Genomic DNA, 112,531 nt, shown 5'->3' with positions numbered 1-112,531 from the left:
GCTGGCCGTACCCGTTGGGCAGGCCGAGAAGGCCGCCGCCGAGGCACGCGAGCGGCTGGCCGTGGCGGGGGTCAGGGCCGAGGTCGAGACCACCAAGGGCGGGATCGTGGCCGCCCTCGGCACCGGCGCGGACCAGGCGGTCACCGACCGCGCCCGGACCGCGCTGGAGGGCCTGGCCCCCGGCCACACGGCCACCACCGAGGCCGAGGACGGGTCCACCTCCGCCCAGGTGCTCAAGGACGTCGGCACCGGCACGGTCGTGGTGCTGGCCGTCTCCTTCCTGGTCGCCATCGCCAGCGCGGGGATCACCGCGGCCTCCTCCGTGCTCGACCGGCGCCAGACCTACGCGCTGCTGCGCCTGGCCGGGACGCCGCTGGAGGTCCTCGACCGGGCGCGGCGCTCGGAGACGCTCATCCCGCTCGCGGTGATGGGCGGCGGCTCGATCGCCACCGGGGTGCTGTGCGCGCTGCCCTTCATGTACGCCGCCATGAACGTGCGGGGCGTGCTCACGCTGGTGACCTGCGTGGTGCTCGGCTTCGGCGGGGTGCTGGCGGCGGGGGCGCTCAGCCGGCCGCTGCTGCGCTCGGTCACCGCCGACCCGGCGCCGCGGCCGGACTAGTCCCGATCGGACTCCCAGCCGAGCTCGCCCCGGCCACTACGGGCACCCAGCCGTCCCGCGTCCTGCCGGTCTCCAGGGCGCGGGCGGTGGCGTCCACTGCTGCCGTCCAGGACTGCGGCCGGCAACAGCACGGTCAGGCCGACACGTAAGCCGCGGATCACCCGCAGCACCCTAGCCCAGGACGAGGTCCCGGACGGTGGTCAGCGACGCCTCGTCCCGCGGGCCCATCACCAGGAGGCTGGTGACGGGGCTGGCCCGCCACACCTCCAGCCGCTCCTTGATTCGCCCGGCCGGGCCGACCAGCGAGATGCCGTCGGCCAGCTCGTCCGGGACGGCACTGAACGCCTCGTCCTTGCGGCCGGACAGGTAGAGCGCCTGGATGCGCTCGGCGGTCTCGGCGAAGCCCATGCGGCCGATGATGTCGGCGTGGAAGTTGCGGTGCTTGGCGCCCATGCCGCCGATGTAGAGGGTGAGCATCATCTTCACCGCCTCCAGCGCGCGGGGGACGTCGTCGTCGATGAGGACCAGCACCATGGCCGCGATGTCGAAGTCCGGGGGAGCGGGGGCGAGGGCCTCGCCGTACATCTCGCCGATCTTCTCCGGGAAGGCGAACAGCGGCAGCCAGCCCTGCGCGATCTCCGCCGACAGCGCGACGTTCCTGGGGCCTTCGGCGCCGAGGTAGACCGGGATGTCGGGGCGCAGCGGGTGGGTGATCGACTTGAGCGGCTTGCCCAGGCCGCCGGGGAGCGGCAGCGGGTGGTGCGGCCCGGGAGCGGTGACCGGCTCCTCGCGGCGCCAGATCTTGCGCATGATCTCGACGTACTCGCGGGTGCGCGCGAGCGGGCGGCCGAACGGCTGGCCGTACCAGCCCTCGACCACCTGCGGCCCGGAGGCGCCCACGCCGAGCAGCAGCCGCCCGCCGGTCAGGTGGTCGAGCGTCATCGCGGTCATCGCGGTGGCGGCCGGCGTGCGGGCCGACAGTTGCACGACCGAGGTGCCGAGCTTGATCCGGGAGGTGCGCGCGCCGTACCAGGCGAGCGGGGTGAAGGCGTCGCTGCCGTAGGCCTCGGCGGTCCAGACCGAGTCGTAGCCGAGCCGCTCGGCGAGCAGGACGGTCTCGGTGGCGTCGTCGGCGGCGCGTTGCCAGTAGCCGAGATTCAGGCCGAGTTTCATTAGAACACGTTCTATTATCCCGCTCCGGGTGTCAATGAGCGATCTCCGGGGCAAGGTGGCTTCTGTGCTGAAGGGTCTGTGTCGAGTCGTATGCATAGCGTTGTTGATGCTGGTCACAGGGATGCCCTCGGTGTCCGCGACCGGCGGTTTCGCCACGCGCAAGCCCGTCAGAGCGCCCGCGAAGCCGAACGTCGTCCTGATTCTGGTGGACGACCTCGAGGCGGGGAACCTGCACCTGTTCCCGAACATCTCCCGGCACCTGGTCCAGCAGGGGATCTCCTTCGAGCGCACCTTCGTGACCAACTCCTGGTGCTGCCCCTCCCGCACCTCGATCCTGCGCTCGCAGTACGTGCACAGCCACAACGTGCTCACCAACACCGCCCCCGAAGGCGGATTCGACCGCTTCAACGCCCTCAAGCTGGACCGTTCCACCATCGGCACCTGGATGAAGGCGGCCGGCTACCGCACCGGGCTGATGGGCAAGTTCCTCAACCACTACCCCGGCAATTCGGCCGCCGCCACCTACGTGCCGCCCGGCTGGGACACCTGGGACGTGCCCGTACGCAACCTGTACGAGGAGTACGACTACACCCTCAACTCCAACGGCACGCTGGTCGACTACGGCTGGGCCGAGCAGGACTACCTCTCCGACGTGCTGGCCGCCAAGGCCACGGCCTTCGTGAACGCCGCCGGAGACACGCCGTTCTTCCTCTACCTGGCCCCGGTCGCGCCGCACAACCCCGCCAACCCCGCGGTACGGCACGCCAGCGCCTTCCCCGGCGCCAAGGCCCCCCGCACGAAGTCCTTCAACCAGGAGGACGTCGAGCGCGAGCCCCGCTGGCTGCGCGACCTCCCGCTGATCAAGCCGGCCGGCATCGACCGCATCGACGAGCGCTACCGCGACCGCCTGCGCGCCATGCTCGGCGTGGACGACCTGGTCGGCACCCTGGTCGACGCCCTGGAGGCGGCCGGCGAACTGGAGGACACCTACCTGTTCTTCGCCTCCGACAACGGCTTCCACCTGGGCACCCACCGGCTCCGCCAGGGCAAGACCACGCCGTTCGAGGAGGCCATTCACATCCCGCTGGTCGTGCGCGGTCCCGGGGTGGCGCGCGGCGCGGTCAACGACGCGATGTGCGCGACCATCGACCTCGCCCCCACCTTCGCCGAACTCGGCGGCGCGACCGTGCCGGCCTTCGCCGAGGGCCGCTCGCTGGTGCCGCTGCTGCGTGGCCAGCGGCCGGCCAACTGGCGGCGCAACGTGCTGATCGAGTTCTTCCGGCCGGCGAACAAGAAGTCGGCCCGCCAGACGCCCGTGCCGCCCTACACCGCGATCCGCACCGAGCGCTACACCTACGTGCGGTACGCGACCGGCGAGACGCAGCTCTACGACCTGGTGGAGGACCCGCAGCAGCTCGACAACCTGGCCGCCTCCGCCTCGCCGGCGCTGCTGATGCGGCTCGACTACCTGATGCGGCTCATGCACACCTGCTCGGGCGCCTCCTGCCGGGTGGCCGACGCCCGCTCCTAGGCGGGTGCGGGGCCCGGCGGGTAGGTCTTGGCCAGGTGGTCGGTGACCGCGCGGGCGGCCTCGGCGGGGTCGCCCACCGTGATCGCGTCGAGGATGCGCTGGTGGTCGGCGCGCAGCCCGGCGGTGTCGCCGATCCGCTCGACCGCCTGCACCGCGTGCGGCCGGACCGAGTCGCGCAACGACCGCATGATCACCGCGATCAGCCGGTTGCCGGAGGCGTCGGCGATGGCGCAGTGGAAGGCGATGTCGTGCTCCACGAACTCCTCGGGCCCTGAGGCGGCGTCCATGGCGGCCAGGGCCTCGCTCAGCGCGCTGGTGTCCGGCCCGCGCAGCGCGGCCCGCTCGGCGGCGAAGCGCTCGATCATCAGCCGGGTCTCGATCAGCTCGGCCGGCTCCAGCCCGTCGAGCCCCACGTGCAGCCGGAGCAGGTCGGTGAGCGCCGCGCCGGGCCGGGAGATGAGCACCGCGCCCGCCTCGGGACCGCGGCCCACCTGGGAGGAGAGCACTCCGAGCGTCTCCAGCACGCGCAGCGCCTCGCGCACGGAGGAGCGGCTGACCTGGAGCTGCTCGGCCAGTTGCCGCTCGCCGGGCAGCCGGTCGCCGATCCGCATGCCGTCCTCGGCGATGCGCCGCTCGATCTGGGCGAGCACCTCCTCGAAGGTCCGCGTCCGCTTGACGGGTGCCCAGCTATCTGCCATAAGGTCAGACCATACTGTGGTCAGACCATAAGGGGAAGTTGTGCGGGTCGCCCTCTTCATCACCTGCGTGAACGACACGCTGTTTCCCGGCACCGGACGCGCCGTCGTCACCCTGCTGCGCCGCCTCGGCTGCGCGGTGGAGTTCCCGCAGGCCCAGACCTGCTGCGGGCAGATGCACGTCAACACCGGCTACCGGGCGGAGGGCGTACGGCTGGCCAGGCACTTCACCGAGGTGTTCGGCGACTACGACGCGGTGGTCGCGCCCTCCGGGTCGTGCGCGGCCATGGTGCGCGAGCAGTACCCGAAGCTGGTGAAGGCCGGCAGCCCCGGCGCGGCGGCGATCGAGCGCCTGACGCCCAAGGTGTACGACCTGTCGGAGTTCCTGCTGGACGTGCTGGAGGTCGACGACGTGGGCGCCTACTTCCCGCACCGGGTGACCTACCACCCGACCTGCCACTCGCTGCGCGGCCTGCACCTGGGCGACCGGCCCGCGCGGCTGCTGGGCAAGGTGCGCGGCCTCGACCTGGTCCCGCTGGCCGGCGCGGAGGAGTGCTGCGGCTTCGGCGGCACCTTCGCGGTCAAGAACCCCGCCGTCTCCGCCGCGATGTGCGGCGACAAGGTGCGCAACGTGCTCGACACCGGGGCCGAGGTGCTCTGCGCCGCCGACAACTCCTGCCTGATGCACATCGGCGGCACGCTGCGGCGCCAGCAGTCGGGCGTGCGCGTCATGCACCTGGCCGAGATCCTCGCGTCCACGGAGGCCGTGTGATGAGCGTGTTCGTCGGAATGCCGGGAACCTTCCCGCAGAACGCGGCGCAGGCCGTCCAGAACTCCCAGCTCCGCTTCAACCTGCGCAAGGCCACGCACACCATCCGCGGCAAGCGCGCCGCGGTGGTCGGCGAGCTGCCCGACTGGACGGAACTGCGGGCCGCCGGCAAGGCGATCAAGGACCACACCCTGCGCCACCTCGACCGCTACCTGCTCCAGCTCGAAGCGGCGGTCACCGCCGCGGGCGGCCAGGTGCACTGGGCGCGCGACGCCGCCGAGGCCAACCGGATCGTCACCGGCCTGATCAAGGCGACCGGCGAGCGCGAGGTGGTCAAGGTCAAGTCGATGGCCACCCAGGAGATCGGCCTCAACGAGCACCTGGCTGAGCAGGGCATCACCGCCTACGAGACCGACCTCGCCGAGCTGATCGTGCAGCTCGGCGACGACTTCCCCAGCCACATCCTGGTCCCGGCCATCCACCGCAACCGCGCGGAGATCCGCGAGATCTTCCTGCGGGAGATGCCCGAGGCCCCGCCCGGCCTCACCGACGAGCCGCGCGCCCTGGCCGAGGCGGCCCGCCGCCACCTGCGCGAGCGCTTCCTGAAGAGCAAGGTCGCCGTCTCCGGCGCCAACTTCATGATCGCCGAGACCGGCACCCTGGTGGTCCTGGAGTCCGAGGGCAACGGGCGGATGTGCCTGACCCTGCCCGAGACGCTGATCAGCGTGGTCGGCATCGAGAAGCTGCTGCCCACCTGGCGGGACCTGGAGGTCTTCCTGCAGCTCCTGCCGCGCAGCTCCACCGGCGAGCGGATGAACCCCTACACCTCCACCTGGACCGGCGCGACCGAGGGCCAGACCTTCCACCTCGTGCTCCTGGACAACGGCCGCACCGGGGTGCTCGCCGACGAGGTCGGCCGCCAGGCGCTGCGCTGCATCCGCTGCTCGGCCTGCCTCAACGTCTGCCCGGTCTACGAACGCGCGGGCGGGCACGCCTACGGCTCGGTCTACCCGGGGCCGATCGGCGCGATCCTCACCCCACAGCTCCGCGGCATGGGCAGTGAGCTGGACGCCTCGCTGCCGTTCGCCTCCTCGCTCTGCGGGGCCTGCTACGACGTCTGCCCGGTCGCCATCGACATCCCCGAGGTGCTGGTGGACCTGCGGGCCAAGGCCCCGCACCCGCTGCCCGAGCGGATCGGCATGCGGGCCGCCGGGTGGGTCTTCCGCAAGGACGCGCGGCTCACCCGCGCCCAGCGGGCGGCCGGCCGGCTCCGGCGCTTCGTCCCCAGCCGGCTGCCCGGCGCACTGGGGGCCTGGACCGACACCCGGGAGCTCCCGGAGATCCCGGCGGAGTCGTTCCGCGACTGGTGGCTACGGGAGGGCGACAAGTGAACGCAAAAGACGAGATCCTGGCTCGGGTGCGGCAGGCGGTTACGGGTGCGCCGGAGGTGGAGATCCCGCGCGCCTACCGGCAGCGGGCCGAACCGGCCGACCTGATCGGGCTGCTGGCCGAGCGCATCGCCGACTACCGCGCGACCGTGCACGTGGTGCCCGCCGGAGAGGTGCCGGCCACCCTGACCCGCCTGGCCGCCGGCCGCCGCCTGGCCGCACCGGGCCGGCTCCCGCAACCGTGGCTCGACGCCCTGCCGGAGCCGGAGACCGGCGAGCTGCCGGTCGCCGAACTCGACAAACTCGACGGCGTGGTCACCGGCTGCGCGGTGGCGATCGCCGAGACCGGCACGATCGTGCTCGACGAACGGCAGGGCCGCCGAGCCGCCACCCTGGTGCCCGACTACCACCTGTGCGTCATCGAGGCCGCCCACGTGGTGGCGACCGTGCCGGAAGCGGTCGCCCGGCTCGACCCGACCGGCCCGCTGACCTGGATCAGCGGCCCCTCCGCGACCAGCGACATCGAACTCGACCGGGTCGAGGGCGTGCACGGCCCCCGGACCCTCGAAGTGGTCATCGCGATCTGACCTAGTAGCGGATCACCGCGGCCACGTCCGGCAACTCCGGGCAGAACCACAGCTCGGCGTCGGTCATCGCGGCGGCCCGGGCCAGTGCGGCGTCGGCCCGGTCCTGGACCGGCTCTTCCACCCCCCAGCGGAGCAGTTCCTCGGCCGTGTCGGCGAGCTGGGTGCCGCCGCGGCCGATCCAGACCTCGGCGGGCAGCTCACCGGGCATCAGGACGGCGTGCACCCGGCCCTCCCGCAACACCCGGGCGACCTGCCCGAGCCCCGCGGGCCCGTCGCTGTCACGATGGCGGCCCAGCAGCTCCGACCGCCGCCGCTCCAGCCAGCCGTCCAGCATCGTCTCGACGTCCCTGGTGAAGCCGCCGTGGTCGGTGCGGCTGCCGTGCTCCACCATGAGCACGCGGTCGGACGTCTTGGTGTTCAGCCGGTCTACCAGCGCCGAGCGCGGGCGCGGCTCACCGGCCACGATCACCAGCTCGGCGCCGATCCTGCGCACCTGCTCGTCGATCTCGGTCGCCGCGGCGGCCAGGTCGTGCGACCAGGCCTCCTCGGCGTGCCGCTCGAAGGTGCGCCGCGACCAGCCGCCCTGCGCGGTCTTCTGCAACGGCCAGGTGGTGGCCTCGCCGAGGGCGTGCCGGGGGGAGCCGCCGCCGAAGACGGTCAGCTCCACCCCGGCCCGATCGACGATCACCCTCAGGTGCGGCACGTTCTCGCCGCGGGCGGCGAGCATCGGCACCACGTGCGGCAACGGCGACCACCTGGCCAGTCCGGGTCCCTGCGGCAGGTTCTCCGCCAGGACCACGACCCCGTGCGCGGCGAACAAGGCGCGTGCGGCCGCGGGGGCGCGCAGCTCCTTGTCCAGCGCCTCCAGCGTGACCTGGTCGGCCTCGCCGAGCTCACCGCGCGCCGAGCGCCACCACTGCTCGCGCTCGGCCCCTCTTAAGTACACGGACGCATAAGGCCCCCGATGGTCATAGAGGGGACGGATGAAGTCGAGTCGCACGCCTCGTCACCCGCGCCTCTCCACGCCCAGTCCGAGAGCCTCGGCGACCTCGCCGATGTTGCGGTACTGGCCTTCCGGCACCTTCTCCAGCGCCCTCGCGACCGCATCGGGCACCTCGGGGCGCTCCGCCTGCCGTACCAGCTCCTCCCGTCCGGCAGGGAAGATCGAATCGGGTACCCAGCGGGCCATGTCGCTCCGGAGCTCGACCCCGTAGGCGTCGATCCCCTTGGCCGTTCCGGGCTCGTGACCAGGCGCGTACTTGCGCGGCTCCTGCTCGCCGGCAGCGGGCATGGGCTCAGGCTCCTTCCATTCCTCGGCGCGCGAGGTACCGCCCCCGCGTACCAGACCTTCGGTCTCCTGCTTCTGCTGTTCGTCCAGGCGCGGGCCGTGCTTGTCACTTCCGCGGTCCATGATGTCCCTCACTCCTCTCGGGCATTACTCCCTACCCGGACGCTTCAGGAGGATGCACTCTGGAGGCATGACGGTCACGGTGATTGGCTGGGACGGCCTGGCTCTGGCCCCTGCGGCGGCGGAGGCGATGGCCCGGGCCACCCTCGTCACCGGACCCGACCGGCTGCTGCGCGAGCTCGGGCTCAAGGACGCGGTGCCGTACGGGGAGGACCTGCTCGGGGTCCTGGACGGTCACCTGGAGCACGGCGAGGGCTCGGCGGCGGTGCTCGCCGAGGGCGACCCGGGCTTCTTCGGCGTTGTGCGCGAGCTGCGCGGCCACGGCCTGCGCCCGGCGGTGCTGCCGGCCGTGCCACTGGCCGCCCGCGCCTTCGCCTGCGCCGGGCTCAACTGGGAGGACGCCCTGGTCGTCGCGCCCGAGCACGCCGGGCAGCTCGGCCGCGTGGTCAACGCCTGCCGCGCGCACCACAAGGTCGGCGTGCTCTGCGCGCCCGGCGTCGGGCCGGGGGAGCTGGCCCGCGAGCTGGCGCCCACCACGCCGCGCGCGCTGATCGTCTGCGAGGACCTCGGCGGGCCCGCCGAACGCGTCACGCACAGCCGCATGGGCGAGGCGACCACCCGGCCTTGGAAGGACCCGGACGTCGTGCTCGTCGTCGACCCCCTGCACCGGCCGCAGCCCCGGAGCTGGGTCGCGGGCCCGCGTCCCGGACCTGCGGAATGGGCGCTGCCCGGCGGCGGCCTGCCGCCCGAGGTCCGGGCCTTCGTGCTGGCCAAGCTCGGCCCGCGGCTCGGCGACCTGGTCTGGGACGTGGGCTCCGGCTCCGGCGAGATCGCCGTCGAGTGCGCCAGGCTCGGCGCGGCCGTGGTCGCCGTCGAACGCGACGAGGCCGCCTGCGCCCGCATCCGCCGCCACGTCCTCGACCACGGCGTCAAGGTCGCGCTCACCCGAGGCAACGCCCCGCCCGCCCTCGAACCGCTGCCCGACCCCGACGCCGTCTACGTCGGCGGCGGCGGCCCGGACGTGGTGGTCGCCTGCGCCGCGCGCCGCCCGCGCTCGCTGGTGTGCGTCGTGCGCGCGATCGAGCAGGTCCCGGCGATCCTCGACCGGATGCGCGAGTACGGCTACCGCGCCGAGGGCACCCAGATCCAGGCCGCGCATTTCACGGTTCTCCCAGATGGGACCCATGGTCTGGCGTCCGCGGAGCCGGTTCTGGTGCTCTATGGAGTACCCGCTCACTCGGAGTGACCTGTTATCCTCGCGTGTCCCGCTTTCTTCCCCCGAGGTGAATCCGCGAGATGAAGCCGCCGCTGCTGCTGATCGGGCAGGGCTCGCACGACGATGCCGGCTCGGCCGAGTTCGGCCGGTTCGTGCACCGGCTCCGCTGCCGGCTCGACCAGACCGCCGCCGACGTTTCCGGCGGGTACCTCAAGCAGTCCATGCCACGGCTGAGCGACTCCGTGGCCTCGCTGGTCGCGCGCGGCCACCACCGGCTGGTGGCCTTGCCGCTGAGCCTCAGCAAGGTGGGCGAGGAGTTCCCCGCGGCGATGGCGCTCGAGCAGGAGAGGCACCCAACCCTCATGTACGACACCGGACGTCCCCTGGGCCCCGACCCCCGCGTGCTCTCGCTCCTGGCCGAACGGCTGGAGGAGGCGGTCGCCGACCTGCCCGCCTCCGGCCCGCTCCGCCTGGTGACCGAGGACGAGCCGCAGCCCATCTCCCCTTCCGAGACCGCGATCGTGCTGGTCGGCGAGGGCTCCACCGACCCCGTGGCCAACGCCGAGGTGCACCGCGTCTCGCGGCTGTTCTGGGAGACGCACGGCTACGACTACATGACCGTCGAGACCGCCTTCGTGTCGGTCACCCCGCCCGGCGTGCCCGGCGGCCTGGAGCGCTGCCGCCGCCTGGGCGCGCGCCGGGTCATCGTGCTGCCGTACCTGCTGTTCGCGGGCGGGATGCTGGAGCGGGTCTGGGCCCAGGCCCTGGCCTACGGGGCCGGGCACCCGGACCTCGACATCCGTTGCGCCGAGGTCATCGGGGACTGCGAGGCGCTGGCCGACGTGGTCATCGACCGCTACGAGGAAGCCCTCCAGCCCGTCTCCTGACCTTTGCTGCTCCTGGCCCGTCCCGCCGGTCCTTGATTCGTCCCGCCGTCTTCCCCTGCCCGGCCGTCCCCCTCCCGACCGGCTCACCGTCCTCTGCTCAGGTCCCCTGGGGGTACACCCGTGTCCGACGCCCGCCCGGTGCTCCAGTCCGTCCTCGAAGCCATCCGCCCGGCCGACCCGCGCGCGCTGGCCGCCGCCCGCGCGCACCAGGGCCGCCTCACCAAGCCGCCCGGCTCGCTCGGCGTGCTGGAGGACGTCGCGGTACGGCTGGCCGGTGCGGCCGGCGTCAACCCGCCGCCCATGCCCGCCCCCGCCGCGCTCGCCATCTTCGCCGCCGACCACGGCGTCCACGCCCAGGGCGTCAGCCCGTGGCCGCAGGAGGTCACCGTGCAGATGGTGGCCAACTTCCTGGCCGGCGGCGCGGTCGCCAACGCCTTCGCCGCCCAGGCCGGCGCCTCCGTCACCGTGGTCGACGTCGGCGTCGCCGCCGACCTGCCGCCGGGGGAGGGGCTGCTCGTCCACAAGATCGGGTACGGCACGGCCGACCTGTCCCTGGGCCCCGCGATGACCTCGGACGAAGCGGTCGCGGCCCTGGAGGCGGGCATCTCGGTCGCCCGCAGCCTGGTGGCCTCCGGCGCCCGCTGCCTCATCACCGGGGACATGGGCATCGCCAACACCACCGCCTCGGCCGCCCTCATCGCCGCCTACACCGGCCTGGACCCCGCCACGGTCACCGGCCGCGGCACCGGCATCGACGACGCCACCCACACCCACAAGGTCGCCATCGTCCGCCGCGCCCTGGCTACCAACAACCTCCCCACGGGCTCCGGCGCCCCCACGCCCCCCGCCCTCGCGCCCGCCGCAGGGCCGTCCCCTTCCCCCGAAGTCCACGGAACCCCCGCGGACCTCCCCTCGAAGCCCACGCCGGGGGACGTCGGCGAGGCCCTCAGGATCCTGGCCGCAGTAGGCGGCTACGAACACGCCGCCCTCGCCGGCTTCATCCTGGGCGCGGCCGAAGCCAGAGTCCCGGTGATCCTCGACGGCGTCATCGCCGGCGCCGCCGCCCTGGCCGCCCAGGCCCTGGTCCCGCACGTGACCGACCATTGCATCGCCGGCCACCGCTCGGCCGAGCCCGGCCACGCCGCGGCCCTGATTCACCTGGGCCTCCGCCCCCTCGTAGACCTGGAGCTCCGCCTCGGCGAGGGCACGGGCGGCCTCCTGGCCCACCCCCTGGTCTGCTCCGCCGTACGGGTGATGCACGACGTGGCGACCTTCGACTCGGCGGGAGTGACGGAAAAGCCCGTGTGATGATGGTGGGATGACGCGCTACGGCCCGATGTACGGCCCCGACATCACCTTCCTCGGGGTCGAGCGGTGCGACGTCAACGATCCGGCCACCTTCGCCGGCGCCGACGTCGTGATCATCGGCGCCCCCTTCGACGGCGGCACCTCCCACCGGCCGGGCGCGCGGTTCGGGCCGATGGCGTTGCGCCAGGCCTGCTACCTGCCGCACGACGGCTCCCGCCCGAGCCTGGCCATGCGCGTGGACGCCCTGCGCGACCTGCGGGTCCTGGACGCGGGCGACGTCGAGTGCTTCTCCGGCGACGTGGACACCGCGCTGGCCGCGATCGAGGACGCCGTCCACCGCATCGCGGTCTCCGGCGCGATCCCGGTGGTCCTGGGCGGCGACCACACGGTCGCGCTGCCCGATGCCAGGGGCACGGCCAGGGCCCATGAGCCGGGCCGTACCTCGATGATCCACTTCGACGCGCACGCCGACACCGGCGACATCGCCTTCGGCCACCTGTACGGCCACGGCCAGCCGATGCGCCGCCTGATCGAGTCGGGCGCGATCCGCGGCGACCGCTTCCTGCAGATCGGCCTGCGCGGCTACTGGCCCGAGCCGGAGACGCTGAGCTGGATGGCCGAGCAGAACATGCGCTCGTACGAGATGACGGAGATCGTCCATCGCGGTCTGGAGGAGTGCCTGACCGAGGCGTTCGCCATCGCGCTGGACGAGTGCGACCAGATCTACCTCTCGGTGGACATCGACGTCTGCGACCCGGGGCATGCGCCCGGCACCGGCACGCCGGAACCGGGCGGGTTGTCCTCGCGGCAACTGCTGGATGCGGTGCGTCGAATCTGTTACGAACTTCCGTTGGCCGGGATGGAAGTGGTGGAAGTCGCGCCGCCGTACGATCATGCGGAAATCACGGCATTGCTTGGAAATCGCGTGATTCTGGAGGCATTGTCAGCGATGGCCAGACGACGAAAAGATCTTGCTGATGGCAGGAGCTGGGACCCGCGCCAACCGCTTCTTGACGATCGTTAACACTTCTGTGCAAACAACCCGGTAGGTTTGCCTCCTAAATACACCATTCTTCGCGAACGGGAGATCAGCCGACATGGGCCCCTACCTCCTCGGCCTGCGACTTTCCGGCCGCCGGGTCCTCGTGGTCGGCGGCGGGCGGGTAGCCCAGCGGCGCGTGCCCGCGTTGCTGGAGGCGGGCGCGGTGGTCACGCTCGTGTCCCCGAGCGTCACGTCGGCCCTGGACGATCTCATCGCCGCCGGCCGCATCACCTGGCTGGCCCGGCCATACCAGGTGGGCGACGTGGACGGCGCCTGGCTCGTGCAGGCCTGCACCGACGTCCGCGAGGTCAACGCGGCGGTCGCCGCCGAGGCGGAGGCCAAGCGGGTCTGGTGCGTGCGCGCCGACGACCGCGACGCCTCGGCCGCCTGGACCCCGGCCTCCGGACGCGTGGACGAGATCAGCGTCGCGATCACCGCGGGTGGCGATCCGCGCCGCGCGGCCGGCATCCGCGACGCCGTGGTCGGCGCCCTGCGGGACGGCACCGTGGACGCCCGGCGCAACCGCGCCAAGCCGGTCGGCGTCGCCCTGGTCGGCGGCGGACCCGGCGACCCCGGCCTGATCACCGTGCGCGGCCGGCAACTCCTCGCCCAGGCCGACGTGGTCGTCGCCGACCGCCTCGCCCCGCGCGCGCTGCTCGACGAGCTCGCCGCCGACGTCGAGCTGATCGACGCGGCCAAGGTCCCGTACGGCAGGGCGCTGCCGCAGGAGGAGATCAACGCGATCCTGATCGAGCGGGCCCGCGAGGGCAAGTTCGTGGTGCGGCTCAAGGGCGGCGACCCGTTCGTCTTCGGCCGCGGCGGCGAGGAGGCCCTGGCCTGCGCCCGCGAGGGCATCCCGGTGGTGGTCGTGCCCGGCATCACCAGCGCGGTCGCCGTCCCGGCCTCGGCCGGGGTGCCGGTCACGCATCGGGGGATCAGCCAGGAATTCCACGTGATCTCCGTGCACGTCGCCCCGGACGACCCGCGCTCGACCGTCGACTGGCCCGCATTGGGGCGTTCCACCGGGACGCTGGTGCTGATGATGGCGGTCGAACGGATCGAAAAGATCGCCGAAGCGCTCATTCGCGAAGGACGTTCGCCGGAAACTCCCGTAATGGTGGTACAGGACGGTACTCTTCCGACCCAGCGCGCGGTTGTCGCCTCTCTTTCCACCGTGGCGGAGCGGGTGACCGGAGCCGGCGTACGGCCACCGGCGATCGTCGTCGTGGGTGACGTCGTCAGGGTCGGCCAGGAGGTCGAGATGGTTCGAGCGGAGCGGGTGCCGTGAACACCGCTGCCGACAGGACGGGTGACGCCGCCATGGAGAACGAGCACCCGGAGTCGCTGGGGGAGCAGACTCTGAGCATGTCCGCGATCAAGGAGCCTCCGGCGGAGGAGGACGTGGTCGAGGAGGAACCGGCCGAGGAGCCTGTCGCCGACGACTCCGACTCCTCGGAGGACGCCGGGGAGTCCGGTGACGCTGCCGCGGATGAGGCCGAAGAGGCCGCAGCCGAGGTCGACGAGGCCGAGGGGACGCCTGCCGTACCCGAGGGGGCGACCGAGCAGGAACTGCCCGACGAGGCCGTCGAGCAGCTCACCGGCGCCCTGGCCCAGTTGCGCCAGAGCGTGCTCGACCTGAAGTTCGGCCTCGACCTGCCGGGAGCCGAGGAGGCCAGGCAGGCCCGCGCCGAGCTGCTCGCGCAGTTGGAGGACTACGTCATCCCGCGCGTGCGGGTCAGCAGCGCGCCCGCGCTGATCGTGGTCGCGGGCTCCACCGGCGCGGGCAAGTCCACCCTGGTCAACACCCTCGCCGAGAAGAACGTCAGCCGCACCGGCGTGCGCCGCCCCACCACCGGCACGCCCGTGCTCACCTGCCACCCAGGCGATCTGCCCTGGTTCGCCGACGGCGACCTGCTCGGCGGCCTCAAGCGCATCGAGCAGGTCTCCCGCGACGCCGGCCCGGACAGCCTGGTCGTCGCGGCGACCGAAAAGCTGCCGCAGGGCGTGGCGCTGCTCGACACCCCCGACATCGACTCGGTCGTCGAGGAGCACCACGAGATCGCGCACCGCATGCTCGACGCCGCCGACATCTGGATCTTCGTCACCACCGCCACCCGCTACGCCGACGCGCCCGCCTGGCAGTTGCTCCGCCTGGCCCGCGAGCGCGGGGTACGGTTGGCCATCGTGCTGTCCCGCGTGCAGCCGCGCTCGCGCGAGACGGTGATGAAGCACTTCGTCCGGATGCTCACCGAGTACGGCCTGGGCGACGTGGACCGTTTCGTGGTCGAGGAGTCCAAGGTCACCGACGGCCGCCTGCCCGACAGCGAGATGACCGACCTGCGCATGTGGCTCGCCGAGCTGTCCGTCGACGGCGAGCGCCGCTCGCAGGCGGTCCGGCAGACGCTCAACGGCGTGCTCGACAGCTTCCGCACCCGCGTGCCCGCGCTGGCCAGGCACCTCGAAGGGCACGTCGCCTTCCGCGGCGAGCTCCGCACCGACGTCGAGGCCGCCTATCTGGGCGGTTTGTCCAGGATCGAGGCCGCCGCCCGAGACGGCTCCCTGCTGCGCGGCGAGGTGCTCGCCCGCTGGCAGGACTTCGCCGGCTCCGGCGACCTGCTGCGCACCATCCAGCTCCGCGGCCGCGCGCCCCGGCAGATGCCCGAACGCCTCATGGCCTTCAAGGCCGCGCTCCGCACCGGCCTGGAGTCCCTGATCGTCTCCTCCGCCACCCGCGCCGCCGAGGAGGTCGCCGCCCGCTGGCGCCGCCGCTCCGAGCTGGGCGCCACTCTCGGCGAGGGCCTCGACCGCCCCTCCGAGGAGCTGGTACGGCGAGCCAACCGGGCGGTCTCGGCCTGGCAGGAGCACGTCATGGAGCTGATCCGCACCGAGGGCGTGGCCAAGCGCTCGGTCTCCAAGGTGGTCTCCTTCGACCCCGACGCGCTCTCCCTGATCTTCATGGTCGGCCTGTTCGGCGGCTCCTCCGACGGGGTGCCGCAGAAGCTGGTCAACGCGCTGCTCGGCGCCGAGTCGTTGCGCGCGATCTCCGTCAAGTCGCTCAGCGACCTGCGGGCGCGCGTCAGCATGCTCTTCGACGAGGAGGCCATGCGCTACGTCCGCACCCTGGACGCCGCCGGCATCCCCGACGAGAGCGCGGCCACCCGCCTCTACCAGGCCACGTACAACCTCGAGGTGGCGCGATGACGACGCTCGCCCCAGCCCGGGCGCCGCTCGCCCAGCGGCTCTCCGCCCTGTCCAAGCTCGTCGAGCTCGGACCCGGCCGGCTGGACAAGCCGCTCCTGTCCGAAGCCGGCACCCTGCTGCTGCGCGCCGGCGACCGGCTCAAGCTCTCCTCCGAACACACGGTGGTCGCCCTCGCCGGCGGCACCGGCAGCGGCAAGTCCTCGCTGTTCAACTCGGTTTCGGGGCTGGAGCTGTCGCCCACCGGCGTGCGCCGCCCCACCACCGCTCGCACGCACGCCTGCGTCTGGGGCCTCGAAGGCGCCGCGCCGCTGCTCGACTGGCTGCAGATCCAGTGGCGCCACCGCTTCGCCCGCGCCTCCGCGCTGGACAAGGGCGAGTCGCAGCTCCACGGGCTCATCCTGCTCGACCTGCCCGACCACGACTCCATCCGCGCGCTCACCGACCCCGAGGCCGACCGGCTCATCGGCGTCGCCGACGTGGTCGTCTGGGTGCTCGATCCGCAGAAGTACGCCGACGCGGCCACCCACCGCCGCTACATCGCCGAGCACGCCGGCGCCGACGCGGTCACCGTCTTCGCGCTCAACCAGGTCGACCGGCTCGCCCCCGAGGAACTGGCCGAGCTGGTCATCGACCTCAACGACCTGCTGCGCCGCGAAGGCGTCGCCCACCCGACCGTCGTCACCACCTCGACGGTCACCGGGCGCGGCATCGACTCGCTCAAGAGCGTCCTCGCCGAGGCGGTCTCCAAGCGGCGCGCCGCCGTGCAGCGGCTCGAAGCCGACCTCGACCGGCTGGTCAGGAAGCTCGACGCCCCCGGCGACGCGCCCGCCGCCGTCGACGCCGCGCGCCGGGTCGGCCTCACCGACGCGCTCTGCGACGCCGTCGGCGTCCCGGCCGTCGGGGACGCCATGGAGAACATCTACGCCGAGCGCTCGCGCTCCTACGTCGGCTGGCCGGTCGCCCGGCTCGTCTCGGCGCTGCGGCCCGACCCGCTCAAGGCCCTGCGCCTCACCGACCTCCGCGAGGAGATCGACGGCCTGGCCGACGGCGTCGTCACCGCCCAGCCCGCCGAAGTGGAGAACGCCGTCCAGGCGCTGGCCGACGGCCTCTCCGCCGACATGCGCCCCGCCTGGCGCGCCGCCGTCCAGCACGCCGCCCGCACCCGCTCCGGCCAGTTGCCGCAGGCCCTCTCCGACGAGCTCGAAGAGGTCGCCCCGCAGCTCGCCCGCGTCCCCGGATGGTGGCGGGCGGTGCAGGTCTGGCAGTACCTCCTGGTCGCGGCCTTCCTGCTCGGGGCGGCCTGGATGGTCATCGCCCTGGCCGGCATCCCGGTCGGCATCGCCGCGCTGGGCGACACCGGGTCCCTGCCATGGGTGGGCATCGGCATGGCCGTCGTGCTGGCCATCGGCGCCCTGACCTCGATCGCCTGCCGCAACTTCGTCGTCCTCGGGGCCTCGCGGGAGCGGGAGCGGCTCGAACTGGAGATGCGCCGCCGCGTCGCCACCGTGGCCGAGGGCCTCGTCGTCGAGCCGGTCGAGCGCGAACTGGCCCGCCACCACGAGTACAACGCCGCCCTCCGCGCCCTCAAGTAACCCGGGCCCTGAGGTATCCCCGCCCTCAGGTCACCCCGCGTCGCCTCACGCTGTCGGGCCCTGTCCACACCCGGGGCCCGCCCAGCCGGTCATCCACAGAACCCCATTCGGCAGCGGTGCCGCCCACCCGCTTTCCGCCAACGTGTGTCGCCAGTAGGCGGGCAGCCGGCCCGCCCCGTGGGAGGCACCATGAACGACATCTACATCACCCTCACCGGCAACGTCGCAGCCGAGCCCCGCCAGCACACCTTCGACGACGGAGCGAGGGTCACCTCCCTCCGCGTGGCGTCCAGACACCGGTACTTCGACAAGAAAGCCCAGGTCTGGGCCGACGGCGAGACCGTCTACTTCGCCGTTCGCTGCTGGCGCGGCCTGGCCGACAACGTCGTCCAGTCCGTCCAGGTCGGCCACCCGGTCATCGTCTCGGGCCGGCTCCGCATCCGCGAGTTCGGCCCCGAGGGCGAACGCCGCTTCATGCCCGAGATCGAGGCCTCCGCCGTGGGGCACGACCTCCGCTGGGGTCTGGGCGCCTTCTCCAAGCCGGAACGCTCCGGCCTGACCGGCGGCATCACCCCCGAGCACCGCGAACAGCTCGACGAGGACACCCGCGACTGGGCCCTGCCCGCCGCCGGCCGCTACAGCCGCCCCGGCCCCGACCCCGCCACCGCGACCGACGACCCCGCCGTCCGCGTCCTGGGCGCCCCCGAGGACGACGAAACCTGGACCACCGAACCCCAGGCCGCCTGACCCCCTCAACGGTGCGGCTTGCCGGGCACCCTCGTGTACGGCAAGCCGCCCGGGGCCCAGAAAAGACGAATGCGGCCGCCCACCGAACGAAGGTGAGACAGCCGCGACAAGAGCGCCGCCCGGAACGGAGGGATGGGCGCGAGAGAGGCCCGGACGCCGGCGCGACACCAGATCCCGGCAAGGAAGGCAGGCAGGACGGAGTGGAGGGGAGGAGGGGGCGCCGGTCGGGTCTCAGAGCTGGTGAAACGAGGTCGGAGAGCGGCCGGCCGACGGCTTGTGTCCGTGCCTGACGGCTAGAGCACCGTTCAGGTCCAGGTCACGCCCCGCACCATGGCTGCTCCTTTCCCGGACGGCCCGCTCGCGGAGTGAGCGAACCCACTGAGGCCCCACGAAGAGTGCGGCCATGGGGCCAACGTATCGGTTCCCGTCGCACGACGCACACTCCGCAACTATTGTGTTACACATCGTTAGGCAGAGAGGAGGCGAGATGGCGGCGTCGAGTCACACCTCAGCCAAGCCTCGTGACGGTGTGTCAACCTTGGCCGGCCGTTGGCCGTTGCTCGGACAGCGCCAAGCTCTCGTCATCTACCTATGTGGGATCGTAACTCTGGATCTCGTGGCGATTGTGGCGTTTGTGACTTTTACCGAGTTCGAGTTGCCGCAGTTGCTGACGTTCACCGCATTGATGGCGTGTGGCGCGGTCTGCATCGAGGCCACCCGGCGGCTGGGCATGCCGGCCGGGGTCTCGCGTGACCTGCTGTCGGCCTGGTGGCTTCCCGTCGCGTTGCTTCTTCCCCCCGTGTACGCCCTCTTCGCACCGATCCTGCTGCAGGTGTTGCTGCAGTGGCGGGTGCGGGCCACGGTCATCTACCGCCGCGTGTTCAGCTCGGCGGCCATCGGGCTGGCCGGGTGCACGGCTTCGGTGGTGTTCCATCACTTCGTTCCCGACGTCGCCGTGTTGTCCCGGGGTACGGCGGGGCCGATCCTGCTGGCGGTGGGCTGCGCGGCGCTCTTCGCGGTGCTGAACACCGGGCTGATCGCCGTCGCGGCGCACACCTCCGACCCGGACACCCGCTGGCGGGACGTGCTGTGGGACCGAGAGAGCGCGCTGCTGGACGTGGTCGAGCTCTGCCTCGGGGTGCTCGTGGCGATCGCCTGCGGGATCAACCTCGCGTTGCTCATCCTGACCCTGCCGCCCGTGGTGTTGCTGCAGCGGAGCCTGCTGCACGCCCAGTTGCAGGCCGCGGCGCGGACCGACCCCAAGACCGGGCTGCTCAACGCGGCGGCCTGGCAGCGGGAGGCCGACACCGAGATCGTCCGTGCTCGCCGTACCGGTGAGACGCTGGCGTTGCTCATCGTCGACATCGACCACTTCAAGCGGGTGAACGACACCTACGGGCACCTGGTGGGGGACCAGGTGCTGGCCGGGGTGGCGGCCACGCTCCGGACCCAGCTCCGCGACTACGACGTCGTCGGGCGCTTCGGCGGCGAGGAGTTCGTCGTCCTGCTGCCCCGGGCGGACGTCGCCGAGGCGCGGCGCGTCGCCGAGCGGCTCCGTAGCCGGGTCGGCCGGATGGCCATCGCCGCCGACGAGGCGCTGATCACCGTCACCATCTCGGCGGGGGTCGCGGTCATGAGCCTGCACGGCGACGACCTCATCGAACTGCTCGCCGCCGCCGACCTCGCCCTCTACCGGGCCAAAGAACTGGGCCGCGACCGCATCTGCCTCCCCGCCCCCGCCCAACGCCCCCCCACCACCGAACCAGCCCCCGAACCCCAGCCCTGACCTCTCCTGGGCACTTGGACTGAGCCGCCTGTTGCCTCGTGCCCAGCATGGTGGGCCCACCATGCAGGGGCCCACCATGCCGGGCCCCTGCTCGGGCCCCTGCTCGGCCCCCTGCTCGGGCCCCGCTTCCACGGGTCCACCAGCGCGGCCCCCGATTCCTCGGGTCCACCTCGGCCCGCTCCCTCGGCCCCGTTCCCTCGGCCCCGTCCCCGGGCCGACCTGCGCGGCGCCCTGTCCGAGGTCGGGGCCGAGGCCGGGCAGATCCACCCGAGCCCCTGCTCGCGGGTCACCTTTCGTGGGCCACCGGGCAGAGGCCCGTCCGGGGCCGCGCCGAGGTGCGTGCTCGGGAGCACCTAGCTGCGCGGCCAGCCACCCCCCAGGCCCGCCACCACCCCCCAGGCCCGCCACCACCCCCCAGGCCCGCCACCACCCCGGGCCCGCCACCCCGGCCCGCCACCACCCCGGCCCGCCACCACCCCGGCCCGCCACCCCGGCCCGCCACCACCCCGGCCAACCACCTCGGCCAACCACCTCGGCCAACCACCTCGGCCAACCACCTCGGCCAACCACCCCGGCGCCCCACCCCGAGCACGCCACCACCCCCAGGGCTCTCCATCACCCAGGGCCCGCCAGCGCCCCGGGCCCGCTACCACCCCCAAGGTCCGCCAGCACCTCGGGCCCGCCACCCCGGGCCCGCCACCCCGGGCCCGCCACCTCGGGTCACCTGTGCGCGGCCGCCCGCCCCTCATGGGCCGCCCGTCCCTCATGGGCCGCCCGTTCGGGGGCCGCGTGCTCGGGGTGGTGGCGACTGCGCCCCGGGCCGGCGGCCCGCCGGTTCGGTGGGAGGGCTGGTCGGGTGGTTCGTGTGGGGTTCGTGGGGTGGGGCGGCCGGCTGGGTGCGGGGGCAGCGAGGGAAGTTCGCGCGAGGGGGTCCCCGGGAGGGCCTAAGCTAGGTGGCATGCCGGAGTACATCTACACGTTGCAGCGCGTGCGCAAGGCGCACGGCGACAAGGTTGTCCTTGACGACGTCACGCTGTCGTTCCTGCCGGGTGCCAAGATCGGCGTGCTCGGTCCGAACGGCACCGGAAAGTCGACGCTGCTCCGGATGATGGCCGGTCTCGAGCAGCCGTCGAACGGAGAGGCGCGGCTGATGCCGGGCTTCACGGTGGGGATGCTCCAGCAGGAGCCCCCGCTGAACGAGAGCAAGACGGTGCTCGGAAACGTCCAGGAGGGCGTGGCCGACACGATGGAGAAGCTCGCGCGGTTCAACGAGATCGCCGAGCTGATGGCCACCGACTACAGCGACGAGCTGCTGGCGGAGATGGGCCGGCTCCAGGACGTGCTCGACCACCGCAACGCCTGGGACCTGGACAGCCAGCTCGAGCAGGCGATGGACGCGCTGCGCTGCCCGCCGCCGGACGCCGAGGTGAGCAAGCTGTCGGGTGGTGAGCGTCGCCGGGTGGCCCTGTGCAAGCTGCTGCTGGAGGCCCCCGACCTGCTACTGCTGGACGAGCCGACCAACCACCTCGACGCCGAGAGTGTCAACTGGCTGGAGCAGCACCTGGAGAAGTACCCCGGGACGGTCCTGGCCGTCACCCACGACCGGTACTTCCTGGACAACGTGGCGACCTGGATCCTGGAGCTCGACCGCGGCCGGTGCTACCCCTACGAGGGCAACTACTCCACCTACCTGGAGAAGAAGGCCGCCCGTCTGAAGGTCGAAGGCCAGAAGGACGTCAAGCGCAAGAAGCGCCTGGAAGACGAGCTGGAGTGGGTCCGGTCCAACCCGAAGGCCCGCCAGACCAAGAGCAAGGCCCGTCTGCAGCGCTACGAGGAGATGGCCGCCGAGGCGGACAAGTTCCGCAAGCTCGACTTCGAGGAGATCCAGATCCCGCCGGGCCCGCGTCTGGGCACCACGGTGATCCGGGCCGACCACCTCACCAAGGGCTTCGACGACCGGCTGCTGATCGAGGACCTCTCGTTCGACCTGCCGCGTAACGGCATCGTCGGCATCATCGGCCCGAACGGCGTCGGTAAGACGACCCTGTTCCGCATGATCACCGGGAACGAGACGCCCGACAAGGGGACGATCACCGTGGGCGACACGGTGCAGATCTCCTACGTCGACCAGTCCCGGGCCGGCATCGACCCGAACAAGAACGTCTGGGAGGTCGTCTCCGACGGGCTCGACCACATCAAGGTCGGCCACGTCGAGATGCCTTCGCGCGCCTACATCGCGGCGTTCGGCTTCAAGGGGCCCGACCAGCAGAAGAAGGCCGGGGTGCTGTCCGGTGGCGAGCGCAACCGCCTCAACCTGGCGCTGACCCTCAAGCAGGGCGGCAACGTGCTGCTGCTGGACGAGCCGACCAACGACCTCGACACCGAGACCCTGTCGTCGCTGGAGAACGCGCTGCTCGACTTCCCGGGCTGCGCTGTGATCACCTCCCACGACCGGTGGTTCCTCGACCGGATCGCGACCCACATCCTGGCTTGGGAGGAAGGGTCGAACTGGTTCTGGTTCGAGGGCAACTTCGCCGACTACGAGAAGAACAAGATCGAGCGGCTGGGGGCTGAGGCGGCTCGCCCGCATCGCGTGACCTACCGCAAGCTGACTCGCGACTAGGTCGTAGGGCTGTGCTTGGCGGCCGGGTTCCCTCAGGGGAGCCCGGCCGTTCCGCATCCGAACACCAGGGGCTACCGGACCCGGTCAAAGGTGGGTGAGCGGGGCCGGTACGGTGGCGGGGTGGTTGAGGAGAACGGGCAACACCCCCCGAAGCAACGGCACGTCTTCCAGCGAATGGTCCGCTTCGCCGACATCGACTCGCTGGGCCATGTGAACAACGTCCGCTTCCTGGACTACCTGGAAGACGCCCGCACCGCCATGTTCTTCATCGACGCCGCGGAGAAGTTCAAGGGCCTGGTGATCGCCCGCCACGAGGTGGACTACAAGCGCCCGCTGACCTTCCGCACCACCCCTGTGACGGTGGAGTCGTGGGTGAGCGAGATCCGGCCGGTGCGGTTCGTGCTGGAGTACGAGGTGAAGGACGGCGACGAGGTCTTCGTCCAGGCCCGCTCGGTGCTGGTCTCCTACGACGTCGAGCGCGGCGCCCCCAGACGGCTGACCGAGGACGAGCTGGCCTACCTCACAAGATTTCACATGGAACGTCCCTGACCACCACGCGGTCGAGGGTGAAGGCGCCGGTGTCGGACTGCCCCTCGCCCGGGTTGAGGCAGTAGGTCCGGGGCAGCCGCCCGACGGTGCCGTGGATGTCCAGGCTGTCGGGCGTCTTGTTGAGCATGGACCGGGCGAAGCTGCCCGGCGCCGGGTCCTCCAGGTGCGAGGAGGTGTATCTCGTCCCCACCCAGGTGCAGAATTCTCCCGGCGTGCAGGCGCAGGGCCCGGCGGGGACGAGGAGGGCGGCCACCAGGGTGAGCGAGTGCAGCATGCAGCCCACCCTAGGTGACGGATTCGCTACTGCGTGCTAAGCCAGACGGCTGTGTCGGGCGGCAGCAGGGTCCCGGTGAGGGGCTGGCTGGCGAGGATGACCGAGGAGTGCGGCGGCAGCGGCACGGCTTCCAGCCCGCAGTTGATCGCGCAGATGAGCGGTCCGCGGGTGAAGAAAAGTACATCCGAGGGGGAGTCCAGCCACTCCAAGGTATAAGGAAGGGTTTTCAGCAGGTCACGCCGTACGGATAGGGCTGTCCGATAGAACTCGAGCGTCGAGTCCGGCTTCCCGGCCTGCGCCGCGACGGACAGGTCGGCGAAGATCTCGGGCTGGGGCAGCCACGGCTCCGCCGTACCGAAGCCGAGCGAGACCCCGGAGGCCTCCCAGGGCAGCGGGACCCGGCAGCCGTCCCGGCCGGGCAGGGTGCCCTCGGACTGGAAGAAGATCGGATCCTGCCGCGCCTCGGCGGGGATGTCGGTGACCTCGGGCAGGCCCAGCTCCTCGCCCTGGTAGAGGTAGGCCGAGCCGGGCAGCGCCAGCATGGTCAGCAGGGCCGCCTTGGCGCGGGAGAGCCCGGCGCCGGGGTCCTCCAGGCCGTACCGGGTGCGGTGCCGTACGACGTCGTGGTTGGACAGCACCCAGGTGGCGAAGGGCACCGAGGCCAGGGTGTCGTCGATGACCTTCTTGAAGGCGTCGGCCGACCAGGGCGCCTGCAGCCAGGCGAAGTTGAAGCTCTGGTGCAGTTCGTCGGGCCGCACGTAGCGGGCGAGGTCCTCCGGGTCGTCGGTCCAGACCTCGCCGACGGCCATCCGCTCGCCGGGGTAGCTCTCCAGGACGCGTCGCCAGTCGCGGTAGACCTCGTGCACCTCGGGCTGGCCCCAGATCGGCGAGACCGCCTTGAACGACTGGTCGTCGATGTCCGGCAGCCCGGGCGCCTTGTACAGGCCCATCGCCACGTCGATGCGGAAGCCGTCCACGCCGCGGTCGAGCCAGAAGCGCAGGATGGAGCGGAACTCCTCGTGGATCTCGGGGTTGCGCCAGTTGAAGTCCGGCTGCGACGGCGCGAACAGGTGGAGGTACCAGCTTCCGTCGGCGAGCTGCGTCCAGGCCGGCCCGCTGAAGGTGGACTGCCAGTTGTTGGGGTGGTCACGGAAGATGTAGCGGTCCCGCTTGACACCGCGCAGCGCCTCCTTGAACCACTCGTGCTGCGAGGAGCTGTGGTTCGGCACGATGTCGACGATCACCCGCAGGCCGAGCGCGTGCGCCTCGGCCACCATCGCGTCGAAGTCGGCCAGCGAGCCGAACAGCGGGTCCACGTCGCGGTAGTCGGCCACGTCGTACCCGCCGTCGTTCATCGGCGACGGGTAGAAGGGCGTCAGCCAGACGGCGTCCACCCCCAGCTCCGCCAGGTACGGCAGGCGTTCCCGTACGCCCGCCAGATCCCCGACCCCGTCACCGGAGGCGTCGGCGAAGCTGCGGACATAGATCTCGTAGACGACGGCGTCACGCCACCAGGGGATGCTCATCCATGTGAATTGACCAGGCTATGGGCGGCATAAACCAAATAGTCCCAAAGCCGGGTTTCCTGCTCGGCCGGCAGCTCCAGCGACTCGACCGCGTCGCGCATGTGCCGCAGCCAGGCGTCGCGCTCGGCGTCGCCGATGACGAACGGCGCGTGCCGCATCCGCAGCCGGGGGTGGCCGCGCTCCTGGCTGTAGGTGTTGGGGCCGCCCCAGTACTGGATCAGGAACCCGCGCAGCCGGTCCTCCGCCCCGGCGAGATCCTCTTCGGGATACATCGGGCGCAGCAGCGGATCGGCGGAGACGCCCTCGTAGAAGCGGTGCACGAGACGCTTGAAGGTCTCGTCGCCGCCGACGGCGTCGTAGAAGGAGGGCTCGCTCACGTTGAGTTCCAATGTCTAGGGGGCCAGCGCTATTCCCGCCGCGTCCAGCGCCGCCTTGACCCGCAGGCGCAGTTCCCGGGCCACCTCGGCCTGCTTGGACGGCAGGGTCTTGACGGAGATGCGGAAGACCAGCGAGCTGTCGGACATCTGCTCGACGCCGAAGACGTCCGGCTGGTCGATGATGGCCGATTCGCGCAGCTCGGCGTCGGCCCACATCTCCTCGGCCACCTGCTCCAGGATGAGCTTGACCGTGGTCACGTCGGTCGAGTAGGCGACCGGCACGTCGAGGAAGGCGCGCGACCAGCCCTGCGACTCGTTGCCCACCCGGGCGATGGTGCCGTTGCGCACGTACCAGACGCGGCCGTCGGCGTCGCGCAGCCGGGTGATGCGCAGGCTGACCGCCTCGACGGTGCCGATCGCCGCCCCGACGTCGACCACGTCGCCCACGCCGTACTGGTCCTCCAGCAGCATGAACATGCCGGCGATGAAGTCCTTTACCAGTTCCTGGGCGCCGAAGCCGAGGGCGACGCCGACGATGCCGACGCTGGTGAGCAGCGGGGCGATCGGGATGGTGAGCTTCTCCATCACGGTCAGGACGGCCGTGCCCATGATCACGATGGTGGCCACGTGCCGCAGGACCGAGCCGATGGTCTCGGCGCGCTGCTTGCGGCGTTCCTGCAGCAGGGCGTCGATGCCGTCGGTCGCCGAGGAGGTCTTGCGCCACCTGCTGGTGAGGGGCCCGCTCGCGGCCCGGACGACCACCCGGGAGATCAGCCGGTGCACGATCTTACGGATCAGGATCGCGACGACCAGGATGACGACGATGGTCAGGACGGTGGCGCCGAGCGGGGCGATGCTGTTGGGCAGGAACCCGCTGAAGAACGAGCACACCGGGTCGCCTGAGCACCCCATCGCCATCTCGTTGACGAGCTGTGCGGGGTCGGGAAGACCCGAGGAGGGCGAGGGCGTGGGAGTCGGCGACGGTGTGGGGGACACGAAAGAGCAATCCTTCCGGAAGCGGTTCGGCCGGCAGTGATCATAGGGTCGTTTTCACCCTATCCACACCGCCGACCGAACCGGCCGCCGTCACATCACGCCGGGGAAGACGGGGACGCGAGGGCCCTGGGCCGCGGAGGGAGGACCCTCGCGCTCCGGTGACGTACGGCTCGGCCGGGACACACACCCGGAAGTGTGTCCCGAGCCGTTTCCGGGCGGGATCCCTGCGGATCCCCGTTCATGGCGGGCACGTGGCCCGGACCAACCCTTGGAGTGGGAGCCGGCGAGGTGTCCAGAACCCCAGAGGGATTCTCCGCACCGTCCACCTCGCCGGCTCCGTGAGGCCGCCGTGGGTGCGGTGGGCCGTGGTGGCTGCGCTCCACCCGGTCCACCGCCATGTCACTCCCCCACCGCGGCGAGTACGCGGGCGACCTTGGTCGCCGCTCCAGCCGGGTCGTCGGCCTGGTGCATCCGCTCGCCCCAGGACCAGCAGTACCACCAGTCCGTCACCTCGGGCACCGGCGCCTGGCGGCAGGTCACGCTCTCGGTCAGGCTCGTGGCTTCCGGGTTGATCACGCGGACGAAGGCCCGACCGGACTGGGACCGGACCACTCGTGCGAGCAGCCCCTTCGCGCCCAGTTCCGAGACCAACCGCTCCAGATGCCCGAGGTTTTCGTCCCCCACCTCGATTCCTCCCCACTCGTCGAACCGTTGCTGGTGGAGTCAACATGACTCATTAATCAAGGTCACGCAACGCAGACAAGGTGCATACAGGGAGTCCCCCTGTCCCTCGTGGGTTGTAAGAAACAGTCCGCGGGAGGACGATCCTTAACCGTAAGCTTCAAGCACACGTTTTCAACCTGGCCTCAATGGTTCATAGTTTTGAATAGGCGTACTGCAACCTAGCGATTACGCAACGTCATCGGTTATGGACCGTGTGGCCACGTGTGAGAGGGGCCGGTGGATGTCCGGCAGGCAGCACAGGGAGACGGAGATCGCGCGGCGGGTCCGGGCCAAGGGCCTGGCCGGCGGCCGATCGTCCGCCCAGATAGCCGAGGAGATCTGGGAAAACTGCAATCCGCAGTTCGGCACGACCAAGATCAAGGCCCACCGGCTGTCGCACGGCATCGCGCTGGCCGACGTCATCGAGCAGGTGCGTGCCCTGTTCGAGCGGGACGAGAAGCCGGTGCCCGGCATCGGTGAGACGCTCCTGTCGGCGTACGAGAGCGGGCTCAAGCGGCCCGGTCCCGAGTACCTCCACTACCTGTGCACCGTCTACCGGGTCGAGCCCATCTCGCTCGGCTACGACGGGCCCTGCATCTGCGGCCACGGGCACCGGATGCCCGGGCTGGTCCGTGGCGAGCTGCCGAACAACGTCGGCGCGCCCTACCACCAGACCCGCGATCCGATGCTGGTGCTGCCGACCACGCCGCCGCCGGTCGAGCCGGAGACCGAGGAGGACGAGAACGTCCTCCGCCGGACGCTTTTACAGCTTCTGTCCAACAATCCCAAGGCCTCCTTCACCCCGACGGTGCTGGCGGCGACGGAGGGCATCCGGCGGCGGATGGACGACACGCTCGTCTCCGCGAGCGTCTCCCCGGCGATGCTCGACCAGTGGGAGGAGGCGACGCTCAGCTTCGGCCGGCAGTACACCACGACCGCGCCGCTGCGGCTGCTCTGCGACGTCCTGCTCGAACTGAGCGCGGTGCGCAACGCGATGACCCACCGCCAGCCGGTGGACCTGGCCGAGCGGCTGTGCCGGATGTCGGCGCAGCTCTCCGGCCTGAGCGGCATGATCATGATCAACCTGGGCGACCACCGCCAGGCCCGCTCCTTCTTCCGCACCGGCCGCCTGGCCGCCGACGAGACCGGCGACCGGGCGCTGCGCGCGTGGGTGACCGCCCGCGAGGCGCTCGTCCCGCTCTACTACGGCGACGCCCGCGAGGCGCTCAACCTGGCGAAGAAGAGCCGCGACCTGGCCGGCCAGACCCCGTGCGCCGCGCAGGCGATGGCGCCGGTCGTCGAGGCCAGAGCCCTGGCCATGCTCTCCGGCACCGACAGCAAGAAGGAGGTCGTCGACCAGGCCAAGCGGGCGCTGTCCCGGGCCAGGGCGGCCTTCTCGCACATGAAGGCCCACGAGCAGCACGACATGGCCTTCGGCTACACCGAGAAGCAGCTCTACTTCTACCAGGGCGACGTGCTCACCAAGCTGGGCCAGACCCTGGAGGCCGACGTCGTCCTCGAACAGGCGCTCCACGCCTACCAGGACCACATCCTCGACCAGACGCTCATCCGGCTCGACCGTGCCCACTGCCGGCTCATCGAAGGGGATGCCGACGAGGCCATCCGGATCGGGATCGACGCGCTGGAACAGCTCACTCCCGATTACCGGACCGACTTCATCATCCGTCCCGCGACCGAGCTGGAGCGCGCCCTGGTCAAGGCCGGCCACGGCGACCACCCCCTGATGGAGGGGTACCGGCAACAACTGCGGATAGGGGCAGACGACTGATGAAGATCCGGCGTTATCGCTGGTCCGACCTCGACACCATCAAAGCCCTGCACCAGGTCTGCCTGGCCGGGGTCGGGCTCTTCCCGGGCGACGGCGTCTACTACGACGACGACTTCCCGCGCATCCACGAGCTCTACCTCGCGGCCGGCGGCGACTTCCTGGTCGGCGAGTGCGAGCGGCGCGTCGTCGCCATGGGCGGGCTCAAGCCGATCGAGCCCGGCGTCGTCGAGCTCTGCCGGCTGCGGGTGCACCCGGAGTTCCAGGGCCGCGGCTTCGGCGACGCCATGCTCACCGCCCTGGAGGAACGTGCCGCCGAGCTGGGCTTCCAGCGCGTGCGCGGCGACACCACGCTCAACCAGCCGGCCGCCCTCGCGCTCTACGCGCGGCACGGCTGGCAGGAGGTCGGCCGCCAGCAGGTCGGCGACCTCGTCGTCGTCTACGGCGAGAAGCCTCTCTCCTCGGTGCCCTCGCGCATCTGACCTGTATCAAATCCCCGGCCCGCGGCTCTCACCTTGCATGCGGGGTCCATGGCGCTTCACAGCGCGGGAGGAACACCTGGTCCGGGTCGGGCTCGCGATGCGGAGCCGGCGGGGGATCGTGATCTCCGGGGCGGCCGGGGTGGGCAAGACCCGGCTCGCCGCCGAGGCCGTCGCCGAGCTGACCGGCGCGGACGTGGTCCGGGTCGCCGGCACCGAGGCCGCGGCGGGCATCCCCTTCGGGGCTTTCGCCGCCGCGCTGCCTGCCGTACCGCCGCCGGCGGGGGAGCGCCCGCGCGGCAACCTGTTCGCGTGGGCGGCGGCGGCGCTGCCGCCCGCCCACCGCCTGGTGCTCTTCGTGGACGACGCCCACCTGCTCGACCGGGCCTCGGCCGCGCTGGTGCTGCACCTGGCGCTGCAGCGCCAGGCCCGGATCGTCGCGACGGTACGGCAGGGCGCCCGCCCGGTCGACGCGGTCACCGCCCTGTGGAAGGACGACCTGCTCCCGAGACTGGAGCTGGCGCCGTTCACGCCCGCCGAGTCGGCCCGCGTCCTGGCCGGGGCGCTCGACGGCCCGATCGCCTCCGAGTCGGCCGACCGGCTCTTCGGGCTGACCGAGGGGAACGTGCTGTTCCTGCGCGAGGTCGTGCTGGCCGGGCTGGACAGCGGCACGCTCAGCCGCCGGCACGGCCTGTGGAGCTGGCACGGCTCCTGGACGCTCGGCACCCGGCTGAGCGAGCTGGTCGAGTCGCGCCTGGGCCTGCTGGACGCCGCCGAGCGCGGCGTGCTGGAGTACACCGCCTTCGGCGAGCCGCTCGGCCTGGACCTGCTGATCCGGCTGGCCGGGGAGGAAGCCGTGGACCGGGTCGAGGCCAGGCGGCTGATCAAGATCACCCGAACCCGCCGCCGCGCCGCCGTCCGCCCCGCCCACCCCCTGTACGGCGAGGCGGTCCGGGCCGCCACCGGCCTGGGCGCCCGCCGCCGGATCCTGCGCCGCCTGGCGGAGGCCACCGAGGCGAGCGGCGCCCGTCGCCGCGAGGACGCGTTGCGCATGGCGGTCTGGCGGCTGGACGGCGGCGCCCACGCCGACCCCGAGCCCCTGTGCACCGCCGCGGCCACGGCCTGGGCCGCGCTCGACCACGAGAGCGCGATCCGGCTGGGCCGCGCGGCGGTCGAGGCCGGTGGCGGCGTCGAGGCGGCCGCCCGGCTGGCCGTGGTGCTGCACTTCATGGAACGGTACGACGAGGCCGACGAGGTGCTCGACCGGGTCGCGGGGGAGCCGGCCGGCGAGCGCCAGCGCGCCCTGTACGTCTACGCCAGGGCGCTCGGCCTGGCCTGGGGCCGCGGCCGCCCGGCCGAGGCGACCGACCTGCTCACCGCGACGGTCGCCGGCCTGCGCGAGCCGTTCTGGCAGCAGTACCTGCGGGTGCTGAAGGCGGTCTTCCTGGTCTCCGGCGGCGACTGCGCCGGTGCGCTGGCGGAGACGGCGGAGCTTCGCGCGCTCGGCCCGGTCGCGCCGGTGATCGACGCCTCGGCGGGGATGGCCGAATCCCTCGCCCTGGCGCACCTGGGCGAGACCGGGCGGGCGGTGGCCATCGCGGAGGCCGCCGTCGCCGCCAGGGACTCCTGGAGCGATCTGGTCGCCGGGGGCGCGCCCTCGTTCAAGTCCGCCTGCGTCAGCGCCCTGGCCTACGCCGGGGACCTGCGGGCGGCCGAGCGGCAGGCGGAGGAGGCGCGGCGGATGCTGCTCGCCCCTGGCGCGCCCTGGCGGCGCGCGATGGCGGTCTGGTGCGGCCAGCGCGCGATGCTGCTGCGGATGCGCGGCCGGCTACGGGAGGCGCTGCTGGCCACCCGGGAGGGCCAGGCGTCGCTGGGCGACCCGCGCACCGCCTTCGCCGGCGGCCTGGTGCTGGGGGAGCAGGCGCACGCGGCGGCGCTCCTCGGCGAGCACGACGTGGCCGAGGCGGCGCTCGCGCAGGCGCTGGAGCGCGGCGAGCGCAACACGCTGGTCGGGCTCGACTTCGCCGTCGCGCAGGCGCGGCCCTGGCTGCTGGCCGCGCGGGGGAACCTGGCCGGCGCGGTGGCCGAGGCGCTGGCCACGGCCGGACGGATGCGGGAGCGGAGCCTGTGGCCGTACGCGATGTTCGCCCTGCACGACATCGTACGGCTCGGCCGCCCCGAGCTCGTCGCCGACGAGCTGGCTGAGCTGGCCTGCCGCGTCGACGGCCCCCTGGCCGGACTGCTGGCCCGGCACGCCGCCGCGCGCACCGGGCAGGAGCTGGAGCAGGTGGCCAAGGAGTTCGAGGAGCTGGAGATGGTGCTGTACGCGGCGGAGGCCGAGGCCGGGGCGGCCCGCGCCTTCGGGGAGGCCGGCTGGGACCGGCCCGCCCGCGCCGCCGCGGCCCGCGCGTGGGGGCTGGCCGGGAACTGCCAGGGCGCGCGCACCCCGGCGCTGGCGGGGCTCTCGGCGCCCAGCCTCACCGGCCGGGAGCGCGAGATCGCCGTCGCGGTCGCCGGCGGGCTGACCAACCGGGCGGTGGCCGGGCAGTTCACCATCTCCGTGCGGACCGTGACCAACCACCTGGCCAGCATCTACCAGAAGCTCGGCGTCAACGACCGGGAGAGCCTGCGCCGGCTGCTGGGGCCCGACGGGGCCTAGGAGCCTGGGGCCTTCATCAGCTCGCCGCCCATCAGGCCGCCCCGGCCCTCGCGCAGGGCCTCGTCGGCCTGCCGTACCGCTTCCAGGACGTTGCCGGCGGCGCTGGGGGAGTCCTCCACCACCATGCGCAGCTCGACCTCGACCGGGGAGTCGCCGAAACCCTCGCCCTCGATCCGGATGAAGGCCACCTTCCTGTCCTCCAGGAACGGGATGTAGGAGGCCCCGACATGGGTGGCGAAACCGGCGCCGGTGGCCTTGGTGGCCTGCTTGCTGCGCATCCGGTCGGCGTCCTCCAGGTTGCGGAAGTCCATGTTGCCCCCGGCCAGGAGCTGGTAGGCCCGGCTGAGGCGGACGCCGCCGCGCTGCAGGGCGTCGACGATGGCCCGCTGCACCAGGGTGGCGCCGAAGGAGCTCTTCAGGTCGTCGCCGATGAGCGGCAGGCCGGCGGCCTCGAAGCGGCCGGCCCAGCCGGCGGAGCGGGCCAGGACGGCGGGCATGCAGTTGACGAAGGCACAACCGGCCCGCAGCGCGGCCTCGGCGTACAGCTCGGCGGCCCGCTGGCTGCCGGTGGGCAGGAAGTTGACCAGGATGCGGGTGCCGCTCTCGCGCAGGTGCGCGACGACCTCCTCCAGGCCCGCCCCGGCGGCGTGCGGGGCGGGGGCGAAGCCGTCGGCCAGCGGCCCGGCGTGCACCGGGACGCCGAGGTGGGGGACCTCGGCGAAGCGGCGGGAGTTGTTCGGCTCGGCCCAGATGGCCTCCGACAGGTCGCGCCCGACCTTGTCGCGGGTGACGTCGAAGGCGCTGGTGTAGCGGATCTCCGGCAGGTGGAAGGAGCCCTGGACGAGTGAGGAGGCGCAGTTCCCGACGCCGACGATTCCGATTCGCACGCCTGATTCTAGGATGGGGCGATGACCTGGACTGCTCCTGAGGTGGAACGCCCGTCCGGCTCGCTCGCCGCGGCCGAGCCTGATCTGCTGCGGGGCCTGCTGGACTGGCATCGCGCGACGACCCTGCACAAGTGCGCCGGGCTGAACGGCGAGCAGCTCGCCGAGCGCTCGGTGCCGCCCTCGGAGATGTCGCTGCTCGGGCTGCTCCGCCACCTGACCGACGTCGAGCGCATCTGGATCCGGCGCCGCTTCGCCGGGGAGCGGGTGGACTTCGCCTACAAGACCGACGCCGACTGGAGCGCCGACTTCCACGACACCGACGCGGCGCGGGCCGAGGAGGTGTACGCCGGGCTGATCAAGGAGTGGGAGGTCTGCGACGCCATCACCGCAGGCCGCGAACTGGACGAAACCGTTACTTCGGGAGATGTGTCGTATTCTCTTCGCTTCATCTATATTCACCTGATCGGTGAATACGCCCGCCATAACGGACACGCCGATCTGTTGCGGGAGCGAGTCGACGGCGTCACTGGTGCGTGACGGAAATCAGGCGATATGGCCGTTTCGCTGAACGAGACGGATGGGGCTAAGCGAACCTGTGAGTGAGGCCCTTCACTCTGAGTGGTAGAGGATCCTCTCCGGGCTCCTGCCTGTGCATCTCCGGTTGCGAATCGTAGTGGCATGCTTCCTGGCATGGCAGTCGTGCCCGCTCCCCGACCCTCCACGGGAGCCGTGCTTCTGTTGTTCGTCAGCGCCGCCTGGGGGTCGGCTTTCCCGCTGATGGACTCGCTCATCGCTCGGTTACCGGTCACGGACCTGCTGACCGAGCGATACTCGATCGCGGCTCTGACGCTCTTCCTCATCCGGCCCGGCAGCCTGCGGGGGCTCTCTCGAGAGACCTGGATCCAGGGGGCGATCCTCGGACTCGTCTTCGGCATCGGCCAATCCGCCCAGGCCTGGGGGCTGAGCGGGCTGACCTCGTCGGTCTCCGGCTTCGCCGTCGGCTGCAACGTCGTGATCACTCCTCTGCTCGGCCTGATCGTCTTCCGCTCCCGGGTGCCGCGGCGCATCTGGGTCGCGGTCGCGCTGGCCGTCACCTCGATGACGCTGTTCACCCTGGTGGGCGGCAGCGACGGCACGCTCGACGCGGTGGCCCTGTCGGCCACCCTCGGCGCGGCCGGCCTCTACTCCGTGCACACGCTGATGCTGGGCTCGATGTCCAGGAAAAGGTTCGACGCCTACGCCGTCACGGTCATCCAGCTCGGCGTGATCGGCCTGGTCACCGGCGGGGTGGCCATCCCCGACGGGCTCCAGTTGCCCGAGCAGCCGGGCGACTGGCTGATCCTGGTGCACCTGTCGGTGATCTCGTGCGCGCTCGGCTTCCTCGCCCGCTCGTACGGCCAGCGGCACGTCTCGGCGGTGCCCGCGGCGGTCCTGATGTCCTCCCAGCCCCTGTGGGCGGCGGGGTTGTCGGTGGCCTTCTTCGGCGAGCGGCTTCACTGGACGCTGCTGGTGGGCGGCGGGCTCACGGCGGTGGCGATGCTGCTCGCCGTACCGCCTCGACAACGGCGCCGGCCGCCCAGGCCGGGCGACCCGAACGTGCTGGCGGTCTCGCGCAAGGCCAAACGCGTGCTGGCCGACCTGCGCCGCCGCCGCGAGGACCCGCTGCGCCTGGGCAAGGACGCCCCGGCGCCTTTCGTCGCGTTGACGACCTGCGAGAACGCCGAGGGCTGCCCCTGGCGCGGGATGAGCGTGAAGGGCGGGCGCGAGCCCAGCCTCGACCGGCTCATCGTCCGGGCCTCGGCCCTCGCCCGCGAGTCGGCCGAGGCTGCCCAGGGCGAGGCTTCGGCCTCGGGCAAGGGAGGTTGTTGCCGGTCCGTAACGGTGTCCGGTCGCTGTCTGTGCCGGCTGCTGGAGGATGCGGAGCGTGACCGGGCACCCCGGGTGGCGTGGTTGCGCACGTCCGGATAAGGGATTATCGGCTGCTGACTCCTAGGGGATTTTCGCTACCACTATCGGACTTGTTTTGCATAAATCTTGATATTCGTAGGAATGTCCGAATAATGGAGCGTATCCCCAAGAGGAGAGGTGCGGGATGAAGAGAATCGTCGTTCGCAAGCCCGGAACCGCGAAGCTCACGGGGACCGCCAGCGTCATTCACAAGGGGTGACCGGCGTCCACCGTTGGGTCCAGGGTGCGCCGCCCGCCCGATGGGAGTCCACGCCGCTTCTGCTGCCCGTGATCGATGCGCATCGGGGGCACCAAGGCCCGTACACCGTCGCCGCCGCGCTGCTGCACCACCTGGTCCCAGGCGTCTTGGAACGTTCCGCCGATCTGGTGGCGGCCCATGACGTCGAGATCCGTGCGGCGGCACCCGGTCTGCGTGACCGGGTGCCCGCCGTCCGGGACCGGCCGGCCGCCGGGCTGGCCGACGACGAACGCATCCTCGTGCCCGCCCCGCGCCGCACCTTGCGGCTGGCCAACGGGCTCTGCGAGTTCGTGCGCGCCGCCGTGCCGCCGGGCCGGGTGCTGGCGGTCGGCAACGCGGCCGAGGCCGATCCGACCGACCTCGAACTGCTCGCGGTGCTGACGCGCCGCATCCCGCCCGACGTGCTGGCCGTCCAGGTGTGGTCGGGCGGGCCGCCCGCTCCGCCCGACACCCGCACGGCCGGCCGGCTCTGGGCCGAGGTGGACCGCTGCACGCAGGAGGGCTTCCTGCACGCCGTCGCCGAACTCGGCGCGCTCGGACTGGAGCGCACCGAACCCGGCAGCGCCCGCTGGTGGGACTTCGCCCAGCGCACCGCCACCGCCCTGGGCGGACTCGGGCGGCGCGAGGAGGCGGGCCGGCTGTGGGAACAGGTGCGCCGCGTCAGCCAGGACCCGGCCATGCACGCCGCCAGCGCCTACGGCCTGGCCATGCTCGACGCCCGCAACCCCGACCCGGCCACCCGCGACCTGGGCCGGGCCCGCGGCTGGCTCAACCAGGCGATCGCCGTCTCCACGCTGCTGCCCGACCCGGCCGAGCGCGCCTTCAAGCTGGGCTTCGACCGCAACGGGCTGGCGCTGGTGGAGTTCCGCGAAGGCCGGGTGGACCGGGCGCTCGACCTGGTCGACTCCGCCCTCGCCCTGGCCGCCGAGCTGGGCGAGCGGCACCCGGTGCACCGCATGGTCCTGCTGGCCAACCGCGCCCAGCTCCTGGCCGCTCGGGGGCAGGGCAAGGAGGCCCTGGAGGAGTACGGCGCGGCCCTGGCGCTCGGCGTCGCGTTGCCCGACCACTACCTCGACCGGGGCAACCTGCTGCTCAAGCTGGGGCACGCGGAGGAGGCGCTGGCCGACTACGAGCAGGCGATCCGGCTCGGGCCGCCGCTGCCGGAGGCGTACTACAACCGGGCCGAGGCGGGGCTGGTCCTCGGGCGGGTCGAGCAGGCGCTGGCCGATCTGGCCTACGTGATCGAGCTCGATCCCGAGTACGTGGACGCCTATGTCAACCGGGCCGGGGTGCTGGCCGGGCTGGAACGGGACGCGGAGGCGCGGGAGGTCGTGGAGGCCGGGCTGGAAGTGGCGCCGGGCAACCCCTACCTGCTGGCCGTCCTCGGGCAGGTGGAGACGGCGGCGGGGCGGTTCGAGGCGGCTCGGGCGGCCTTCGACCAGGCCATCGCCGGGGCGCCCGAGCTGGCCGCGGCCTGGGGCAACCGGGCGGTCCTGCGGTTCGAGCAGGGGGACGCGGCGGGGGCGGTGGCCGACCTCGACCGGGCCATCGCGCTCGCTCCGGCCCCTGACCTGCACGCCAACCGGGCCGTGGCCCTGCGCGCCCTCGGCCGGGTCAAGGCCGCCGAGGTGGACGAGCGACTGGCCGGCGGCTGACCCCAGAACCAGGCGGGCGCGGTGGCGAGGGCCGCGCCCGCCTTCCCATACGGGTGCACAGCCCGGCCGGCCTTCAGGTGGGGAAGACCTGGACGTGGTCGTCGGCCACCCGGACCCGGACCGGGTCGCCGGGCGAGAGCCGCGCCGCCGCCCGAGAGGACAGGTCGGCGAAGACGGTGGCCGGCTGCCCGTTGACCTCGACCTGCGTGTACACCCGCGTGGTCGCCCCCAGGAACACCGTGACGTCCACCGTCCCCCGCGCTCCGGGCCCGTCCACGGCCAGCTCGACGTCCTCGGGACGGAACATGCACAACACCCGCTCCGCCGGACCCGGAGCCGCCACGTCGAAGGCGCCCCCCGCGACGACCCGCCCGTCCACCGCGGGTAGTTCCAGGGTGTTCCGGTTACCGACGAACCCGGCGGCGAAGCGGGTGCTGGGCGCGGTGTAGATCGCCGCCGGCGGCGCGCACTGCTCGATGTCCCCGGCGTTCATGACCGCCACCCGGTCGGAGATGGCCAGCGCCTCCGACTGGTCGTGGGTGACGAAGACGGTGGTGATGCCCACCTGGTGCTGGATGCGCCGCACCTCGTCACGGAGGCGGTGCCGTACCTGCGCGTCGAGCGCGGACAGCGGCTCGTCCAGCAGCAGCACCTCGGGCCGCGGCGACAGCGCGCGGGCCAGCGCGACGCGCTGCTGCTGGCCGCCGGACAACTGGTTGGGCAGCCGGTCGCCGAGCTCGCCGAGGCCGACCAGGTCGAGCATCTCCTGCACCCGCTCGGCGCTGGGCTGCTTGCGCACGGTCAGCGGGAAGGCGATGTTGCCGCGCACGGTCAGGTTGGGGAAGAGCGCGTAGGACTGGAAGACCATGCCGATCGGCCGCTTGCGCGCGGGCACGCCGGTCATGTCCTGGCCGCCGATGGTCAGCCGGCCGGTGTCGAACTCGGTGAGCCCGGCGATGCAGCGCAGCAGCGTGGTCTTGCCGCAGCCGGAGGGGCCGAGCAGGGCGAGCAGTTCGCCCTGCTCGACGCTGACCGAGACGCCGTTGAGCGCGGTGTGCCCGGCGTAGCGCTTGGTGATGCCTTCGAGGACGACGTGGCTCAACGAAGGGTCCTTCCGATCGTGGTGACCCGGCCCCGCCCGAGGCGCACGACCAGCGCGGACATGGCGAACAGGAAGCCGAAGGTGAAGACGGTGATGACGGCCAGCGCGTTGGGGTCGCTGAGCGTGCGGGAGACGAACTGCCGCGCCGACCACAGCGGCAGGGTCTCGTAGCTGACCCCCACCAGGATCTTGGCCAGCGCGAACTCGTTCATCGCGGTCGCGACCACCAGCAGCGAGCCGGAGACGACCCCGCCGCGGACGGCGGGCAGGATCACCCGGGCGAGCGTCTGCCCGGGCGTGGCCCCGCAGGTGGCCGCCGCTTCGGACAGTTGTACGGCTCCCGCCGCCAGCAACGCGCTCTCCACCGCCCAGTACATGAACGGGAAGGAGATCGCCGCGGTCGAGGCGGCCAGCAGCCAGAAGGTGCGGAACAGGTCGGGCGCCACCGAGGCGGTGACGAGCTGGATGCCCGCGCCGACGACCACCCACGGCACGGCGAAGGGGATCACCGCGACCGACTGGATGATCGAGCCGACCTTCGGGTTGTGCACCACCGACCAGTAGGCGGCGGGCACGACCAGCACGATGTTGATCGCCACCACGACCACCGACAGCAGCACCGAGCGGCCCAGCGCGGCGGCGACGTCGGGCTTGGTGACCAGCTTGGCCCAGTGCTCCAGCGTGTAGCCGTCGGGCAGCGGGGTGTCGGTCCAGCGGGTGGCCACCGAGTACAGCAACGCGGCCAGCAGCGGCAGGCCGAAGTAGACGGCGAGCAGGCCGAGGAAGGTCTTGCGGGTCACAACCACCTCGCAGCGCGCTTGAGCGACAGGCGGTAGAGCGCCGTCGAGCCGATGGCCAGGAGCATGAGCAGCACGCTGAGCACGGCCGCGCGCTCCAGACCGAAGACGTTGGACTCCAGGGTGGTGCCGATCTGCAGGGTGATCAGCTTGACCGAGTCCGGGGAGGCGGCCAGCGCGTAGGCGACGGCGTAGACGCCGATGGTCCAGGTGAAGATGAGCAGCCAGCCGGCGGTCATGAACGGGCCGAGCACCGGGAGCCCGACGTAGCGCCAGAACTGCCACCGGGTGGCGCGGCAGACCTCCGCGGCCTCCTGCCAGTCGTCCTTGAGCACGCTCAGCGCCGGCAGCGTGAGCAGCACGAACATCGGCACGTTGAAGTAGAGGTAGACCAGGTTCATCCCGGAGAAGGAGCCGGCCGAGGGGAACTCCAGCCCGGTGAGCAGCGTCAGCATGCCGGTCGTGCCGATCAGCGCGACGAAGCCGAAGGCCAGGCCGATGCCGGCGAAGTTGGAGGCGACGTTCATCAGGGAGAGCCAGAAGGCCCGCCCGCCGAGCCGCATGCGGGTGATCAGCCAGGCGGCGGGCGCGCCGATCGCGGTGGCCAGGGTCGCCTGCACGAAGCCGAGAGCCAGCGAGCCCACGATGGCCTGCCGGTCGACCGGGTTGGCCGCGACCTTGGTGATGTTGTCGAGGCCGTAGCCGCCGTCGCGCAGCGCGAAGGTGTCGTGCAGCAGCCGCAGGGCGGGCAGCACCAGCATGGCGAAGGCGAACAGCAGCAGGGGCAGGGCCGGTCCCCAGGCGAGCAGGAACCGCTTCACGCGAAGGGCCGCACGGGGCGGGGACACGGCGTTCCCCGCCACCACGGGCTCGGAGGTGCCTGCGCTCACGCGAGAACCTTCGCCTCCCAGTCGGCGACGATCTGCTCCACGTTGATCTTGGTGATCTCGATCTCCTTGACCGGCGCGTAGGCGGCGTCGGGCAGCCAGTTGGCCTTGGCGTCGGCCGGGAGCTGCAGGTCGCCGTTGAGGACGCGGATCGGGCGGGCGCCGAACTTGGCGAACAGGATCTGCGCCTCGTCGGTCAGCACGTAGTCGAGGAAGCCCTTGAGGAAGTCGCCCTTGGCGGTGTTGTACTTGTTGATCATCAGCCCGGAGGGCGCCCAGACGGAGCCGTCGGCCGGGATGATCACCTCGACGTCGACGTTCTTGGCCTTGAGCGCGGCCTTCTGGGCCAGCCCGTTGAAGTCGTAGTTCACCTGGATGGGGGCCTCGCCCTTCTCCAGGGTGTCCTCGCTCATCTTGGCCGCCGACAGGTTGCCGGAGTCCTTGAGCTTCCTGAAGTAGTCGAAGCCGGGGCCGAGGTTGTCCACGGTGCCGCCGGCGGCGACCGCGGCGGCCACCAGCATCGACTGGCCGGTGCCGGAGCTGGCCGGGTTCTTGATGGCGATCATGCCCTTGTACTCGGGCTTGAGCAGGTCCTGCCAGGTCTTGGGGGCGTTCGGCACCTTGTCGACGTTGACCACGAAGGCGGGGGCGCCGACGAAGGTGGCGACCCAGCCGCCCTTGCCCTTCTGCCAGTCCTTGAGCTTGCTCGCGTTCGGCGGCTGGTAGGCCGGCACGACGCCCTTGGCCTCGGCGACCGGCCCCCACATCAGGCCGATGTCGCTGGCGGTGGCGACCGGCTTGTCCTTCTCGGCGTCGAAGGCCTTGATCTCGTCGGCGGAGGACATGTCGGTGTCCTTGTGGTCGCAGGTGGCGCCGTGCTTGGCGCAGAAGGCCTTGACGACCTCGCCGTAGTTGGCCCAGTCGGGGGCCAGGCCGTAGGTGGGCAGGTCCTTGCCCTGTGCGGCGATCTTCGAGCTGTCCGGAGCGGCACCCCAGTCGTAGTCGCCGGCGCCCGACCCGCCACAGGCGGCCAGGGTCAGCGCGGAGAACACGGCAAGCACCCCTATTCGGAGGTTCTTCATAATTTCCATCCTTTTGAGAGTTATCGCCCCGAATGGTGGACTATGCCGGGTGGGGAAATTCCGACTTCCACCTGAATTCCAGGTGAACTCGCGCCAGCGCTGCTGAAGGTCGCTTCCCGGCATGTCTAGTCCTTCGTGCTGAAGGGGCCAACCGGGCACTTTGTTATGAGGGCTATAGGGAAAGGCGTATAGCCGCTGCCTATACCGGCGATCGGTCTTCGGTCACTTGTCCGGTTGATGCCCTGCCGCGAGGCTGTGCCGTACCAGACACAGATCCAGAAAGGACCCCGATGGCGAGTCACTACCTGCTCAACCACATCGGCGGGGAGTGGCGTGCCCCCGAGAGCGGGCAAACCAGGCCGAACCTCAACCCCGGCGACCTCTCCGACCACCTCGGGGACTTCGCCGAGTCGGGCGGGGCCGACGTGGAGCTCGCGGTCGAGGCCGCGGCCGCGGCGATGCCCGCCTGGAAGGCCCTGGGACCGATCAAGCGCGCCGAGTTCCTGCGGGCCGCCGAGCGGCTGATCGAGGAGCGGGCCGAGGACTTCGCCCAGGCGATCACCCGCGAGCAGGGCAAACTGCTCAAGGAGGCGCGCGGCGAGGTCAAGCGGGCCCTGGCCATCCTCGACTTCACCGCGGGGGAGGGCCGCCGGCTCAAGGGAGAGACCCTCCCCGCCGAGGAGCCCCGCACCTTCTCCTACACCTTCCGCGCGCCGATCGGCGTGGTCGGCCTGATCACGCCCTGGAACTTCCCGCTGGCCATCCCGATGTGGAAGGTCGCGCCCGCGCTGCTGGCCGGCTGCGCCGCGGTGCTCAAGCCGTCGCCGTTCACCCCGCTGACCGCCGCGCTGCTGGTGGAGGCCTTCGCCGACGCCGGCGTGCCGGCCGGCGTGCTCAACCTGGTGCAGGGCGACATCGCCGCGGGCGAGGCGCTGGTCGCTCACCCCAAGGTGGCCGGGATCAGCTTCACCGGCTCGCTGCCGGTCGGGCTGAGCATCCACACCGCCGGCGCGCCCCGCCTGCTCCGCACCCAACTGGAGCTGGGCGGCAAGAACGCGGTGATCGTGCTGGCCGACGCCGACCTGGACAAGGCGGCCAAGGCCGCCGCCTTCGGCGCCTTCGGCCAGTCCGGCCAGCGGTGCAGCGCGACCTCACGGGTGATCGTGGACCGCGCGGTCAAGGAGGCCTTCCTCGACAAGCTGATCGCCGAGGTCGCGAAGCTGCGCGTCGGCTACGGCTTCGACGAGTCCGCCAGCATCGGCCCGGTGATCAACGAGGCGCGCATGCAGGCCTGCCTCGACGCGATCAAGTCCGCCCAGGAGACGGGCGCCAAGGTCGCCACCGGCGGCGGGCGCGCCCCCGGCAACGGCTTCTACGTCGAGCCGACCGTCCTGCGCGACGTGCCCTGGGACAGCGAGATCGCCCAGGAGGAGATCTTCGGCCCGGTGCTGTCCGTCGTCGACTGCGACGGCTTCGACGAGGCCATGCGCATCTCCAACTCCGTCAGGTACGGCATGAGCGGCACCATCTTCACCCAGGACCCGGCCACCATGTTCGAGGCGCTGGAGCGGTTCGAGGCCGGCATGCTGCACGTCAACCGCCCCGGCGTCGGCGCCTACGCGCACCTGCCGCACATGGGCGCCAAGCTGTCGCAGTTCGGGCCGCCCGAGTGCTCGCCGCAGGTCTGGGACTTCTACACCGAGTGGCGGTCGGCGTGCATAAGCTACTGACCGCCGCCGAGGCGGTCTCCCGCTTCGTCCGGCCCGGCGCCGTGCTGGGCATGGGCGGCCAGAACATCAACCGCTGCCCGATGGCGCTGGTCCACGAGGTGATCCGGCAGGGCCCCGGCGAGCTGACCGTGGTCGGCTGCAACCTCTCGCTCCCGCTCGACATGCTGGTGGCCGCCGGCCTGGTGGCCCGCACCGAGCAGGGCACCGGCAACCTCGAACGGTACGGCACGCTGTTCGCCTGGCGTCGGGCGGTCGAGCGCGGCGAGGTGAGCGTGGGCGACCACTCCCACCTGGCCATGGCCACGCGCTTCGCCGCGGGGGCGCTCGGCCTGCCGTACCTGCCGACGCGCAGCCTGCTCGGCACCGACCTGCTGGCCGACCTGGTGCGCGACGGGGTGGCCCGCGAGGGCACCGACCCGTTCGAGAACCGGCCGGTGGTCCTGCTCAGGGCGATGCGCCCGGACGTGGCGCTGATCCACGCCAACCGGGCCGACCTGAACGGCAACGTGGTCATCGAGGGCGTCACCTCGCACGAGGTGGACATGGTGCGTGCCGCGCACGCGACCATCGTCAGCGCCGAGGAGGTGCTGCCCGCCGGGGCCTTCGCCGACCGGCCCGAGCAGGTCACCATCCCCGAGGCGTACGTCAGCGCGGTCGTCGAGCAGCCCTACGGCGCCTTCCCGACCTCGGTCTACCGGGCCTACGACTTCGCCGAAGGCGAGATCAAGGAGTACCAGGCCCGCGGCCGCGAGGGCGACGAGCAGGTGCGCGGCTGGCTGGCGGCCAACCTGGGCGCCTCCTTCGAGGAGTACCTGAAGACCCGTGACGCCTCCGGCGACCTGCGCCGCGAGCTGGCCGAGCAGATGAGGAGGCTGGTGTGAACGCGCTGCCCCGAGAGCTGCTCGTGGTCGAGGGCGCCCGGCAGATCCGCGACGGCGACCTGGTGATCGTCGGCACCGGGCTGCCGCTGCTGGCCGCGACTCTGGCGCAGCGCACCCACGCGCCCGACGCCAAGCTGGTCATCGAGTCCGGCGTGATCTTCCCCAAGGTGATGCCGACGCCGGTCTCGGTCGTCGACCCGCGGCTGATGCACGGCGCCTCCCGGCACGGCACCCTCTTCGAGGCGCTGGGCGGCATGGTCCAGCGCGGCCTGGTGCGCACCGGCTTCCTGGGCGGCGCGCAGGTGGACGAGTTCGGCAACATCAACTCCACCTGGGTGGCCGGCAAGCGGCTGCCCGGCAGCGGCGGCGCCAACGACATCGCCAGCCACTGCGGCCAGGTCGTCGTGCTCACCGACCACGAGCGGCGGCGCTTCCCGGCCCGCTGCGACTACGTCACCAGCCCCGGCTTCCTCGGCGGCCCCGGAGAACGGGCCAAGGCGGGCCTCGGGCCGCTGAAGGTCAAGGTCGTCACCACCCTGTGCGTCATGGAGGCCGAGGACTCGGCCCTCACCGTGACCGCGCTCATGCCGGGGGCGAGCGCGCAGGACGTGCTCGACAACACCGGCTTCATCCCGAAATTTCGTGACTCGCTGGACACGGTGGTCCTACCGGACCCCGAAGAGATCCGCCTGCTGCGCGAGGAGATCGACCCGGCGTGCGTGTACTTCCCGGAAAGGAAAACCCGTTGAGCGACAAGAAGCCCTTCGCGTGGGAGACCGCGATCGCGTGGAAGAACAAGGACCGCATCGTGGTCCGCGGCTACGACGTCAACGAGCTGACCGGCTCGATCACCTTCGCCGAGCACTTCCACCTCGTGCTCAAGGGTGAGCTGCCGACGCCCGAGGTCGGCCGGATGACCGACGCGATCATGGTCAACATGGCCGAGCACGCCATGTCGCCCTCCTCGGCCACCGTGCGCTTCGCCACCTCCGGCGGCGCCGAGCTCAACTCCGCGGTCGCCGCGGGCGTCGCCGGCATCGGCCGCCTGCACGGCACCGCCGACCGGCCGGCCGAGCTCTTCCTCGGCGTCGGCCGCCGGGCGGAGGAGGAGGGCATCAGCGACGAGGAGGCGGCTCGCCGTACCGTCGCCGAGATGCGCGCCCGCCGGGAGCGCATGGCCGGCTTCCACCACGCCCAGCACATCCGCGACCCGCGGACCGCCCGGCTGATGGAGCTGTCGGACAAGCTCGGCATCACCGGGCGGTACGTGCGCATCGCGCGGGCCATGGAGGAGGCCACCGAGGAGGTGTTCGGCCGCCGGATCTGGATCAACGGGCCCGGCTCGATGGGCTGCATCGGCCTCGACATGGGCTACGAGCCGCTCCAGCTCAAGGCGCTGTTCATCGTATGCCGCTCGTTGTCCCTGTGCGCGCACTCGATCGAGGAGACGACCCGCGAGAAGGGCTGGCGCGCCTCGTCCAACTCGCCGATGGTGCAGCCGCTGGACCTGGCTATGCAGGGACCGGAACACTACGACGGTCCCGCCGACCGGTCACTGTGACCAGCGCGACCGCCAGCACCAGGTAGATCGCGGCCAGGGTGAGCGCGCCCAGGTCGGAGCCGATCACCTCGGCCGGCATGAGCTCGACGGACAGGTTGTGGCCGAAGTGCGCGACCAGCACCACGGGCAGGCCGGTGCGCCGGTACAGCCAGGCGTAGATCACCGCGGTGGACACCAGCCTGACCAGGCTCTGCACCATGTCCACGGCGCTCTCGCCGCCCTGGGCGTTGAAGATCGGCCACAGGTGCCAGGCGGTCCACAGCAGGCCGATGATCACCGACGCGGTCAGCCAGGAGTAGCGCCGCTCCAGCAGCGGCCCGCCGAAGCCCCGCCAGCCGAACTCCTCGCCCAGCGGGCCGGTCAGCAGCGGGCCGAGCACGGCCAGCCCCGGCAGCAGCAGCCACTGCGCCGGGGCCGCGCCGTGCCGCAGCGCGAACACGGCGTCGATGGTCAGCGCGATGGCGATCGGGGCGAGCAGCACCAGGACGTACCAGCCCCAGTGGTGCCGCCAGTCGAGCGCCTGGCGCGCCAGCGCGCGCAGCCGCCCGGTGCAGGCGGCGACGGCGAAGGCGGCCAGGCTCGGCGAGACGGCGATCAGGATGACCGCCGGCGAGAGGTCACGCGGCCCCTGGCCGGTGAGGTGGAGCCATAAGGCTCCCAGCGCGGTGAGGAGGAAGGTCAGACCTGCCCAGGCGAGTGTCATGACCTCACGGTAGGAAGGGCGCGCCCCCTCATCGATCCGGCTTTCCGCCCGATCCGCCAGGGTGCCATCCCCCGTGCCGCGGTAGGGGTGGCCCCCGCCTCAGGCGTGGCCGCCGACGGTCACCGGGCCGAGGGTCAGCGTGGGCCGGGCCTCCATGATCTCACCGACCCGGATGACCTGCTCCTCCAGCAGGTCGAGGTCGACCGCGGTCAGCGCCTCCACGGTGACCGCCAGCCGGCTGCCCGACCGCTTCTGGTGCCAGAGCCCGGCCACCACCCCGTCCACGATCAGCGTCTGGAAGTTCTTGCCCATGACGCGCTCGGCCGCCGGGCCGGGGTGCAGCAGCTCCTTGTCGTTGCCGACGGCATAGCTGTAGTAGTCGAAGTACGGCAGGAGCAGCACCCCCGACGGCGGCTCGTCCGGCACCCACAGGTCGCCGCGCGCCACCACCGCCGGCCGGCCCTCGACGGTGACCGCCTCCAGGTCGAGCCGGTCGAACACGGCGCGGCCGAGCGGCTTGGGCGCGTTCATGAAGTGCGCGAAGCGCTCCGGGGTCGCCGGGCCGAAGGCGTGCAGGAACCAGGTCGCCACCTGCTCCAGGGACGAGTCGGCCGGCGCCGGCTCGATCCGCGGGTTGACGTAGGTGACCTTGCGGCCACGGCCGGCGCCGAAGGCGAGCACGCCGCGGTGCGCGGCCACCGAGATCACCTGCCGCCAGCGCGGCCACCACCCCTGGAAGGCCGGCATCACCAGGTCGCCCGCCCACGGCCCGGTGCGCGCGACCACCTCGGCGTCGAGCTCGTCGACGGTCAGCTCCTGGCCGTCCAGCGCCTCGCCGATCGCCGCGATCACCGCCTCGACCTGCTCGGCCGGCATCCGCATCTCCGGCGTGGCCGCCGTGGCGGACGGCAGGGCCGACAACGCGCCCAGCCAGACCGGCAGGTCCTCCGCCGGCAGCAGGTGCACGGTGCCACGCGGCCCGAACGTCTTGACCAGGCTGCGCTCCTGCCACAGCGCCTCGCGCACGCTCTGCCGCGTCGCACCCTTGCTCCGCAGGCCCAGCCCGAGCTCGGCGGCGGACATCACCTGGGCGTGCGTGCTGCCCATGCGCCGCACCACCTCGGCGAGCGGCAGCCCCTCCGCCGGGGCGGACAGGTGGTGGCGGGCAAGACGGCGGGCGGAGACCTGGCTCCAGGAGAAGTTCACGGGCCCACGCTAACCAGCATTGCGGACGAGTTCTTTCCGCATGCTCTACGGTGACGCCATGAGTTTCGACGCGCTGGTGCGCGACCTCGACTCCGGCGCCGCCGTGCAGGCCGCCGGGCTGGTCACCGGGTACGGCGGGCCCGCCAGAGCCGCCGGGTTCCGTCTCGGCAACCAGCGCCTGCGCTGCGCCTCGCTGCTCAAGCCGCTCTACGCCTGGGTGGCCGACCGGACCCCCGAGTGGGCCTCGGCGGCCGAGCCCGCGGTGGTCGAGTCGTCGAACGCCGACACGCTGCGGCTGTGGCTGGGCACCGGGCCGCTGGTGATCCTCGACCGCCTCGCCGAGCGCACCGGGGTGCGCTGGGCGCCGCCGAGCACCGATCCGGCCTCGTTCGGGTCGGTCGAGGTGGCCGCCTCCGAGGTGGTCACCGCCTACGCGGCGCTGGCCCAGGCGGGGTCGTTCGGCGACCGCGACGCGCAGCGCATCCTGCAGTGGATGGTGGCCGCCACGCAGACCTTCGGGGTGCGGGAGCTGTTCCCCGGCGAGGTCGCGGTGAAGTGCGGCTGGTTCGGCGGGGCCGACGAGAGCTGGCTGCGGACCCACGTGGTCACCGTCGACCGGCGGGACGACGGGCGGATCCGGCTGGCGTGCGCCCTGACCGCGCTGCCGTACCCGGGGGAGGCGGAGCGGGCGGCCTACCGCCGGGCGCTGGCCACCGGCGGGAGCGTGGAGGACGAGCACGACCGCGTCGGCGGCGGGTTGCTGCGCGAGCTGATCCCCGCGACGCTGGCGGAACTGGGCTGAGCGGCGCCGCCTCTCGGGGCAGGCGGAGCCGCTTGGAACGATGTAATGCCGAGAGGTGAGAATCTCCCCGTAGGGAGGGGGCGTACCTGGCCGCGATCAGCTCAGGTCGTCGAACTCGCCGTCCTTCATGCCGAGGCGGAAAGCCTCCCATTCGGCCGGCGTGAAGTAGAGCCGCGGACCTTCGGGGTCCTTGGAGTCGCGCAGGACGAACAGGCGGTCGGCCTGCGCCTTGGGCGTGGCGACGTCCTCGGGGGTCTCGAGGACGGCCACTTCGACGCAGTCCCCGCCGTTGCTGCCGCTACGGCGGGACTTGCGCCAGATGATCTCCTTCATAGATTCTCCTCTGCTTCTGACAGCAAATGTAGACTCGCGTGAACCGGTAGGGCGAGTGACCGGATGACGTCGTACCGGCGGGTGATCGACTCCACGTCCAGCGGACGGTCGGTCACATACCCCTCTCCCGCCGATTCGAGATAGACCAGGTCCGGTTCGCCCGGCGTCCTCGCGACGACGAACGCCCCGGTGAGCCCCGGCACGGCCGGACTGTCCTTCGGCACCACCTGGACGACCACGTTGGGCAGGTCGGAGGCCTCCAGGAGGGCCCGGATCTGCCCGCGCATTGTCTCGGCGGAGCCGACCGGCCGGTGCAGCACCCACTCGTCCAGCACCGCCCAGTACATGGGCGGGTCCGGCCGGTGCAGGATGGCCTGCCTGATCATCCGGGCGGCGACCGCCTCCTCCGCCTGTTCGGCGGTGGCGCCCGGTTCGCGCCGGAGGATCTCCCGCGCGTACTCCTCCGTCTGCAGCAGACCTGGCACCAGGAGGGGCTGCCAGGTTTGCAGCGTGCGCGCCGTCTGCTCGATCTCCAGCCAGGGCCGGAACCAGGCGGGGTAGACCGCCTGCCGGACCAGCGGCCAGAGCCTCGACAGCTCGCCGCCGGTCTCCAGGACCTGGTCGGCGCGCTCGGCGAAGTCGCGAGACGGGCTGCGTTTCGCGAGTTCGACCGCGCACACCAGCGACAGGCTGTAGCTGAGCCGCTCGGCCAGCTGCTCCTGGGACAGGCCGGCGCGCATCCGGTGTTCCCGTAACTCGGAGCCGAAGAACGCCAGCGGACTGGAACTCGGATCGAGCTCGCGTGCGGGGGGCATCGTCGCTCCGGTTCTACACGGTTCTACAAACCAGATTGGTAGCCACACAAGGGCTGTGTGGCACCGGTGTCGGTACCTAGAGTAGTCACTCAAGTGCACTCTGGTGTCAGGGCAGGGAAAATCCCACCGACTTAAGGACATGTGGTGCCAATGCGCGCTGTGCAGGCGTCCGTCATTCCTGAACGGGCGGAAGAAGAACAGATCGAGCAGCTCCTGCGGCTGCAGGAGCTGCTGGCCGGGGAGGGGGTCCGGGCGCTGCTCGTCCGGCACCTGCGGCTGGCGCTCTTCCAGAACCGCTACGACCCGCCGCAGCACCGCGGCCCGGTGCTGGTCGCCGGCGCGGTGAAGGTCAGCGCGGCCGAGGCCGGCTTCCACGTCGAGCACGACTCGGGCTCGGCCGGCTTCGCCGAGGCCGAGGCGGCGGCGGGCTACGTCAGCTCGCTGATCACCGCGGCCAGGTTGGGAGGCTCGACATGAGGCGGTAGCTCGCCCGGGTCGAACCACCCGTAGCCCAGGTAGGTCCGCCGTTCCTCCTCGGTCAACTCGCCCGGATCCACCGGGGGCTCGCTGATCGCGAGCCTGGCCAGGTAGAACGGCTCCGACTTCACGTAGCGCTCGCCCAGCCAGGTGAAGTCGCGCTCGACCAGCACATGTATGTGCTCGACCGCTGAGCCGGGCAGTCCCGTCTCCTCGGTCAACTCCCGCCGGGCCGCCTCCAGCGCGCTCTCTCCCGGGTCTATCCCCCCGCCCGGCGGCTCCCACAGCTCCGCGCCGCTCACGTAGTCGCGCCAGTGCATCAACAGCACCCGGCCTTCCCGATCCAGCGCCACCACGCGCGCCGCCGGCCGGTCGTTCGCCTGCTCCACGCCGCTCACCTCTTCATCGCCCCGTCGGCGATGGCGTCGGCGGCCTCGCCGATGGCCATGCCCACGATCTCCAGGCGCCGGACGAGCTCGCGTTCCTTCATCGCCTCGGCGGTCAGCTCGCCGGAGAAGATCCGCGAGATCTCGTACTGGTACATCCGGCGGATCGCCCCGCCCACCTTCTTGGCCTCCAGCGCGTCGTGTACCACGGCCGACGGGCGCGAGGCCAGGTCGCGCACCGCGTTCTCCAGGGCGTCGATCCCGGTGATGACCTGGTCGAGCAGCGGGCTGAAGCGGATCTGGTCCGGCACCCGGTACAGGTGCGACTCGCGCACGAAGTCGCGCAGCGAGTCGAGCACGTCGTCGATCGAGCGCGACAGCCGGAACAGGTCCTCGCGGTCGATCGGCGTGACCAGCGCGTCGCGCAGCTCGTCCACCAGGCGCCGGCGCTCCTCGTCGCCCAGGTGCTCGATGGCGCGCATCTGCTCGTGCGCCCCGGTGCGCCCCACCTCGCCACTGATCATGGCCATGGCCAGCCAGGCCCCCTGCTTGGTGGCTTCGAGCTGGCCGAGCAGCGCCTCCGTGAGCGCACCGTCCATGCGCCCGCTGAGCAGATCGCGGATCCGCCGCAGCCGTCTCACCCGAGAACCTCCTTGACGAAGAACGCCGCGCCGGCGGCGAGCACCAGGCTCACCGGGAGGGTGAGCATCCACGCTGACACGATCTTGACCGCCGCGTACCAGCGGACCCGGCCACCGCCGTGCGACACTCCGGCGCCGATCAGCCCGCCGGCGATGGCCTGGGTCATCGACACCGGCGTCCCGGCCGCCGCGCAGCCCACCACGGTGAGGCCGGCGCCCAGCTCGGCGGCCACCCCGTGCAGCGGGCGCGAGGCCAGGATCTCGCGCGAGAGCGTACGGCCGGCCCGCGGCATGCCGTACAGCGCGCCGAGGGCGAACAGGCCCGCGGTGGCGGCGGTCACCGGCAGGCCGCCCGTGCCGGTGGCGATCAGGAAGACGGCCAGCATCTTCTGGCCGTCGTTGGCCGCGTAGGCGAGCCCCTGGAGCCAGAAGCCGGCCACGTGCCAGCGGCGCAGCGCGCCCGAGGTGGACAGGCCGGTCAGCAGCCGGGTCACCGCCCACGACACCAGCGCGCCGACGAAGGGGGAGGCGAGGCCGACGGCGAGCACGAGCACCACCCAGCCGGGCGAGACCGGCAGCCCCCAGCCGAGCCCCGCGCCGGTCAGCGCCCCCACGACGGCCAGGGTCAGGCTGGTCGGCCGGCCCCGGGCGCTCAGCGTCATCGCGACCGCCACCGCCACCAGCACGCCGACGGTCATGGCCTGCCGGCCGCCGGGGCCGTCGAAGGAGGCCAGCCTGGTCACGAAGGTCAGCGCGACCTGGCTGGTCACCAGCGGGACCAGCGCGATCAGCACGACCAGGGTGAGCACCCCGGTCAGCGGGCGCACGCTCGGCAGCTTGAGCCCCGTCGCCAGCAGGGCGCCGCCGTCGTTCATGCCGGACACGACGGCGAACATGCAGGCGACCAGCAGCTCTAACGTCACCGATCCATCCCATCCGTCCGCTCTCTGGCGGGCAACACCCGGCCGGACCGCTTTGGCTATGGGGGCCATAGCGAAATCCAGGCTGTTCCGCGGTGGACCCCGAAGCTAGCGTCCGTAATGCCCGATACCTACCCAAGATCGAGTGGATGATGGACCAAGAGCTCATTCTGTTGAATCCCGGCCCGGCCTGCACGTCGCAGCGGGTCAAGGACGCCCTGCTGCGCGGTGACCTCTGCCACCGCGAGCCGGAGTTCAGCGAGCTGCTGTTCCGGATCCGGGAGGCGCTCCCGCGCGCCCTGAACCTGGCCGGCACGCACGAGGCCCTGCTCGTGACCGGGTCGGGCACCGCGGCCATGGAGATGGCGGTCATCAGCTCGGTCCGCGCGGGCCGAGGCGTGCTCGTCGTGAACAACGGCGTCTACGGCGACCGGATGATCAAGATCGCCAAGGCGCACGGCATCCCCTTCGACGAGGTCGGGAGCGACTGGACGGTCCCGGCCTCGCCGGAGGCGGTGGCCGCCGCGCTGGCCGGCCGCGACGACGTGGACGCGGTGATCTGCGTGCACCACGAGACCACCACCGGCCTGATCAACCCGATCAAGGAGATCGGCGAGATCGTCGCCGCGCACGGCGCGCTCTTCGTGATCGACGCCATCTCCGGCACCGCGATCGAGGACCAGGACCTGGCCGAGGTCAAGGCGGACGTCATCTGCGGCACCGCCAACAAGGGCCTGCACGGCCAGCCGGGCATCTCCTTCCTGCTGTCCAGCGCGCGGGCGATCGAGCGCTTCCACGAGGCCCCCGAGCGCAGCCTCTACCTCAACGCCGCCAGCTACCTCAAGAGCGACGTGCCCTTCACCCCGGCGGTGCAGGTCTGCTATGCCCTCGACGAGGCGCTGGCCGAGTACGCCGACCAGGGCGGCTTCGAGGCCCGCACCAAGCTCTACCGGGAGCGGGCGGCGCTGGTGCGCGGCCAGTTCGAGCGCCTCGGGCTGCGGATCCTGGTCGATGAACGGTTCCGGTCCAACACGGTAACGATGCTTCATCTGCCGGAAAGCGTCACGTACGACCGGCTTCACGATGAGCTCAAGAAGCGCGGTTATGTTATCTACGCCGGTCAGGGGCAACTTTCCGCGGATTTCTTCCGGATCTGCACGATGGGGGAGATTCCCTGGCACCGGCTGGAGGAGCTCGAGGACGCGCTCCGCGACTCGATCGCCGCGGCTAGGGGTTAACACGACATGCAGCTCAACCTGCACCGGCTCTGGATCTTCATGACGGTGGTGGAGTGCGGCGGCTTCTCGGCCGCCGCGCAGAAGCTCTACCTCAGCCAGCCGTCGGTCTCCCACCAGGTCAGGCAGCTTGAGCAGGCACTGCGCACCACCCTGATCGACCGCAGCGGGGCCCGCATCCGGCTCACCCCGGAGGGCGAGGTCATGCTGGAGTACGCCAAGCGCGTCTTCCTGCTGGCCGACGAGGCCGTCGCGGCCATCCGCCAGGTCTCCGGCCTGCAGACCGGGACGCTGGTCGCGGGAGGCACCACCACCGTCGGCACCTACCTCCTGCCGCCGCTGCTGGCCGCCTTCCGCGACCGCCACCCCGGCATCGAGATCGGCATCCGGACCGGCAACGGCCAGCAAGTCGAGCGCGGCCTGGTCGACGGCGAGATCGGCGTCGCGGTGCTGGCCGGGGTGCCCACCGCCGCCCAGCTCGTCAGCGAGCCGATCCTGGAGGACCGGCTGGTCCTCATCACCCAGCCCGGCCACCGCCTGGCCGGCGCGGGTACGGCGGAGCCGGGCGAACTGGCCGGCGAGCGCTTCCTCATCCGCGAGCCCGGCTCCTCCACCCGCGACCTGCAGGAGCAGGCCATGGAGACGTGGGGGCTCAAGGACCGCGCCGAGATCTGGGGACCCGAGACGATCAAGCAGGCGGTCGCCGCCGGGCTCGGCGTCTCGCTGGTCTCCGAGCACTGCGTCGAGCAGGAACTGGCCGACGGGCGGCTGGCGGCGGTCGAGATCACCCCCGCACCCAAGCCCCGGCCGATCGTGCTGGCCCACCGCCGCGACCGGCTGCTCGGGCCCGCCGAACAAGCCTTCATCGCCATGTTGCGCAACCTCCGCGCCTGGCCCCGGAAAACATAGGGATCTTTCGTGAAGAATGGCGTTCTCCCGCTACGTGCGCAGGTTGTCATCGTCGGCGGGGGCATCGCCGGCTGCAGCGTCGCCTACCACCTGGCCGAGCTCGGCTGGACCGACGTCGTCCTGCTGGAGCAGGGCCAGCTCTCCTGTGGCACCACCTGGCACGCCGCCGGCCTGGTCGGCCAGCTCCGAAGCACCGAGTCGATGACGCGCCTGATCCAGTACAGCACCGACCTGTACGGCAGGCTGGAGGCCGAGACCGGCTTCGGCACCGGCTGGAAGCAGTGCGGCAGCGTCAGCGTCGCCCGCACCCCCGAACGCATGACCCAGCTCCGCCGCACCGCCGCCCAGGCCCGCACCTACGGCATCACCGCCGAGGTCGTCTCGCCCGCCGAGGCCGCCGAGCTGTGGCCGGTCATGCGCACCGACGACCTGGTCGGCGCGGTCTGGCTGCCCGGCGACGGCAAGGCCAACCCCGCCGACCTCACCCAGGCGCTCGCCCGCGGCGCCCAGCGGCACGGCGTCCAGGTCGTCGAGCGCCTCCGCGTCCTGGACACCGTCGTGCGCGACGGACGGGTGCACGGCGTGCACACCTCAGAAGGCTTCATCGAGTGCGAGGTCCTGGTCAACTGCGCCGGCCAGTGGGCCCGCGAGCTCGGCCGGCAGGCCGGCGTCACCGTGCCGCTGCACTCGGCCGAGCACTACTACATCGTCACCGCCCCGATCGACGGCGTCCGGCCCGACCTGCCGGTCCTGCGCGACCCGGACGGCTACGCCTACTTCAAGGAAGAGGTCGGCGGCCTGGTCGTCGGCGGCTTCGAGCCCGACGCCAAACCGTGGGGGATGGACGGCATCCCGCACCCCTTCGAGTTCCAGCTCCTCGACGAGGACTGGGACCAGTTCTCGATCATCATGGAGAACGCCGTCCAGCGGGTGCCCGCCCTGGAGTCCACCGGCGTGCGCATGTTCTACAACGGGCCCGAGAGCTTCACCCCCGACAACATGTTCCTGCTCGGCGAGGCCCCCGCGGTGGCGGGCTACTTCGTCGCCGCGGGCTTCAACTCCGCCGGCATCGCCTCGGCCGGCGGGGCGGGCCGGGCGCTGGCCGAATGGATCGTCAACGGCAGCCCCACCAGCGACCTGTGGCCCGCCGACCTGCGGCGCTTCGCCCCCTGGGCGGGCAACCCGGCCTGGCTGCGCGAGCGCGTCACCGAGACGCTCGGGCTGCACTACGCCATGTCGTGGCCCAACCGCGAGCTGGAGACCGCCCGGCCGCTCCGCCGCTCGCCGGTCCACCACCTGCTGGCCGCCTCGGGGGCGTGCTTCGGGTCGAAGATGGGGTGGGAGCGGGTCAGCTACTTCGGGCCGGCGGCGCCGTACACCTTCGAGCGGCCCGAATGGCAGGCGCACGTGGACGCCGAGGTCACGGCCTGCCGCACCGGTGCGGCCCTGTTCGACCAGACCTCCTTCGCCAAGTTCGTGCTGAAGGGGCCGGACGCCTGCCAGGTGCTGCGCCGGTTGTGCTGCGCCGAGGTGGACGTCGAGGTCGGGCGGGTGGTCTACACCGGGATGCTCAACGACCGGGGCGGCTACGAGTCCGACCTCACGCTCACCCGCGTCGCGCGGGACGAGTACCTCGTCGTCAGCGGCTCGGCGCAGGCCACCCGCGACTTCGACCACCTGTCCAAGGGCATCGGCGACCAGCGCGCGGTCCTGGTGGACGTCACCAGCGCCTACGCGGTCTTCGGCGTGATGGGACCGGAGTCGCGCTCCATCCTGCAGTCGCTGTCCAGCGCCGACTTCACCGCCTTCGACTTCGGCACCTCCCGGCTGGTGGACCTCGGGCACGCCACCGTGCGGGCCACCCGCGTCACCTACGTCGGCGAGCTCGGCTGGGAGCTCTACGTGCCCAGCGAGTTCGCCGTGACCGTCTACGAGACCCTGCTCGGCACCGGCCGGCTCACCCAGGCCGGCTACTACGCCATCGAGGCCATGCGCCTGGAGAAGGGCTACCGCGCCTGGGGCCGCGAGCTCGGACCCGACCTCACCCCCGCCGAAGCCGGGCTCCGCTTCACCTGCCGGCCCGGCGGCGGCTACCGCGGCGCCGAGCGCGCCCTGACCGCACCCGCCCGGCGCGTCGTCTCCCTCACCGTCGACGACCCGGCCGCCCACCTGTGGGGAGGCGAGTCCCTCCTCACCGACGCGGGGCCGGTAGGCTACGTCACCTCCGCCGCCTACAGTCCGACCCTGGGCCGGGTGGTCGCGCTCGCCGTCGTCGCCGAGCCGCTGCCGGGAAAGGTCCAGGTCGACCTGGCCGGGGCCCTGTACCCTGCCCAGATCAGCCTGAAGGCTCCGTACGATCCGACCTCCTCGAGGGTGAAGGCATGACCGACGCCGAATACGTTCTGACCCTGTCGTGTCCCGACCGGCCCGGCGTCGTCGCCGCCGTCTCCGGACTCCTGGCCGAACAGGGCTGCAACATCACCGAGAGCCAGCAGTTCGGCGCCGAGCGCTTCTACATGCGGGTCCAGTTCACCTCACCCGTGACCGAAGACGTCCTGCGTACGGCTCTCGCCGGGCTCGGCATGGAGTTCACCCTGCGCGACCTCGCGGTCAAGCCGCGCGTGCTCATCATGGTCAGCAAGTTCGACCACTGCCTCAACGACCTGCTCTACCGGGTGCGCTCCGGGGCGCTCGACATCGAGATCGTGGCCGTCGTCTCCAACCACCCCGACCTGCGGCCCCTCACCCAGTCGTACGGCATCGACTACCACCACCTGCCGGTCACCCCCGAGACCAAGCCCCGGCAGGAAGCCGAGGTGCTCACCCTCGTCGAGCACTACCAGGCCGACCTCGTGGTTCTGGCGCGGTACATGCAGGTGCTCTCCGAGGACCTCTGCGCCAAGCTCGCCGGGCGGGCGATCAACATCCACCACAGCTTCCTGCCGTCCTTCAAGGGCGCCAAGCCCTACCACCAGGCGTACGCCCGCGGCGTCAAGCTCATCGGGGCCACCGCGCACTACGTGACCTCCGACCTGGACGAGGGGCCGATCATCGAGCAGGAGGTCGCCCGGGTCACCCACAGCCACTCACCCCAGGACCTCGTCGCCATCGGCCGGGACGTGGAGTGCGTCGCCCTGGCCCGCGCGGTCAAGTGGCACACCGAGCAGCGTGTCGTGCTCGACGGCCACAAAACCATCGTCTTCCACCGCTGACCAACCACGGTCCTCCCTTCCCGGGCCCTGCCCGGTGTGGGGGGCCGCCTCCGGCTGCCCCCCACACCCCCGAGGCGAGGGGCCTACCGGCCCCTCGCGCTCCCCGAGAGTGAGGGTGTTTCACCGCGGGAAACCGCTAGCCGGCTCGGAAAGTCTCCAGCACAGGAGCTCCCGGACAGCCCGCACGTTGCCGAGCCCGAGGACAGCGGGCATTGCCCCGCATGCAGCCTGTCTACCGGCGGGGTAGGACGCCGATCTACGGGTCTTCCCCGACGTGCGTGCCCGTCGGGCCGACGGGCAAGGTCAGCCGCTCATGCTCCGCAGGAGGAGCCCACGAAGAGGCCGTCGGGAGCGATGGTCAGGAGGAGGTGCGGCGGCGGAAGAGGTGGGCGGCGAGGGGGACGCTGAGGACAACCGTGCCGCCCAGCCAGGCGGCGGCCACCCACCCCGAAGTGCCCAGGGGCTGGTCCAGGAGGAGGGAGCGGAGGGTGGCCACGATGGGGGTGACCGGCTGGTGGTAGGCGAACTCGCGCAAGGCGCCGGGCATGGTCTCGGCGGGGACGACGCCGTCGGACAGGTACGGCAGGAAGAGCACGACGAAGCTGAAGGCGCCGGCGGCCTGGGCGGAGCGGACGAGCAGCCCCCAGAGCACCGCCACCGAGGACAGCGCCAGGACGTAGCCGACGAGGACGACCAGCACCCAGGCCCAGTCGGTGAGTGAGGCGTCCGGCCGGAAGCCCAGGACGATCGCCGCGAGAAGGGCGAAGCCACAGGCCATGACGTTGCGGATGACCGAGGCCAGCACGTGTCCGGCGGGGACGGCCCAGGCGGCGATGGGCAGGGTGCGGAAGCGGTCGATCATGCCGCCGGTCATGTCCTCGGCGATGTTGACCGCGGTCAGGGCGGCGCCGTACCCGCCGGACATGAGCAGGACGGCCGGGACGACGAAGTCGATGTAGGCCAGCCCGCTGGAGCCGGTGGTGATCGCGCCGCCGAAGACGTAGACGAACAACACCATGATGATCACCGGCAGGGCGGTGTTCACGATCAGGCCGTCGAGGATGCGGGTCTCGCGGCGCAGGTTGCGGCCGACCAGGCGGTACAGGTCGCCGCCCGTGGTCAGGGCGGTGCTCATCCGGTGCCTCCGCTGCGGGGTAGGGGGGTCGCCGCGGTGGCGGCGGTGAGGGTGAAGAAGACGTCGTCGAGGGTGGGGGTGCGCAGTTCCACCCGCTCGACCGGGATGCCGTCGCGGTGGAGCAGGTCGAGGGTGCGGCGGAGGTGGTCGGAGTCCTGAAGGCCCAGCGTCAGCCCGCCGGGTCCGGGGCGAGAGGCCGGAGGGAGGCCGAGGACGGCCTCGGCGCGCGGCAGGTCCTCGCCGCGGGCCAGGTGCAGGACCAGCCGCTCGGCCCCGACCTGGCGCTTGAGGGCGGCGGGGGAGTCGTCGGCGACGACCCGGCCGCCGTTGATGACCACGACCCGGTCGGCGAGCTGGTCGGCCTCCTCCAGGTACTGGGTGGTGAGCAGGATGGTGGTGCCCGAGGCGAGCAGGTCGCGGATGACCGCCCACAGCTCGGCGCGGCTGCGCGGATCGAGCCCGGTGGTGGGTTCGTCGAGGAAGAGGATGCGCGGCTCGGAGACCATGCTGGCCGCGAGGTCGAGCCGGCGCCGCATGCCGCCGGAGTAGGTGGCCACCCGGCGGCCGGCCGCGCCGGCCAGGTCGAAGCGGTCGAGCAGTTCCTGGGCCCGCTGCCGGGCCCGCCTGCGGCCCAGGTGGTAGAGGCCGGCGAAGAGTTCGAGGTTCTCCCGGCCGGTGAGCAGGTCGTCGACGGTGGCCTGCTGCGCGGTCAGGCCGATGGTCCGGCGTACGGCGGCGCCCTGGCGGCTGACGTCGAAGCCGCCGACGCTGGCGCTCCCGGCGTCGGGGCGCAGCAGCGTGGTGAGGATGCGGACGGTGGTGGTCTTGCCCGAGCCGTTGGGGCCGAGCAGGGCCAGGAGCGAGCCGGTGGGCACGGTCAGGTCGATCCCGTCGAGGACGCGGGTCGTCCCGAAGGCTTTGACCAGGCCCCGGGCGGAAATGGAATCTGTGAGCGCCTTACTGTGTAGGCCATTCATAGTTTCAAGATACTGCACAATCCAGGGAGTGGGTCAAGGGAGGTGCGATGGAAGAGCAGCGGTCGCTGCCGTCCGTGGTGGAGCGCATGTGGGGCCGGGAGCCGGTGAACCGGCGAGGGCCGCGACCGCGGCTGGACCTGGCGACGATCACCACCGCGGCCATCGAGCTCGCCGACGCCGACGGGCTCGCGGGGGTGTCGATGGCGAACGTCGCCTCCCGCGTCGGGGTCGCCGCGACCGCGCTCTACCGGTACGTGGACAGCAAGGAGGACCTGCTCACCGCGATGGCCGACGCGGTCGCCCCGCCGCCGCCCGAGCCGGGGGAGTCGGCCTGGCGGGAGTACCTCGCGCTCTGGACCAGGCAGCAGCGGGACGCCCTGCTGGAGCACCCCTGGCTGCTGTCGGTCAGCATGCTCGTGCCGCCGCTCGGGCCGCGGCGGCTGCTCTGGCTCGACCGGGCGCTTGCCGTACTGGAGGGCACGGGGCTCGACCACGGCGAGCGGGTCAACGTGGCCAGCGCGCTCACCGGGTACGCGCTCACCGACGCCGCGGTCGTGCGCGGCAGCGGGGGGCCACCGGTGGCCGGGTCGGAGATCAGCGGAGCCGAGGAGTACGGCGAGGTGCTGGCCGACCTGGTGGATCCGGCGGGCTATCCGGCACTGTCGGCGGCGATGCGCGCCGGGGCGATGCGCGGGGCGGTGGGCTGGGTGCAGGACGAGGACTTCACCTTCGGGCTCGACCTGCTCCTCGACGGCATCGAAGCCCTGATCCGCCGCCGAGCCACCACCTGACGCCCGCGGTCACCGGCCGCTGCGGCGGTCAGGAGTCCAGGTAGCGCAGGATGGCCAGCACCCGGCGACTGTAGCTCGGATCCCGTTCCAGCTCCAGCTTGTCCATGATCGCGTTGACGTGCTTCTCGACCGTGCTCAACGACACGTGCAGCCGCTCGGCGACGGCCGCGTTCACATACCCCTGGGCGAGGTGACGCAGCACCTCCACCTCCCGAGGGCTCAACCGGCCGAGCAACTCCCCGCGCGAGCTCCGGGCCAGCAGTTGCCGCACCACCTCGGGATCGAAGACCGCGCCCCCGGACCGCACCCGCTCCAGCGACTCCAGGAACTCCGCCACCTCGGACACCCGGTCCTTGAGCAGGTACCCCACCCCGGCGGTGTCCCCGGTCAGGAGCCGGGCCGCGTAGGTCTTCTCCACGTACTGCGACAGCACCAGCACGCCCACCCCGGGCCGGCGCGAGCGGATCTCCAGCGCCGCCCGCAGCCCCTCGTCGGTGTGCGTGGGCGGCATCCGCACGTCCACCACCGCGACGTCGGGCGGCTCCCGCTCCACCGCGGCTAGCAACGCCTCGCCGTCGCCCACCGCGGCCAGCACCGTGTGCCCGGCCTCGTCGAGCAGCCGGACCAGCCCCTCGCGCAGGAGCACGGAGTCGTCGGCCAGGATCACCCGCACGGCGCCGCCTTCGGAAGCGCCGCGGCGATCCGCGTGGGGCCGCCCGGCGGGCTCTGGACGGTGAACCGGCCGTCGAGGGCCAGCACCCGGCGCTCCAGGCCGGACAGCCCGCCGCCGGCCGGGTCGGCGCCGCCCCGGCCGTCGTCGGAGATCTCCACCGAGACCGTGCGCTCGTCTTCGCTCACGACCACCAGGATGTCACCCGCGCCGGCGTGCTTGATCGCGTTGGTGATCGCCTCGCGGGCGACGAAGTACAGGGCGGTCTCGACCTCGGGCGCGGGCGGGCCGGCCAGGCGGTAGTGGACGGTCACCGGCACCCCCGCCCGCTCGGCCACCCCGGCGAGGGCCGAGCGCAGGCCCAGCTCGTCCAAGGCCGTGGGGTAGATCCGCCAGGCCACGCTGCGCAGCTCGTCCAGGAGCTGCCTGGCCTCGGTGTAGGCCTGGTCGACCAGGTCGGGGCGGGCCGTCCCGGCCTTGGCCCGGCCCAGCAGCATCGCCAGCGCCACCGCGCGCTGCTGGACCCCGTCGTGCAGGTCGCGCTCGATCCGCCGCCGCTCGTCGTCCACCGCGCGGACGATCCCGGCCCTGGTGACGGTCAGTTCGGTGATCCGCCGCCGCAGGAGCTCGTCCGTCCCCGGCCCGAGCATCCGGTCGGCCAGCCGCCGCTCGGCCGCCGCGACCACCAGGGCCAGCGCGGCGACGAAGGCCAGCAGCGCCACCCCGCCGGTCAGCCCGAGCGCCCAGCTGCTGGTGATCAGCTTCACGCCGGGCAGCTCGATCGGCACCGCGTGCGCGCGGCCCAGCACGAGGTCCCACAGCCCGCCCCCGACCAGGAGCACCGCCAGGAACAGTCCTGCCGCGCAGCCGTACCCGCCGGCGACGCCGAGCGCCCCGCGCGCCACCAGGAAGCCGAACCCGCCGGCCGCCTCCTCCGGAGCCCGGTGGCCGAGCCAGCGCGCCAGCCGGGCCCGCTCCAGGCGCAGGAACCACCCGAGGCCCCGCCGTACGGCAGGCAGCCGCGACGCGGGCCACGCCACCAGGGCGAAGGCCAGCTCGGCGACACCGAGCACGAACCCGAGCAACACCCCCGTCAGGGGCCGGAGAAGCGACACGGCCCCGAGCCTAGGCGTCCCGGCGGCGCAGCACGACAAACCCGGCAACGACCGCCAAACCAGTCCAGAGCACCAGCCAGCCGAAGCCTTCCCCGGCCGAGTACGGCAACGGCCCGCCGATGAGGTTCTCGGTGCTCTCCATGAACGCCAGCCCGGCGAACAGCGGCATCCGCAGCGACACCTCGACCGCCACCTGGCTCCCGGTCATCAGCACCATGAGCGGCAGCCCGAGCAGCGCCATGAACACCACCGTCAGCGTCCCGGCCGCGCTGCGCAGCGCCAGCCCGACCCCGAGCGTCAGCACCCCGGTCAGCGCGAAGTACGCGCCCACCCGCAGCACGTCCAGCGCCGTCTCACCCGGCGGCAGCACCCCCGAGTGCTCGAAGGCCTCCAGCGACAGCACCAGATGGACGACGACCGCCGACACCAGCGCCGACACCACCCCGGCGACCGCCAGCACCACGGCCACGACCACCGCCTTGGCCCCGAGCACCACGCCACGCGCCGGGACCGCCTGCAGCGTCGCCCGGATGCTCCCGGAGGCGTACTCGGCGGTCACCGCCAGCATGGCCAGCGCCACCAGCGCGAACTGGGCGAACACCGTGGCCGAGACGGCCGCCTCGCCGCCCTCGATCGCCGCCGCCGTGCCCCGGCGCAACGCCTCGGTCGCCGCCCCCGCGCCGAGCGTCAGCGCGCTCAGCACCATGAGCGCCAGTGCGGACAGCAGGCACCACCAGGTCGAGCGCACCGACCACAGCTTGCCCCACTCCGCCGCCACCACCTGGCCGAACACCCTCATCCTCGCACCCTCTCCCCGGCGCCGAACTCGACGCTGCCCTCGGTCAGCTCCTGGTAGGCCTGCTCCAGCGACGCCTCGCGCCCGCGCAGCTCGTGCACCCGGATGCCCGCCTCGAAGGCCAGGTCCCCGACCCCCTCCACGCTCATCCCGGTGGCCACCACCTCGTGCTCGGCGGTCCGCTCCGCCTCGGCGCCCGCCGCGCGCAGCCGCTCCGCCAGCTCCCCGGCGTGCGGGCTGCGCACCACCACGGCGGTCAGCGAACTGCGCGCCAGCACCTCGCGCAGCGGCGCGTCCACCAGCAGCCGCCCCTTGCCGATCACCACCAGGTGGTCGGCGGTCTGCTGCATCTCGCTCATCAGGTGGCTCGACACGAACACCGTGCGGCCCTCGGCGGCCAGCGACCGCATCAGCCCGCGCACCCAGCGCACCCCGTCCGGGTCGAGCCCGTTGACCGGCTCGTCGAACATCAGCACCGGCGGGTCCCCGAGCAGCGCCGCGGCGATGCCCAGCCGCTGGCTCATGCCGAGCGACAGCGCCCCGGCCCGCCGCCGGGCCGCCGCGCCCATCCCGACCTCCTCCAGCACCTCGTCCACCCGCCGCCGCGGAATGCCGTTGGCGCGGGCCAGCGCGACCAGGTGCGCGTGCCCGCTGCGCCCCGGATGCACCGCGCGCGCGTCCAGCAGCGCGCCGACCGTCCGCAGCGGGTTCACCAGGCTCCGGTACGGCCGGCCGCCCACCAGCGCGTGCCCCGCGCTGGGCCGGTCGAGCCCGAGGATCAGGCGCATCGTGGTCGATTTGCCGGCCCCGTTGGGCCCCAGGAAGCCGGTCACCTTGCCGGTGGCCAGGTCGAGGCTCAGCTCGTCCACCGCCACCCGGTCCCCGTAGCGCTTGCTCAGGTTCTTGAGACTGATCACCCAGGTCACGCTAGGTGCGCCGGGCCCGCCCGGCCATGGTGGCGATCCGCAGACCTCGATGGCGGAAAACCGTATCGCCAGGTCAGATTCGTCCAAGACCCGGCCCGGCCGCCGCGCGAGACTGAGGGCATGACTCAGACCGTTTACGCCCTGGCCCGTTACCGCGACTGCGCCGCCGCGGTCGACTTCCTCGTGGCCGCCTTCGGCTTCGAGGCCACCGAGACGTCCAAGAACGCCGAAGGCGTCCTGTCCCACGCCGAGCTCCGCGCCGGCGACGACAAGATCATGCTGGGTCTCGGCGCGCCCGGCGGTCCCGGCATCTACGTCGCCGTCGACGACCCCGACGCGCACTGCGAGCGGGCGCGAGCCGCCGGCGCGAAGATCACCATGGAGCTGGTCGACCAGCCGTACGGCTCGCGCGAGTACGCCTGCGAGGACCCCGAGGGCAACCCGTGGTACTTCGGCACCTACCGGAGCTGACTACCCGGCCCGCTCCGGGCTCCAGTCCGGCCGCCGCCCGAGGTGGGCGACGATCCGGTCGAGCACCGGCGCGTCCTCGGCCACCGGCACGCCGCGCACGAACGCCTTGCCGGGCGGCCTGGCCTCGGCGGTGTCCGGTACGGCCAGCGTCAGCGGCAGGCAGGCCGCCAGCAGGTCCTCGTCGAACCGCGGCGGCACGCCCACCGCCTTGGCCAGGTCCCAGCCGTGCACCACGCAGTCGATGAAGTGGAACCCGATCGCCAGCCGGGCCGGGATGGGCGCGCTGGTGCGCACCTCGGGCAACCAGAACGCGCGTTCCAGCACCCCGAGTTCGGCGAAGGCCGCCACCACCGCGCGGGCGGAGGCGGGGTAGTCGCCCAGCGAGGTCATCGGCTTCGGCTGCCAGAAGGCCAGCTCCGACGGCTGCCCCGAGGCGGCGAAGGCGAAGCCGTGGTTCTGCACGATCTGGTGCTCCACCAGGTCCCGCACGGTCCAGCCGGCGCACGGCGTGGGCCGGTCGAGGTCGGCCTCGCTCAACCCCGCCACCAGGCCGACCGTGACGTCCACCGACCGCCGGTTAAGCCGCACAATGTCGCTCATAGCGCGACACTAGCCTGCGGCCCGCGGTCTCGATCAAGGCCGATGGGCACGAACCGGCCGGGCGGCGCCCCGGCGAGCGCCCGGAACTCGCGGTTGAGGTGCGCCTGGTCGAAGAAGCCGCACTCCGCCGCCACCTCGGCCGGCCGCCGTCCCGCCCGTACCAGGCCGAGCGCCCGGTCGAAGCGGATGATCCGCGCCGCCGCCTTGGGCGCCAGCCCGATCCCGTCGTGGAAGCGCGCCACCAGGTGCCGGTGACTCCACTCCAGCTCAGCGGCCAGCTCCGCCACCGCCGCCCGGCCGCCCGAGCGCACCAACCGCCCCCACGCCCACGCGATCTCCGGCCGGGTCGCCGGACCCTCCGCCAGCCTCGCCCCGACCAGTTCCTCCACCAGCGTCAGCCGTCCCGCCCAGGACGGCTCCGCCGCCAGCCGCGCGGACACCGCCCGCGACCACCCGCCCAGCACCTCGTCGGCCGGCACGGTCAGGTTCGTCAGCTCGCTCATCGGCACGCCCAGCAACCGGCGCGCCCCGAGCGGGGTGAGCATGACCTCCACGCCCTCCGTCGGCCCGCTGATCCGCGTAGCCGTGGCCCGGTCGGTCAGCCCGCCGGTGAAGGAGGTGTACGGGACGCCGTCCACCTCCATGGCCGACTCGATACAGAAGATCAGCACCGACCCCGGGAAGGGCAGCTCGTCCCGCTCCAGCGGCGTGCCGTACTCCTCCCGGTAGGCGACCAGGCGCGTCACGAACGGGCGCAGTGACGCGCCTGGCGCCCGCCCGCTCATCCGCAACCCGGTCATGCTCCCAGGATGACTCGTTCCTGCGGTTCGTCGAAAGCCAGGTGCCCGGACGCGGGCCGCTCGGCGTGGAAGCGCAACGCGCTCTCCACCGTCGAGGACCGGTCGAGCCGGCCCACCTCGGCCAGCGGGAACCAGGCGGCCAGGTCGCTCGACCCGCCCACCTCGTGCCGCAGCTCCCCGCCCACGATCCGCGCGGCGTAGTAGAGCCGCACGGTGTGCAGGGGCCGGCCCTCCGGCGTCGTCCACACGATGGAGTCGACGCCCAGCAGCCCCTCGACCGCGATCTCGAAGCCGGTCTCCTCGGCCAGTTCGCGCACGACCGTGTCGTGCGGGTGCTCGCCGAACTCCACGCCGCCGCCCGGCATCGTCCAGTGCTTCTCGTCCACGCCGACGTAGCGGGTGAGCAGGATCTCCTCGTCGCGGAGGACGACCGCGTAGGCGGCCATCCTCCGCCGGCGCTCACTCACAGGCCGGTGTGCCTGGCGAGGAAGGTCAGCGTGTCGGCCGACAGGTCCACCGTGCGCGAGATCGACCGGGCGCCGTGCCCGACCTCGGTCTCGTTGCGCAGCAGGATCGGCCGGTCGCCGGCCTGGGCGTGCTGCAGCGCGGCGCACATCTTCCAGGCGTGCAGCGGATGCACCCGGGTGTCGGACTGGAAGACGGTGAACAACGTCGCCGGGTACTCCACGCCCTCGCGGACGTGGTGGTAGGGCGAGTAGGCGTGCAGCCAGCCGAAGCCCTCGGGGTCGGCGGCCGAGCCGTACTCCACGTTCCACGTCGCGCCCAGCCCGAACTGCTCGTAGCGCACCATGTCGAGCAGCGGCGCCGAGCAGACCACCGCGGCGTACAGGTCGGGGCGCTGGGTCAGCGCGGCGCCCACCAGCAGGCCGCCGTTGGAGCCGCCGGAGATGCCGAGCTGCTCCTTGGTGGTCACGCCGGTGGCGATGAGGTGCTCGGCGGCGGCGTGGAAGTCGTCGAAGACGTTCTGCTTGTGGCCGAGCATGCCGGCGCGGTGCCAGTCCTCGCCCTCCTCGCCGCCGCCGCGGAGCTGGGCGATCGCGTAGACGCCGCCGGCCTCGACCCAGCTCAGGATGGAGGCGGAGTAGCCGGGCGTCATCGAGATGCCGAAGCCGCCGTAGCCGTACAGGATGGTCGGGCGGGGACCCTCGCCCGAGGCGGGCGAGATGACCAGCATCCGCACCTCGGTGCCGTCCTTGGAGCGGTAGGAGACCTGCTCGGTGCGGACCGCGGGCACCTCGACGGCGCCGGGGGAGGCCGCCCACAGGGTGGTCTCGCCGGTACGCGCGTCGTAGCGCTGGATGGTGGGCGGGGTGGTGTTGTCGGTGTAGCCGAACCACGCCTCGTGGCCGCCCTCCGGACGCTCGGACAGGCCGCCGATGCTGCCCAGGCCCGGGGTCGGCACCTCGCCGAGGCGCTCGCCGGTGGCCAGGTCGTGCACGGTGATCTCGGAGATCGCGTGCCGCGTCCAGCCGACCAGCATCACCGGGCGCTCGACGTCGTCGAGCACGGCGAAGTCGCTCAGCACGGCCTCGGGGTCCTCCGGGACGAGGTCGCGCCACTCGGCCGGGCTGTCCGGCGAGGCCACCGCGATGCGGCCGCGCGGGGCGTCGCGGTCGGTGTGCACGTACAGCCGGCCGTCGCGGCCGAACCACAGCCCGGTGGTGGCGTCCACGCCCTCCTGGACCACGACCAGCTCGGGGGAGTCGGGCGAGGAGGCGGTGAGGTCGGCCACCCACACGTCGTTGCGCGGCGCCGTGCCCTCGTGCGCCGAGACCTGCAGCCAGCGGCCGTCCATGGAGACCGAGACGCCGTAGTAGTTGGTCATCTTCAGGCCCTCGCCGAAGATCATCACGTCGTCCTCGGTGGAGGTGCCGACGCGGTGCAGGTAGACCCGGCGGTGGAACTGCGACTCGCCCTCCGGCACCTCGGTCGAGGGCAGCCGGCGCACGTAGTAGAACGCCTCGCCGCCGGGCAACCAGGCCACGGGGGAGTAGCGGCAGCGGTCGATCGGCCCCTCGACGCGCTCGCCCGAGGTCACGTCGACGACGTAGAGCGCCGACTCCTCGTTGCCGCCCACCGAGATCTGGTAGGCCAGCAGGCGGCCCTCCTTGTCGGGCTGCACCGCGTCGAGCGTGGTCAGGCCGGAGGGGTCGAGCGCCATCGGGTCGACCAGGGCGCGCTCGGTGCCGTCGGGCTCGACCACGTAGTAGACCGCGTGCTCCTGCTCGGGCGTGCGGCGCGCGAAGAAGTGGCGCTCACCGCGCCAGCTCGGCACGCCGACCGAACCGGACTTCAGCAGCTCGGCGATGCGCTCCTTGAAGCGCTGCGGCTTGCTCTCGCGGCGGAACAGCTCCTCCTGCGCGAGCAGCCAGCCCTTGACCTCGGCGTCGTCGGGGTCTTCCAGCCAGCGGTACGGGTCGGGCACCGAGGTGCCATGCAGATCGTCGACGATCTCGCCACGGCGGGCTGTGGGGTACGGCTGTCGCGTCATGCTCAGGAGGCTATAGCGCGCGCGGCCCCGCCGAGGAGACCTTCGCTGCGGGCTGAGCCGCTCGCACCGGACGGGCGTAAAACCCTGGTCGAGTGGGCATAAATCCGACCGGGTCTTTCCCGCACGACATAAAAGGTGGCGGGAAAGACGCTGGTAACGACAGACTTGGGGAAGGACGGTGCCGTGGGATCCATCCGTCGGGCCGTCCGGCGGAGGTCCACGTGATGGAGTCGTCCGGGTCCCAGGAGGGGCCGCAAGTCCGGACATGCCACGGCATGTCCCCGAGGGGACACGCGTCGGCATGTCCCGGCTTCCTGATACTGAGGCATCAGAGGGGAGCCCTCTGATGCGACAAGTCCTGCTGTTGAACGCCACCTACGAACCGCTGACCACCCTCTCGCTGCACCGTGCCGTCATCCTGGTGCTCCGCGAGAAGGCCGACGTCGTGCACCGCGACGGCATGGGCGCGGTCCTGCGCTCGGCCACCTGCACGCTCGACGTGCCCTCGGTGATCCGGCTCAGACGATATGTCCGTATCCCTTACCGCTCGCGCATCCCGCTCACCCGGGCCGCGCTCATGCGGCGCGACGACTACCGCTGCGCCTACTGCGGGCAGCGGGCCGAGACCATCGACCACGTCATCCCCCGCTCCAAGGGCGGCACCCACACGTGGGAGAACTGCGTGGCCTCGTGCATGCCGTGCAACCACCGCAAGGCCGACAAGTTCCTGGAGGAGCTCGGCTGGTCCCTGCGGGTGGCGCCGGCCGTGCCGCGAGGGGCGCACTGGCGGCTCATCGGCGCCTCCCTGGTGGGCGACCCCCAGTGGGCGCCTTATCTGGAGGCGGCGGCCTAGGCCCGGATGGCACCATGGTGCGCCATGTGGACCTTCACCGACTCCGTCGCCGAGTACGCCCGTCATGCTGAGCCGTACCTGCTGAAGGACCCGGTCGCCAACACCGTCCCGCTGACCGTCCTGGCCAACCTCAAGGCGGGCGTGGCACACGGCGCCGACGGGCCCTACTTCGGCTGGTGGACCGAGGAGGGGGAGGTGCGGGGCGCGGTCTTCCGCACCCCGCCCTTCCCGCTCGGCCTGTCGGTCATGCCGGACCACGCGCTGCCCCCGCTGGTCGAGGCGCTCGCCGACCGCGAGCTGCCCTCCGTCAGCGGCCCGCGTGCCCTGGTCGACCGGCTCGCCGCCGCCCGCGGCTTCGACCGCCTGCGGCCCGAGCGGCTGTACGGCCTCGGCACCCTCGTCGAGCCCGCCGGCGTCCCGGGCTCCGGCCGGGTGGCCGCGGACGACGACCTCGCCCTGGTGACCCTGTGGGCGACGAGCTTCTCCACCGAGTCCGGCACCGACGTGGGCATCGACCTGTCCCAGCTCATGGCCAAGCGCCTCGCCCGTGGCGACATGGTGGTGTGGGAGACCGACGGCGAGCCGGTCGCCATGGCCGGTGTCTCACCCGCCGTCGGCGGGGTCTGCCGGATCGGCCCGGTCTACACCCCGCCCTCCGCGCGCAGGCGCGGGTACGGCAGCGCCGTCACCGCCTTCGCCAGCCGTCACGCGCTCGCCCACCGCTGCGAGCACCTCGTGCTCTTCACCGACCTGGCCAACCCGACCAGCAACAAGATCTACCAGTCGATCGGCTTCCGGCCCGTGGCCGACTACGCCAACGCCGGCCACACCCGCTGAGGCGGCCCGCGGAGGGTGTCCGGTAGGGCTGTCCCCCCTCTGACCTGGCCTGTTGGCAGGATCGAAGCCGCCGGCGCGGATCCGTACGTTGGTGACCACAGCACGAACACCGACCTGAGGATCCGTTTTGACGAACAACACTCTCCGCCGTACCGCCCCGATCACCCTGGCCCTGGCGGCCTGCCTGGCGGTCGCGGCCACCCCGGCGCTCGCCGGTCCCGCCCCCGCCGCCGCGCCCGTCGCGGCCGTCGCGGCCGGCGAGCCGGGCGACGCCCGGGTGGTGGCCGGCCTGGAGCGGCACGCCCAGGCGCTGCGCAGCACCCGGCCCGGCGGCCAGGCGCGCGACCTGCGGCCGCTGACGGAGATGATCAAGGGCGCCACCATCGTGGGCGTCGGCGAGGCCACGCACGGTTCCAAGGAGCTGTTCACCCTGCGCCACCGCATGTTCCGCCACCTGGTCGAGACGCAGGGCTTCACCACGCTGGCGCTGGAGGCGACCTGGTCGGCCGGCGTGCGGCTGGACGACTACGTGCGCACCGGCAAGGGCGACCTGCGGACGATCCTGACCGAGGAGTTCGAGAACGACTACGGCTCCTGGCGCACCCAGGAGTGGGCCGAACTGTACGAGTGGATGCGCGAGTACAACCGCACCGCCCCGAACAAGCTGCGGGTGATGGGCTTCGACATCGGCGACGTCCACCCCGGCCAGTACCAGCGCGTGCTGGCCTGGGCCGACCGGCACCAGCCCTCGCTCGCCCCCGAACTGCGCCGCCGCTACGCCGGCCTGCTCGCCCTGCCCGGCGGCACGGCCGAGCGGATGGCGGCCCTGGCCACCCTGCCCGCGCCGCGGCTGAAGGCGCTGGCCGAGGACGCCGAGGCGGCTTACCGCCTGCTGGAGAAGGCCGACCCGTACGTGGCGCAGGAGGCCAGGGTCATCGCCCAGATGGCGACCATGTACACGCTGGAGCCGCCCAAGCTGCACCTGCACCGCGACAAGGCGATGGCCGACAACACCGTCTGGTGGCAGCGCCACACCGGCACCAAGACCGTGGTGGCGGCGCACAACGGCCACGTCGGCTACGTCTCGGCCTTCCCGCAGCACTACCCGATCACCCAGGGCGCCTACCTGCGTTCCCTGGTCGGCGACTCCTACGTGGCGATCGGCACCACCATCAACGGCGGCCGGTTCCGCGCCATCGACCCCAAGACCGGCAAGGTCGGCGTCTTCGAGACCGGCGCCCCGGTCCCGGCCAGCAACGAGGCGGTCCTCGACCGGGTGCGGCACCGCGACTTCTACGTGGACCTGCGCCAGGCCCGCCGTACCCCGGCCACCGGCGCCTGGCTGGACACCGCCCGGCCCACCTTCAGCATCCCGGCCAGCTACGTGCCCGAGCACTTCAACCAGCCGCTCGCGCTGGGCCAGGCCTTCGACGTCGTGGCGCACCTGCACCGCGTGAAGCAGGCCACCCCGCTGAAGGGCTGACACCCCTGGAGGCACGCACCGCGGCGAAAGCCGGGGTGCGTGCCTTCCCCGTTCCACCGAGGCGCTCCGGCCTCCTAAGCTGGGCGCATGCCGCGTTACGACTTCCGGTGCCGCGCCTGCGGCTCCACCTTCGAACTGTCCCGGCCGATGTCGGCCTCCGGCGACCCCGCCACCTGCCCCGAGGGCCACGAGGACACCGTCCGCCTCCTGTCCACGGTCGCCGTCACCGGCGGCACCTCCGCCCCCGCGGGCGGAGGTGGAGGCGGCTGCTGCGGCGGCGGGTGCTGCGGCTGAGCGGGACGCGGGGGATCAGGCCGAGGACTCGTAGGCGAAGGCCTCGGCCACCAGCCTGGCCACCTGCCCGACGGTGGTGACGCCGCTGCCCATCGACGGGTGGTGATCCGACAACACCGCGATGAGCAGCTCGTGCCCGCGCATGGTGACGCGGCCCAGGGTGTTCACCGTCCATAGTCCGCCGTGCACCTGGGCGGGCAGCCAGCCGTTCTTCACCTCGGCCCCCTTGGCCAGCCGCCCGACGCCCCACGCCTGGTCGGGCACGACCGTGGCCATCAGCCGCCCGGCGAACCGCCGGTGCCGGGCGTGCACCGGCCCGGTGTGGTCGGTGAGCCGGTCGAGCACCTCGACCTGGTCGGCCGGGAAGCTCCGCGTCGACCCCCAGAACGGCCCGGCGCCCGGCCACGTGTCGTCCACGCCGAGCCCGCGCAGGACGCGGGTCAGGCCGGACCGGCCGCCGATCCTCCGGTAGAGGGTGGCCGCGCTGGCGTTGTCGCTGTGCCGGATCATGCTCGCCGCCAGGGACCGCTCCGAGCCGGTCAGCTCCCGGTGCTCGCGCTGCACGGACAGGAGCAGGGCCAGCAGGATGTCCACCTTGGCCACGCTGGCCAGCATGAACGGCTCCCGGTCGGCCCGCGCCTGGCCGCCCTCGCGGAAGGCGTAGCGCTCGCCCGTGCTCCGGTCGTACACCGCCACCGAGGCCCGCCCCGGCCGCCGGGCCAGGAACCGCCCCACCTCACGATCGAGCCGCCCCCGCCACCCCCCGGCCGCAGGCACCCCGGCCGCACGGACCTCGGCCGCACGCACCGCAGGGGTCCCACTGGTGGTGGCGAACCCCGGCGGGCCGGGCAGCCCGATCCGCCAGACGCCACCGCCCGCCCCGACGGCGGAGGAAGACCGGTTCCACCCAGCCGCTTCCCGGCTCGGCGCGGCGGCGGAGAAGGCAGAGGAGAAGGTGGCGGAGAAGGTGGCGGCACCTCCCGCCGCCGCGAGAGCAGCGGGCCGCACGGGAACAGGCGTAGTGGCCTGCGCGCAGCCGGCCAGCAGGGCGGGCACGACGGCCAGCCAGACACCCCGAGAACGCATGGCCGCGAGCCTGCCAGCCCCCATGCCAACGGCAGGGGGCCCAGCACGTCAAGCAGTTCCCAGGATTGTCCGGGGTCAGGCGGCGTTGCGCCGCTGGAAGGGCAGGAACCGCTCGGCCAGGTGCGGCCGGGCGGGGGTGAGTGTGGGCTCGACGGCGATGACCCGGTCGAAGCGGAAGGCCCGGATGGCGCGGCGCATCCGGCACACTCCCACGAGATACCAGAACTCCCGGTGCACCAGGCAGGTGACCGGCTCGACGTCGCGGACGGTGATGGCGCCGCTGGCGTCGCGATAGTGGAGCCGCACGACGAGCCGGCTGGTGATCGCGTCGGCGATCACCCGGGCGCGCGAGGCGACATCGGTCGGCAGCGGCTCGACCAGGGTGGCGAGGGTGGTCGCGATGACCTCGTCGCCGAGGTCGAGGTGCTCGAAGGCGTGACGCAGGCCGCGCCGGGCGGTGATGGCCTGCGGCCCGGCTCCCAGGTGCGCGAGGGAGAGGGCGAGGGCGGAGATCTCGGCGGTCGTGAGCGTACGGGTGGAGGGCTTCACGAGTGTCCTCATACCCAAAGAATAGACGTCGCCACCGACATTTTTCGAAAGCGTGTACGGCAAGCCTGCCGTACACGCCCGAAAAACCAGCGATCAGCGCGCGAGTTGCGACAGGTCGCGCGAAGCTCCGGTGGAGGCCGACGTGGTCATCGCCGCATACGCCTGGAGCGCCGCGGTGATCGGCCGCTGCCGGTCGAGCGGCCGGTAGCCGCCGCCGGGCCGGGCCAGCAGCCGCTCGCGCCGGGCGGCCAGTTCGGCCTCGGGCACGCGCAGCTCCATCGACCGGCCGGGGATGTCGATGTCGATGGTGTCGCCGTCCTCGACCAGCGCGATCGTGCCGCCCTCGGCCGCCTCGGGCGAGGCGTGGCCGATGGACAGGCCCGAGGTGCCGCCGGAGAAGCGCCCGTCGGTGATCAGCGCGCAGGCCTTGCCGAGCCCCTTGCCCTTGAGGAAGGAGGTCGGGTAGAGCATCTCCTGCATGCCGGGGCCGCCCTTCGGGCCCTCGTAGCGGATGACCACCACGTCACCCTCCTTGACCCGCCCGCCGAGGATGCCGTCGACCGCGTCCTCCTGCGACTCGAACACCACGGCCGGGCCGGAGAAGCGCCAGATGGCCTCGTCGACCCCGGCCGTCTTGACCACCGCGCCGTCGCGGGCGAGGTTGCCGTAGAGCACCGCGAGCCCGCCGTCCTTGGTGTAGGCGTGCTCCAGGTCGCGCACGCAGCCGCCGGCGCGGTCGAGGTCGAGGTCGTCCCAGCGGTTGGACTGCGAGTACGGCTTGACCGTGCGGACGTTGCCCGGCGCGGCGTGCCACAGCTCGATCGCCTCGGGCAACACGGTCGGCGACATCGGGTCCCACGCGCCGATCATCTCGCCGAGGGTGCCCCCGGCCACGGTGCCGGCGTCGCGGTGCAGCAGCCCGGCGCGGTCGAGCTCGCCCAGGATGGCCGGGATGCCGCCCGCGCGGTGCACGTCCTCGACGTGGTACTTGTCGGTCGCCGGGGCGACCTTGCACAGGCACGGCACCCGCAGCGAGATCTCGTTGATCTCCTTGAGCCCGAAGTCGACGCCACCCTCACGGGCGGCGGCCAGGATGTGCAGGATCGTGTTCGTCGAGCCGCCCATGGCCACGTCGAGCGCCATCGCGTTCTCGAAGGCGTCCTTGGTGGCGATCTCCAGCGGCAGCACCGAGGAGTCGTCCTCCTCGTAGAAGCGCCGGGTGATCTCCACGATCCGCCGCCCGGCGCGCTGGTACAGCTCCTTGCGCGCGCTGTGCGTGGCCAGGATGGTGCCGTTGCCGGGCAGCCCCAGGCCGATCGCCTCGACCAGGCAGTTCATCGAGTTGGCGGTGAACATGCCCGAGCACGACCCGCAGGTCGGGCAGGCGTTCTCCTCCAGCTCCAGGAGCTCGGCGTCGGAGACGTTGGCGTCGGCCGCGGCGATCATCGGGTCGATCAGGTCGAGCTTCTTGCCCGGGGTCTTGCCGGCCTCCATCGGGCCGCCGGAGACGAAGACGGTCGGGATGTTGAGCCGCATCGCGGCCAGCAGCATGCCCGGCGTGATCTTGTCGCAGTTGGAGACGCAGATGAGCGCGTCGGCGCAGTGCGCGTTGACCATGTACTCGACCGAGTCGGCGATCAGCTCGCGGCTCGGCAGGGAGTAGAGCATGCCGCCGTGGCCCATCGCGATGCCGTCGTCGACCGCGATGGTGTTGAACTCCCGCGGGATGGCGCCGGCCTCGCGCACCGCGTCGGCCACCACCTTGCCGACCTCGGCGAGATGCACGTGGCCCGGGACGAACTGCGTGTAGCTGTTGGCCACCGCGATGATCGGTTTGCCTAGGTCGCTCCCGGCTACGCCGGTCGCCCGGAGGAGGGCCCGGGCGCCGGCCATGTTCCTGCCGTGAGTGACCGTACGAGACCTGAGGGCGGGCATGAGCTGTCTCCCATCGCTGACGAGTCCTCACATGGTACGGCTATCGCCCGACCAGTGAGACGCGAGTCCGGGATGGGAGACGATCAGGGCTCAGGCGTCGCCGTACCTCGGCGGAAGCACCTGCGCGGCGATCTCGTAGAGGCGGTCGATCTCCTCCTGCGTGAGCGCCTTGTCCCGCTTGGAGATCCACTTGCGGGCCCGGCCGCCCTCGTAGACGTCGACGCCGCGGATGTTCATGATCTTCCACGGCACCGGCGGCCCGTAGATGGCCAGGGAGGGCACCACCGCGATCTGCTTGCCGTACAGCTCGGAGATGTGCTTGCTCGCCTCGGCCGCCTCCATGTGGGCCTCTTTGAGCCGGTCCTTCTTGTCGAAGGGGCCGTGGAAGAGCTTCTTGCCCATCTGCACGCGGATCGGCAGGCGCTTGTCCCACTTCTCCGAGTCCACCGCGTACACCCCGGTGGGCCCGATGACCAGGTGGTCGATCTGGGCCTCGGTGCCCGGGATGGCCCGGGCGTGCAGGGTGCGGTAGCCGCTGCGCTCCAGCTTGCGGAGCTGCGCCTCGGTGCGCCGTTCTGCGACGGACGAGCGTCGCCAGGCGGGGACGGAGGAGGAGTTTCGCGCGCGGTAGACGGTGTCGGCGATGGCGGCCAGCACGCCCGCGGTGACGCCCGCCTGCCAGGAGCCGGCCAGGAAGCCGACGGCCACGCCCACGGCGACGGCCAGGAGCAGCCGGTTGCGCAGGCGTTTGAAGCGGGGCTGGCGCAGAAGCGCCTGGACGTTGGCGCGCTCCACCGGGGCAAAGGCGGGCTCCGGCTCCTCCGGCTCGGGCCTCGGCGCTTCGGGCCGGTCGCTCACCCAGATCGGTGACGCAGTGTGACCATCGTCTCGCTGCTTGGCGGAATCCACGTAACTCACCGTAGCTCTTGGTCTCCGCGACTGCCTAGTCATGACCCGTCCATAGTTTTATGGCCCAGGTCAATGGATACGTTGCCGGATTTCCGGGTATCTACCCTTTTCCTCTCTAGACAAGTCGGGCTACTGTCCGGTGACGTGGCGCACCTCCATGATCTCACCGCGATCGAGCAGGCGGAAGCCGTGCGACGGCGGGAAATCTCACCAGTTGAGATCGTCCGGCACTACCTGGAGCGCATCGAGCGGCTTGATCCGCAGGTGGGCGCCTATGTCACGGTCACCGCCGAACGAGCGCTCGACGAGGCCCGCGCCCTGGAGCGCGGCGAGCCCGACGGCCCCCTCTACGGCGTGCCCATCCCGGTCAAGGACCTCAACCTGGTCAAGGACGTGCCGATCCGCTTCGGCTCGGCCACCTACGAGGACTTCGTCGCGCCCGTCGACGACACCGTCGTCGAACGGCTGCGCGAGGCCGGCACGGTCATGCTCGGCAAGACCGCCACCCCCGAGTTCGGCCTGCCCTGCTACACCGAGACCTACGTCTCCCCGCCGAGCCGCAGCGCCTGGGACCTGACCCGCTCGGCCGGCGGCTCCAGCGGGGGAGCGGCGGCCGCGGTCGCCGCCGGACTCGCCCCCGCCGCGCACGGCAGCGACGGCGCCGGCTCCATCCGCATCCCCGCCTCCGTCTGCGGCCTGTTCGGCATCAAGCCCACCCGCGGCCGGATCAGCTTCGCACCGATCGTCCCCGACCTCGCCGGCATGTCCACCAACGGGCCGCTCGCCCGCACCGTCGCCGACGCCGCCGCGCTGCTCGACGTCATGACGCAAAACACCCCCGGCGACCTCTACCTCGCCCCGCCGGTCGAGGGCGGCTTCCTGGAGGCCGCGCGGCGCGAACCCGGCCGGCTGCGCATCGCCCGCTACGCCACCCCGGTCGTGCCCGAGGCCGAGGTCGAGCCCGACGTCCTGGCCGCCTACGAGGAGGCCGCCAAGACCCTCGCCGGGCTCGGGCACGAGATCGTCGACATCGCGCCGCCGTTCACCGCCGACGTCGTGCCGCAGTTCGTGACCCTCTGGTACACCTTCGCGTGCATGCACCCGGTCGCGCTCGACAAGCACGACCGGCTCCGGCCGCTCACCGCCTTCCTGCGCGAGCGCGGCCACGCCGTACGCGCCCCCGACTTCCTCCAGGCGCAGGCGGCGCTCCAGCTCGCCACCCGGTTCGCCCTGCACGTCACCAACGCCTACGACGCCGTCCTCACCCCCACCGTCACCCAGACGCCGCGCCCGGTCGGCTGGTTCGAGGAGGGCGGCGACCCGCAGGAGACCTTCGAGCGGATGAAGCGCTTCGCCGCCTTCCCGGCCATCTACAACGTCACCGGCCAGCCCGCGGTCAACCTGCCGCTGCACTGGACCCCGGCCGGGCTGCCGGTCGGCGTCATGCTGGCCGGCCGCGTCGGTGAGGAGGCCACGCTCATCTCGCTGTCGGCCCAGGTGGAGGCCGCCCGCGGCGGCTTCTGGGGAACCCGCCGCCCGGAGATCTGGAGCGCCTGACCCCTGGGGTCTGGTACGGCAGGCCGCGCGGGATTACCGTCGAAGTGTGGACAGCGCCATCGAGATCCTCGGCTTTCTCATCGGCACCTCCCTCGGCCTGTTCCTGCTGATCAGCCTGGTCGTGCTGATCCCGGGCCGGTCCCGGGGACGGAAGGTCGCCTCCGGCGTGGTCTGGCTGGGCGGCCCGGGCGGCAGCGAGCACGGGGTGAGCACCTCGGGGCTGGTCCTGGCCGACCGCACCGCGCACTGGGCGACGATCTCGCAGACCGACTGGGCGCAGGCCGCCGAGACGGCCGAACCGGGCCGGCACGCCGGCGGCGCGTCAGCGGGCTGGTGAGCGGCCCATGACCGGGACACCGGACGGCCGGAGGGGGAGGCAGCACGCATGCGCACTCTGACCATGGCCCAGGCCGACGACCTGCGCCACGCCACCCAGGCCGCCGAGCGCCGCAGCCGGCTGCGCTTCGGCGTCTACCTGGGCCCGCCGGTGGGCGGGCGGCGGCACTTCGCCGAGAAGCTGCACGCCGCGCTCGGCGCCGAGGCCGGTGACGCGGTCGTGGTCTTCGTGGACGTGCGGGGGCGGGCCCTGGAGATCGTCACCGGGGAGGCGGCCCGCCGCCGGCTGCCGGACGGCTCCTGCCGCCTGGTGGCCATGTCGATGGCCACCGCCTTCAGCGTCGGCGACCTGGTGGGCGGCCTGCTCTACGGCGTCAGCGCCCTCGCCGACCACGCCGAAACCCGCCACTGACCCCACCGCCAGACCCCGCTTCCGACCTCTGCCCCTGCCACCTGGGGACCTCAACCGTGCGGCGGGGACGGCTCATTCGACGAGCAGCTTCTCCACATGCCCGCTGACATCGCGCAGCAGCGTAGAAGGCACGATCGGCGCGTCGGCGATCGCCGACACCAGCGACGGCAACCCCGGCAACGGATACCCGTCCTCCGTCAGCGCCGCCGCCCCCACCGGGTTCTTGTCCAGCGCGCTCCGGCTACGGTCCCACGCCTCCAGGACCTCCTCCGGCGACGGCACCCCGAACCCGTGCCCCACCGGCGCGGCATGGCGGAGCCGTACCAGCGGGGTGTCCGCGAAGGCCAGCGCACTCCGCGCCCGCACGGACAGGGACTCACGCGCCTGGGACGGCACCCAGTCCAGCACCGTGCACGGCCGACGGCAGGTGGCCACGCAGACGCCGAGGGCACCGGCGACCTGGCTGTGCTGGCGGTCGAAGTAGGCCCGCCAGCCCTCGGCCGGCTCGTGCGCGACCCGGAGCGTGCGGTTGGTCGCCGACTGCTCGGCCTTGGTGTGGTCGCACTCGCGGTCGCCGATCACCCCGAAGCGGCTGCCGGGCGCGCTCAGCCCCTCCGGCCAGCGCGCCGGGTCGCCCGCGTGCCCCAGCACCGGCTCGTAGGCCAGCAGCGGCAGGTATTCGCTGGCGATGTGCACCGCGGCGATCAACGGCGACAGCTCGCGCCGCTCCCACCGGATCGCGATCACCTCCAGCAGCAGCGCGTAGACCGGCCGGAGCGATTCGAGCGCGCCCCTGGGCTGCTCGCGCGGAGTCTGCGGCATGCTGCACGCCCGGGCCCGCCGCCTCAGGTCGGCCGGGACGGCCCGCGCCTCGGCGGCGAAGTCCTCGGCGTCCAGGGAGAGCAGCCGCTGCCCGAACTCGCAGACGTCGGCGATCTCCGTGGTGGGGCCGAGCGCCCCCAGGTCGGCGAAGGCGTAGCGCCGGGCCAGAGCCACCAGCAGATCCCGAGTCGTCATCACCCGGAACACTCTAGAAGACGGCGCCGACATCTAGCCCGACGCGCCGGGTGCGGGCGTCTCCACCGGCAGGCTCTGATGGCTCGGCTCGGGGCTCGACGTGGGCTCCGGGGTCGGCTCGGGCGTGGGTTCCGGCGTCGGCTCGGGGGTCGGCTCCGGGGTGGGCTCGGCGCTGGTCGGCGGCGGGGTCGGCGTCGCCGGGTCGGTCGGCAGCCAGGTGGGCGGCGCGCTCGGCCCGCCGGTGGCGCCCGGCGTCTGGGTGGGCTTGCGCCCGTTCGGGCTGACGCGCTGCTTGGCCGGCTGCAGCGGCTGCAGGCTGGCCGGCGGCTGCTCCTGCCCGCTGGGCACGACCTCGGTGGGCTGGCCGGGCAGCCGCGTCGCCGACAGCGGCGGCCACAGGTGCAGCGAGCCGGCGATCCCGGCGGAGGCCAGCAGCGCGGCGGCGATGGTCGCCGCGACCGTGAACACCGGCCGGCGCTGCCGCAGCGGCAGCACGGCGTCGGGCTCGAGGGCCCGGCGGGCCGCCTCGGCCATCGCCGCCGCGCTCGGCCAGCGCTTGGCCGGGTCCTTGGCCATCGCCCGCGCCACCACGTGCCGGGGCCCGGGCGGCACGCCGGCCGGCAGCTCGGGCACGGGCGCGTTGAGATGCTTGAAGATGATCTGGACCGGGGTGTCCCCCTCGTACGGCAGGCGCCCGGTCAGGCACTCGAAGGCCACCACGCCCAGCGCGTACACGTCCACCGCGGGCGTGATCGTGCTGGCCGTCGCCTGCTCCGGCGCGCAGTACCCCGCCGAGCACAACATCTGCCCGGTCGCGGTGAGCTGCCCGGCCGTGGCCGAGTGAGCGATGCCGAAGTCGGTCAGCACCACCCGGCCGTCCGGCCTGATCATGAGGTTGCCCGGCTTGACGTCCCGGTGCACGATGCCCTGCTCGTGCGCCGCGTGCAGCGCGTCGGCCACCTCGGCCACCAGCCGCATGGCCGCCTCGGGCCCGAGGGCCGTGCGCTCCAGGAGCTGGTCGAGGGACTCGCCCTCGACCAGCTCCATCACGAGGAAGCTGACCCGGTCCGTGCCGTAGTCGTAGACGTCCACCACGCCCGGATGGTTGAGCGTGGCCATCGCCCTGGCCTCGTTGAGGAAGCGCTGGGTGGAGGCGGGATTGTGGGTCAGCACCTTCACCGCGACCGTGCGGCCGAGCAGGGTGTCGTCGGCACGCCAGACCTCGCCCATCCCGCCACCGCCGATGCGGCTGGTCAGAAGGTAGCGTCCACTGAGCAAGGTCCGGTCCCCGAGCACTCGAAGAGGCTAACACCGCATTCCGTGCTCGGGTGCCTACTCCACGTGACTCAGCCCGCGTCGGTGGCCCGGTTGCGGAGCGCGCGGCGCACGCCGTCGGCTCCTTCCAGGATCATCCGGCGCAGCGCCTGGGGCACGTCGCCGTCCGCCAGGAACGCCTCGGCCGCCGTCAGGGTCTCCTCCTCGATCAGCAGCGCCGGGAAGCAGCCGTTGGCGAAACGGGAGGCCGAGTCGAACGTCCAGTCGCGGTAGACGCGGCCCACCTCGGCGAAGTACTTGGCCCGGTAGGGCTCCAGCAGCTCGACGTGGTGCGGCTCCTGGAAGCCGCCGATGGTCGCGCGCAGCGTGGTGCCCGCCGACTCCGACTCCAGGATGGTCTCCCACGCCGCGGCCTTGGCCTCGGCGCTCGGGATCGCGGCCCGGCAGATGGTCGCCGAGCGCTCTCCGGAGGCCGTGGCGTCGCGCTTGAGCTCGGCGGCGATGTCCGCCTCGCCCAGCCGCTCGCCGACGACCAGCGCCCTGGTCAGCGTCCAGCGCAGGTCGGCGTCGACCGCGAGCCCCGCCGGTACGGCGGAGCCGTCCAGGATGGCGGCCAGCAGGTCGAGGTCGGCCTCGGAGGTCGCCACCTGCGCGAAGGCGTTGAGATAGGCGAGCTGGTGGTCGGAGCCGGGCTCGGCGCCGGCCAGCAGCTCACGCAGCGCGTCGGCCTGCAGCGCCAGGCCCTCGGCCGCCCACGCCGGGTCGGCGAACTGCTGGGTGGCCATCCGCGCCTGGTTGAGCAGCGCCTGCACGATGGTGATGTCCTTGACCGCGCCCACCCCGGCGGTGACCAGGCGGACGTAGTCGCGGGCGCGCATCTCGCCGTCGCGGGTCATGTCCCAGGCCGCCGACCAGCACAACGCCGCGGGCAGCGAGGAGTCGAAGCGGCTGATGCCGCCCTCGACCAGCGTGCGCAGCGAGCGCTCGTCCAGGCGGATCTTGGCGTAGGTGAGGTCGTCATCGTTGAGCAGCACCAGGTCGGGCTGCTCGACGCCGACCAGTTGCGGCACCGGCGTGCGCGGGCCGACCACGTCGAGCTCGACGCGCTTGACCCGCTCGCCGCCGCTGTAGAGGCCGATGGCGATGCGGTGCGAGCGCAGTGTCGGGTAGTCGGCCGGGGCCTCCTGCAGCACGGCGAACTCGGTGAAGCGGCCCTCGGCGTCGACGCTGAAGGACGGGCGCAGCGTGTTGACCCACGAGGTCTCCAGCCACTCCTTCGACCATGAGGACAGGTCGCGGCCGGAGGTGCGCTCCAGCGCCGACAGCAGGTCCTGCAACGTGGTGTTGCCCCAGGCGTGCTCGGCGAAGTAGTCGCGCACCCCGGCCAGGAAGTTGTCCAGCCCGACGTAGGCGACGAGCTGCTTGAGGACCGAGGCGCCCTTGGCGTAGGTGATGCCGTCGAAGTTGACCTCGACCGCCTGCATGTCGACGATGTCGGCGGCGATCGGGTGGGTGGAGGGCAGCTGGTCCTGGCGGTAGGCCCAGGTCTTCTCCACGTTCGCGAACGTCGTCCAGGCGCCCTGGCCCCAGCGGGTGGCCTCGGCCTGGCACAGCACCGAGGCGTAGGTGGCGAATGACTCGTTCAGCCACAGGTCGTCCCACCAGCGCATGGTGACCAGGTCGCCGAACCACATGTGCGCCATCTCGTGCAGGATCGTCTCCGCGCGCCGCTCGACGATCGCGTCGGTGACGCGGGAGCGGAAGACGTAGTCCTCCAGGAAGGTCACGCAGCCGGCGTTCTCCATCGCGCCGGCGTTGAACTCCGGCACGAACAACTGGTCGTACTTGGCGAACGGGTAGCGCACGCCGAAGACCCGGTGGAAGAAGTCGAAGCCCTGCCGCGTCACCTCGAACAGGTTGTCGGCGTCGAGGTGCTCGGCCAGCGAGGCGCGGCAGTACAGGCCCAGCGGGATGCCGTCGTGCTCGGAACGCACCTCGTGGTACGGGCCGGCGCACAGCGCGGTGATGTAGGTCGAGATGCGCGGCGTCGGCTCGAAGCGCCACGTGGTGCCCTCGCGCACGGCGGGCGAGTTGGAGATGCACAGCCACTCTTCGGGCGCGTGCACGGTCAGCTCGAAGACGGCCTTCAGGTCGGGCTGGTCGAAGCAGGCGTACATGCGGTGGGCGTCGGCGGTCTCGAACTGGCTGTGCAGGTAGACCTTCTTGTCCACCGGGTCGACGAAGCGGTGCAGGCCCTCGCCGGTGCGCATGTAGGCGCACTCGCCCTCGATCAGCAGCTCGTTGCCGGCGGCGATCGACGGCAGCGGCAACCGGCCGGCGGCCGCGTCGTAGGTGCTCACGTCGAGCTCGACGCCGTTGAGCACGGCGCGGCGCACGGTGGCGCCGTGCAGGTCGATGAAGGTGGAGGCGCCCGGCTCCAGGCCGGTGAAGCGGACCGTGGTCACGCTGTCGAAGCGGTCCTCGCCCACCCTCAGATCGAGCTCCACCGCGTAGGACTCGACCGCCAGCAGCCGGGCGCGCTCACGCGCCTCCGCCCGGGTCAGGTTGCCTGCCAAGATCCGCTCCTGTTGTCGTTCATGGAATATCGCTGTTCACATCAAAGGTTATGGCCAGACATGACTGTCAAGACTCCCGTGGATCTGTGGTTCGATCCTTTCTGTCCCTACGCCTGGATCACGTCACGATGGCTCATCGAAGTCGAGAAGGTCCGCCCGATCGAGATCCGGTGGAACATCATGAGCCTCAACGTCCTGAACGAGGACAAGGAAGTGCCCCAGGAGTACCGCGACATGATCGCCCTGGCGATCGAGCCGGTCCGCGTGGCCGCCGCGGCCGAGGAGCAGGCCGGTCAGGCCGGGCTCGCCGCCTTCTACACCGAGTTCGGCACCCGCTGGCACAACCAGCGCCGCAACGCCGATCGCGCCGGGCTGCCCGCGGTGCTGGAGGAGGCGCTGGAGGCCGCCGGGCTCGACCCCGCCCTGGCCGGTGCGGCCAAGGAGGAGCGCCACGACGAGAAGATCCGCAAGTCGCACTTCGACGGCATCGAGCGCGTCGGCCAGGAGGTCGGCACCCCGGTGATCGCCGTGGACGGCACCGCCTTCTTCGGCCCGGTCATCACGCGCATCATCCGCGGCGAGGACGCCGGCCGGCTGTGGGACGGCGTGCTGACGGTCTCCTCCTTCGAGCACTTCTACGAGCTGAAGCGGTCGCGGACCACTGAGCCCGACTTCTCCTGATCTCCGCCCTCGTGCGAGGGCTTGCCGTACCCTGCTGGCAGGGCGATGTGCGAGCCCTCGCAATGTCACGCCCGGCACGCAAGGATGGGGGCCATGCGTCAGCTCTATATCGACGGGGCGTGGATCGCCTCGGTCTCCGGTGAAGGTATAGACGTCGTCAACCCGGCGACCGAGGAGATCATCGACCGGGTGCCGGCGGGCGCCCCGCAGGACGTGGACGCGGCCGTGCGCGCCGCCCGCGCCGCCTTCCCCGCCTGGTCCGGTACGGCTCCCGCCGCGCGCGGCAAGATCCTGGCCACCGCCGCCGACCTCCTGCGCGAGCGCGCACCCGAGCTGGCCAAGCTGATCGCCACCGACATGGGCGCGCCCTACGCCTTCGCGCTGAAGGTCCAGGCCCAGCTCCCCGCCACCGTGCTGGCCGGCTACGCCGAGCTCGCCGAGACGCACCCGCGCGAACGGCGCGTGGGCACCTCCCTGGTGGTCAAGGAGCCGGTCGGCGTCGTCGCCGCCATCACCCCCTGGAACTACCCGCTGCACCAGATCGTCTGCAAGCTCGCCCCGGCCCTGGCCGCGGGCTGCACGGTCGTGCTCAAGCCCAGCGAGGTGGCCCCGCTGGCCGCCTACGCGCTGGCCGGCATCCTGCACGAGGCCGGCCTGCCGGCGGGCGTGTTCAACCTGGTCAGCGGGCGCGGCCCGGTCGTGGGCGAGGCGCTCGCCGCCCATCCGGGCGTCGACCTGGTCTCCTTCACCGGCTCCAGCGCCGCCGGGCGGCGGGTGGCCGCGCTGGCCGCCGAGACGGTCAAGCGCGTCACGCTGGAGCTGGGCGGCAAGTCGGCGAGCCTCATCCTGCCCGACGCCGACCTGGCCACCGCGGTCAAGGTGAGCGTGGCCGGCGCCTTCGTCAACTCCGGCCAGACCTGCTCGGCGCTGTCGCGCATGCTGGTGCACCGCGACGTCTACGACCAGGCCGTGCGCCTGGCCGCCGAGGCGGCCGCCAAGTACACCGTGGGCGACCCCTTCGCCGAAGGGGTACGGCTGGGCCCCCTGGTCTCGGCGCAGCAGCGCGACCGCGTGGTCCGCTACATCAACCGCGGCCAGGAGGAGGGCGCCCGGCTGATCACCGGCGGCACCGACAGCCCCTTCGAGCGCGGCTTCTACGTCGAGCCCACCGTCTTCGCCGGCGTCGAGCCGGGCATGACGATCGAGCAGGAGGAGATCTTCGGCCCGGTGCTGTCGATCGTCCCCTACATGAACGAGGACCAGGCCGTCGCCATCGCGGACGGCACGCCGTACGGGCTGGCCGGCGCCGTCTGGGCGGGCAGCGAGGAGCGGGCCGTCGCGGTGGCGCGGCGGCTGCGCACCGGGCAGGTCGCGATCAACGGCGGCTCGTTCAACCCGCAGGCGCCCTTCGGCGGCTACAAGCAGTCGGGCATCGGGCGCGAACTGGGCGTGGAAGGCCTGGAGGAGTTCTTCGAGACCAAGTCGCTGCAGTTCTGAGCCGGTGGCCGTCGCCTAGGCCCGGAGCATGATCTTCCGGGCTTCGGGCTTGGGCAGGTGGTCGAGGTAGAGCGTGCCGTCGAGGTGGTCGTTCTCGTGCTGGAAGCAGCGGGCCAGCAGGCCGCGGGCCCGGATCCGCAGCGGCCGCCCCAGCCGGTCGAACCCGGTGATCGTCACACCGGACGCGCGCGGCGTCGAGGCGTAGATCGGCTTGCCGCTGTCGCGGCCCGGCACCGACAGGCAGCCCTCGTGGTCGAGGACCTCCTCGGCGTCGTCGACGGTCAGCGCCGGGTTGATCAGGTGGCCCTTGCGCCCGCTGCAGTCGTAGACGAACAGCCGGCGCGACACGCCGATCTGCGGCCCGGCCAGCCCGACGCCGTCGGCGGCGTACATGACCTCGAACATCTCGTCGATCAGCCGGCGCAGCTCGCGGTCGAAGTCGACCACGGGCTCGGCGGGGGTGCGCAGGACCGGGTCGCCGATCGTGCGGATGTCGCGCATGTTCGCTCCTGTAAGGGCCTGATTGGGCTGGCACCACTTACTCTAGCCATTGTGAAAGACTGGCCGCGTGCGCGTGTACATCGGTGCCGATCATGCGGCCTATGAGCTCAAGAACCACCTCGTCTCCTGGCTGAAGGAGCACGGTCACGAGGTGACCGACTGCGGTCCCTTCGTCTACGACGCCGAGGACGACTACCCGGCCTTCGTGCTGCGGGCCGCCGAGGGCGTCTCGGGCGACCCCGGCAGCCTCGGCGTGGTGCTGGGCGGTTCCGGCAACGGCGAGCAGATCGCCGCCAACAAGGTGCGCGGCATCCGCGCCGCCCTGGCCTGGAACGACGACACCGCCAAGCTCGCCCGCGAGCACAACAACGCCAACGTCATCAGCGTCGGCGCGCGCCAGCACACCGAGGAGGAGGCCACCCGCTTCGTGGAGCTCTTCCTCGCCACCCCGTTCTCCGGCGCCGAGCGGCACAGCCGCCGCATCGCGCAGCTCGCGAGCTACGAGACCATCGGCCAGCTCCCGGCGCTACCGGAGCACTAGAGCCTCACTCCTGGGCCGGGCGGCCCTTGCGCGCGGGCTTGGGAGCCTCGTCGCGCAGGGGCCTGCGGTCGGCCGCGTCCTGCTGTTCGTCGCTGGGCCTGGAGACGTCCCGGGCCCGCATCGCGATCACCGCGGTGATCTGCAGACTCTGCAGTGCCATATCCCGATTAGAACACGTTGCCCGCCCACGGCTTCGGGTTCCAGCTCATCGCCGCGGCCAGCGCCCGTACGGCTCCCGCCGTACGCTCGCGCACCAGACCCGCGTCGAGCTGCGCCGACAGCGCGCCCGCGCCCAGGTAGGCGCCGCCCAGCGAGGCCACCGGCAGGGCGAGGTCGGCCTCCTCCTCGGTCGGCTTGACCTCGGCGCCCGAGGCGTCGGCGGTCAGCCGCCAGCGGCGCGCGTTCCACGGGCAGACGTCGTCGCCCACCTCGACCACCACGTCCACCGGCGCGGCGTAGGCGCGCGAGGACAGCGCCCGCTGCACGTCGACCACGCGCACCCACAGCTCGTCGCCCCAGCGGGCGTGGAGCTGGCGCGGGTCGGCCAGGAGCTGGGTGATCGGGTCGTCGATCGGCCGGCCCCAGGCCACGACCTTGGTGACCAGGTCGCGGTCGAGCACGCCGCGCCACAGCAGCGCGTGGGCGGCCGGGTCGAGCGCGTACAGCTCGTTCAGCCGCAGCTCGCCGTCGGCCAGGCCGTCGTTCCAGGTGGGGTTGACGCGGAACAGCGCGTACCCGCGCACGCCGCGCTCGTCCTCCGCGATCAGACAGCGGAGCTGGCCGGCGCCGTGCCGGTCGAACTCCTCGTCGGCCAGCACGCCGACCCAGAAGTTCTCCGACCGCTCGTACTGGCCGGGCCGGCTGGTGACCTGGGCGTCGTAGACCTGCTTGAGGTCCGCGCGCCGCTCGGCCGGCTTGGCCACGGTCAGCCGCAGCGCCGGGTCCTGCGGGGCGCTGCGCACGAAGGCCGACCTGTGGGTGTCGATGCGGAAGGTGAGGTCGTCGGCGGCCCTGCCGTACCCGAAGCGGCCGTAGATGACCGACTCGGAGGCGTAGAGGGCGGCGATCGGCTCGCCCCGCTCGTAGACGTCGTTGAGCTGGCGGTGCATCAGGGAGGTCAGCACGCCGCGGCGGCGGTGCGAGGGCAGCACGCTCACGGCGGTGACGCCCGCGGTGGGCAACTGCCCGCCCGGCACGGTCATGGTGAAGGAGTGGATGCCGGTGACGCCCGCGACGACCGGCCCGTCGAAGGCCGCCAGCGTGCGGTCGAACTCCGTGCCCGCCTTCCAGCGGGCGAGCTGCTCGGGGGTGCCGCTCCAGCCGAAGCCCTCGGACAGGACGTCGGAGAAGGCCGGCCACTCGGCCTCGGTGATCGGGCGAATCGGGTACGTCATCCATCCACCGTATGAGGGCCAAACGCGGACGGCCACCCAATAACGCTGCTTAACGATCAAGGCGTTGGTCAAGTGGGCTGCCCAAAGCAGCAGTCGCCCGATACAGTCGAGCGCATCATGAGTTCCCGTCCGGCGCCGCTGATCCCGCCACGGCTCCGCGCGTTCCTCGTGCGGGTGCCGCTGCTGGTGCCGATCGTGCGCTTCCTGCGGCGGGGACCGCTGGCCCGCGACCGCAACCTGCTGATCACGCTCAGCCTGGTCGCGCTGCTCATCGGCGTGCTGGCCGCCCGGGTCGACATCGAGCTCTTCTCCCCGGCGCTGCTCATCCCGATCGTCCTCATCGGCGGCCTGCAACTGCGGCTGCGCAGCCTCGCCAAGCTGCTCGGCGCGGTCGTCGTGGCGCTGGGCTACGTCACCGTCATGCGCGGCTGGCACGGCGTCGGCGTCGGCCTGCTGGCCACCATCGGCTTCACCACGGTCCTGGCCGCTCTCATGGCCCGGGTGCGCGGCAAGCTCGGCGTGCAGGGCCTGCGCGGCGACGCGATGCTCCTGGAGCTGCGCGACCGGCTCAAGCGGCAGAGCGAGCTGCCCGCGCTGCCCAAGGCCTGGGGCGGCAAGGTCGTGCTCAAGCAGGCCGGCGGCTCCTCCTTCGGCGGCGACTTCGTCGTCTCCATGCGTGACGGCGACAAGGTGGAGATCGCCCTGGTCGACGTCTCCGGCAAGGGCGTCGACGCCGGCACCCGCGCGCTGCTGCTGTCGGGCACCTTCGGCGGCCTGCTCGGCTCGGTCACCGACTTCCTGCCCGCCTGCAACACCTACCTGCACCGGCAGAAGGGCGACGAGGGCTTCGTCACCGCCGTGCACGTCCGGCTCGACCTGGCCACAGGTGAGTACACCATCACCTCGGCGGGACACCCGCCCGTGGTCAAGTTCGACTCCGGCACCGGCAACTGGCAGATCGCCTCCGCCAAGGGCGTCGTCCTGGGCGTCGTGCCCGACCTGCACTGCGAGCCCGACAGCGGGGTCCTGCGCAAGGGCGACGCGCTGCTGCTCTACACCGACGGGCTGATCGAGCAGCCCGGCCGCGACATCGACGCCGGGCTCGACAAGCTGCTGGGCGAGGCCGAGCGGCTGCTGCCCTCCGGCTTCCGCGACGGCGCCCGGCCGCTGGTCAACGCGATGTCGTCCGGCCACAACGACGACTGCGCGCTCGTCCTCATCTGGCGCCCCTGACAAACCTCACGGGTCACCCCGTGTATCTGGGCATGCGCGGAACGTGCATCAGGTCACTGGCCCGTGCCGCCCGCCGCCTGCGATTCTCGTGGGGACAACAGGCCGGAAGGGGGTGAGTTCGGTGGATGGCCGACATGCGATGTACTGCCTGGCGGACCCGCTCTTCTACGACACCCCCGCCGGCGACTTCGACCTGGCGGTACGGCAGGCGCCCCCGTCCTGGAGCCGGCGCGAGCAGGACGACTGGATCGTCTACCGCCCGCCCGCCCCCACGCTGCCCGACCAGGGCTGGAAGATCCACGTCTCCGCGGGCCTCGACAACGCCGAGGCCGTCCTGGAGAAGGTCTGGGCCTACTGCGTGGCCAACGAGGTGCCCTTCAAGGTGGTGCGTGCCCGGCACCTGCTGCACCTGCGCAACGCCGAGCACGCCGAGCGCGGCTCCAGCGGCAAGCTGGCCGCCCTCTATCCGGCCGACGAGGCGCAGCTCGAACGCATCTGCACCGAACTGGCCGCCGAGCTCGACGGCGAGCACGGGCCGTCCATCCTGAGCGACCTGCGCATCGGCGACGGGCCGCTGTACGTCCGCTACGGCGCCATCGCCGAGCGCTACTGCACCGGACCGGACGGCCGCGTCGAGCGGGCCGTGGCCCGGCCGGACGGCACGCTGGTGCCCGACTCGCGCAGCCCGGTCTTCGCGCCGCCGCCCTGGGTGCACCTGCCGCACTTCCTCGAACCGCATCTGGCCGCCCGGCGCAACGCCACCTTCGACGGCGTGCCGTACACGGTGGAGGCGGTGGTGCGCTTCACCAACGGCGGCGGCATCTACCACGGCGTCGACCGCAGGACCGGCCGGCAGGTCGTGCTCAAGGAGGCCAGGCCGCACGCCGGCCTCGACGCGGAGGGCCGCGACGCGCTGGCCCGGCTCGACCGGGAGCGGGCGGCCCTGGAGCGGCTGGCGGGGCTGGCGTCGGTGCCGGCGCTGCTGGGCGAGTTCACCGTCGCCGACCACCGGTTCATGGTCACCGAGCACGTGCCGGCCCGGCCGCTGGACGAGGTGGTGATCGAGCGGCACCCGCTGCTCGGCCGCGCCGACAGCGCCGAGGCCCGGGCCGCCTACGCGAGCTGGGCGATGGACCTGTGCGTCAAGGTCGAGGCGGCCGTCGCCGACGTGCACCGGCGCGGCCTGGCCTTCGGCGCCGAGCCGCACGCGGGACACGTCCGGGTGCGCCCCGACGGCGAGGTCATGCTGACCGGGTTCGAGGGCGCGGGCGAGCTCGACGCCGGGCTGGAGCAGGATCGGTACGCGCTGGCCTGCCTGCGGCTGGCGCTGTTCCTGCCGCTCACCGAGCTCTTCGCGCTCGACCGGCTCAAGGCGGTCGAGCTGGCCGAGGTGATCCGCGCCGGTTTCCCGGTGCCCGGCGGCTTCCTCGACGACGCGGTGCGGACCATCACCGGCGACCGCACGGTCCGGCACCTGGCCGCCTGGCACTCCGCGACGCTGCCCGACCCCGAACGCTGGCCGCGGCTGCGCCGCTCGCTGGCCAAGGCCATCCTCGACTCGGCCACGCCCGAGCGTGACGACCGGCTCTTCCCCGGCGGCATCGAGCAGTTCACCACCGGCGGGCTCAACGTGGCGCACGGCGCGGCCGGCGTGCTGCACGCGCTCGCCGTCACCGGCGCGGGCCGCTTCCCCGAGTACGAGCGGTGGCTGGCCGAGCGGGCCGTCCGCCCCGGCCAGCGGCTCGGCTTCTACGACGGCCTGCACGGCATCGCGCACGTGCTGGCCGGCTTCGGCGACCACGCCCGCGCGCTCGACCTGGTGGCGACGGCCTGCCGCGAACGCTGGGAGGACCTCGGCCTGGGCCTGCACTCGGGCCTGTCCGGGATCGGGCTCAACCTGCTGCACCTGGCCGAGGTCACCGGCGTGGCCGACCTGCACACCCGCGCCCTCAAGGTGGTGGACGTGGTCGCCTCCCGGCTGGAGCGGGAGAACTTCCCCGGCCCCGGCCTGCTGCACGGCGCCACCGGACCGGCGTTGCTGCTGCTCCGGGCCGGCGAGTACGACCTGGCCGAACGCGCGCTCCGGCTCGACCTGGCCCGTTGCCGCGGCCTCGCCACCCCGCCCGGTCTCGGCTGCGGCGCCGCCGGGACGGCGTGGGTGCTGGAGGAGTTCCTGACCCACCGGCCCGGCGTCGAGCTCGAAGCCGCCCGGACCGTCCTCGACCGGGCCGCCCGGCCGGCCTTCTCCCTGCTGCCCGGCCTGTTCAACGGCCGGGCCGGCACGCTCGCCTACCTGGCCCGGCGGCCGGACGACCCCGGCGTGGAGGAGCAGCTCCAGGGCCTCGGCTGGCACGCGGTGCGCTACCGCGCCGACCTGGCCTTCCCCGGCGAAGGGCTGACCCGGCTGTCCATGGACCTGGCGACCGGCAGCGCCGGGGTCCTCCTGGCCGTCGGCGCCGCCCTGCACGACGAGCGCGTCAGCCTCCCGCTGATGCTCTCGCCACCGTCACCCCAGACTCATGGGGACACCGCGATCCACTGAGGTGTCCCCAGCAGAATCCGGGTCCCGGGAGAGCGGCGCGGTTCTCCCGGGGCTCGGTCCCACCGTCGCTGGTGGAGGTCATGGCCATCGTGGGGGAGGTCGTGGTCGCCGCCAGTGCCGAAGAGGTCCTCGGCGCCGGCCCGGCCCCCCGTGCCACCCCGGCGCCGAGGACCCCCGAACGGGTTCGCCCGTGGCGGGCTCAGAGCCAGCCGGAGTCGCTGGCGATCCGGACCGCGTCGAGCCGGTTGCGGGCCCCGGTCTTGCACATGATGCGCGACAGGTGGTTCCTGACCGTGCCGACCGACAGGAACAGCGCGTCGGCGATCTCGATCGATCGCGCGCCCCGGGCGGCGATGCGCAACACGTCGAGCTCGCGTCTGGTCAACGGGTTGTCGGCGGACTCCAGCGCGGCGATGGCCAGGTCGGGCTCGACCGCCCGCCGCCCGGCCACCACCTGGCGGATGCCCTCGGCGAGCCGCTCGGGGGCGACGTCGAGGCTGAGGAAGCCCGCGGCGCGGGCCGCGAACGCTCGCCGTACCAGACCGGGGTTGGGGTGGGCGGCCAGGATGAGCGCCCGGCACCAGGGCGCCTTCTCGTACAGCCGCTCGACGGCGGCCAGGCCGTCGACGCCGGGCAGATCCAGATCGATCACGGCCGCGTCGGGGTGGAGGGCCAGCGCGGTCGGCACCACGTCCTCGCCGGTGCCGACGTCGGCCACGACCTGCAGGTCCAGTTCCGCTTCGAGCGAGGCGACCAGGCCCCGCCGCACCAGCGGAAGGTGCTCGGCGACCAGGATCCGGATCAACGTGCTCCCCACATGTCCCAGGGTGATCGTGCGACTGCGCACTGTCAACGAAGTCTGTCGAGTCGGCAAAGGGTGCGCAAGCGGTTCAGTCATGGCGACTTCGACTAGTCTGAGGGCCAACGGGAGGGTGTGCATGGACTTGTTGATCTTCCTGGCGGGGATTGTCATCGTCCTCGTCGGGCTCATGGTGTCGATCGGGCTGCACGAGATCGGGCACCTGCTCCCCGCCAAGCTCTTCGGCGTGAAGGTCACCCAGTACATGGTCGGCTTCGGGCCGACGCTGTGGTCGAAGCGGCGTGGCGAGACGGAGTACGGGATCAAGTGGCTGCCGTTCGGCGGCTACATCCGCATGATCGGCATGCTCCCGCCCCGCCCGGGCGACGACCCCGCCAAGCTCCGGCGCAGCTCCACCGGGCCGTTCCAGGCCCTCGTCGAGCAGGCCCGCGACCTGGCCCAGGAGGAGGTGCGGCCGGGCGACGAGGACCGCGTGTTCTACCGCAAGAAGTGGTGGCAGAAGGTCGTCATCATGTCCGGCGGCCCGCTGACCAACATCGTGCTGGCCTTCATCCTCTTCGGCGTGATCTTCATGGGCTTCGGCGTCGCCACCGCCAAGCCGGTGGTGGCCGAGATGCCGCAGTGCGTCATCCCGACCGCCGAGCTCACGAAGAACCCCAACCGCCAGTGCACCCCGGCCGACGCCAAGACCCCCGCGATCCTGGCCGGCCTGCAGCCCGGCGACAGGATCGTCGCCTTCAACGGCCGCCCGATCAGCGCCTGGGAGGAGATCCAGGGCAACATCAGGAGCGCCGGAGCCGCCCAGGTCACCCTCGGCATCGAGCGGGCCGGGCAGCGCCAGGACCTCAAGGTCAACCTGATCGCCCAGGAGATGCCCAAGCTCGACGACGCCAAGAAGACCGAGGTCGTCGGCTACCTGGGCGTCAAGCCGCAGGCGGTCGTCGAGCGGCAGAGCATCGGCTACACCGTCAGCGAGATGGGCGGCATGATCGCCCGCGTCGGCGAGTCGCTGGTCAACCTGCCCAACCGCATGGTCGGCGTCTGGCACGCGGCCTTCTCCGGCGAGGAGCGCGACCCCAACGGGCCGATCGGCGTGGTCGGCATCGGCCGCATCGGCGGCGAGATCGCCACCCTCGACACCCCGATCGAGAACAAGCTGCTCTTCTACGTCAACCTGATCGCCATGTTCAACCTGGCGGTCGGCATGTTCAACCTGATCCCGCTGCTCCCGCTGGACGGCGGCCACATCGCGGGCGGCCTGTGGGAGGGGCTCAAGCGCGGCTTCGCGAGGATCACGCGCCGGCCCGAGCCCGCCCACGTCGACGTGGCCAAGGTCCTGCCGCTGACCTACGCCCTGGCGTTCCTGATGATGTTCATGGCCGGTCTGCTGGTCTACGCCGACCTGGTCAACCCGGTCCGCCTGGCGGGCTGAGGCTACTCGCCGGTGGCCCCGTCGATCCGCTCGCGCAGCAGGTCGGCGTGGCCGTTGTGGCGGGCGTACTCCTCGATCATGTGCACCACGATCCAGCGCACGGTGAACCGGTCGCCGTCGTGGGCGACCACGTCGTCGAGGGCGCGCTCGGCGAGGATCTTCCTGGACCGGGCGATCTCCTCCTGCCAGGCGGCGAAGGCCGCCTCGTAGGTGTCGGAGGCGGCCTCGTGGAAGGCGGCGTCCCGGTCGTCCTCGCGCCAGTGCCGGGCCCGGGCGTCCTCGCCGGCGATCACCCGCCGGAACCAGCCGCGCTCCACGTCGGCCAGGTGCCGCAGCAGGCCCAGGAGGGACATGGAGGAGGGCTCGACGGCGGGGGTGGCGAGTTGCTCGTCGGTCAGGCCGGAGCACTTCCAGGCCAGGGTCTCGCGCTGGTAGTCGAGGAAACCGGTCAGGGTCTCGGCTTCGGGGGCGACATGGGGAGGCTCAGTACGTTGCATAGTCCCCCATTTGTACCGGTTTGCAGGGGGGAATGCTGTACCGGTTTGCAGGGGGCGATGCGCCCGGGCCTCCGCGCCAGATGCCCGGGCGCACCACGTCTCAGAGCATCGAGATGTGCACGTGGTCGTAGTGGTTGGCGGTGATGCTGCCACGGTCGGACATGGCCCGCCAGCCCGAACCCTGGTTGATCCGCTGCTTCCAGATCACGTACTTGACGCCCAGCTTGTCCATGTTCTTGATCGCCCACGCGGCGACCTGGTCGCCGAGCGCGTTGCCGGCGTTGGAGGGCATGGCGCCGCCGCTGCTCATCATGAAGTCGCAGGCCCGGCCGAGCGGGTGCTCGCCGCTGTCGTCCACGCGGTAGCAGCCGACGGTGTACTGCAGGTTGAAGTTCTTCTGGATCTCCGCCCGCATCAGCCGCGTGCGCGGGGTGATGTTGTCCGACCCGCTGGGCAGCTCGGGCGCGAAGGAGCCGTCGGAGCGGCGGCCCGTGCCGTACGGGACGAGCTCCACGAGCTTCTTCTTGATGTCGGAGATGAGCTTCTCCGCCTCGTCGCGCTGGGCGGCGAGCTCGGTGCTCTCCTTCTTGATCGTGACCGCCAGCGTCGAGGCCTGGTCGGCGGCGAGCTTCTTGGCGTCCCGCGTGGCCTGCACGCCCTGGATGGCCGCCTGCTGCTGGTCGGTCACCGCGTCGAAGACGGCGGCGCCGACGGCGTCGGTCGGCATGAAGGGCGGCAGCGAGCCGTTGTTCTGGTACTGGATCTCGGCGAGCTGGGTGATGAGCTTCTCGGCCTCGGCGAGCTGCGCCTCGGCCTGGGCCAGCCGGGCCTTGGCCGCCTTCTCCGCACTCTGGGCCTTGCCCAGCGAGACGCGCTTGGCGTTGTAGGCCTCGATGAGCTTGTCGGCCTTCTTGTTCAGCTTCACCAGCTCGGCGCGGAGCTCCGGCTCGGTGGGCTTGGGCGCGGCGACGGCGGGGAACGTGCCGAAGGTGAGTGCGACCGCGGTGAGAATCCCCGCGGTGACCATCGCGGACTTGGCCGCCACGAACCTTCCTCTCCTTCTGCCGGCCGGGTTAGCTGACGGGTTCGGGCAGGAGATGCCCTACCACCGAAGTGGATTCACCCCAGGGTGCGATGGGTCCCCGGCTCCCGGGCGACGCGCCCGGGATTAGGCGTGCGACGGCTGTGACAGCCGTTGCGAGAGGGATACTAACGGTAAAACCAAGGTAACGCGACTCCAAGCCGAGATCGCTTAGTGATCTACCTGTGATCGAAGCAGTCGGGCCGCCTCCTCCGGCGGTACGTCGTTGACGAACGCGCCCATCCCCGACTCCGATCCGGCCAGGTACTTCAGCTTGCCGGGCGCCCGCCGGACCGAGAACAGCTCCAGGTGCAGGTAGGCCAGTTCGCGGCCCTGCCGTACCGGCGCCTGGTGCCAGCCCGCGATGTACGGCATGCGCAACCCGAACAGCCCGTCGAAGGCCCGCAGCACCGAGGTGTAGAGCGGCGCGAACGCCGCCCGCTCCTCGGCCGTGAGCGCCGGCAGGTCCGGCACCTGGCGATGCGGGTACAGGTGCACCTCGAACGGCCACCGCGCCGCGGCCGGCACGAAGGCGGTCCACAACTCGTTGGCGGCGACCACCCGGGGCCCGGCCTGCTCGGCGGCCAGCACGTCGGCGAAGAGCGTGGGCCGCTTGGCCGCGGCGGCCAGGTGCAGCCGGGTGCGCGGCGTGACGTACGGGTAGCCGTAGATCTGCCCGTGCGGGTGGGGGAGGGTGATGCCGATCTCCTCGCCGCGGTTCTCGAAGCAGAAGACCTGCTCGACGCCCTCGATCGTGGACAGCTCGGCGGTGCGGTCGGCCCAGGCCTCCATGACCAGCTCGACCTGCTCGTCGCTGAGCTGGGAGAAGCTGGAGTCGTGCTCGGAGGTGAAGCAGACCACCTCGCAGCGGCCCACGCCGGGTCGCACCTCGCTCAGGCCGCCGACCTGGGGGTAGTCGCCGAGGTTGGTGGAGAAGGAGGGGAAGCGGTTCTCGAAGACCACCACGTCGTACTCGCTCGCCGGGATCTCGGAGGCGCGTGCCGCGGTCGACGGGCACAGCGGGCACTCGTCGGCGGGCGGCAGGAAGGTGCGGCTCTGGCGGTGGCCGGCGATGGCCACCCACTCCTCGGTGAGCGGGTCGTAGCGCAGCTCGGAGGCGAGCGGGCGGGGATCGAGGCGGCGGCGGTCGATCGCGGACCGGTCGGCGTCGTCGCGCCGGTCGTAGTAGATCAGCTCCCTGCCGTCGGCCAGGTGAGTGATGGTGCGCTTCACGACGCTTCCTCCGCGATGATCAGTTCTCCGGCGCGCTCGGCCAGGTCCCGGCGCGCCTCGGCGTCCAGGCGCGCGTCGCTGATGACGACGTCGGCCTGGGACAGTTCGGCGATGGTGCTGATGCCCACCGTCTGCCACTTGGTGTGGTCGGCGGGGACGACCAGGCGCCCGGCGCACTGCACCAGCGCGCGGTTGGTCTCCGCCTCCAGCAGGTTGGGGGTGGTGAATCCGGCGCGCACGCTCATGCCGTGCACGCCCAGGAAGAGGGTGTCGACGTGCAGCGTGCGCAGCGCGGCGACGGCGACCGGGCCGACCAGGGCGTCGGAGGGGGTCCGGACGCCGCCGGTGAGCACGACCGTGCGGTCGTCGCGCTGGTTGCGGTGGAAGACCTCGGCCACCTGGATCGAGTTGGTGATCACCGTGAGGTCCGGGACCTCGATCAGGTGGTGGGCCAGCGCCCAGTTGGTGGTGCCGGCCGAGAGCGCGACGGCGGTGCCGGGCCGGACGAGACGGGCCGCGGCGCGCGCGATCGCCTCCTTCTCCGGCTGCTGGCGCGTGGTCTTGGCGGCGAAGCCGGGCTCCTCGGTGGAGCCGGGACCGCCGATGGTCGCGCCGCCGTGCACCTTCTCCAGCAGGCCGCGCTCGGCCAGGACCTCCAGGTCGCGCCGGACGGTCATGTCGGAGACGCCCAGGTCGCGCACGAGCTCGGCCACCCGGACCGCGCCGTGGCGCCGGACCCGCTCCAGAATCGTCTGCTGCCGCTGCTGTGCGAGCACGACGCCTCCTTCCAACAGATTCCACCAAATTATGACATGGCGGTGTTGGAAACTGAGCGCTTGACCTGGTCGGTGTGCCGGGAGACGGTGTGACCTACACCACATAGCCTGACATGTCGGGAGACGCCGATGGCCAAGCGCGCGCGCAAGAGCAGAGCCCGCAAGAAGAAGAAGGCGAACCACGGCAAGCGCCCAGCCTCGCGCTGAACCGGTGGGGACCCCGGCGGGGTCCCCCCGGCTCCGCTAGCGGCCCTGCGGCAGGGCGCTGAGCGCCTCGTCGATGCGTTCCTGCGGCAGCACGAAGTCGCGCATCTCGCCGGAGAGATAGCGGTCGTAGGCGGACATGTCGAAGTGCCCGTGCCCGCACAACGCGGTCAGGATGACCTTCTCCTCGCCCGTCTCCTTGCAGCGCAACGCCTCGGCGATCGCCTCGGCCAGGGCGTGCGTGGGCTCCGGCGCCGGCACGATGCCCTCGGTCCTGGCGAAACGCACACCGGCCTCGAAGCACTCGCGCTGCGACCTGGTCACCGCCTCGAAGCGGCCCAGCTCGTACAGGTGCGACAGCAGCGGCGCCATGCCGTGGTAGCGCAGCCCGCCGGCGTGGATCGGGTCGGGCACGAAGCCGTGGCCGAGCGTGTGCATCTTCAGCAGCGGGGTGAAGCCCGCGGTGTCGCCGAAGTCGTAGGCGTAGGTGCCGCGGGTGAAGGACGGGCAGGCCTCCGGCTCGACCGCGCGGAAGGTGATCTCCGGATGCTCCCGCATGAACGGGAACGCCAGCCCGGCGAAGTTGGAACCGCCCCCGGTGCAGCCGATCACCAGGTCGGGACGCTCCGGCAGTTGCTTGAGCGCCTCCTCGCCGATCACCGTCTGGTGCATCAGCACGTGGTTGAGCACGCTGCCCAGCGCGTAGCGGGTGTCCGGGTCGCCCGCGGCCACCTCGACCGCCTCGCTGATCGCGATGCCCAGGCTCCCGGTCGAGTCCGGGTCGTCGGCGAGGATCTTGCTGCCCGCGCCGGTCACGGGGGAGGGGCTGGCGTGCACCGTCGCGCCGTAGATCCGCATCAGCGAGCGGCGATACGGCTTCTGGTCATAGGAGGCGCGGACCATCCAGACCACGCATTCGACGCCGAACTGGGCGCACGCGAAGGCCAGTGCCGACCCCCACTGCCCGGCGCCCGTCTCGGTCGTCAGCCGCCGCACGCCCTCGCGGGCGTTGTAGAACGCCTGTGGCACCGCGGTGTTCGGCTTGTGCGAGCCGGCCGGGGAGCCGCCCTCGTACTTGTAGTAGATCCGTGCCGGCGTGCCCAGCGCGCGCTCCAGCCGGTGCGCCCTGATCAGCGGCGTCGGCCGCCACAGCCGGTAGACGTCGAGCACCTCCTGCGGGATCCGGACGAACCGCTCCGTGCTCACCTCCTGCGCGATGAGCTCGCCCGGGAACAGCGGTGCGAGATCCTCGGGCCCGACCGGCTGCCCGGTGCCCGGGTGCAGGGGCGGGGGAGGCGGGACGGGCAGATCGGGGACGATGTTGTACCAGTGATCTGGGGTCATCTGCCGAGTGTGCGGCGAGGGCGGCCTTACGTTCCAGCGTCACTTGCCTACGGTGGGTCAGTTTTCGGCAGACCGGCCGCGTTCGAGCGCCACCTGCCGGCGCACCTCGGGGACGACCTCCTCGGCGAACAGCCGCAGTTGCCGCTCGTCCTCCGCCTCCGGCCAGTACACGAAGGTGTCCAGCCCATGGCCCGCCGCCAGCTCGGTCAGCTCCTCGGCCCACTGGTCGGCCGGACCGTGCAGGGAACCGGTCGAGCGGTCGGTGATCAGGCCGTTGACGTTGTGGATCCGCCGGATCTCCCGCGGCTGGCGCCCGGCCTGCCGGGCGGCCTCGTCCAGGAGCGCGCTGAGCTCGGCCAGCTTGTCCGGTGTGCCCCAGGGCGAGGACGACACCCAGCCGTCCGCCTTCGCGCCGGCCAGGGCCAGCGCCTTCGGCCCGGCCACGCCCAGCCACAGCTCGATCGGGTGCGCCGGAGCCGGGCCCGGCTGGGCGCCGCGCAGGTGGTAGTGCTCGCCCTCGAAGCGCTGGTTGCGCTCGCCGCTCCAGATCCGCCTGATCACCTCGATGGCCTCTTCCAGCGCCGCGCGGGCCTGCCCCGGGGTACGGCGGGGCCCGCCGTAGGCGTCGATGGCGTCCCAGAACCCGCCCGCGCCCAGGCCGAGCTCGAACCGGCCGCCGCTGAGCCGGTCGAGGGTGGCCGCGGCCTTCGCCAGGACGGCCGGCTGGCGGAGCGGCAGATTCGCCACATCCGGAAAGATCCGGATCCGCTGGGTGAGTGCGGCGAGGTGGCTCATCAGCGTCCACGTGTCCTCGTACCGGCGCTGGTACGGGTGATCCTGGATGCCGAGCAGCTCCAGCCCCAGCCGGTCGGCGAGCTGAGCGCGCTCCACCAGCGGGTCGGCCGCGAGAGGCACCAGGAAGTAGCCGAACTCGATCGCGCGCCCATAGTCGCTCATACCAGCACCAACGCCTTGCGCCCTGGCCCTCTTCCGGGGCTACACCACCAGGGCCGGGTGCCGCGGGTCGTCGTACCGCACGGCCACCTCGGCGACCTTCACCGGGTCGACCTCCCGCTCGTACCGCTCGAACGCCGGCAGCCGCCACCGCAGTTCCTCCGGCGTCTTCCTGACCAGCGCCGCGCGGCTCACCGCCAGGTGCACCGCGAACTCCACCGGCAGCCCCCGCCCCAGCAGCAGCGGCCCGTCCAGGATCAGCACCCCCGCCTCGGGCAACTGCTGGTACGGCAGGCGGTAGGCCCGGTCCAGCTCGGCGTTCCACAGCTTCGGCACGATGCGGCGGCTCCCGCCCGGTCCCAGCGGGTCGAGCACCTCCCGGCGCAGGCCCCTCTCGTCGAGCCAGGCGTCGTAGTACTCGTCCGGGTCCGTCCTGCCGTACTCCAGGCGCAGGGAGGCCGCGCGCAGGAAGTCGCCCGCCGACACCCTCACCGCCGGCCGTCCCTCGACGCGCAGCGGCTCCACCAGCCTGTCGGCCAGCTCCGCCGTACCGGCTTCTGGAGCGCCGTCCACGACCACCCGCACCCACGGGCGGCCGACCGCGCCGATCCGCCCCACCAGCTCGCGGACCAGCGCCTCCGGACTGATCGGCCGCGCACGCACCCCCTCACGCTACGCTCGACGGGGAGCCGATATTCATCCGACTTGGCACTCGCAGGGGGATATTTCATGGAATTGACGATCATGGCGGTGCACGCCCACCCCGACGACGAGGTGATCAGCACCGGCGGCATCCTGGCCCGCTACGCCGCCGAGGGTGTCCGTACCGTCCTCGTCACCTGCACCAACGGCGAGCAGGGCGACGGGCCCGGCGGCGTCAAGCCCGGCGAGCCCGGCCACGACGAGGCCGCCGTCGCCGCCGTCCGCCTGGAAGAGCTCCGCGAGTCGGTCGCCCACCTGGGCATCGAGCACGTCGAACTGCTCGGCTACCGTGACTCCGGCATGGACGGCTGGGACGGCAACGGCCACCCCGAGGCCTTCGCCAACATCCCGCTCGCCGACTCCGCCGCCCGCCTGGCCGCCCTCATGGAGCACTACCGGCCGCAGGTCATCGTCACCTACGACGAGAACGGCGCCTACGGTCACCCCGACCACATCCAGGCCCACCGCATCGCCGTCGCCGCCTACGAGTCCACCGGGATCCCCTCGAAGCTCTACTACACCGCCATCCCGCGCTCCGGCGTCAAGGAAATGTTCGAGCGCATGCGCGAGCAGGGCGTCGACTTCGGCGAACTCCCCGACGACTTCGGCACCCCCGACGACCTCATCACCACCGTCGTCGACGTCACCCCCTACACCGAGCGCAAGCTCCAGGCCCTCAAGGCGCACGCCAGCCAGACGGAGAACATGTTCCTCCTCCAGCTCCCGGACGAGGCCCAGCAGTCCGTCTTCGGCACCGAGCACTTCATCCGCCAGTACACCCGCATCGACGCCCCACCCCACGAGACCGACCTCTTCGCCGGCCTCCGCTGACCCCAAACGAGGGCCAGGCCACCCGCTACGGGTGGCCTGGCCTTCTGTTCTCGATCGCGCCGTACGGTCCCCCTGATCCGATCCGCGATCGCAAGGGGACGCACGTGGCCTTACGAGCATGGCAGCGCGCCCCGACGGGCGTCGGCCTCACCGTTTCTCGTCCCCGGCATCGTGCTGCTGCTGTTCGTGCACGGGTGGACCCGCGCCCGGCGGCTCCACCAGTCCGAGGCCGACGCTCTCAACCCTGCTCAGCCTGTGGAAACGTTCCGAGAGCGGTCCCGCACTGCTGCTTCCATGCGTAGTCCCAGACCAACCAAGGTCGCCACGAAACAGGTGACGAGCCAGGGCCACGACGGATCTCGGTCCGAGAAGATCAGGACTGCTAGGGCGAGCGCGCCACCGATCACCATGAAGGTGGTCCCCCATTGGCGGAGGGCTTTGATCGGGTCGTACGTGAAAGCCGGGGGCGAACTGTGGAGCACTGGCTCTTCTGGTTCGGTCACAGGCGAGAGCATCGCATACCACGCGACAGTCGCACGGCACCTCGATCTTCAGGAACGGGGGAAATCCGAAAGGCCAGGTTCCCTATGCGGGGTGACCTGGCCTTTCGTGAGGAGAGCGGACGACGGGAATCGAACCCGCGTAGCCAGTTTGGAAGACTGGGGCTCTACCATTGAGCTACGTCCGCGCGAGCCGGTCTGAGTCTGGTCTAGACTTCATCCGGTCGTCAGGGCGTAAGCGTACCGGAGTCTCGGGGCGCGTGCGTACGTGGCGCCGCGGGGCGTGGCGCAGCTTGGTAGCGCGCTTGCTTTGGGAGCAAGAAGTCGCAGGTTCAAATCCTGTCGCCCCGACCAGTCTTATCCAGCGAGACCCGCCATCCCACGGCTGGACCCCGAGTGAAGTTCACCGCGGCCAGGCTGATGGTGCGGGTGTTGCAGAGGGATGTCGGGTGAGCGGGTCCGGTCCTTAGGATCGGGGGATGGCTCTCGACTTGTTCGCAGGTGTTCCGGTGGCCGACTACGCGGCGGCGTTGGTGTGGTACGAGCGGCTTCTGGGCGCTCCGCCGGCGTTCATCCCCAATGACAGCGAAGCGGTGTTCGAGCTCGAAGAGCACAGGTATCTGGTGGTCGAGCACCTGCCTGAGCACACGGGCCATGCCCGGCACACGGTGTTCGTGGGGGATTTCGACGAGCGCGTGAAGGCGATCGCGGGCCGGGGGCTGGAGCCGGCGCACAGGGAGACGTACTCCAACGGGGTGCGCAAGGTGATCTACCGGGATCCGGAGGGGAATGAGATCGGCTTCGGTGGGGGACCGGTGGATCAGTAGGTTCCACTCCCGACGGGACGCCTGCCGTACCCCTAAGAGAACGGGTGTCAGTCGCCGGCGTGGAAGAGGGCCCAGACGGCCTTGCCGCCGCCGGTGAGGGAGTCCCAGCCCCAGCGCTGGCTGTAGGTCTCCACGATGTAGAGCCCGCGCCCGTTCTCCGAGCAGAAGTCGGGCTCCTTGGGCGTGGGCGCCTCGTCGCTGCAGTCGGTGACGGCCAGCAACACGTGCGGCGCCGACATCATGAGGAGCAACGTGAGCCCGGGGTCACTCCGCGTATAGCGCACGGCGTTGGTGACGAGCTCGGAGACGACCAGTGCGGCGTCGTCGCGGAGTTCGTCGAAGCCCCAGTCGGCCAGGGTGGAGCGGGTGACGTCACGCGCCGTCTTGACCGAGTCCGCCTGGAAGGGGAGGGGACAGGTGAGCATGTTGTCGAAGTCCACCTCACGCGTGATCTTGAGGCAGTCCGCAGTCGCCACGGGATCCATCCTGCTGCTACCTGTTTGCCCCAATATGCACTAGGCCATCATGAGTTAACGGTGCGCGATCTGCAAGACCCAAATGCACGTGCAGATGTAAGTCGCACCCGTTCCGAACCGGACACTCGGTTGAGACCTTGTCATAGCGCGGGATCGGGTGTCACTGTGTGTGCGTGACGTACTCGGGCCCGACGGCGCTGCGCATTCTCCTGGGCTCCCAGCTGCGCAAGCTGCGGGAGGCCAAGGGGATCACACGCGAAGACGCCGGGCACCTGATCAGGGGTTCCGAGTCGAAGATCAGCCGCATGGAGCTCGGCCGGGTCGGCTTCAAGGAGCGCGACGTCGCCGATCTGCTCACCCTGTACGGCGTGACCGAGGCCGACGCCCGCCGCTCGGTGCTGGAGCTGGTCGACCAGGCGAACGAGCCCGGCTGGTGGCAGCGCTTCAACGACCTGCTGCCGTCGTGGTTCCAGTCCTACGTCGGGCTGGAGGAGGCGGCCAGCCGCATCAGGACGTACGAGGTGCAGTTCGTCCCCGGCCTGCTCCAGACCAAGGAGTACGCGCGGGCCGTGGTGACCGCCGGCGTCGCGGGCGTCAGCCCCGAGGAGATCGCCCGCCGCGTCGACCTCCGGCTGGAGCGCCAGCGGGTGCTCGACCGCCAGGACGGCCCGGTCTTCTGGGCGGTGATCGACGAGGCGGCCCTGCGCCGGCCGATCGGCGGCGTCGAGGTGATGCGCGCCCAGCTGGAGCACCTGATCGACCTGATGCGCCAGCCCCGCATCACCATCCAGGTCATGCCGTTCAGCTTCGGCGGGCACGCGGCCGAGGGCGGCGCCTTCAGCATCCTGCGCTTCCCGGATCCCGATCTTCCCGACGTCGTCTACGTCGAGCAGCTCGCCAGCGCCCTCTACCTCGACAAGCGCGACGAGGTGGACCGCTACAGCCAGGTGATGGAACGCCTGTGCGCGGTCAGCACGACCCCGGACGAGACGGTCGACCTGCTCAGGTCGATCGCGGAAGAGTTCTGACCGGAGAAATATCTGCCCTAGACTGACCGGAGCGGCACAGCCATGCCTGCCGCCGTCTATGTGGGCGCGGCGCCTGAGCGCGGCCCGCGTTTCACTCGAAGCTTGATCCAAGGAGACCACCCCGTGAAGACCGCTGTCGAGGAGCTCAGCCCGACCCGGGTGAAGCTCACCGTCGAGGTGCCGTTCGAGGAACTGCGCCCGAGTCTGGATGCGGCGTACAAGAAGGTCGCGGAGCAGGTGCGCGTCCCCGGCTTCCGCCCCGGCAAGGTTCCCGCCCGCATCATCGAGCAGCGCTTCGGCCGCGCGGTGGTTCTGGAGGAGACCCTCAACGACGCGGTGCCGAAGCTGTACAGCCAGGCCGTCGACGAGGCCGACGTCTTCCCGGTGAGCCAGCCCGACATCGAGGTCACCAAGATCGAGGACGGCGACCAGATCGAGTTCACCGCCGAGGTCGACGTCCGCCCCAACTTCGACGTGCCGGACTACGCCGGCATCGAGGTCACCGTCGACTCCGCCGCCGTCACCGACGAGGACGTCGACAAGCAGCTCGACGGCCTCCGCCAGCGTTTCGCGACGCTGACCGGTGTCGAGCGCGCCGCGGCCAAGGGCGACTACGTCGTCATGGACCTGCGCGCCGAGATCGACGGCCAGAACATCGAGGAGCAGCAGGCCAACGAGGTCTCCTACGAGGTCGGCGCCGGTTCGGTGCTGCAGGGCCTCGACGACGCCCTCGAGGGCATGTCGGCCGGCGAGGAGAAGACCTTCCGCACCGAGCTCGTCGGTGGTGAGCACGCCGGCCAGGAGGCCGACGTCGTCATCACCCTCAAGCAGGTCAAGGAGAAGGTGCTGCCCGAGCTCGACGACGAGTTCGCCCAGCTCGCCAGCGAGTTCGACACCCTCGACGAGCTCAAGGACAGCATCCGCGAGGCCGCCCGCCGCAACAAGCTGGTCGACCAGGTCGTCCAGGCGCGCGAGAAGGCCCTCGACGCCCTGCTGGAGAAGATCGAGATCCCGATCCCCGAGAGCGCGCTCAAGGTGGAGGTCGACTCCCGCAAGCACAACCTCGACCACCAGATCTCGGAGAGCGGCCTGAGCCGCGACGCCTTCTTCCGTCTGTACCAGACGACGGAGGAGGAGCGCTTCGCCGAGTTCGAGACCAACTCCGCCCGCGCGATCAAGGCCGGGTTCGTTCTCGACAAGATCGTCAAGTCCGAGGAGCTGGGTGTCTCCGAGCAGGAGCTCACCAACTTCGTCGTCCGCCGCGCCATGCAGATGGGCGTCCAGCCCAACCAGCTCGCGCAGCACCTCGCCGACAACGACCAGCTGACGCTGGCCATGGTCGAGATCGTCCGCGACAAGGCCAAGACCGTCGTGGGCGACGCGGCCAAGGTCGTCGACAGCGACGGCGCCGAGGTCGACCTCAAGGCCATCTACACCGAGATCAACGGTGCCGAGGTGGAAGAGGTCGAAGAGGAAGCCGCCACCCAGGAGTAGGCTCAACCACGAAACCCCCGACCTGCAGGTCGGGGGTTTCGTCGTTTTTGGGCAGGTCAGGTGGGGGCGATGGGCGACGAGCTGTTCATCCTGGGAGCGGCGATGGCCGTCGCGCTGGTCGTCGCCAAGGCGCTGGCGCGCCGGCTGCCGATTCCCGAGGCCGTGCTGCTGGTGCTCGCCGGGTTGCTCATCAGCCTGATCCCCGGCGTGGAGGGCGTGCACGTGCCGCCCGAGCTGGTCCTCAACCTGTTCCTGCCGCCGCTGGTCTTCCACGCCGCCTTCTTCTCCGCGCCGCGCGAGACGCGCGAGGACGCCGTGCCGATCGCGATTCTCGCCGTGACCCTGACCTGCGTCACGGCGCTGGCGGTCGCCTTCGTCACCGGCTCCGCCGTACAGGGGCTGACGTGGGCGGCGGCGCTCGCGCTCGGGTCGGCGGTGGCCCCCACCGACCCCGTCGCCGCCACCGCGGTGATGAAACGCCTCGGCGCGCCGCCGCGCCTCGGGACCATCCTGGAAGGCGAGAGCCTGGTCAACGACGGCGTGGCGCTCACCATGTTCGGCCTGGCGCTGTCCATGCTCAGCCACTCCGTCACCGCCGCCGACGCCGCGCTGGAGCTGGCGCGCGTGGTCCTCGGAGGCATCCTGTACGGCGGAGCCATGGCGTGGGTGGTCGCGCGGGTCCGCCGCTGGATCCACGAGCCCGGCGGCCAGATCGTGTTGTCGCTGGCCACGCCGTTCGTCACCTACCTGCCGGCCGAGCACTTCGGCTTCTCCGGCGTCCTGGCGACCATCGTCGTCGGCTTCGTGCTGGGCCTGCGCAACGACGGCCTGCTGCAACCGGCCTCCCGGCTGACCGGCGTCGCGTTCTGGGGCGTGCTGGTCTTCCTGCTGGAGTCGACGCTCTTCATCCTGCTCGGCATCGAGATCCTGGACGTCTTCCACAACATCGACGGCGAGCCGTGGCTGATCGCCCTGCTGGTGGTCGCGGTGGTGATCGCCGTGCGGCTGTTCTGGACGATGGTCGTCGTGCCGCTGCTGCGCTTCCGGCGCTTCGACCGGATCGGGCTGAAGGAGCGGATCGTCATGGGATGGGCAGGGATCCGGGGCGCGATCACCCTGGCGATCGCGCTGTCCATTCCCAAGGAGGCGCCCAGCCGGGACCTGCTGGTCTTCCTGGCCGCCTGCGTGGTGCTGGCCACCCTGGTGGGTCAGGGCACGACGCTGGCGCCGCTGCTGCGCCGCCTGGGGCTCGGCAGCGAGGAGGGCGAGGCGAAGGAGGAGGCTTCGGCGCGGGAGGCCCTGCTGGAGGCGGCGCTGGCGCGCATCGACGAGCTGGCCGCCGACGACCGGGTGGACGAGCGCACCGCCGAGGTCTACCGCCAGCTCTTTGAACTGCGCCTGGACCGGGTCAGGGAGGTGCTGGACGAGGACACCGAGAGCGAGCACGGCAAGGGCCGGCTGCGCGTCGAGCTGATCCACGCCCAGCGCCGCAAGCTGGAGCAGCTCTACCGCAAAGGCCGCATCAGCGCCGAGGTGCAGCGCAGGCTCGGCCACGAGCTGGATCTGGAGGAACGCCGCCGCGCGTCGGGCACCCAATGACAGGGGCGCAGTGACAGGGGCGCAGTGACAGGGGCGCAGTGACATGCGCCGACAGCGAACAGCGCGGGGACGGGGCATGACCTGTGGCCCCGCCGCGTTAAGGTCACAAGCAAAGCCCAATCGTGAACGACGCATCGGAAGGTGACGCTGTGACCTTCTTCAATCCAGAGTCGCGAGGCCGTGATGACGGCTCGTCCTTCCGGCTTGAGGATCAGCTCTACCAGCGCCTGCTGCGCGAGCGCATCATCGTGCTCGGGTCGGAGGTGAACGACGGCATCGCCAACCGGATCGCGGCGGAGCTGCTGCTCCTGGCCGCTGATGATCCTGAGCGGGACATCTACCTTTACATCAACTCGCCCGGCGGCTCGGTGACCGCCGGTATGGCGATCTACGACATGATGGAATACGTGCCCAACGACGTGGCGACGGTGGGCATGGGCCTGGCGGCGTCGATGGGGCAGTTCCTGCTCTGCGCCGGCGCCAAGGGCAAGCGGTACGCGCTTCCGCACGCACGAGTGATGATGCACCAGCCTTCCGGCGGCATCGGCGGCACCGCCGCCGACATCGCCATCCAGGCCGAGCAGATGCTCTACGTGAAGAAGACGCTGGCCGAGCGGATCTCCTTCCACACCGGTCAGCCGCTCGACCAGATCGAGAAGGACTCCGACCGCGACCGCTGGTTCACGGCCGACGAGGCCAAGGACTACGGCTTCATCGATCATGTCGTGCGCAACGCACGGCAGGTGCCCTCCCAGGGCGCCGTTTCCTAGGGGGAGCTGACGTGAACATTCAAAGCCGCTACGTGCTCCCGCAGTTCACCGAGCGCACGTCGTACGGGACCAAGACGATGGACCCGTACACCAAGCTCTTCGAGGACCGCATCATCTTCCTCGGCGTGCAGATCGACGATGCCTCGGCCAACGACGTGATGTCGCAGTTGCTGACGCTGGAGTCGCTCGACCCCGACCGGGACATCAGCATCTACATCAACTCGCCCGGTGGATCCTTCACCGCCATGACGGCGATCTACGACACGATGCAGTTCGTCCGGCCCGACATCAACACCGTCTGCCTGGGCCAGGCCGCCTCGGCGGCCGCGGTCCTGCTGGCCGGCGGCACCCCGGGCAAGCGCCTGGCGCTGCCCAACGCGCGCATCCTCATCCACCAGCCCTCCACCGAGGGCGGCGGCCAGGGAAGCGACATCGAGATCCAGGCCCGCGAGATCCTCCGGATGCGCGGCCTGCTCGAGGAGATCATCGCCAAGCACACGGGCAAGGATCCCCTCGAGATTCGCAAGGACATCGAACGCGACAAAATTCTCACCGCCGACGATGCCAAGGCGTATGGTCTGATCGACGACATCATCCCGTCGCGGAAGAAGGCAGCTAAGGCCGCTGTTTCCTGACGGGAGCGGACCGCATCGGGACGTGCCGTATAAGGCACGTTCCGGTGCGACTCGCCGCCAGGGGGCTCACTCAAGGCCCAGAAGACGGTAACGTCGATACCTGAGCGGTTCGGCCCGCAGTTGGCGGGAGCAGGGCGGTCCCACGCAAAGGAGTATCTGGGGTGGCACGCATCGGCGACGGGGGAGACCTGCTGAAGTGCTCGTTCTGCGGAAAGAGCCAGAAGCAAGTCAAGAAGCTCATCGCCGGTCCCGGCGTCTACATCTGCGATGAGTGCATCGATCTCTGCAACGAGATCATCGAAGAGGAACTCTCCGAGTCCTCCGAACTCAAGTGGGACAATCTGCCCAAGCCGAGGGAGATCTACGAATTCCTCGACGCCTACGTGATTGGCCAGGACAAGGCCAAGAAGGCGCTCTCGGTGGCGGTATACAACCACTACAAGCGGGTGCAGTCCGGCGACCGGGGCAGAGACGACGGCCTCGAACTGGCCAAGTCCAACATCTTGCTGCTCGGCCCGACCGGTTCGGGCAAGACCCTGCTGGCCCAGACGCTGGCGAAGATGCTGAATGTGCCCTTCGCCATCGCCGACGCCACCGCGCTCACCGAGGCGGGCTACGTCGGCGAGGACGTCGAGAACATTCTGCTCAAGCTCATCCAGGCCGCTGACTACGACGTCAAGAAGGCCGAGACGGGCATCATCTACATCGACGAGGTCGACAAGATCGCCCGCAAGAGCGAAAACCCGTCGATCACCCGCGACGTCTCCGGTGAAGGCGTCCAGCAGGCACTTCTGAAGATCCTGGAAGGCACCACCGCGAGCGTGCCCCCGCAGGGCGGCCGCAAGCACCCGCACCAGGAGTTCATCCAGATCGACACCACCAATGTGCTGTTCATCTGTGGTGGAGCCTTCGCCGGCCTCGAGAAGATCATCGAGTCCCGGGTCGGCAAGAAGGGCATCGGCTTCAACGCGATCATCCGGTCGAAGGAAGAGATCGACGCGATCGACATCTTCTCCGACGTGATGCCGGAAGACCTGCTCAAGTTCGGGATGATCCCCGAGTTCGTCGGCCGGTTGCCGGTGATCACCTCGGTGCACAACCTCGACCGCGAGGCCCTGGTGCAGATCCTCACCGAGCCGCGCAACGCGCTGGTCAAGCAGTACCGCAAGCTGCTCGAGCTCGACGGCGTCGAGCTGGAGTTCACCGATGACGCGCTCGAGGCCATCGCCGACCAGGCGATCCTGCGCGGCACCGGCGCCCGCGGCCTGCGCGCCATCCTGGAGGAGGTCCTCCAGTCGGTGATGTACGAGGTGCCCTCCCGCCAGGATGTGGCCCGCGTCGTCATCACCCGCGAGGCCGTGCTCGAGCACGCGATCCCGACCCTCGTGCCGCGCGACACGCTCGCCAAGCAGCAGCGTCCGCCGCGCGAGAAGTCCGCGTGATGGTCTGATCCTGTACGGCAAGCGCCCCGGACGAGCTCGTCCGAGGCGCTTCGTCGTGTCCGGGCAGGCGCGGGGGCGCGAATATCCGTGGACAGGTGCATCGGCACGGATATTCGTCAAGCCCCTGGTTCCGCGCCACTAAACTTGGCTTCGTGACGAAGCCAGAGCTGCCTACCCAGTACACCCCGGCCGATGTGGAAGGTCCCAGCTACGAACGCTGGGTAGCCGAGGGGTACTTCGGCGCCGACCCGGGCAGCTCCCGTCCGCCGTTCTCGATCGTGCTCCCGCCGCCCAACGTGACCGGCGTGCTGCACATGGGCCACGCCCTCGACCACTCGATCATGGACGCGCTGAGCCGGCGGCAGCGGATGCGGGGTCACGAGACCCTGTGGCTGCCGGGCATGGACCACGCCGGCATCGCGACCCAGAACGTCGTCGAGCGCAGGCTCGCCGGCGAGGGGCTGTCGCGGCACGACCTCGGCCGCGAGGCCTTCGTCGAGCGGGTGTGGCAGTGGAAGGCCGAGTCCGGCGGCCAGATCCAGGGGCAGATGCGTCGCCTGGGCGACGGCGTCGACTGGTCGCGTGACCGCTTCACCATGGACGAGGGGCTCTCGCGAGCCGTCCAGACGATCTTCAAGAAGCTGTTCGACGACGGGTTGATCTACCGTGCCGAGCGCATCATCAACTGGTGCGTGCGCTGCCACACCGCGCTGTCCGACATCGAGGTCGAGCACACCGAGGACGAGGGCGAGCTCGTCTCGATCCGCTACTCCGACGAGGTGGTCGTGGCGACCACCCGGGCCGAGACCATGCTCGGCGACACGGCCGTGGCGGTGCACCCGGAGGACGAGCGCTACCGCCACCTCATCGGCACCACGGTCACCCTGCCGCTGACCGGCCGGGAGATCCCGATCGTCGGCGACGAGCACGTGGACCCGGCGTTCGGCACCGGCTGCGTCAAGGTCACCCCCGCGCACGACCCCAACGACTTCGAGATCGGCCGCCGCCACTCGCTGCCGTCGATCACGATGATGGACGAGCGCGGCGTCATCACCACGCACGGGCCCTTCGAGGGACTCGACCGCTTCGAGGCGCGCCCCGCGGTGGTCGCGGCGCTGCGCGAAGAGGGGTTGATCGTCGCGGAGAAGCGGCCCTACCTGCACTCGGTGGGGCACTGCTCGCGCTGCAAGACCGTGGTCGAGCCCCGGCTGTCGCTGCAGTGGTTCGTCAACGTCTCGCCGCTGGCCAAGGCGGCCGGTGACGCGGTGCGCGACGGCCGCACCCGGATCCACCCGCCGGAGCTGGCCAAGCGGTACTTCGACTGGGTCGACGACATGCACGACTGGTGCATCTCGCGGCAGTTGTGGTGGGGACACCGCATCCCGGTCTGGTACGGGCCGGAGGGTGAGGTCGTCTGCGTCGGGCCCGACGAGAGCGCGCCCGAGGGTTACGTCCAGGACCCCGACGTCCTCGACACCTGGTTCTCCTCCGGGCTGTGGCCCTTCTCCACGCTGGGCTGGCCGGAGCGCACGCCCGAGCTGGAGCGCTTCTATCCGACCTCGGTGCTGGTGACCGGGTACGACATCCTGTTCTTCTGGGTGGCGCGGATGATGATGTTCGGCCTCTACGCGATGGACGGCGAGCCGCCCTTCCGCACGGTGGCCCTGCACGGCATGGTTCGTGACCAGTTCGGCAAGAAGATGTCGAAGTCGTACGGCAACGTGGTGGACCCGCTCGACTGGATCGACCGCTTCGGCGCCGACGCGACGCGCTTCACCCTGTTGCGCGGCGCGAACCCCGGGTCCGACGTCGCGGTCAGCGAGGAGTGGGCGGCCGGGTCGCGCAACTTCTGCAACAAGCTCTGGAACGCCACCCGCTTCGCGCTGATGAACGGCGCCTCGACCGGCCCGCTCGACGATCAGGAGCTGACCGCGGCCGACCGCTGGATCCTGTCGCGGCTCCAGACGGTGATCGCGCAGGCGGACGCGGCGTTCGAGGAGTTCGAGTTCGCCAAGGTCGCCGACCTGCTCTACCACTTCGCGTGGGACGAGGTCTGCGACTGGTACCTCGAACTGGCCAAGGTCCAGATCGCGCAGGGCCGCGACGGCACCCGCCTGGTGCTGGGGCATGTGCTCGACGCGTTGCTGCGCCTGCTCCACCCGCTGGTGCCCTTCGTCACCGAGGAGTTGTGGCGCGCGGTCACCGGGGGCGAGTCCATCGTGGTCGCGCCCTGGCCGGTGGTCGACAAGCGCTACGCCGACCCGGCCGCGGAGGCGGAGATCGAGGCGGTGCAGGAGCTCGTCACCGAGGTCCGCCGCTTCCGTTCCGACCAGGGGCTCAAGCCCGGGCAGAAGGTGGCGGCCAGGTTGGGTCTCGCCGGTACGGCTGTCGCCGCCCACGAGGCGGCCATCCGGTCGTTGCTCCGGCTGGAGGAGCCGGGGGAGACGTTCACCGCTTCGGCCCGGTTCACCGTCGGGCAGGTGAGTGTCGAGATCGACACCGCCGGCGCGATCGACGTGGTCGCCGAGCGCAAGCGCCTGGAGAAGGACCTGGCGGTGGCGCGCAAGGAGGCCGACCAGGTTGCCGGCAAGCTCGGCAATGAGCAGTTCATGGCCAAGGCGCCGGAGGATGTCGTGACCAAGGTCCGGGCCCGGGCCGCGCAGGCAGCCGCGGACATCGAGCGGCTGGAGGCTCAGCTCGCGGCGTTGCCCGCAGGCTGAGTTCGACGATCGAGGCGGAAGCCGGCTCCTTCGGGGCCGGCTTCTCGCGTTGGCGGGCAGGTGACGATGATCAACGTTTGCGGGGTCGGGACGCGGGGAATGCTCGACCTTTGCGCAACATGGTCCAAGGCGGTTCGGACGGCTGCTAGAGTTTTCTTCGCAGGGCGGCGAACGGCCGACCGGGCGGGACCACGGTCCCGCTGAGGCTGGTAGGCTCTGCGACATCCCTTCTGACAGACCCGATCTTCGGGCGCGTGTCCACGCGATTGGACAACGGCCGAAAGTCAAGGTAAGTTAGCCGGGTTGCTCCAAATCCGGCCAACCGGACGATTTGACAAAAATCGGACGAGCTGGTAGGATGGGAGAGCGAGATGTACGCCTCTCGGTAGGTTTAGAGAGTAAGCGTCCGTTTCTTGAGAACTCAACAGTGTGTTAAAAGCCAGTGCATGATTTACACATCATGCAACACCTCGTCTATAGACGATTGATTGTTGCTG

General features: G+C 71.6%; 107 protein-coding genes, 2 tRNA genes and 1 riboswitch (1 of these 110 cut by a window edge). Of the genes, 58 read left to right on the top strand and 51 right to left on the bottom strand.

Translation table 11 applies throughout. The annotated features are described in order from the left end of the window. Positions 1–619, top strand: partial view of an FtsX-like permease family protein gene (locus ACIBG7_RS25815; RefSeq protein WP_397337834.1) — the 3' end only. The gene continues 1,325 nt to the left of window position 1, outside the view; the window shows 619 of its 1,944 coding nt (coding positions 1,326–1,944); the start codon falls outside the window, past its left edge; it ends in the stop codon at positions 617–619. A 171-nt stretch (positions 620–790) separates the two neighbouring features. Here the strand turns inward: ACIBG7_RS25815 and ACIBG7_RS25810 are convergent, their stop codons facing one another. Further along, entirely contained in the window at positions 791–1,792 is a 1,002-nt protein-coding gene (locus ACIBG7_RS25810) for an LLM class F420-dependent oxidoreductase (RefSeq protein WP_397337833.1), read from the bottom strand. A 121-nt stretch (positions 1,793–1,913) separates the two neighbouring features. Between ACIBG7_RS25810 and ACIBG7_RS25805 the strand changes: the two genes are divergently transcribed. Continuing rightward, positions 1,914–3,323 carry a sulfatase gene (locus ACIBG7_RS25805; RefSeq protein WP_397338133.1) on the top strand — a complete coding sequence of 470 codons (1,410 nt, stop codon included), beginning with the start codon at positions 1,914–1,916 and terminating at the stop codon, positions 3,321–3,323. Here ACIBG7_RS25805 and ACIBG7_RS25800 read toward each other — a convergent pair. Next, positions 3,320–4,021, bottom strand: coding sequence for a FadR/GntR family transcriptional regulator (locus ACIBG7_RS25800; RefSeq protein WP_397337832.1), 702 nt, complete (start codon positions 4,019–4,021; stop codon positions 3,320–3,322). The two genes, ACIBG7_RS25805 and ACIBG7_RS25800, sit on opposite strands and share 4 nt — an antisense overlap. 40 nt (positions 4,022–4,061) lie before the next feature. Here ACIBG7_RS25800 and ACIBG7_RS25795 point away from each other — a divergent pair, with 40 nt between their 5' ends. The 3 genes from ACIBG7_RS25795 to ACIBG7_RS25785 are packed head-to-tail and all read left to right on the top strand — an operon-like array spanning position 4,062 to position 6,762. Then, on the top strand, positions 4,062–4,790 hold the full coding sequence (locus ACIBG7_RS25795) for a (Fe-S)-binding protein (RefSeq protein ID WP_397337831.1): 729 nt from the start codon (positions 4,062–4,064) through the stop codon (positions 4,788–4,790). Beyond that, a complete protein-coding gene (locus tag ACIBG7_RS25790; RefSeq protein WP_397337830.1) occupies positions 4,790–6,178 on the top strand; it encodes a lactate utilization protein B in 1,389 nt (462 codons plus the stop codon). The genes ACIBG7_RS25795 and ACIBG7_RS25790 overlap by 1 nt, the downstream gene beginning before the upstream one ends. Continuing rightward, positions 6,175–6,762 carry a lactate utilization protein C gene (locus ACIBG7_RS25785; protein WP_397337829.1) on the top strand — a complete coding sequence of 196 codons (588 nt, stop codon included), beginning with the start codon at positions 6,175–6,177 and terminating at the stop codon, positions 6,760–6,762. Before ACIBG7_RS25790 ends, ACIBG7_RS25785 begins: the two co-directional genes overlap by 4 nt. A gap of 1 nt (position 6,763) precedes the next feature. On the opposite strand, the gene ACIBG7_RS25780 is transcribed toward ACIBG7_RS25785, so the two are convergent. Together ACIBG7_RS25780 and ACIBG7_RS25775 are read right to left on the bottom strand one after the other, a co-directional pair. Then, positions 6,764–7,708, bottom strand: a complete 945-nt coding sequence (locus ACIBG7_RS25780) for a Vms1/Ankzf1 family peptidyl-tRNA hydrolase (protein WP_397337828.1) — start codon at positions 7,706–7,708, stop codon at positions 6,764–6,766. 60 nt (positions 7,709–7,768) lie between these two features. Beyond that, the gene (locus tag ACIBG7_RS25775; RefSeq protein WP_357933392.1) at positions 7,769–8,173 is read right to left on the bottom strand and encodes a DUF2795 domain-containing protein; all 405 of its coding nucleotides are present in this window, start codon (positions 8,171–8,173) and stop codon (positions 7,769–7,771) included. A gap of 67 nt (positions 8,174–8,240) precedes the next feature. On the opposite strand from ACIBG7_RS25775, the gene ACIBG7_RS25770 reads away from it, so the two are divergent. From ACIBG7_RS25770 to ACIBG7_RS25720, 11 genes are all read left to right on the top strand, one after another. Further along, complete coding sequence (locus ACIBG7_RS25770; protein WP_397337827.1) at positions 8,241–9,416, top strand: precorrin-6Y C5,15-methyltransferase (decarboxylating) subunit CbiT; 1,176 nt, start codon at positions 8,241–8,243, stop codon at positions 9,414–9,416. Positions 9,417–9,466: 50 nt separating this feature from the next. Further along, positions 9,467–10,273, top strand: a complete 807-nt coding sequence (locus tag ACIBG7_RS25765) for a sirohydrochlorin chelatase (RefSeq protein ID WP_357933398.1) — start codon at positions 9,467–9,469, stop codon at positions 10,271–10,273. Positions 10,274–10,393: 120 nt separating this feature from the next. Beyond that, entirely contained in the window at positions 10,394–11,581 is a 1,188-nt protein-coding gene (locus ACIBG7_RS25760) for a nicotinate-nucleotide--dimethylbenzimidazole phosphoribosyltransferase (protein WP_397337826.1), read from the top strand. Between the two features lie 10 nt (positions 11,582–11,591). Then, positions 11,592–12,605 (top strand): agmatinase, encoded by a 1,014-nt coding sequence (gene speB / locus ACIBG7_RS25755; RefSeq protein ID WP_397337825.1) that lies wholly within the window; start codon positions 11,592–11,594, stop codon positions 12,603–12,605. A gap of 73 nt (positions 12,606–12,678) precedes the next feature. Further along, complete coding sequence (cobA, locus tag ACIBG7_RS25750) at positions 12,679–13,911, top strand: uroporphyrinogen-III C-methyltransferase (RefSeq protein ID WP_397337824.1); 1,233 nt, start codon at positions 12,679–12,681, stop codon at positions 13,909–13,911. Beyond that, on the top strand, positions 13,908–15,824 hold the full coding sequence (locus tag ACIBG7_RS25745) for an AAA family ATPase (protein WP_397337823.1): 1,917 nt from the start codon (positions 13,908–13,910) through the stop codon (positions 15,822–15,824). The genes cobA and ACIBG7_RS25745 overlap by 4 nt, the downstream gene beginning before the upstream one ends. Next, positions 15,821–17,416, top strand: coding sequence for an ABC transporter (locus ACIBG7_RS25740; protein ID WP_357933410.1), 1,596 nt, complete (start codon positions 15,821–15,823; stop codon positions 17,414–17,416). Before ACIBG7_RS25745 ends, ACIBG7_RS25740 begins: the two co-directional genes overlap by 4 nt. Positions 17,417–17,605: 189 nt before the next feature. After that, positions 17,606–18,163, top strand: a complete 558-nt coding sequence (locus tag ACIBG7_RS25735; protein WP_357933412.1) for a single-stranded DNA-binding protein — start codon at positions 17,606–17,608, stop codon at positions 18,161–18,163. A gap of 634 nt (positions 18,164–18,797) precedes the next feature. Then, positions 18,798–19,949 carry a GGDEF domain-containing protein gene (locus ACIBG7_RS25730; RefSeq protein ID WP_397337822.1) on the top strand — a complete coding sequence of 384 codons (1,152 nt, stop codon included), beginning with the start codon at positions 18,798–18,800 and terminating at the stop codon, positions 19,947–19,949. 958 nt (positions 19,950–20,907) lie between these two features. After that, the gene (ettA, locus tag ACIBG7_RS25725) at positions 20,908–22,572 is read left to right on the top strand and encodes an energy-dependent translational throttle protein EttA (RefSeq protein ID WP_357933418.1); all 1,665 of its coding nucleotides are present in this window, start codon (positions 20,908–20,910) and stop codon (positions 22,570–22,572) included. A 120-nt stretch (positions 22,573–22,692) separates the two neighbouring features. After that, a complete protein-coding gene (locus tag ACIBG7_RS25720) occupies positions 22,693–23,121 on the top strand; it encodes an acyl-CoA thioesterase (RefSeq protein ID WP_397337821.1) in 429 nt (142 codons plus the stop codon). On the opposite strand, the gene ACIBG7_RS25715 is transcribed toward ACIBG7_RS25720, so the two are convergent. From ACIBG7_RS25715 to ACIBG7_RS25695, 5 genes are all read right to left on the bottom strand, one after another. Then, positions 23,093–23,395, bottom strand: coding sequence for a hypothetical protein (locus tag ACIBG7_RS25715; protein WP_357933424.1), 303 nt, complete (start codon positions 23,393–23,395; stop codon positions 23,093–23,095). The genes ACIBG7_RS25720 and ACIBG7_RS25715 overlap by 29 nt on opposite strands. A 26-nt stretch (positions 23,396–23,421) precedes the next feature. After that, positions 23,422–24,921, bottom strand: coding sequence for a glycoside hydrolase family 13 protein (locus ACIBG7_RS25710; protein WP_357933427.1), 1,500 nt, complete (start codon positions 24,919–24,921; stop codon positions 23,422–23,424). Next, positions 24,918–25,298, bottom strand: coding sequence for a globin (locus ACIBG7_RS25705; protein ID WP_357933430.1), 381 nt, complete (start codon positions 25,296–25,298; stop codon positions 24,918–24,920). Before ACIBG7_RS25705 ends, ACIBG7_RS25710 begins: the two co-directional genes overlap by 4 nt. A 15-nt stretch (positions 25,299–25,313) precedes the next feature. After that, on the bottom strand, positions 25,314–26,294 hold the full coding sequence (locus tag ACIBG7_RS25700) for a mechanosensitive ion channel family protein (protein ID WP_357933433.1): 981 nt from the start codon (positions 26,292–26,294) through the stop codon (positions 25,314–25,316). A gap of 399 nt (positions 26,295–26,693) precedes the next feature. Beyond that, a complete protein-coding gene (locus ACIBG7_RS25695) occupies positions 26,694–26,978 on the bottom strand; it encodes a hypothetical protein (protein ID WP_357933435.1) in 285 nt (94 codons plus the stop codon). A gap of 280 nt (positions 26,979–27,258) precedes the next feature. Here ACIBG7_RS25695 and ACIBG7_RS25690 point away from each other — a divergent pair, with 280 nt between their 5' ends. The 3 genes from ACIBG7_RS25690 to ACIBG7_RS25680 all read left to right on the top strand — a co-directional run bounded on the left by ACIBG7_RS25690 (position 27,259) and on the right by ACIBG7_RS25680 (position 31,941). After that, positions 27,259–28,806 carry an XRE family transcriptional regulator gene (locus ACIBG7_RS25690; protein ID WP_357933437.1) on the top strand — a complete coding sequence of 516 codons (1,548 nt, stop codon included), beginning with the start codon at positions 27,259–27,261 and terminating at the stop codon, positions 28,804–28,806. Next, a complete protein-coding gene (locus ACIBG7_RS25685; RefSeq protein ID WP_357933440.1) occupies positions 28,806–29,285 on the top strand; it encodes a GNAT family N-acetyltransferase in 480 nt (159 codons plus the stop codon). The genes ACIBG7_RS25690 and ACIBG7_RS25685 overlap by 1 nt, the downstream gene beginning before the upstream one ends. A gap of 97 nt (positions 29,286–29,382) precedes the next feature. Continuing rightward, positions 29,383–31,941 (top strand): LuxR C-terminal-related transcriptional regulator, encoded by a 2,559-nt coding sequence (locus ACIBG7_RS25680; RefSeq protein WP_397337820.1) that lies wholly within the window; start codon positions 29,383–29,385, stop codon positions 31,939–31,941. Here the strand turns inward: ACIBG7_RS25680 and ACIBG7_RS25675 are convergent. Then, positions 31,938–32,828: an inositol-3-phosphate synthase gene (locus ACIBG7_RS25675; RefSeq protein ID WP_357933446.1), complete on the bottom strand. Its 891-nt coding sequence runs from the start codon at positions 32,826–32,828 to the stop codon at positions 31,938–31,940. The two genes, ACIBG7_RS25680 and ACIBG7_RS25675, sit on opposite strands and share 4 nt — an antisense overlap. Before the next feature lie 21 nt (positions 32,829–32,849). On the opposite strand from ACIBG7_RS25675, the gene ACIBG7_RS25670 reads away from it, so the two are divergent. From ACIBG7_RS25670 to ACIBG7_RS25660, 3 genes are all read left to right on the top strand, one after another. Next, positions 32,850–33,365, top strand: a complete 516-nt coding sequence (locus tag ACIBG7_RS25670) for a DinB family protein (RefSeq protein ID WP_357933449.1) — start codon at positions 32,850–32,852, stop codon at positions 33,363–33,365. 192 nt (positions 33,366–33,557) lie between these two features. Then, entirely contained in the window at positions 33,558–34,796 is a 1,239-nt protein-coding gene (locus ACIBG7_RS25665) for a DMT family transporter (RefSeq protein ID WP_397337819.1), read from the top strand. A 267-nt stretch (positions 34,797–35,063) separates the two neighbouring features. Next, positions 35,064–36,689, top strand: a complete 1,626-nt coding sequence (locus tag ACIBG7_RS25660) for a tetratricopeptide repeat protein (protein ID WP_397337818.1) — start codon at positions 35,064–35,066, stop codon at positions 36,687–36,689. 73 nt (positions 36,690–36,762) lie between these two features. Here the strand turns inward: ACIBG7_RS25660 and ACIBG7_RS25655 are convergent, their stop codons facing one another. The 4 genes from ACIBG7_RS25655 to ACIBG7_RS25640 are packed head-to-tail and all read right to left on the bottom strand — an operon-like array spanning position 36,763 to position 40,557. Next, the gene (locus ACIBG7_RS25655) at positions 36,763–37,791 is read right to left on the bottom strand and encodes an ABC transporter ATP-binding protein (RefSeq protein WP_397337817.1); all 1,029 of its coding nucleotides are present in this window, start codon (positions 37,789–37,791) and stop codon (positions 36,763–36,765) included. Further along, a complete protein-coding gene (locus ACIBG7_RS25650) occupies positions 37,788–38,591 on the bottom strand; it encodes an ABC transporter permease subunit (RefSeq protein WP_357933460.1) in 804 nt (267 codons plus the stop codon). Before ACIBG7_RS25650 ends, ACIBG7_RS25655 begins: the two co-directional genes overlap by 4 nt. Next, positions 38,588–39,478 carry an ABC transporter permease subunit gene (locus ACIBG7_RS25645; protein WP_357933462.1) on the bottom strand — a complete coding sequence of 297 codons (891 nt, stop codon included), beginning with the start codon at positions 39,476–39,478 and terminating at the stop codon, positions 38,588–38,590. Before ACIBG7_RS25645 ends, ACIBG7_RS25650 begins: the two co-directional genes overlap by 4 nt. Further along, positions 39,475–40,557 carry an extracellular solute-binding protein gene (locus tag ACIBG7_RS25640; RefSeq protein ID WP_397337816.1) on the bottom strand — a complete coding sequence of 361 codons (1,083 nt, stop codon included), beginning with the start codon at positions 40,555–40,557 and terminating at the stop codon, positions 39,475–39,477. Before ACIBG7_RS25640 ends, ACIBG7_RS25645 begins: the two co-directional genes overlap by 4 nt. A 290-nt stretch (positions 40,558–40,847) precedes the next feature. Here ACIBG7_RS25640 and ACIBG7_RS25635 point away from each other — a divergent pair, with 290 nt between their 5' ends. Genes ACIBG7_RS25635 through ACIBG7_RS25620 form a run of 4 tightly spaced genes read left to right on the top strand, consistent with a single transcriptional unit; the run spans position 40,848 to position 44,729 of the window. After that, entirely contained in the window at positions 40,848–42,287 is a 1,440-nt protein-coding gene (locus tag ACIBG7_RS25635; protein WP_357933467.1) for an aldehyde dehydrogenase family protein, read from the top strand. After that, a complete protein-coding gene (locus ACIBG7_RS25630; RefSeq protein ID WP_397337815.1) occupies positions 42,272–43,168 on the top strand; it encodes a CoA transferase subunit A in 897 nt (298 codons plus the stop codon). The genes ACIBG7_RS25635 and ACIBG7_RS25630 overlap by 16 nt, the downstream gene beginning before the upstream one ends. Next, positions 43,165–43,917 (top strand): CoA-transferase, encoded by a 753-nt coding sequence (locus tag ACIBG7_RS25625; RefSeq protein ID WP_357933472.1) that lies wholly within the window; start codon positions 43,165–43,167, stop codon positions 43,915–43,917. Before ACIBG7_RS25630 ends, ACIBG7_RS25625 begins: the two co-directional genes overlap by 4 nt. Continuing rightward, positions 43,914–44,729: a citrate/2-methylcitrate synthase gene (locus ACIBG7_RS25620; protein WP_397337814.1), complete on the top strand. Its 816-nt coding sequence runs from the start codon at positions 43,914–43,916 to the stop codon at positions 44,727–44,729. The genes ACIBG7_RS25625 and ACIBG7_RS25620 overlap by 4 nt, the downstream gene beginning before the upstream one ends. Here the strand turns inward: ACIBG7_RS25620 and ACIBG7_RS25615 are convergent. Both ACIBG7_RS25615 and ACIBG7_RS25610 read right to left on the bottom strand, forming a co-directional pair. Beyond that, positions 44,680–45,432, bottom strand: coding sequence for a lysostaphin resistance A-like protein (locus ACIBG7_RS25615; protein ID WP_397337813.1), 753 nt, complete (start codon positions 45,430–45,432; stop codon positions 44,680–44,682). The genes ACIBG7_RS25620 and ACIBG7_RS25615 overlap by 50 nt on opposite strands. 99 nt (positions 45,433–45,531) lie before the next feature. Further along, a complete protein-coding gene (locus ACIBG7_RS25610) occupies positions 45,532–46,638 on the bottom strand; it encodes a winged helix DNA-binding domain-containing protein (protein ID WP_397337811.1) in 1,107 nt (368 codons plus the stop codon). A gap of 58 nt (positions 46,639–46,696) precedes the next feature. On the opposite strand from ACIBG7_RS25610, the gene ACIBG7_RS25605 reads away from it, so the two are divergent. Further along, positions 46,697–47,440, top strand: a complete 744-nt coding sequence (locus tag ACIBG7_RS25605; RefSeq protein ID WP_397337810.1) for a hypothetical protein — start codon at positions 46,697–46,699, stop codon at positions 47,438–47,440. Between the two features lie 96 nt (positions 47,441–47,536). Here ACIBG7_RS25605 and ACIBG7_RS25600 read toward each other — a convergent pair whose 3' ends face one another. Continuing rightward, a complete protein-coding gene (locus ACIBG7_RS25600; protein WP_357933486.1) occupies positions 47,537–47,773 on the bottom strand; it encodes a DUF397 domain-containing protein in 237 nt (78 codons plus the stop codon). Further along, positions 47,770–48,588: a Scr1 family TA system antitoxin-like transcriptional regulator gene (locus ACIBG7_RS25595; protein ID WP_397337808.1), complete on the bottom strand. Its 819-nt coding sequence runs from the start codon at positions 48,586–48,588 to the stop codon at positions 47,770–47,772. Before ACIBG7_RS25595 ends, ACIBG7_RS25600 begins: the two co-directional genes overlap by 4 nt. A 150-nt stretch (positions 48,589–48,738) precedes the next feature. Between ACIBG7_RS25595 and ACIBG7_RS25590 the strand changes: the two genes are divergently transcribed. Beyond that, positions 48,739–49,065, top strand: coding sequence for a hypothetical protein (locus ACIBG7_RS25590; RefSeq protein ID WP_397337807.1), 327 nt, complete (start codon positions 48,739–48,741; stop codon positions 49,063–49,065). Here the strand turns inward: ACIBG7_RS25590 and ACIBG7_RS25585 are convergent. From ACIBG7_RS25585 to ACIBG7_RS25575, 3 genes are read right to left on the bottom strand one after another with little or no spacing between them, the layout of a single operon-like run. Next, positions 49,017–49,454, bottom strand: a complete 438-nt coding sequence (locus ACIBG7_RS25585) for an NUDIX hydrolase (RefSeq protein ID WP_397337806.1) — start codon at positions 49,452–49,454, stop codon at positions 49,017–49,019. The two genes, ACIBG7_RS25590 and ACIBG7_RS25585, sit on opposite strands and share 49 nt — an antisense overlap. Before the next feature lie 5 nt (positions 49,455–49,459). Continuing rightward, a complete protein-coding gene (locus ACIBG7_RS25580) occupies positions 49,460–50,092 on the bottom strand; it encodes a DUF47 family protein (protein ID WP_357933496.1) in 633 nt (210 codons plus the stop codon). Continuing rightward, a complete protein-coding gene (locus ACIBG7_RS25575) occupies positions 50,089–51,015 on the bottom strand; it encodes an inorganic phosphate transporter (protein ID WP_357933499.1) in 927 nt (308 codons plus the stop codon). Before ACIBG7_RS25575 ends, ACIBG7_RS25580 begins: the two co-directional genes overlap by 4 nt. Before the next feature lie 146 nt (positions 51,016–51,161). Between ACIBG7_RS25575 and ACIBG7_RS25570 the strand changes: the two genes are divergently transcribed. Genes ACIBG7_RS25570 through purU form a run of 4 tightly spaced genes read left to right on the top strand, consistent with a single transcriptional unit; the run spans position 51,162 to position 56,368 of the window. Beyond that, the gene (locus ACIBG7_RS25570; RefSeq protein ID WP_397337805.1) at positions 51,162–52,250 is read left to right on the top strand and encodes a pyridoxal-phosphate-dependent aminotransferase family protein; all 1,089 of its coding nucleotides are present in this window, start codon (positions 51,162–51,164) and stop codon (positions 52,248–52,250) included. Between the two features lie 6 nt (positions 52,251–52,256). Then, entirely contained in the window at positions 52,257–53,156 is a 900-nt protein-coding gene (locus ACIBG7_RS25565; RefSeq protein ID WP_397337804.1) for a LysR family transcriptional regulator, read from the top strand. 9 nt (positions 53,157–53,165) lie between these two features. Next, positions 53,166–55,541, top strand: a complete 2,376-nt coding sequence (locus ACIBG7_RS25560; RefSeq protein ID WP_397337803.1) for an FAD-dependent oxidoreductase — start codon at positions 53,166–53,168, stop codon at positions 55,539–55,541. Beyond that, positions 55,538–56,368 (top strand): formyltetrahydrofolate deformylase, encoded by an 831-nt coding sequence (gene purU / locus ACIBG7_RS25555; protein ID WP_357933511.1) that lies wholly within the window; start codon positions 55,538–55,540, stop codon positions 56,366–56,368. The genes ACIBG7_RS25560 and purU overlap by 4 nt, the downstream gene beginning before the upstream one ends. Positions 56,369–56,726: 358 nt before the next feature. On the opposite strand, the gene ACIBG7_RS25550 is transcribed toward purU, so the two are convergent. Further along, positions 56,727–57,503 carry an ABC transporter permease gene (locus tag ACIBG7_RS25550; protein WP_397337802.1) on the bottom strand — a complete coding sequence of 259 codons (777 nt, stop codon included), beginning with the start codon at positions 57,501–57,503 and terminating at the stop codon, positions 56,727–56,729. After that, entirely contained in the window at positions 57,500–58,480 is a 981-nt protein-coding gene (locus ACIBG7_RS25545; RefSeq protein WP_397337801.1) for an ATP-binding cassette domain-containing protein, read from the bottom strand. The genes ACIBG7_RS25550 and ACIBG7_RS25545 overlap by 4 nt, the downstream gene beginning before the upstream one ends. A gap of 47 nt (positions 58,481–58,527) precedes the next feature. On the opposite strand from ACIBG7_RS25545, the gene ACIBG7_RS25540 reads away from it, so the two are divergent. Beyond that, the gene (locus tag ACIBG7_RS25540; RefSeq protein WP_397337800.1) at positions 58,528–59,271 is read left to right on the top strand and encodes a TetR/AcrR family transcriptional regulator; all 744 of its coding nucleotides are present in this window, start codon (positions 58,528–58,530) and stop codon (positions 59,269–59,271) included. Between the two features lie 28 nt (positions 59,272–59,299). On the opposite strand, the gene ACIBG7_RS25535 is transcribed toward ACIBG7_RS25540, so the two are convergent. Genes ACIBG7_RS25535 through ACIBG7_RS25520 form a run of 4 tightly spaced genes read right to left on the bottom strand, consistent with a single transcriptional unit; the run spans position 59,300 to position 62,769 of the window. After that, a complete protein-coding gene (locus tag ACIBG7_RS25535) occupies positions 59,300–59,944 on the bottom strand; it encodes a response regulator transcription factor (RefSeq protein WP_357933522.1) in 645 nt (214 codons plus the stop codon). Further along, positions 59,935–61,056 (bottom strand): sensor histidine kinase, encoded by a 1,122-nt coding sequence (locus ACIBG7_RS25530; RefSeq protein WP_397337799.1) that lies wholly within the window; start codon positions 61,054–61,056, stop codon positions 59,935–59,937. Before ACIBG7_RS25530 ends, ACIBG7_RS25535 begins: the two co-directional genes overlap by 10 nt. Before the next feature lie 10 nt (positions 61,057–61,066). After that, a complete protein-coding gene (locus ACIBG7_RS25525; protein WP_397337798.1) occupies positions 61,067–61,855 on the bottom strand; it encodes an ABC transporter permease in 789 nt (262 codons plus the stop codon). Beyond that, positions 61,852–62,769 (bottom strand): ATP-binding cassette domain-containing protein, encoded by a 918-nt coding sequence (locus ACIBG7_RS25520; RefSeq protein WP_397337797.1) that lies wholly within the window; start codon positions 62,767–62,769, stop codon positions 61,852–61,854. The genes ACIBG7_RS25525 and ACIBG7_RS25520 overlap by 4 nt, the downstream gene beginning before the upstream one ends. A 129-nt stretch (positions 62,770–62,898) precedes the next feature. On the opposite strand from ACIBG7_RS25520, the gene ACIBG7_RS25515 reads away from it, so the two are divergent. After that, on the top strand, positions 62,899–63,249 hold the full coding sequence (locus tag ACIBG7_RS25515; RefSeq protein WP_357933533.1) for a VOC family protein: 351 nt from the start codon (positions 62,899–62,901) through the stop codon (positions 63,247–63,249). Here ACIBG7_RS25515 and ACIBG7_RS25510 read toward each other — a convergent pair whose 3' ends face one another. The 4 genes from ACIBG7_RS25510 to ACIBG7_RS25495 are packed head-to-tail and all read right to left on the bottom strand — an operon-like array spanning position 63,250 to position 67,161. After that, positions 63,250–63,849, bottom strand: a complete 600-nt coding sequence (locus ACIBG7_RS25510; RefSeq protein ID WP_397337796.1) for a TIGR03086 family metal-binding protein — start codon at positions 63,847–63,849, stop codon at positions 63,250–63,252. Continuing rightward, positions 63,846–64,649 (bottom strand): helix-turn-helix domain-containing protein, encoded by an 804-nt coding sequence (locus ACIBG7_RS25505; protein WP_397337795.1) that lies wholly within the window; start codon positions 64,647–64,649, stop codon positions 63,846–63,848. Before ACIBG7_RS25505 ends, ACIBG7_RS25510 begins: the two co-directional genes overlap by 4 nt. Further along, complete coding sequence (locus tag ACIBG7_RS25500) at positions 64,646–65,116, bottom strand: NUDIX hydrolase (RefSeq protein ID WP_397337794.1); 471 nt, start codon at positions 65,114–65,116, stop codon at positions 64,646–64,648. The genes ACIBG7_RS25505 and ACIBG7_RS25500 overlap by 4 nt, the downstream gene beginning before the upstream one ends. Beyond that, the gene (locus tag ACIBG7_RS25495) at positions 65,113–67,161 is read right to left on the bottom strand and encodes a prolyl oligopeptidase family serine peptidase (protein ID WP_357933544.1); all 2,049 of its coding nucleotides are present in this window, start codon (positions 67,159–67,161) and stop codon (positions 65,113–65,115) included. The genes ACIBG7_RS25500 and ACIBG7_RS25495 overlap by 4 nt, the downstream gene beginning before the upstream one ends. A 346-nt stretch (positions 67,162–67,507) precedes the next feature. Here ACIBG7_RS25495 and ACIBG7_RS25490 point away from each other — a divergent pair, with 346 nt between their 5' ends. From ACIBG7_RS25490 to ACIBG7_RS25475, 4 genes are all read left to right on the top strand, one after another. Next, entirely contained in the window at positions 67,508–68,014 is a 507-nt protein-coding gene (locus ACIBG7_RS25490) for an HNH endonuclease (RefSeq protein WP_357933547.1), read from the top strand. Positions 68,015–68,038: 24 nt separating this feature from the next. Next, on the top strand, positions 68,039–68,851 hold the full coding sequence (locus ACIBG7_RS25485; protein ID WP_397337793.1) for a GNAT family N-acetyltransferase: 813 nt from the start codon (positions 68,039–68,041) through the stop codon (positions 68,849–68,851). Between the two features lie 127 nt (positions 68,852–68,978). Further along, a complete protein-coding gene (locus ACIBG7_RS25480) occupies positions 68,979–70,334 on the top strand; it encodes an erythromycin esterase family protein (RefSeq protein ID WP_357933552.1) in 1,356 nt (451 codons plus the stop codon). Positions 70,335–70,421: 87 nt separating this feature from the next. Continuing rightward, positions 70,422–70,628, top strand: a complete 207-nt coding sequence (locus ACIBG7_RS25475; RefSeq protein WP_357933554.1) for a zinc ribbon domain-containing protein — start codon at positions 70,422–70,424, stop codon at positions 70,626–70,628. A 15-nt stretch (positions 70,629–70,643) separates the two neighbouring features. Here the strand turns inward: ACIBG7_RS25475 and ACIBG7_RS25470 are convergent, their stop codons facing one another. From ACIBG7_RS25470 to ACIBG7_RS25455, 4 genes are all read right to left on the bottom strand, one after another. Further along, positions 70,644–71,714, bottom strand: a complete 1,071-nt coding sequence (locus tag ACIBG7_RS25470; protein ID WP_397337792.1) for a hypothetical protein — start codon at positions 71,712–71,714, stop codon at positions 70,644–70,646. A gap of 75 nt (positions 71,715–71,789) precedes the next feature. Further along, positions 71,790–72,275, bottom strand: a complete 486-nt coding sequence (locus tag ACIBG7_RS25465; protein WP_397337791.1) for a helix-turn-helix transcriptional regulator — start codon at positions 72,273–72,275, stop codon at positions 71,790–71,792. Between the two features lie 81 nt (positions 72,276–72,356). After that, positions 72,357–74,198 (bottom strand): dihydroxy-acid dehydratase, encoded by a 1,842-nt coding sequence (gene ilvD / locus ACIBG7_RS25460; RefSeq protein ID WP_357933562.1) that lies wholly within the window; start codon positions 74,196–74,198, stop codon positions 72,357–72,359. Positions 74,199–74,288: 90 nt separating this feature from the next. Next, the gene (locus ACIBG7_RS25455; RefSeq protein WP_357933565.1) at positions 74,289–75,107 is read right to left on the bottom strand and encodes a nuclease-related domain-containing protein; all 819 of its coding nucleotides are present in this window, start codon (positions 75,105–75,107) and stop codon (positions 74,289–74,291) included. A gap of 144 nt (positions 75,108–75,251) precedes the next feature. Here ACIBG7_RS25455 and ACIBG7_RS25450 point away from each other — a divergent pair, with 144 nt between their 5' ends. From ACIBG7_RS25450 to ACIBG7_RS25440, 3 genes are read left to right on the top strand one after another with little or no spacing between them, the layout of a single operon-like run. Further along, a complete protein-coding gene (locus ACIBG7_RS25450) occupies positions 75,252–76,664 on the top strand; it encodes an amidase (protein WP_397337790.1) in 1,413 nt (470 codons plus the stop codon). Positions 76,665–76,710: 46 nt separating this feature from the next. Beyond that, positions 76,711–77,001 (top strand): hypothetical protein, encoded by a 291-nt coding sequence (locus ACIBG7_RS25445; RefSeq protein ID WP_357933570.1) that lies wholly within the window; start codon positions 76,711–76,713, stop codon positions 76,999–77,001. Between the two features lie 48 nt (positions 77,002–77,049). After that, positions 77,050–77,412 (top strand): DUF5130 family protein, encoded by a 363-nt coding sequence (locus ACIBG7_RS25440; RefSeq protein ID WP_397337789.1) that lies wholly within the window; start codon positions 77,050–77,052, stop codon positions 77,410–77,412. Between the two features lie 72 nt (positions 77,413–77,484). On the opposite strand, the gene ACIBG7_RS25435 is transcribed toward ACIBG7_RS25440, so the two are convergent. The 3 genes from ACIBG7_RS25435 to pepN form a co-directional block, all read right to left on the bottom strand. Continuing rightward, positions 77,485–78,429 (bottom strand): hypothetical protein, encoded by a 945-nt coding sequence (locus tag ACIBG7_RS25435; protein WP_357933575.1) that lies wholly within the window; start codon positions 78,427–78,429, stop codon positions 77,485–77,487. 33 nt (positions 78,430–78,462) lie between these two features. Beyond that, positions 78,463–79,707, bottom strand: coding sequence for a serine/threonine-protein kinase (locus ACIBG7_RS25430; protein WP_357933578.1), 1,245 nt, complete (start codon positions 79,705–79,707; stop codon positions 78,463–78,465). Positions 79,708–79,775: 68 nt separating this feature from the next. Beyond that, positions 79,776–82,280 carry an aminopeptidase N gene (gene pepN / locus ACIBG7_RS25425; RefSeq protein WP_397337788.1) on the bottom strand — a complete coding sequence of 835 codons (2,505 nt, stop codon included), beginning with the start codon at positions 82,278–82,280 and terminating at the stop codon, positions 79,776–79,778. 60 nt (positions 82,281–82,340) lie between these two features. On the opposite strand from pepN, the gene ACIBG7_RS25420 reads away from it, so the two are divergent. Next, complete coding sequence (locus ACIBG7_RS25420; RefSeq protein WP_357933583.1) at positions 82,341–82,961, top strand: DsbA family protein; 621 nt, start codon at positions 82,341–82,343, stop codon at positions 82,959–82,961. 93 nt (positions 82,962–83,054) lie between these two features. Beyond that, a complete protein-coding gene (locus tag ACIBG7_RS25415) occupies positions 83,055–84,458 on the top strand; it encodes an aldehyde dehydrogenase family protein (RefSeq protein ID WP_357933586.1) in 1,404 nt (467 codons plus the stop codon). Positions 84,459–84,473: 15 nt separating this feature from the next. Here the strand turns inward: ACIBG7_RS25415 and def are convergent, their stop codons facing one another. Further along, on the bottom strand, positions 84,474–84,959 hold the full coding sequence (gene def, locus ACIBG7_RS25410) for a peptide deformylase (protein ID WP_357933589.1): 486 nt from the start codon (positions 84,957–84,959) through the stop codon (positions 84,474–84,476). A 67-nt stretch (positions 84,960–85,026) separates the two neighbouring features. Here def and ACIBG7_RS25405 point away from each other — a divergent pair, with 67 nt between their 5' ends. Continuing rightward, the gene (locus tag ACIBG7_RS25405; RefSeq protein WP_357933592.1) at positions 85,027–85,500 is read left to right on the top strand and encodes a ribose-5-phosphate isomerase; all 474 of its coding nucleotides are present in this window, start codon (positions 85,027–85,029) and stop codon (positions 85,498–85,500) included. 4 nt (positions 85,501–85,504) lie between these two features. Here the strand turns inward: ACIBG7_RS25405 and ACIBG7_RS25400 are convergent, their stop codons facing one another. Together ACIBG7_RS25400 and ACIBG7_RS25395 are read right to left on the bottom strand one after the other, a co-directional pair. Then, positions 85,505–85,660, bottom strand: a complete 156-nt coding sequence (locus ACIBG7_RS25400) for a hypothetical protein (RefSeq protein WP_357933595.1) — start codon at positions 85,658–85,660, stop codon at positions 85,505–85,507. A 7-nt stretch (positions 85,661–85,667) separates the two neighbouring features. Next, a complete protein-coding gene (locus tag ACIBG7_RS25395; RefSeq protein WP_397337787.1) occupies positions 85,668–86,894 on the bottom strand; it encodes a GNAT family N-acetyltransferase in 1,227 nt (408 codons plus the stop codon). A 117-nt stretch (positions 86,895–87,011) separates the two neighbouring features. Here ACIBG7_RS25395 and ACIBG7_RS25390 point away from each other — a divergent pair, with 117 nt between their 5' ends. Next, positions 87,012–88,127, top strand: a complete 1,116-nt coding sequence (locus ACIBG7_RS25390) for a PP2C family protein-serine/threonine phosphatase (RefSeq protein ID WP_357933601.1) — start codon at positions 87,012–87,014, stop codon at positions 88,125–88,127. A 121-nt stretch (positions 88,128–88,248) separates the two neighbouring features. Beyond that, a complete protein-coding gene (gene lanKC, locus ACIBG7_RS25385) occupies positions 88,249–90,669 on the top strand; it encodes a class III lanthionine synthetase LanKC (protein ID WP_397337786.1) in 2,421 nt (806 codons plus the stop codon). A gap of 199 nt (positions 90,670–90,868) precedes the next feature. On the opposite strand, the gene ACIBG7_RS25380 is transcribed toward lanKC, so the two are convergent. Continuing rightward, positions 90,869–91,486, bottom strand: a complete 618-nt coding sequence (locus tag ACIBG7_RS25380) for a response regulator transcription factor (protein WP_397337785.1) — start codon at positions 91,484–91,486, stop codon at positions 90,869–90,871. A 121-nt stretch (positions 91,487–91,607) separates the two neighbouring features. Between ACIBG7_RS25380 and ACIBG7_RS25375 the strand changes: the two genes are divergently transcribed. Further along, positions 91,608–92,921, top strand: a complete 1,314-nt coding sequence (locus ACIBG7_RS25375) for a site-2 protease family protein (RefSeq protein WP_357933609.1) — start codon at positions 91,608–91,610, stop codon at positions 92,919–92,921. A gap of 2 nt (positions 92,922–92,923) precedes the next feature. On the opposite strand, the gene ACIBG7_RS25370 is transcribed toward ACIBG7_RS25375, so the two are convergent. The 4 genes from ACIBG7_RS25370 to ACIBG7_RS25355 form a co-directional block, all read right to left on the bottom strand. After that, on the bottom strand, positions 92,924–93,418 hold the full coding sequence (locus ACIBG7_RS25370; RefSeq protein WP_357933612.1) for a DinB family protein: 495 nt from the start codon (positions 93,416–93,418) through the stop codon (positions 92,924–92,926). 100 nt (positions 93,419–93,518) lie between these two features. Further along, positions 93,519–94,463: a hypothetical protein gene (locus tag ACIBG7_RS25365; RefSeq protein WP_357933614.1), complete on the bottom strand. Its 945-nt coding sequence runs from the start codon at positions 94,461–94,463 to the stop codon at positions 93,519–93,521. 3 nt (positions 94,464–94,466) lie between these two features. Continuing rightward, a riboswitch (cyclic di-AMP (ydaO/yuaA leader) is annotated at positions 94,467–94,603 on the bottom strand. 67 nt (positions 94,604–94,670) lie between these two features. After that, entirely contained in the window at positions 94,671–95,732 is a 1,062-nt protein-coding gene (gene galT, locus ACIBG7_RS25360; protein WP_357933617.1) for a galactose-1-phosphate uridylyltransferase, read from the bottom strand. After that, a complete protein-coding gene (locus ACIBG7_RS25355; RefSeq protein ID WP_397337784.1) occupies positions 95,729–96,508 on the bottom strand; it encodes a DeoR/GlpR family DNA-binding transcription regulator in 780 nt (259 codons plus the stop codon). Before ACIBG7_RS25355 ends, galT begins: the two co-directional genes overlap by 4 nt. A gap of 129 nt (positions 96,509–96,637) precedes the next feature. On the opposite strand from ACIBG7_RS25355, the gene ACIBG7_RS25350 reads away from it, so the two are divergent. Further along, complete coding sequence (locus ACIBG7_RS25350; protein ID WP_376771764.1) at positions 96,638–96,715, top strand: 50S ribosomal protein bL37; 78 nt, start codon at positions 96,638–96,640, stop codon at positions 96,713–96,715. Between the two features lie 36 nt (positions 96,716–96,751). On the opposite strand, the gene ACIBG7_RS25345 is transcribed toward ACIBG7_RS25350, so the two are convergent. The 3 genes from ACIBG7_RS25345 to ACIBG7_RS25335 are packed head-to-tail and all read right to left on the bottom strand — an operon-like array spanning position 96,752 to position 99,673. Next, positions 96,752–98,056, bottom strand: coding sequence for a TrpB-like pyridoxal phosphate-dependent enzyme (locus tag ACIBG7_RS25345; RefSeq protein ID WP_397337783.1), 1,305 nt, complete (start codon positions 98,054–98,056; stop codon positions 96,752–96,754). Between the two features lie 57 nt (positions 98,057–98,113). Further along, complete coding sequence (locus ACIBG7_RS25340; protein ID WP_357933625.1) at positions 98,114–99,013, bottom strand: LLM class flavin-dependent oxidoreductase; 900 nt, start codon at positions 99,011–99,013, stop codon at positions 98,114–98,116. Positions 99,014–99,052: 39 nt separating this feature from the next. Then, positions 99,053–99,673 carry a uridine kinase gene (locus ACIBG7_RS25335; protein ID WP_357933628.1) on the bottom strand — a complete coding sequence of 207 codons (621 nt, stop codon included), beginning with the start codon at positions 99,671–99,673 and terminating at the stop codon, positions 99,053–99,055. 66 nt (positions 99,674–99,739) lie between these two features. On the opposite strand from ACIBG7_RS25335, the gene ACIBG7_RS25330 reads away from it, so the two are divergent. Continuing rightward, a complete protein-coding gene (locus tag ACIBG7_RS25330) occupies positions 99,740–100,543 on the top strand; it encodes a PIG-L family deacetylase (protein ID WP_357933631.1) in 804 nt (267 codons plus the stop codon). A 617-nt stretch (positions 100,544–101,160) separates the two neighbouring features. On the opposite strand, the gene ACIBG7_RS25325 is transcribed toward ACIBG7_RS25330, so the two are convergent. Further along, positions 101,161–101,231 (bottom strand) — tRNA-Gly (locus tag ACIBG7_RS25325). Positions 101,232–101,320: 89 nt separating this feature from the next. On the opposite strand from ACIBG7_RS25325, the gene ACIBG7_RS25320 reads away from it, so the two are divergent. Both ACIBG7_RS25320 and ACIBG7_RS25315 read left to right on the top strand, forming a co-directional pair. Continuing rightward, positions 101,321–101,397: transfer RNA gene (locus ACIBG7_RS25320), tRNA-Pro, on the top strand. A 125-nt stretch (positions 101,398–101,522) separates the two neighbouring features. Further along, on the top strand, positions 101,523–101,870 hold the full coding sequence (locus ACIBG7_RS25315; protein ID WP_397337782.1) for a VOC family protein: 348 nt from the start codon (positions 101,523–101,525) through the stop codon (positions 101,868–101,870). A gap of 47 nt (positions 101,871–101,917) precedes the next feature. Here the strand turns inward: ACIBG7_RS25315 and ACIBG7_RS25310 are convergent, their stop codons facing one another. Then, positions 101,918–102,355: an ATP-binding protein gene (locus ACIBG7_RS25310; RefSeq protein ID WP_357933637.1), complete on the bottom strand. Its 438-nt coding sequence runs from the start codon at positions 102,353–102,355 to the stop codon at positions 101,918–101,920. 164 nt (positions 102,356–102,519) lie between these two features. Here ACIBG7_RS25310 and ACIBG7_RS25305 point away from each other — a divergent pair, with 164 nt between their 5' ends. From ACIBG7_RS25305 to ACIBG7_RS25275, 7 genes are all read left to right on the top strand, one after another. Beyond that, on the top strand, positions 102,520–103,374 hold the full coding sequence (locus ACIBG7_RS25305) for a helix-turn-helix transcriptional regulator (RefSeq protein ID WP_357933640.1): 855 nt from the start codon (positions 102,520–102,522) through the stop codon (positions 103,372–103,374). 123 nt (positions 103,375–103,497) lie between these two features. Next, positions 103,498–104,868, top strand: coding sequence for a trigger factor (gene tig / locus ACIBG7_RS25300; protein ID WP_357933643.1), 1,371 nt, complete (start codon positions 103,498–103,500; stop codon positions 104,866–104,868). A 69-nt stretch (positions 104,869–104,937) separates the two neighbouring features. Then, positions 104,938–106,467 carry a Na+/H+ antiporter gene (locus ACIBG7_RS25295; protein ID WP_357933646.1) on the top strand — a complete coding sequence of 510 codons (1,530 nt, stop codon included), beginning with the start codon at positions 104,938–104,940 and terminating at the stop codon, positions 106,465–106,467. Positions 106,468–106,616: 149 nt separating this feature from the next. Then, the gene (locus ACIBG7_RS25290; RefSeq protein WP_357933649.1) at positions 106,617–107,237 is read left to right on the top strand and encodes an ATP-dependent Clp protease proteolytic subunit; all 621 of its coding nucleotides are present in this window, start codon (positions 106,617–106,619) and stop codon (positions 107,235–107,237) included. Between the two features lie 11 nt (positions 107,238–107,248). Next, entirely contained in the window at positions 107,249–107,872 is a 624-nt protein-coding gene (locus ACIBG7_RS25285) for an ATP-dependent Clp protease proteolytic subunit (RefSeq protein ID WP_357933652.1), read from the top strand. Positions 107,873–108,033: 161 nt separating this feature from the next. Then, entirely contained in the window at positions 108,034–109,314 is a 1,281-nt protein-coding gene (gene clpX / locus ACIBG7_RS25280; RefSeq protein WP_357933654.1) for an ATP-dependent Clp protease ATP-binding subunit ClpX, read from the top strand. A gap of 152 nt (positions 109,315–109,466) precedes the next feature. Next, positions 109,467–112,034 carry a valine--tRNA ligase gene (locus ACIBG7_RS25275; RefSeq protein WP_397337781.1) on the top strand — a complete coding sequence of 856 codons (2,568 nt, stop codon included), beginning with the start codon at positions 109,467–109,469 and terminating at the stop codon, positions 112,032–112,034. Positions 112,035–112,531 lie beyond the last annotated feature (497 nt).

It is taken from the genome of Nonomuraea sp. NPDC050328, from assembly GCF_044459405.1.
GTDB lineage: Bacteria > Actinomycetota > Actinomycetes > Streptosporangiales > Streptosporangiaceae > Nonomuraea.
The sequence above is the reverse complement of the archived record's forward strand: the minus strand, read 5'-3'. Positions and strand labels throughout refer to the sequence as shown.

Bases quoted from the DNA above. Each gene is read 5' to 3' on its own strand.
- ACIBG7_RS25810 (WP_397337833.1), bottom strand. From the start codon at position 1,792: ATGAAACTCGGCCTGAATCTCGGCTACTGGCAACGCGCCGCCGACGAC.
- ACIBG7_RS25805 (WP_397338133.1), top strand. From the start codon at position 1,914: ATGCCCTCGGTGTCCGCGACCGGCGGTTTCGCCACGCGCAAGCCCGTC.
- ACIBG7_RS25800 (WP_397337832.1), bottom strand. From the start codon at position 4,021: ATGGCAGATAGCTGGGCACCCGTCAAGCGGACGCGGACCTTCGAGGAG.
- ACIBG7_RS25790 (WP_397337830.1), top strand. From the start codon at position 4,790: ATGAGCGTGTTCGTCGGAATGCCGGGAACCTTCCCGCAGAACGCGGCG.
- ACIBG7_RS25775 (WP_357933392.1), bottom strand. From the start codon at position 8,173: ATGGACCGCGGAAGTGACAAGCACGGCCCGCGCCTGGACGAACAGCAG.
- ACIBG7_RS25770 (WP_397337827.1), top strand. From the start codon at position 8,241: ATGACGGTCACGGTGATTGGCTGGGACGGCCTGGCTCTGGCCCCTGCG.
- ACIBG7_RS25765 (WP_357933398.1), top strand. From the start codon at position 9,467: ATGAAGCCGCCGCTGCTGCTGATCGGGCAGGGCTCGCACGACGATGCC.
- speB (WP_397337825.1), top strand. From the start codon at position 11,592: ATGACGCGCTACGGCCCGATGTACGGCCCCGACATCACCTTCCTCGGG.
- cobA (WP_397337824.1), top strand. From the start codon at position 12,679: ATGGGCCCCTACCTCCTCGGCCTGCGACTTTCCGGCCGCCGGGTCCTC.
- ACIBG7_RS25740 (WP_357933410.1), top strand. From the start codon at position 15,821: ATGACGACGCTCGCCCCAGCCCGGGCGCCGCTCGCCCAGCGGCTCTCC.
- ACIBG7_RS25735 (WP_357933412.1), top strand. From the start codon at position 17,606: ATGAACGACATCTACATCACCCTCACCGGCAACGTCGCAGCCGAGCCC.
- ettA (WP_357933418.1), top strand. From the start codon at position 20,908: ATGCCGGAGTACATCTACACGTTGCAGCGCGTGCGCAAGGCGCACGGC.
- ACIBG7_RS25715 (WP_357933424.1), bottom strand. From the start codon at position 23,395: ATGCTGCACTCGCTCACCCTGGTGGCCGCCCTCCTCGTCCCCGCCGGG.
- ACIBG7_RS25710 (WP_357933427.1), bottom strand. From the start codon at position 24,921: ATGAGCATCCCCTGGTGGCGTGACGCCGTCGTCTACGAGATCTATGTC.
- ACIBG7_RS25690 (WP_357933437.1), top strand. From the start codon at position 27,259: ATGTCCGGCAGGCAGCACAGGGAGACGGAGATCGCGCGGCGGGTCCGG.
- ACIBG7_RS25685 (WP_357933440.1), top strand. From the start codon at position 28,806: ATGAAGATCCGGCGTTATCGCTGGTCCGACCTCGACACCATCAAAGCC.
- ACIBG7_RS25680 (WP_397337820.1), top strand. From the start codon at position 29,383: ATGCGGAGCCGGCGGGGGATCGTGATCTCCGGGGCGGCCGGGGTGGGC.
- ACIBG7_RS25670 (WP_357933449.1), top strand. From the start codon at position 32,850: ATGACCTGGACTGCTCCTGAGGTGGAACGCCCGTCCGGCTCGCTCGCC.
- ACIBG7_RS25640 (WP_397337816.1), bottom strand. From the start codon at position 40,557: ATGAAGAACCTCCGAATAGGGGTGCTTGCCGTGTTCTCCGCGCTGACC.
- ACIBG7_RS25635 (WP_357933467.1), top strand. From the start codon at position 40,848: ATGGCGAGTCACTACCTGCTCAACCACATCGGCGGGGAGTGGCGTGCC.
- ACIBG7_RS25615 (WP_397337813.1), bottom strand. From the start codon at position 45,432: ATGACACTCGCCTGGGCAGGTCTGACCTTCCTCCTCACCGCGCTGGGA.
- ACIBG7_RS25605 (WP_397337810.1), top strand. From the start codon at position 46,697: ATGAGTTTCGACGCGCTGGTGCGCGACCTCGACTCCGGCGCCGCCGTG.
- ACIBG7_RS25600 (WP_357933486.1), bottom strand. From the start codon at position 47,773: ATGAAGGAGATCATCTGGCGCAAGTCCCGCCGTAGCGGCAGCAACGGC.
- ACIBG7_RS25595 (WP_397337808.1), bottom strand. From the start codon at position 48,588: ATGCCCCCCGCACGCGAGCTCGATCCGAGTTCCAGTCCGCTGGCGTTC.
- ACIBG7_RS25590 (WP_397337807.1), top strand. From the start codon at position 48,739: ATGCGCGCTGTGCAGGCGTCCGTCATTCCTGAACGGGCGGAAGAAGAA.
- ACIBG7_RS25570 (WP_397337805.1), top strand. From the start codon at position 51,162: ATGATGGACCAAGAGCTCATTCTGTTGAATCCCGGCCCGGCCTGCACG.
- ACIBG7_RS25565 (WP_397337804.1), top strand. From the start codon at position 52,257: ATGCAGCTCAACCTGCACCGGCTCTGGATCTTCATGACGGTGGTGGAG.
- purU (WP_357933511.1), top strand. From the start codon at position 55,538: ATGACCGACGCCGAATACGTTCTGACCCTGTCGTGTCCCGACCGGCCC.
- ACIBG7_RS25550 (WP_397337802.1), bottom strand. From the start codon at position 57,503: ATGAGCACCGCCCTGACCACGGGCGGCGACCTGTACCGCCTGGTCGGC.
- ACIBG7_RS25545 (WP_397337801.1), bottom strand. From the start codon at position 58,480: ATGAATGGCCTACACAGTAAGGCGCTCACAGATTCCATTTCCGCCCGG.
- ACIBG7_RS25540 (WP_397337800.1), top strand. From the start codon at position 58,528: ATGGAAGAGCAGCGGTCGCTGCCGTCCGTGGTGGAGCGCATGTGGGGC.
- ACIBG7_RS25525 (WP_397337798.1), bottom strand. From the start codon at position 61,855: ATGAGGGTGTTCGGCCAGGTGGTGGCGGCGGAGTGGGGCAAGCTGTGG.
- ACIBG7_RS25515 (WP_357933533.1), top strand. From the start codon at position 62,899: ATGACTCAGACCGTTTACGCCCTGGCCCGTTACCGCGACTGCGCCGCC.
- ACIBG7_RS25510 (WP_397337796.1), bottom strand. From the start codon at position 63,849: ATGAGCGACATTGTGCGGCTTAACCGGCGGTCGGTGGACGTCACGGTC.
- ACIBG7_RS25505 (WP_397337795.1), bottom strand. From the start codon at position 64,649: ATGACCGGGTTGCGGATGAGCGGGCGGGCGCCAGGCGCGTCACTGCGC.
- ACIBG7_RS25495 (WP_357933544.1), bottom strand. From the start codon at position 67,161: ATGACGCGACAGCCGTACCCCACAGCCCGCCGTGGCGAGATCGTCGAC.
- ACIBG7_RS25490 (WP_357933547.1), top strand. From the start codon at position 67,508: ATGCGACAAGTCCTGCTGTTGAACGCCACCTACGAACCGCTGACCACC.
- ACIBG7_RS25485 (WP_397337793.1), top strand. From the start codon at position 68,039: ATGTGGACCTTCACCGACTCCGTCGCCGAGTACGCCCGTCATGCTGAG.
- ACIBG7_RS25475 (WP_357933554.1), top strand. From the start codon at position 70,422: ATGCCGCGTTACGACTTCCGGTGCCGCGCCTGCGGCTCCACCTTCGAA.
- ACIBG7_RS25470 (WP_397337792.1), bottom strand. From the start codon at position 71,714: ATGCGTTCTCGGGGTGTCTGGCTGGCCGTCGTGCCCGCCCTGCTGGCC.
- ACIBG7_RS25465 (WP_397337791.1), bottom strand. From the start codon at position 72,275: ATGAGGACACTCGTGAAGCCCTCCACCCGTACGCTCACGACCGCCGAG.
- ilvD (WP_357933562.1), bottom strand. From the start codon at position 74,198: ATGCCCGCCCTCAGGTCTCGTACGGTCACTCACGGCAGGAACATGGCC.
- ACIBG7_RS25440 (WP_397337789.1), top strand. From the start codon at position 77,050: ATGCGCACTCTGACCATGGCCCAGGCCGACGACCTGCGCCACGCCACC.
- ACIBG7_RS25435 (WP_357933575.1), bottom strand. From the start codon at position 78,429: ATGACGACTCGGGATCTGCTGGTGGCTCTGGCCCGGCGCTACGCCTTC.
- ACIBG7_RS25420 (WP_357933583.1), top strand. From the start codon at position 82,341: ATGACTGTCAAGACTCCCGTGGATCTGTGGTTCGATCCTTTCTGTCCC.
- ACIBG7_RS25415 (WP_357933586.1), top strand. From the start codon at position 83,055: ATGCGTCAGCTCTATATCGACGGGGCGTGGATCGCCTCGGTCTCCGGT.
- def (WP_357933589.1), bottom strand. From the start codon at position 84,959: ATGCGCGACATCCGCACGATCGGCGACCCGGTCCTGCGCACCCCCGCC.
- ACIBG7_RS25400 (WP_357933595.1), bottom strand. From the start codon at position 85,660: ATGGCACTGCAGAGTCTGCAGATCACCGCGGTGATCGCGATGCGGGCC.
- ACIBG7_RS25395 (WP_397337787.1), bottom strand. From the start codon at position 86,894: ATGACGTACCCGATTCGCCCGATCACCGAGGCCGAGTGGCCGGCCTTC.
- ACIBG7_RS25390 (WP_357933601.1), top strand. From the start codon at position 87,012: ATGAGTTCCCGTCCGGCGCCGCTGATCCCGCCACGGCTCCGCGCGTTC.
- ACIBG7_RS25375 (WP_357933609.1), top strand. From the start codon at position 91,608: ATGGACTTGTTGATCTTCCTGGCGGGGATTGTCATCGTCCTCGTCGGG.
- ACIBG7_RS25370 (WP_357933612.1), bottom strand. From the start codon at position 93,418: ATGCAACGTACTGAGCCTCCCCATGTCGCCCCCGAAGCCGAGACCCTG.
- ACIBG7_RS25350 (WP_376771764.1), top strand. From the start codon at position 96,638: ATGGCCAAGCGCGCGCGCAAGAGCAGAGCCCGCAAGAAGAAGAAGGCG.
- ACIBG7_RS25345 (WP_397337783.1), bottom strand. From the start codon at position 98,056: ATGACCCCAGATCACTGGTACAACATCGTCCCCGATCTGCCCGTCCCG.
- ACIBG7_RS25340 (WP_357933625.1), bottom strand. From the start codon at position 99,013: ATGAGCGACTATGGGCGCGCGATCGAGTTCGGCTACTTCCTGGTGCCT.
- ACIBG7_RS25330 (WP_357933631.1), top strand. From the start codon at position 99,740: ATGGAATTGACGATCATGGCGGTGCACGCCCACCCCGACGACGAGGTG.
- ACIBG7_RS25315 (WP_397337782.1), top strand. From the start codon at position 101,523: ATGGCTCTCGACTTGTTCGCAGGTGTTCCGGTGGCCGACTACGCGGCG.
- ACIBG7_RS25310 (WP_357933637.1), bottom strand. From the start codon at position 102,355: ATGGATCCCGTGGCGACTGCGGACTGCCTCAAGATCACGCGTGAGGTG.
- ACIBG7_RS25295 (WP_357933646.1), top strand. From the start codon at position 104,938: ATGGGCGACGAGCTGTTCATCCTGGGAGCGGCGATGGCCGTCGCGCTG.